This is a genomic window from Nonomuraea sp. NPDC049421, from assembly GCF_040677005.1.
GTDB classification, from domain to species: Bacteria; Actinomycetota; Actinomycetes; order Streptosporangiales; family Streptosporangiaceae; genus Nonomuraea; species Nonomuraea salmonea.
In genome coordinates, this window is record NZ_JBFAQA010000042.1 from 1 (window position 1) to 82,635 (window position 82,635).

At 70.7% G+C, this 82,635-nt stretch carries 75 protein-coding genes and 3 pseudogenes; 31 read left to right on the top strand and 47 right to left on the bottom strand.

Translation table 11 applies throughout. From position 1 onward, the window contains the following. Both AB0K18_RS45130 and AB0K18_RS45135 read right to left on the bottom strand, forming a co-directional pair. Nucleotides 1-1,634 (bottom strand): discoidin domain-containing protein (locus AB0K18_RS45130; protein ID WP_364927699.1); only part of this gene is annotated, 1,634 nt, incomplete at its 3' end. Nucleotides 1,635-1,999: 365 nt separating this feature from the next. Then, complete coding sequence (locus AB0K18_RS45135; RefSeq protein WP_364927702.1) at nucleotides 2,000-3,037, bottom strand: FAD-dependent monooxygenase; 1,038 nt, start codon at nucleotides 3,035-3,037, stop codon at nucleotides 2,000-2,002. 78 nt (nucleotides 3,038-3,115) lie between these two features. Between AB0K18_RS45135 and AB0K18_RS45140 the strand changes: the two genes are divergently transcribed. Continuing rightward, nucleotides 3,116-3,706: a TetR/AcrR family transcriptional regulator gene (locus tag AB0K18_RS45140; protein WP_364927705.1), complete on the top strand. Its 591-nt coding sequence runs from the start codon at nucleotides 3,116-3,118 to the stop codon at nucleotides 3,704-3,706. A gap of 23 nt (nucleotides 3,707-3,729) precedes the next feature. Here the strand turns inward: AB0K18_RS45140 and AB0K18_RS45145 are convergent, their stop codons facing one another. The 3 genes from AB0K18_RS45145 to AB0K18_RS45155 form a co-directional block, all read right to left on the bottom strand. Beyond that, complete coding sequence (locus AB0K18_RS45145; protein WP_364927707.1) at nucleotides 3,730-4,059, bottom strand: hypothetical protein; 330 nt, start codon at nucleotides 4,057-4,059, stop codon at nucleotides 3,730-3,732. A 24-nt stretch (nucleotides 4,060-4,083) separates the two neighbouring features. After that, nucleotides 4,084-4,443, bottom strand: a complete 360-nt coding sequence (locus tag AB0K18_RS45150) for a hypothetical protein (protein ID WP_364927710.1) — start codon at nucleotides 4,441-4,443, stop codon at nucleotides 4,084-4,086. A gap of 89 nt (nucleotides 4,444-4,532) precedes the next feature. Continuing rightward, nucleotides 4,533-5,204, bottom strand: a complete 672-nt coding sequence (locus tag AB0K18_RS45155) for a TetR/AcrR family transcriptional regulator (RefSeq protein WP_364927712.1) — start codon at nucleotides 5,202-5,204, stop codon at nucleotides 4,533-4,535. Between the two features lie 86 nt (nucleotides 5,205-5,290). On the opposite strand from AB0K18_RS45155, the gene AB0K18_RS45160 reads away from it, so the two are divergent. Continuing rightward, on the top strand, nucleotides 5,291-6,568 hold the full coding sequence (locus AB0K18_RS45160) for a cytochrome P450 (RefSeq protein ID WP_364927715.1): 1,278 nt from the start codon (nucleotides 5,291-5,293) through the stop codon (nucleotides 6,566-6,568). Nucleotides 6,569-7,110: 542 nt separating this feature from the next. Here the strand turns inward: AB0K18_RS45160 and AB0K18_RS45165 are convergent. The 5 genes and pseudogenes from AB0K18_RS45165 to AB0K18_RS45185 form a co-directional block, all read right to left on the bottom strand. Further along, nucleotides 7,111-7,623, bottom strand: a pseudogene (locus tag AB0K18_RS45165) (transposase); the annotation flags it as partial. Beyond that, entirely contained in the window at nucleotides 7,620-8,144 is a 525-nt protein-coding gene (locus tag AB0K18_RS45170) for an MMPL family transporter (RefSeq protein ID WP_364927889.1), read from the bottom strand. The gene AB0K18_RS45170 and the pseudogene AB0K18_RS45165, both read right to left, overlap by 4 nt. A gap of 11 nt (nucleotides 8,145-8,155) precedes the next feature. Then, entirely contained in the window at nucleotides 8,156-9,253 is a 1,098-nt protein-coding gene (locus AB0K18_RS45175; protein WP_364927718.1) for an MMPL family transporter, read from the bottom strand. Between the two features lie 138 nt (nucleotides 9,254-9,391). After that, a complete protein-coding gene (locus AB0K18_RS45180) occupies nucleotides 9,392-10,225 on the bottom strand; it encodes a helix-turn-helix transcriptional regulator (protein WP_364927721.1) in 834 nt (277 codons plus the stop codon). A 335-nt stretch (nucleotides 10,226-10,560) separates the two neighbouring features. Beyond that, complete coding sequence (locus tag AB0K18_RS45185) at nucleotides 10,561-11,715, bottom strand: serine hydrolase domain-containing protein (protein ID WP_364927724.1); 1,155 nt, start codon at nucleotides 11,713-11,715, stop codon at nucleotides 10,561-10,563. A gap of 332 nt (nucleotides 11,716-12,047) precedes the next feature. Between AB0K18_RS45185 and AB0K18_RS45190 the strand changes: the two genes are divergently transcribed. Beyond that, nucleotides 12,048-12,743: a MarR family transcriptional regulator gene (locus AB0K18_RS45190; RefSeq protein WP_364927727.1), complete on the top strand. Its 696-nt coding sequence runs from the start codon at nucleotides 12,048-12,050 to the stop codon at nucleotides 12,741-12,743. 13 nt (nucleotides 12,744-12,756) lie between these two features. Here AB0K18_RS45190 and AB0K18_RS45195 read toward each other — a convergent pair whose 3' ends face one another. Next, a complete protein-coding gene (locus AB0K18_RS45195) occupies nucleotides 12,757-12,885 on the bottom strand; it encodes a trypsin-like serine protease (protein ID WP_364927730.1) in 129 nt (42 codons plus the stop codon). Between the two features lie 380 nt (nucleotides 12,886-13,265). On the opposite strand from AB0K18_RS45195, the gene AB0K18_RS45200 reads away from it, so the two are divergent. Genes AB0K18_RS45200 through AB0K18_RS45210 form a run of 3 tightly spaced genes read left to right on the top strand, consistent with a single transcriptional unit; the run spans nucleotide 13,266 to nucleotide 16,974 of the window. Then, a complete protein-coding gene (locus tag AB0K18_RS45200; protein ID WP_364927733.1) occupies nucleotides 13,266-13,775 on the top strand; it encodes a (2Fe-2S)-binding protein in 510 nt (169 codons plus the stop codon). Continuing rightward, complete coding sequence (locus tag AB0K18_RS45205) at nucleotides 13,775-14,764, top strand: xanthine dehydrogenase family protein subunit M (protein WP_364927736.1); 990 nt, start codon at nucleotides 13,775-13,777, stop codon at nucleotides 14,762-14,764. The genes AB0K18_RS45200 and AB0K18_RS45205 overlap by 1 nt, the downstream gene beginning before the upstream one ends. After that, on the top strand, nucleotides 14,761-16,974 hold the full coding sequence (locus AB0K18_RS45210) for a xanthine dehydrogenase family protein molybdopterin-binding subunit (RefSeq protein ID WP_364927739.1): 2,214 nt from the start codon (nucleotides 14,761-14,763) through the stop codon (nucleotides 16,972-16,974). Before AB0K18_RS45205 ends, AB0K18_RS45210 begins: the two co-directional genes overlap by 4 nt. A gap of 68 nt (nucleotides 16,975-17,042) precedes the next feature. Here AB0K18_RS45210 and AB0K18_RS45215 read toward each other — a convergent pair whose 3' ends face one another. The 5 genes from AB0K18_RS45215 to AB0K18_RS45235 all read right to left on the bottom strand — a co-directional run bounded on the left by AB0K18_RS45215 (nucleotide 17,043) and on the right by AB0K18_RS45235 (nucleotide 20,473). Further along, nucleotides 17,043-17,276, bottom strand: coding sequence for a hypothetical protein (locus AB0K18_RS45215; RefSeq protein WP_364927742.1), 234 nt, complete (start codon nucleotides 17,274-17,276; stop codon nucleotides 17,043-17,045). 102 nt (nucleotides 17,277-17,378) lie between these two features. Beyond that, nucleotides 17,379-17,759, bottom strand: a complete 381-nt coding sequence (locus AB0K18_RS45220; RefSeq protein ID WP_364927746.1) for a nuclear transport factor 2 family protein — start codon at nucleotides 17,757-17,759, stop codon at nucleotides 17,379-17,381. A gap of 74 nt (nucleotides 17,760-17,833) precedes the next feature. After that, complete coding sequence (locus tag AB0K18_RS45225; protein ID WP_364927748.1) at nucleotides 17,834-19,114, bottom strand: MFS transporter; 1,281 nt, start codon at nucleotides 19,112-19,114, stop codon at nucleotides 17,834-17,836. 147 nt (nucleotides 19,115-19,261) lie between these two features. After that, nucleotides 19,262-20,083 (bottom strand): isocitrate lyase/phosphoenolpyruvate mutase family protein, encoded by an 822-nt coding sequence (locus tag AB0K18_RS45230; protein ID WP_364927752.1) that lies wholly within the window; start codon nucleotides 20,081-20,083, stop codon nucleotides 19,262-19,264. Between the two features lie 9 nt (nucleotides 20,084-20,092). Then, on the bottom strand, nucleotides 20,093-20,473 hold the full coding sequence (locus AB0K18_RS45235) for a nuclear transport factor 2 family protein (RefSeq protein WP_364927754.1): 381 nt from the start codon (nucleotides 20,471-20,473) through the stop codon (nucleotides 20,093-20,095). Nucleotides 20,474-20,729: 256 nt separating this feature from the next. On the opposite strand from AB0K18_RS45235, the gene AB0K18_RS45240 reads away from it, so the two are divergent. Further along, on the top strand, nucleotides 20,730-21,317 hold the full coding sequence (locus tag AB0K18_RS45240) for a GNAT family N-acetyltransferase (RefSeq protein WP_364927757.1): 588 nt from the start codon (nucleotides 20,730-20,732) through the stop codon (nucleotides 21,315-21,317). Nucleotides 21,318-21,390: 73 nt separating this feature from the next. On the opposite strand, the gene AB0K18_RS45245 is transcribed toward AB0K18_RS45240, so the two are convergent. Next, entirely contained in the window at nucleotides 21,391-22,029 is a 639-nt protein-coding gene (locus AB0K18_RS45245) for a sigma-70 family RNA polymerase sigma factor (protein WP_364927760.1), read from the bottom strand. Nucleotides 22,030-22,364: 335 nt separating this feature from the next. Beyond that, nucleotides 22,365-23,111, bottom strand: coding sequence for an SDR family oxidoreductase (locus AB0K18_RS45250; protein ID WP_364927762.1), 747 nt, complete (start codon nucleotides 23,109-23,111; stop codon nucleotides 22,365-22,367). Between the two features lie 433 nt (nucleotides 23,112-23,544). On the opposite strand from AB0K18_RS45250, the gene AB0K18_RS45255 reads away from it, so the two are divergent. From AB0K18_RS45255 to AB0K18_RS45270, 4 genes are all read left to right on the top strand, one after another. Then, nucleotides 23,545-23,679, top strand: coding sequence for a hypothetical protein (locus tag AB0K18_RS45255; protein ID WP_364927765.1), 135 nt, complete (start codon nucleotides 23,545-23,547; stop codon nucleotides 23,677-23,679). Between the two features lie 30 nt (nucleotides 23,680-23,709). Then, nucleotides 23,710-23,868 (top strand): hypothetical protein, encoded by a 159-nt coding sequence (locus AB0K18_RS45260; protein ID WP_364927768.1) that lies wholly within the window; start codon nucleotides 23,710-23,712, stop codon nucleotides 23,866-23,868. A gap of 246 nt (nucleotides 23,869-24,114) precedes the next feature. Beyond that, complete coding sequence (locus tag AB0K18_RS45265; protein WP_364927771.1) at nucleotides 24,115-24,840, top strand: ABC transporter ATP-binding protein; 726 nt, start codon at nucleotides 24,115-24,117, stop codon at nucleotides 24,838-24,840. Next, nucleotides 24,837-26,150 carry an ABC transporter permease gene (locus AB0K18_RS45270; RefSeq protein WP_364927774.1) on the top strand — a complete coding sequence of 438 codons (1,314 nt, stop codon included), beginning with the start codon at nucleotides 24,837-24,839 and terminating at the stop codon, nucleotides 26,148-26,150. Before AB0K18_RS45265 ends, AB0K18_RS45270 begins: the two co-directional genes overlap by 4 nt. Before the next feature lie 176 nt (nucleotides 26,151-26,326). Here the strand turns inward: AB0K18_RS45270 and AB0K18_RS45275 are convergent, their stop codons facing one another. Next, the gene (locus AB0K18_RS45275) at nucleotides 26,327-27,049 is read right to left on the bottom strand and encodes a hypothetical protein (protein WP_364927777.1); all 723 of its coding nucleotides are present in this window, start codon (nucleotides 27,047-27,049) and stop codon (nucleotides 26,327-26,329) included. On the opposite strand from AB0K18_RS45275, the pseudogene AB0K18_RS45280 reads away from it, so the two are divergent. Then, nucleotides 27,039-27,539, top strand: a pseudogene (locus AB0K18_RS45280) (TetR/AcrR family transcriptional regulator); the annotation flags it as partial. The gene AB0K18_RS45275 and the pseudogene AB0K18_RS45280 overlap by 11 nt on opposite strands. Before the next feature lie 224 nt (nucleotides 27,540-27,763). Here AB0K18_RS45280 and AB0K18_RS45285 read toward each other — a convergent pair. From AB0K18_RS45285 to AB0K18_RS45295, 3 genes are read right to left on the bottom strand one after another with little or no spacing between them, the layout of a single operon-like run. Beyond that, nucleotides 27,764-28,468, bottom strand: coding sequence for an SDR family oxidoreductase (locus AB0K18_RS45285; RefSeq protein WP_364927779.1), 705 nt, complete (start codon nucleotides 28,466-28,468; stop codon nucleotides 27,764-27,766). Then, on the bottom strand, nucleotides 28,465-29,010 hold the full coding sequence (locus AB0K18_RS45290; protein WP_364927782.1) for a hemerythrin domain-containing protein: 546 nt from the start codon (nucleotides 29,008-29,010) through the stop codon (nucleotides 28,465-28,467). The genes AB0K18_RS45285 and AB0K18_RS45290 overlap by 4 nt, the downstream gene beginning before the upstream one ends. Then, on the bottom strand, nucleotides 29,007-29,468 hold the full coding sequence (locus AB0K18_RS45295) for a carboxymuconolactone decarboxylase family protein (RefSeq protein WP_364927785.1): 462 nt from the start codon (nucleotides 29,466-29,468) through the stop codon (nucleotides 29,007-29,009). Before AB0K18_RS45295 ends, AB0K18_RS45290 begins: the two co-directional genes overlap by 4 nt. Nucleotides 29,469-29,722: 254 nt before the next feature. Between AB0K18_RS45295 and AB0K18_RS45300 the strand changes: the two genes are divergently transcribed. From AB0K18_RS45300 to AB0K18_RS45315, 4 genes are all read left to right on the top strand, one after another. After that, the gene (locus AB0K18_RS45300) at nucleotides 29,723-29,932 is read left to right on the top strand and encodes a hypothetical protein (RefSeq protein WP_364927787.1); all 210 of its coding nucleotides are present in this window, start codon (nucleotides 29,723-29,725) and stop codon (nucleotides 29,930-29,932) included. Nucleotides 29,933-30,023: 91 nt separating this feature from the next. Next, nucleotides 30,024-30,926 carry a LysR family transcriptional regulator gene (locus tag AB0K18_RS45305; protein ID WP_364927790.1) on the top strand — a complete coding sequence of 301 codons (903 nt, stop codon included), beginning with the start codon at nucleotides 30,024-30,026 and terminating at the stop codon, nucleotides 30,924-30,926. Nucleotides 30,927-31,472: 546 nt separating this feature from the next. Next, nucleotides 31,473-31,919, top strand: coding sequence for a hypothetical protein (locus AB0K18_RS45310; protein WP_364927792.1), 447 nt, complete (start codon nucleotides 31,473-31,475; stop codon nucleotides 31,917-31,919). Between the two features lie 434 nt (nucleotides 31,920-32,353). Continuing rightward, complete coding sequence (locus AB0K18_RS45315) at nucleotides 32,354-33,781, top strand: cytochrome P450 (protein WP_364927892.1); 1,428 nt, start codon at nucleotides 32,354-32,356, stop codon at nucleotides 33,779-33,781. 419 nt (nucleotides 33,782-34,200) lie between these two features. Here the strand turns inward: AB0K18_RS45315 and AB0K18_RS45320 are convergent, their stop codons facing one another. From AB0K18_RS45320 to AB0K18_RS45330, 3 genes are read right to left on the bottom strand one after another with little or no spacing between them, the layout of a single operon-like run. Beyond that, a complete protein-coding gene (locus AB0K18_RS45320; RefSeq protein ID WP_364927794.1) occupies nucleotides 34,201-34,521 on the bottom strand; it encodes a DUF6510 family protein in 321 nt (106 codons plus the stop codon). After that, nucleotides 34,518-35,288, bottom strand: coding sequence for an FAD-binding oxidoreductase (locus AB0K18_RS45325; RefSeq protein ID WP_364927895.1), 771 nt, complete (start codon nucleotides 35,286-35,288; stop codon nucleotides 34,518-34,520). Before AB0K18_RS45325 ends, AB0K18_RS45320 begins: the two co-directional genes overlap by 4 nt. Nucleotides 35,289-35,331: 43 nt before the next feature. Continuing rightward, nucleotides 35,332-35,928: a sulfite oxidase-like oxidoreductase gene (locus AB0K18_RS45330; protein WP_364927797.1), complete on the bottom strand. Its 597-nt coding sequence runs from the start codon at nucleotides 35,926-35,928 to the stop codon at nucleotides 35,332-35,334. Nucleotides 35,929-36,525: 597 nt separating this feature from the next. On the opposite strand from AB0K18_RS45330, the gene AB0K18_RS45335 reads away from it, so the two are divergent. From AB0K18_RS45335 to AB0K18_RS45355, 5 genes are all read left to right on the top strand, one after another. Next, nucleotides 36,526-37,227 carry an NADP-dependent oxidoreductase gene (locus AB0K18_RS45335; RefSeq protein WP_364927800.1) on the top strand — a complete coding sequence of 234 codons (702 nt, stop codon included), beginning with the start codon at nucleotides 36,526-36,528 and terminating at the stop codon, nucleotides 37,225-37,227. Nucleotides 37,228-37,299: 72 nt separating this feature from the next. Further along, nucleotides 37,300-37,731 (top strand): GNAT family N-acetyltransferase, encoded by a 432-nt coding sequence (locus tag AB0K18_RS45340; protein WP_364927803.1) that lies wholly within the window; start codon nucleotides 37,300-37,302, stop codon nucleotides 37,729-37,731. Between the two features lie 308 nt (nucleotides 37,732-38,039). Further along, nucleotides 38,040-38,489 (top strand): hypothetical protein, encoded by a 450-nt coding sequence (locus tag AB0K18_RS45345; RefSeq protein WP_364927805.1) that lies wholly within the window; start codon nucleotides 38,040-38,042, stop codon nucleotides 38,487-38,489. Between the two features lie 26 nt (nucleotides 38,490-38,515). Next, a complete protein-coding gene (locus AB0K18_RS45350; protein WP_364927896.1) occupies nucleotides 38,516-39,142 on the top strand; it encodes a TetR/AcrR family transcriptional regulator in 627 nt (208 codons plus the stop codon). A gap of 656 nt (nucleotides 39,143-39,798) precedes the next feature. Then, nucleotides 39,799-40,221, top strand: a complete 423-nt coding sequence (locus AB0K18_RS45355; protein WP_364927808.1) for a DUF5709 domain-containing protein — start codon at nucleotides 39,799-39,801, stop codon at nucleotides 40,219-40,221. 218 nt (nucleotides 40,222-40,439) lie between these two features. Here AB0K18_RS45355 and AB0K18_RS45360 read toward each other — a convergent pair whose 3' ends face one another. The 11 genes from AB0K18_RS45360 to AB0K18_RS45410 form a co-directional block, all read right to left on the bottom strand. Continuing rightward, nucleotides 40,440-40,607: a hypothetical protein gene (locus AB0K18_RS45360; protein ID WP_364927810.1), complete on the bottom strand. Its 168-nt coding sequence runs from the start codon at nucleotides 40,605-40,607 to the stop codon at nucleotides 40,440-40,442. A 93-nt stretch (nucleotides 40,608-40,700) separates the two neighbouring features. Further along, nucleotides 40,701-43,205: a S8 family serine peptidase gene (locus AB0K18_RS45365; protein ID WP_364927813.1), complete on the bottom strand. Its 2,505-nt coding sequence runs from the start codon at nucleotides 43,203-43,205 to the stop codon at nucleotides 40,701-40,703. Between the two features lies 1 nt (nucleotide 43,206). Continuing rightward, a complete protein-coding gene (locus AB0K18_RS45370) occupies nucleotides 43,207-44,391 on the bottom strand; it encodes a hypothetical protein (RefSeq protein WP_364927816.1) in 1,185 nt (394 codons plus the stop codon). 55 nt (nucleotides 44,392-44,446) lie between these two features. Continuing rightward, nucleotides 44,447-45,649: a hypothetical protein gene (locus AB0K18_RS45375; protein WP_364927819.1), complete on the bottom strand. Its 1,203-nt coding sequence runs from the start codon at nucleotides 45,647-45,649 to the stop codon at nucleotides 44,447-44,449. Between the two features lie 14 nt (nucleotides 45,650-45,663). After that, nucleotides 45,664-48,054, bottom strand: coding sequence for a hypothetical protein (locus AB0K18_RS45380; protein WP_364927822.1), 2,391 nt, complete (start codon nucleotides 48,052-48,054; stop codon nucleotides 45,664-45,666). 52 nt (nucleotides 48,055-48,106) lie between these two features. Further along, nucleotides 48,107-48,250, bottom strand: coding sequence for a hypothetical protein (locus tag AB0K18_RS45385; protein WP_364927825.1), 144 nt, complete (start codon nucleotides 48,248-48,250; stop codon nucleotides 48,107-48,109). 70 nt (nucleotides 48,251-48,320) lie between these two features. Next, a complete protein-coding gene (locus tag AB0K18_RS45390; RefSeq protein WP_364927828.1) occupies nucleotides 48,321-51,248 on the bottom strand; it encodes a LuxR C-terminal-related transcriptional regulator in 2,928 nt (975 codons plus the stop codon). A 327-nt stretch (nucleotides 51,249-51,575) separates the two neighbouring features. Then, nucleotides 51,576-51,767: a hypothetical protein gene (locus AB0K18_RS45395; RefSeq protein WP_364927831.1), complete on the bottom strand. Its 192-nt coding sequence runs from the start codon at nucleotides 51,765-51,767 to the stop codon at nucleotides 51,576-51,578. 23 nt (nucleotides 51,768-51,790) lie between these two features. Continuing rightward, entirely contained in the window at nucleotides 51,791-54,523 is a 2,733-nt protein-coding gene (locus AB0K18_RS45400; RefSeq protein WP_364927898.1) for an AAA family ATPase, read from the bottom strand. Between the two features lie 268 nt (nucleotides 54,524-54,791). Continuing rightward, on the bottom strand, nucleotides 54,792-55,589 hold the full coding sequence (locus AB0K18_RS45405; RefSeq protein ID WP_364927834.1) for an alpha/beta fold hydrolase: 798 nt from the start codon (nucleotides 55,587-55,589) through the stop codon (nucleotides 54,792-54,794). Between the two features lie 47 nt (nucleotides 55,590-55,636). Further along, on the bottom strand, nucleotides 55,637-56,809 hold the full coding sequence (locus AB0K18_RS45410; RefSeq protein ID WP_364927837.1) for an MFS transporter: 1,173 nt from the start codon (nucleotides 56,807-56,809) through the stop codon (nucleotides 55,637-55,639). Nucleotides 56,810-57,001: 192 nt separating this feature from the next. Here AB0K18_RS45410 and AB0K18_RS45415 point away from each other — a divergent pair, with 192 nt between their 5' ends. Continuing rightward, the gene (locus AB0K18_RS45415) at nucleotides 57,002-57,568 is read left to right on the top strand and encodes a TetR/AcrR family transcriptional regulator C-terminal ligand-binding domain-containing protein (RefSeq protein ID WP_364927839.1); all 567 of its coding nucleotides are present in this window, start codon (nucleotides 57,002-57,004) and stop codon (nucleotides 57,566-57,568) included. On the opposite strand, the gene AB0K18_RS45420 is transcribed toward AB0K18_RS45415, so the two are convergent. Further along, nucleotides 57,504-57,827: an aldehyde dehydrogenase family protein gene (locus tag AB0K18_RS45420; protein ID WP_364927842.1), complete on the bottom strand. Its 324-nt coding sequence runs from the start codon at nucleotides 57,825-57,827 to the stop codon at nucleotides 57,504-57,506. The genes AB0K18_RS45415 and AB0K18_RS45420 overlap by 65 nt on opposite strands. A 49-nt stretch (nucleotides 57,828-57,876) precedes the next feature. Here AB0K18_RS45420 and AB0K18_RS45425 point away from each other — a divergent pair, with 49 nt between their 5' ends. The 3 genes from AB0K18_RS45425 (at nucleotide 57,877) to AB0K18_RS45435 (ending at nucleotide 63,263) form a co-directional block, all read left to right on the top strand. Beyond that, nucleotides 57,877-60,612, top strand: coding sequence for an AAA family ATPase (locus AB0K18_RS45425; RefSeq protein ID WP_364927845.1), 2,736 nt, complete (start codon nucleotides 57,877-57,879; stop codon nucleotides 60,610-60,612). Nucleotides 60,613-60,806: 194 nt separating this feature from the next. Further along, nucleotides 60,807-61,826, top strand: a complete 1,020-nt coding sequence (locus AB0K18_RS45430) for an alcohol dehydrogenase catalytic domain-containing protein (protein ID WP_364927848.1) — start codon at nucleotides 60,807-60,809, stop codon at nucleotides 61,824-61,826. Nucleotides 61,827-62,084: 258 nt separating this feature from the next. Continuing rightward, nucleotides 62,085-63,263, top strand: a complete 1,179-nt coding sequence (locus AB0K18_RS45435) for a chlorophyllase (RefSeq protein ID WP_364927851.1) — start codon at nucleotides 62,085-62,087, stop codon at nucleotides 63,261-63,263. Between the two features lie 66 nt (nucleotides 63,264-63,329). Here AB0K18_RS45435 and AB0K18_RS45440 read toward each other — a convergent pair whose 3' ends face one another. After that, the gene (locus tag AB0K18_RS45440) at nucleotides 63,330-63,638 is read right to left on the bottom strand and encodes a hypothetical protein (RefSeq protein WP_364927853.1); all 309 of its coding nucleotides are present in this window, start codon (nucleotides 63,636-63,638) and stop codon (nucleotides 63,330-63,332) included. Nucleotides 63,639-63,782: 144 nt separating this feature from the next. Then, on the bottom strand, nucleotides 63,783-64,403 hold the full coding sequence (locus AB0K18_RS45445; RefSeq protein WP_364927856.1) for a helix-turn-helix transcriptional regulator: 621 nt from the start codon (nucleotides 64,401-64,403) through the stop codon (nucleotides 63,783-63,785). Nucleotides 64,404-64,580: 177 nt separating this feature from the next. On the opposite strand from AB0K18_RS45445, the gene AB0K18_RS45450 reads away from it, so the two are divergent. Continuing rightward, the gene (locus AB0K18_RS45450) at nucleotides 64,581-71,429 is read left to right on the top strand and encodes a DUF2341 domain-containing protein (protein ID WP_364927858.1); all 6,849 of its coding nucleotides are present in this window, start codon (nucleotides 64,581-64,583) and stop codon (nucleotides 71,427-71,429) included. A gap of 399 nt (nucleotides 71,430-71,828) precedes the next feature. Here the strand turns inward: AB0K18_RS45450 and AB0K18_RS45455 are convergent, their stop codons facing one another. Next, nucleotides 71,829-72,470 carry a helix-turn-helix domain-containing protein gene (locus AB0K18_RS45455; RefSeq protein WP_364927861.1) on the bottom strand — a complete coding sequence of 214 codons (642 nt, stop codon included), beginning with the start codon at nucleotides 72,468-72,470 and terminating at the stop codon, nucleotides 71,829-71,831. 143 nt (nucleotides 72,471-72,613) lie between these two features. On the opposite strand from AB0K18_RS45455, the gene AB0K18_RS45460 reads away from it, so the two are divergent. Both AB0K18_RS45460 and AB0K18_RS45465 read left to right on the top strand, forming a co-directional pair. Next, complete coding sequence (locus AB0K18_RS45460; protein WP_364927864.1) at nucleotides 72,614-73,348, top strand: SDR family oxidoreductase; 735 nt, start codon at nucleotides 72,614-72,616, stop codon at nucleotides 73,346-73,348. A gap of 31 nt (nucleotides 73,349-73,379) precedes the next feature. Beyond that, a complete protein-coding gene (locus AB0K18_RS45465; RefSeq protein WP_364927866.1) occupies nucleotides 73,380-74,003 on the top strand; it encodes an NAD(P)-binding domain-containing protein in 624 nt (207 codons plus the stop codon). Between the two features lie 202 nt (nucleotides 74,004-74,205). Here the strand turns inward: AB0K18_RS45465 and AB0K18_RS45470 are convergent, their stop codons facing one another. From AB0K18_RS45470 to AB0K18_RS45485, 4 genes are all read right to left on the bottom strand, one after another. After that, nucleotides 74,206-74,478: a hypothetical protein gene (locus AB0K18_RS45470; protein WP_364927868.1), complete on the bottom strand. Its 273-nt coding sequence runs from the start codon at nucleotides 74,476-74,478 to the stop codon at nucleotides 74,206-74,208. Nucleotides 74,479-74,483: 5 nt separating this feature from the next. Then, nucleotides 74,484-75,023, bottom strand: a complete 540-nt coding sequence (locus AB0K18_RS45475; protein WP_364927870.1) for a hypothetical protein — start codon at nucleotides 75,021-75,023, stop codon at nucleotides 74,484-74,486. A 172-nt stretch (nucleotides 75,024-75,195) separates the two neighbouring features. Next, nucleotides 75,196-77,907, bottom strand: coding sequence for an AAA family ATPase (locus AB0K18_RS45480; RefSeq protein WP_364927873.1), 2,712 nt, complete (start codon nucleotides 77,905-77,907; stop codon nucleotides 75,196-75,198). Between the two features lie 138 nt (nucleotides 77,908-78,045). Then, complete coding sequence (locus AB0K18_RS45485; protein ID WP_364927875.1) at nucleotides 78,046-78,237, bottom strand: hypothetical protein; 192 nt, start codon at nucleotides 78,235-78,237, stop codon at nucleotides 78,046-78,048. Nucleotides 78,238-78,422: 185 nt separating this feature from the next. Here AB0K18_RS45485 and AB0K18_RS45490 point away from each other — a divergent pair, with 185 nt between their 5' ends. The 3 genes and pseudogenes from AB0K18_RS45490 to AB0K18_RS45500 all read left to right on the top strand — a co-directional run bounded on the left by AB0K18_RS45490 (nucleotide 78,423) and on the right by AB0K18_RS45500 (nucleotide 80,893). Then, nucleotides 78,423-79,739: an acyltransferase gene (locus AB0K18_RS45490; protein WP_364927878.1), complete on the top strand. Its 1,317-nt coding sequence runs from the start codon at nucleotides 78,423-78,425 to the stop codon at nucleotides 79,737-79,739. 589 nt (nucleotides 79,740-80,328) lie between these two features. Continuing rightward, nucleotides 80,329-80,496, top strand: a pseudogene (locus tag AB0K18_RS45495) (AMP-binding protein); the annotation flags it as partial. 127 nt (nucleotides 80,497-80,623) lie between these two features. Then, nucleotides 80,624-80,893, top strand: a complete 270-nt coding sequence (locus tag AB0K18_RS45500) for a hypothetical protein (RefSeq protein ID WP_364927901.1) — start codon at nucleotides 80,624-80,626, stop codon at nucleotides 80,891-80,893. A gap of 103 nt (nucleotides 80,894-80,996) precedes the next feature. Here AB0K18_RS45500 and AB0K18_RS45505 read toward each other — a convergent pair whose 3' ends face one another. The 3 genes from AB0K18_RS45505 to AB0K18_RS45515 all read right to left on the bottom strand — a co-directional run. Continuing rightward, nucleotides 80,997-81,452: a DUF4383 domain-containing protein gene (locus AB0K18_RS45505; protein ID WP_364927881.1), complete on the bottom strand. Its 456-nt coding sequence runs from the start codon at nucleotides 81,450-81,452 to the stop codon at nucleotides 80,997-80,999. 57 nt (nucleotides 81,453-81,509) lie between these two features. Then, nucleotides 81,510-82,073 (bottom strand): hypothetical protein, encoded by a 564-nt coding sequence (locus AB0K18_RS45510; protein WP_364927884.1) that lies wholly within the window; start codon nucleotides 82,071-82,073, stop codon nucleotides 81,510-81,512. Between the two features lie 355 nt (nucleotides 82,074-82,428). After that, the coding region (locus tag AB0K18_RS45515) for a hypothetical protein (RefSeq protein WP_364927887.1) at nucleotides 82,429-82,635 on the bottom strand (207 nt) is incomplete at its 5' end.

Genomic DNA, 82,635 nt, shown 5'->3' on the forward strand with positions numbered 1-82,635 from the left:
CCGGGCCAGTCGCCGCCCACGGCGAGGTTGAGGATGATGTAGAAGGGGTGGTCGAAGATCCAGGGGCCACGCGTCTGCTCCACCTGGTCCTTGCTAATCGTGAACACCGTCCGCCCGTCGAGCGTGTAGACGATGCCCTCGCTGTCCCAGTCGGCGGCCCAGACGTGGAAGGCGTCGGAGAAGTCGGCGCCGTCCGGCAGCGTGTACGGCGACCCGACGCCGCCGCCCCCGTTGTACGCGGGCGCGTGCACGGTCGAGTAGGACGTCTTCACGTCCTTGCCGAGAACCTCCATGATGTCGATCTCGCCGTTGTACGGCCACGGCCGCCCGGTCAGGAAGTCGGCGCCCATCATCCAGAACGCCGGCCAGAGCCCGTCGCCCTTGGGCACCTTGATCCGGGCCTCGACGCGGCCGTAGGTGAAGTGGAACTTCGTCCCGGTGTTCATCCTGGCGGAGGTGTACTGGCAGGTGGTGCTGCCGGTGAGCGGGTCGGGCGGGCAGGCGGAGCCCGGGGTGGCCTGCTTGCGGGCCTCCATGACGAGGTGGCCCTGGCCGTCCATGGCGGCGTTGGCGTGGTCGGTGTAGTACTCCAGCTCGTTGTTCGGGCCGGTGCCGGGGTCGGCGCGCCACTTGGCGGCGTCGGGCTTGCCGCCGGCGGCGCCGTCGAACTCGTCGCTCCACACCAGGGCCGGCGGGTCGGCCGGGTCGCTGGGCGGGGCGGGCGGGTCGGTGGGGTCGCCACCGGTGCCGTACACCTGGAACTCCCACAGGCTGTAGCCGTAGGGGCCGGCCCGTTGGGTGCCGTACATGCGGACGTACCGGCCGCTGCCCGTGACGTTCAGTGTCTGCTTGAAGCCGGTGCCGGTGGTCGTGCTGTAGATCGTGGTCCAGGTGCTCGCGTCAGGGGAGGTCTGGATCTGGAACGACCTGGCGTAGGCCGGGTCCCACTGCAGCACGACCTTGCTGAGCTGGGCGGTCGCCCCCAGGTCCACGTGGATCCAGCCCGGGTCCGACCACGCCGACGTGGCCCACCTGCTGGCGGGGTCGAGGTCGAACGCCCTGGCCGGGGTGCACTCCCAGCAGTTCCCGTCGTGCTGGGAGCTGGAGGCGGCGGCGGGCTTGCCGTACGACAGCAGCCGCTCGCCGCCCGAGCCGCCCCCGGTCCCGTAGACCTTGAACTCCCAGAGGCTGTAGCCCCATGGAGAGGCGCGCTGGGTGCCGTGGACGCGGACGTACCGGCCGGTGCCGGACACGGAGAGGGTCTGGTTCCCGCCGATGCCGGCGGCGGTGGAGTAGAGGGTGCTCCAGGTGAGGCCGTCGGTGGACGCCTGCACCTGGAAGGCGGTGGCGTACGCGGTCTCCCAGCTCAGCTCGACCTGGCTGATCGTGGCGGTCGAGCCGAGGTCCACCTGGATCCACTGCGGGTCGGAGAACGCGCTGGACCAGCGGGTGCCTGGGTCGCCGTCCACGGCGGCGGAGGCGGGGAAGGCGGCGGCGCTCTCGGTGGAGGAGGCGGTGACGGGCCTGCCCTGGGACAGCAGCGGGTCGGCGGCGTGGGCGGGCGGCGCCGAGAGCGGCGAGACGGCGATGACGAGGGCGAAGGACGCCGCGAGACGGCGTAAGAGTGGGTTCACAACGTCTCCGTCAAACTGGGGGCAGGATTTGAGAAAGCGCTCCCTGACAAGGAGGGTGCTCGCGCACCGGGCTCCTGTCAAGGTGCGGGTTAACTTTCCAGAAACGTCGCGACGCACGTTCCGCGGCTTCACGCTGGGATGTTCCTCAGGACTGCTCAGCTCCGGAAAGTTCCGCACGGGCTCGGCTTGACTGGTCATCCGCCCCAGACGCGACAGGTGCAGGGAGCGCTCTCTGAGTGAATCCCGCCTTGTCACGCGGCGGCGGGCGGCGACTCATGCGGAACGCCGCGGTGATGAGCTTCCGTCCCTTGGAGATCGGGATCGCGGAGTCCTGGCGTACTCGCACGTCACACGCGGCGAGCATGTCAGGCGGGCAGCAGGCGCATGAGGAGGTTGCGGGGGCCTTCCCGGTGGTGACCGGCCAACCTCGTCATCTGGCGGGACATGGCCACGACCCGTTGAGCAGGCCGTCTGCGCCGGGCGTCGTACGCACGCAACGCCGATCCCACGTCGCCGGCGCTCTCCAGGCACATGGTGAGGGCGGCCGCGTCCAGCAGTGCCTGGCACGCGCCTTGCCCTAGGGAGGGGGTCATGGCGTGCGCGGCATCACCCACCAGCGCCACATTGCCGACGACCAGGGACTTCAGGCGCGGGGACAGGTCGTAGATCTCATGCCGCAGCACGGCCTTCTCATCGGCCTCGGCGAGGAGGCGCGGGATCGGGTCGTGCCAGCCGGCGAAGCGGGCGCGCAGCTCGTCGAGGGTCTCCCGATGGCCTTCCGGTGTCGCCACCGCGGCGTACCAATTGGTCGCCCCCGGTTCCTGGGGCGTGATGCCGAACACCTGTCCGGCCCCCCAGGTCTCGCCGTACGACGGCGGATTGAACCGCGCGACGCCCCGCCATGCCACGATCCCGGCGTAACGTGGCCGCACCGTGGTACCGAAAGAGGCCGCACGCACCGTGCTGCGCAGCCCGTCCGCTCCCACCACCAGGTCATATCGCCCACGCAGAGCTTCCAGATCGGTGATCTTCGTGCCGGTCATGACCGGCGTGTCCCCCAAGGCGTCGACCAGCATGTTCATCAGCGAGGCCCTGGACAGCATGAGCACGGGAGCCCCGCCCTTGCGCTCGATGCGTTCCAACGGGAGGTCCGCGATCCGCTCGCCCTGCGGCGTACGGATGACGGCCCGGCGATAGGGGACGGTACGGCGGAGCAGCTCCTCACGCAGGCCGAGCCGCGCGAGGGCGGCCTGCGCGTCGGGCCGTATGCCGAGCGCCGTGCCTTCGGGATTGATCTCCGGCCAGCGCTCGAGCACGGTCACCTCCCAGCCGATCCTGCGCAGGCCTATGGCGGTCGCCAGTCCGCCGATTCCGGCTCCGACGATCGCGGCGGTTCCGTTCATGCGCTCTTCCCTTCATCGACTACCCCATCTGTGGTACCACTGTTGTGGTGGACCGGGCAAGCTGCGATGATGAGGGCCATGGCGGAGAACCGGGATCGGCGTGACGTGCTGCGTGACGCCGCGATCGAGGTGCTGGCCCGTCAGGGCGGCAGAGGGCTGACCCATCGAGCAGTCGATCACGAGGCCGGGCTGCCCGAGGGCACGGCCAAGAACTACTTCGCCAGCCGCGACGCCCTCCTGCAGGGGGCGGCCGAACGCTGCGTGGAGCGCTACTGGGCCGATCTTCAGGTGATGAAAGCCGCCAGGGTTCGAGGGCGCAGGCACCTGGTCGCGCTGCTACGCGAGCTGCTCGACCGTGCTCTCACGGCCAACAGATCCAGGGTCCTGGCCTACATCGAGCTGCATGCCGAGGCCGCGCGTCGGCCGCGCGTGCAGGAGACGATGGCTGAGCTCACCCGCGCCGACCTGGCGCTGCACCTGGAGGCGCACAGAGCGGCCGGCCTGCCGGCGACCGGGCGGAGCGCCGCGATGGTCACGATGTGCGTGAACAGCGCGCTGACGTACCTGCTCACCCAACCGCCCGAGACGCTCAAGGCGTACGGCCTCGACGACCTCGACGCGTTCCTGACCGACCTCATCGACACCGTGTATCCCCCAGCAGGCCGATGACTCCGCTCGACACTGGTGGCGGATCAGTGGCCATACGGTACGCGGTGGTGCCTGGGTCTCGGTGTGGCGGGCCTGCTCCAGGGCCGCCAGCTCCACTGGATTGTGCCCAGGCTGGTGCCGATGGTGATCGTCACCGACTTCATGATCAGCCCTGCTTCGGCGCCGCTATGCGTCCACATCCCCCGGTACCCCGCCGCTGCCTGCGTGAACCGGGACCGGTTCAACGCCGGAGTCGGGTCGTTGTAGCCGACTTCCAGCTCGTTCTTGTTCGCGAACAGGTAGCCACCGCTGCCAAGGCCCGACGCCGCGTCGAACAACTGCATCCGGTACTCGTCGCCCCGCAGCCACGTCACGGCCCCGCCGGTCTCCACTGGTGTTTAGCCCGGCCGGGAGACGATCGCCCCATCGGTGTCGGCGTAGATCCTCGCGTAGGTTGAGCCGGAGCCTGGCATGAACCTGATCTCCGGATCCGCGGAGCCGCTGGGGTTCACGATGATGCGTCGGCCGACCACACCGGTGGCGAGCTGGCCGACGATCGACACTGCGCCCGAGGCCGACGACACGGCCACGGTCTGCACGCTGGAAGCGTCGTAGGCTTCAAGCCCGCCGCCATTGAGTTTCACGCGCGCCCCGGCCGGGTTGCCCGCGACGATGCGCGTCACCAAGGCGAGCACGGCCCCCAGCTTGTCCGCCGTCACCGCGTTAGCGGCAATGTGCCCGGCCTCGACCGCGCCCACCGTCGGCCGTAGGTTTCCCCTGGTGGCCCGCGAAGTCTTTCCGGTCCCACCCCGAGTAGACGCGATGCCATCGCCGCGCTTGGTCCAGGTCACAACGAGGCCCCAGGCACCCCCAGCAGCGGCAGCCACACCTCGTCCACGATCTCGCCGATCGACTCGTCCGGCACCGCGCGCATCGTCGTGAGCATGTCGTGGCGCAACAGGTCGAACGGCAGGTTCACCACCCGGGACGAGCGAGGCACGTCGGGCAGCTCGCCGCGCTCGACCGCGCGGGCGACGATCGTCTCGAAGGCCGTCGCCCGGCCCGGCGGGAGGAGGGTGTCGCGTAGCTCGCCGAAGCTGGTGCCGGTGTCGCGGAAGTAGTCCACCAGCTGCACGCTCATCAACGTGATTGTGGGCGCGCGGTCAGCGTTGGCGTTGCGGAGGAAGCCGATCGCGTCGTCGCGGAGGCTGCCGGTGTCGGGCACCGCGATGGGCTGCCAAAACTTTGTGAGAGTGGCCAGCAGCAGGTCGTCGCGCTGCGGCCAGCGCCGGTAGAGCACTGGACGACTCGTGCCGGCGCGGGCGGCGACCGCTTCGTAGGTGAAGCCGTGGTATCCGTGCTCGATCAGCACGTCCCACGCGGCGTCGAGGATCGCGTCCTCGAGTGCGGGGCCGCGCCGACGGGATGCGCCGCTGTCGCGCGTCGCGCCGCCGTTGGTACGACGTTCCGCCGCCTGCGCCCCGAGTTCACCCGCGATCCGCTCGTGCTTACGATTCACTTGCGTATCTTATCGCGACGACTTATGGTGTCCACCATTAGATACAGCAGCGTATTCTAAAGCCCCTTAAGAAACGGAACGTGCTGATGGCCGACGACAGCTTGACCAGGAAGTCCCCGAGCGTGAGCACCACGGGGATGCGGCGGATCCTGCCGGTGGACATGGTGGAGCGGGGGCGTGGCCCGTTCGATCCGCCGCCGGGTCTGCGGGGGGAGGGCGTGGTCCGGCCGTTGGGTCTGCTGAATGGCGCGAGAGCGTGGCTGGTGACGGGGTTCGAGGAGGCCCGTACGGTGTTGTCGGACGCGCGTTTCAGTGCCGACAAGGTGCGTCATCGGGACGCGACGTCGCTGCAGCCGCACGAGGTAACCGAGATGGAGGCGGCGGAGCCGCCGAGGGCAGCGGTGGCGGAGCGGGAGGACGGGCTCTTCGTCTTCATGGACCCGCCTGAGCACACCCGGTTGCGGCGGTTGCTGACGGGTCAGTTCACGGTGCGGCGGATGCGGGAGCTGGAGTCGCGGGTGACGGAGATCGCGGTCGAGCACATCGAGGCGATGAGGGCGGCGGGCACGGAGGCCGATCTGGTGCCGGCGTTCGCGTTGCCGCTGCCGTCGCTGGTCATCTGCGAGTTGCTGGGCGTGAACTACGCCGACCGTGCGGAGTTCCAGGAGCGTACGGCGGTCGGGCTGAACGCGAACTCGACCCCGGAGGAGCAGGCCGCGGCGCGCGCCGAGCTATATGCGTTCATGCGGCGGCTGGTGGTCGGCAAGCGCTCGAACCCCGCCGATGACCTGCTGTCCGGGCTCATCCACGACGCCGACCCGCCCCTGACGGACGCTCAGCTGGTCGATGTCGCACTCGTCCTGCTCAACGCGGGCCATGAGACCACGGCGAACATGCTGGGTCTGGGTACGTTCGCGCTGCTGGAGCATCCCGACCAGCTCGCGGCGCTGCGTGCCGATCCGGGCCTGATCGACAACACGGTGGAGGAGCTGCTGCGGTTCCTGTCGATCATCCAGCTCGGGGTCAGCCGGGTCACCACGGCGCCGGTGACGCTGGGCGGGGTGGACATCCCGGCTGGCGCGACCGTCGTGATCGCCACGCCCGAGGTCAACAGGGACCCGCGGCATTGGCCCGATCCCGACGCGTTCGACCTGCACCGCTCGCGCACTCCGCACCTGGCCTTCGGGCATGGGGTTCACCAGTGCCTGGGTCAGCAGCTGGCCCGGATCGAGATGCGGATAGGGCTGGGCGAACTGATTTCCCGCCTGCCGGACCTGCGCCTGGCGGTGCCGGCCGAGCAGGTGCCGGTACGCAACGAGATGCTCATCTTCGGTGTGCATTCCCTGCCGGTCACCTGGTCATGAGATGGCGGTGAAGCGCGGCCATCAGCGACGGCAGGGGCCGGGGTGCCGATGGCCACGAGCATCAGTGGTTCGCTGATCGTCGGAGAGCCTCGATGCTGTCAGCGCAATCTCCCGTGACGCTGGGGTCTCCTGAGAAGGCTCGGGTCGGGTCGGGCGGCGGTACGCGTACGAGCTCTGTTGCGGTGGCCTTGGCGGCCGGAGTGATGCCCCGACTGCGTCGGTGAGCCGGCCGGTGTACGAGCCGGCCCGAGTGTGCTCGGCGGCGCGCCGGCACGGTGAACAACGTCCAGACCGTCGTTCCCCATCCTTGCGACTGCAGCACCTGGTGCAGTGCGGCCACCATGACCGGGATGAGCACGCCCCACGTGCGCACCTGGCTGGCCAGCACCCAGCACGTGGCACGCCAGCCCAGATGGGTGACGTCGGCCAGGCGCATCCGCAGGGCCGCGCCCACCAGCGACAGGGCGCGGCTCAGCGGGTTGGGGCCAGGCGGGACGGGTCAGGGCGCCGCGGCGCCCCGTGCGTGCCCGTGCCTCGGCGTCCTGCAGCCGGATGTTGAGGTGGATGCCGTCGGCCCACAGGTAGACGTAGTCGACGCCGGACAGGTCGCGTGTGGCGAACGCTTGCTGCTCGGTCTTCCACTGCTCGGTGAGCTTGGCGATCACGGGTGCCGACAGGCCGTGGCCGGTGCCGAGGAACTGGCCCAGCGCCGGGACGAAGTCGCCGGTGGACAGGCCGTGCAGGTAGAGCAAAGGGAGCACCTCGGTGATGGCCGGGCTCTTGCGGCACCAGGGCGGCAGGATGGCTGAGGAGAACCGGCGGCGTTCGCCGGTGGTCTCGTCGATGCGCTTGCCGTTGACGCGTGGGGCGCGGACCTCGATCGCGCCCGCGCTGGTCAATACCTGCCGGGGTTGGTGGTGGCCGTTGCGGACGACCAGGCGATGGCCGGCCTCGTCGCGTTCGTCGGCGAAGGCGGCGATGTAGGCGTCGACCTCGGCTTTGAGCGCTTCGGCGAGCATCCTTCGGGCACCTTCGCGGACCAGCTCGTCGATCAGCGCGGGTGAGGGGCCGGAAGCGGACGCGTTACGTCGCCGTGGGCGGGGTCAGGGACTACGGTGAGCACGCGTGTGCCTTCCCGACCGACGTTGGCGCGTCGGTCATGTCTTGAGAACTCACATGCCCCGACCGCCAGCGCGAAGCCGATGCCCTTGACCACCCGCACATGCGAGAAGGCGAACGAGCCGAACACGGCGACCATGATGAGCGCGGCGGCCGTGACGACGGAGGCGCTGTGCGCGAAGCCGCGCTGCATGGCCGGTACAGCGGCGAGACCGTGCGCATGCTCCTCCCGCATGCGGGAGACGAGGAACACCTCGTAGTCCATGGCCAGGCCGAACAGCCTGCCGACGAGCAGGATCGGCAGGAAGCTGAGCACGGGGCCCGTGGCGTCCACCTGGAACAGCCCCGCCAGCCAGCCCCATTGGAAGACCGCGACGACCGAGCCGAGCGCGGCGATGATCGACAGCAGGAAGCCGAGCGCGGCCTTGACCGGCACGGCGACCGAGCGGAACACCATCAGCAGCAGTATCAGCGCCAGCCCGATGATGAGGGCGCAGTACACGGGGAGCGCCGCCGACAGCTGGCCATGTCGATGTTGACGGCCGTGGGACCGGTGACGGTGATCCGGGTGCCGGTCTCGGCCTGGATCGGGCCGCGCGCCTGCCGAATGCCTGCGAGCAGGTCCTTGGTCCGCTCGGAGTCCGGGCCGCCGGCGGCGATGACGTTGATCAGGGCGAGGTCGCCAGGAGGGAGTGCCTGCGGCGGGGCGACGGCTGCGACGCCGGGCAGTTCCCGGACCGCCTCGGCGGTCGTGGCGGCCGCGGCCTCCGCCGCGGATCCCTGCACGACAACGACGAGAGGGCTGTCGTACCCGGGTCCGAAGGCTTCGTCGATCAGTCGCTGGGCACGCACGGCGGTGTTGTCACTGCGGTCGGTGGGCAGCGCGAGTTGCAGGTCAGCGGCCGGGATGAGGAAGACGAGCAGGCCGAGCACCCCGGCGATGAGCACGGGCACCCGCCTGCGGGTCACACCGGCCACCCACCGTTCACCCAGCGGGGCACGACGGCGGGAACGCGGCGTCCTGCCCGCGGCACCGGCGGCGATGCGCGCACCGAGCAGGCCCAGCGTCGCGGGCAGCAGGGAGATGGCGATGAGCACCGAGATCACGACGGTGCCCGCCGCCGCCAGCCCCATCACGGTGAGGAAGGGGATGCGCACGACCGCGAGCGCAGCCAGACCGATGACCACGGTGCCGCCGGCGAAGACGACCGCGCTGCCCGCCGTGCCGACGGCCAGCCCCGCCGACTCCTCGGGGTCCACCCCGGCGCGGACCTGCCGCTGATGCCGGGAGACGATGAACAAGGCGTAGTCCACCCCGACCGCCAGCCCTAGCATGACCGCCAGGATGACGGAAGTGCTGTCGAGCGTGACCACGCTCCCGGCCGCGAGCAGGGTCAGCACGCCGATCGCGACCCCGGCCAGCGCGGTGGCCAGCGGGATGAACGCGGTCACCACCGACCGGAAGACGAAGACGAGCACGACGAGGGTGAGGATGACGCCGATCACCTCGCCCGGCCCGAAGATGGACAGTTCGAAGACGGAAAACGCGGCGCCGCCGAACTCCACGACCAGGCCGGCGTCGCGCGCCTGGCCGCCTTCAGGGATTCCAGGAAGCGCTCGGCGGCGGCTGCATCGGCGGCGTTCGACGGCCTGCCCATGCGGCGGAGCCGGGCCCGCCCGGCAGGCCGTCCCGCAGGCCGTGCCTCAACTGGCCTGTCGGCCCGCGGCCAGGGCCGCAAGCCTCTCCTCGGAGGGTGAGCCGGTCGGGGCGGTGTAGACGACGAGGTACATGTCCGGGTCGGCGGTCGGCGCGAACGACTCCCAGTTGAGCGTCATCGTGCCCACCTCGGGATGACGCATCCGCTTGGTTCCGTACGTGCAGTAGGTCACCCGGTGGTCGGCCCAGTGGCGGGCGAAATCGGCGGAGCGCGCGGTCAGCTCGTCGACCAGTGCCTGCGGGCGCGGGTCTTCGCCGGCCCGGCCCAGCGCGCCCCGCAGCCAGGCGGCGGCCTCGACGGCGACCTGCTCCCAGTCGGGGAAGACGTCGCGGGCCCGGGGATCGAGGAAGATCCAGCGGATCTCGTTGCGCTCGGCGCGGGGCATGGCCTCGAAGTCGGCCAGGAGAGCCGCACCGAGCCGGTTGATCGCCAGGATGTCCAGGACCCCGGTCATCAGCAGCGCGGGCGCCGGACCGAGCATGTCGAGCATCATCCGCAGGGCGGCCCGGGGCCGGGCCGGTGGCAGCGGCGGCGCATGATGTCGGCCGGCGATGAGCTCGCGCAGGTGGCGCAGCTCCTCGGGGCCGAGCCGAAGAGCGCCGGCCACCGCCTCCAGCACCTGGTCGGAGACGTTGCCGACGCGCCCCTGCTCCATCCGGGTGTAGTAGTCGACGCTGACCCCGGCCGCCAGGGCGAGCTCCTCGCGGCGCAGCCCGTGCACGCGGCGGCCGGTGGGCCGCGCGGGCAGACCCACCTCGCGAGGGGTCACCCGGGCTCGCCGGGAGCGCAGGAACTCCCGCAGCTCGTCCTGTCGCTTCATACCGCCAGTATCGCATCTGCGCAGGTGAAACTCCTGGTCACGTCCTCCACCGCACACGGAGCGGGGTTGCCGGAGGCAGCCGGACCTTCAGCCAGGCGGGCGCGCGGAGGTGGCGACGGATCGTATCGACATCATTCTTCAGCGCTTCGGAGCGTCGGCCGTTCCGAGAGCGTTGCCCAGCCCTCCGCCATGTCGTGATCATTACGGTGCCGCGTCAGCCGACGTCCGCCGCACCGGAGGATGGCTCTGTGGCCATGCCCTGACCGTGGAGCTGAAGCTGGGTTCCCGGCCGGCGCGCGGAGGGCTCGACGCCGGAAATGTGCGGGTAGAGGCATCTAGGATGCGGCGGGACAGAACTCGGCGGCGAGCACGTCGGTGAAGACGCTGAGCGGTGCCCAGTCTCCGTTGACCTGGGTGGTGAGGCGGTGCTTGCCGTCCCGGGTGCCCATGCTGTAGCTCCAGGAGCCGTAGGTGGCGCCGGCGTTGCCCCAGACGCTGATCCCGCAGGGCAGCTTCTGCTCGAAGACGCCCAGACCGTAACGGGTGCCGGGGATCCACCCCTCTGTGGGGACGGTGGTGAGCATCTCGCGTAGCTGCGCGGCCGGCAGGACGCGCCCGCCGAACAGGGCGGCGAAGAACCGGTTGAGGTCGCCGGTGGTGGAGATGATGCCGCCGGCGGACCAGGCGAAGGACTGGTTCATCTCGGTGGCGTCGTAGACGGTGGGCTTGGGATCGCGGGAGAACAGGGTGGAGTAGTGCACCGGATGCGGGCCGCGGATCGTGGCGGTGGTGCCGGGCAGTGAGGTGCCGGTCAGGCGCAGGGGGCGGATGACGGTCCGGAGGAGTTCCTGCTCGAACGTCTTGCCCGTCGCTTTTTCGACGATCATCGCGGCGAGGATGAAGTTGGTGTTGGAGTACCTGAAGCGCTGACCGGGCTCGCCGGTGGGCGGGTGGGCCAGGGCGATCTTCACCAGCTGCTGGGGAGTGTAGGTGTCGTAGCGGTGCTTGAACCACTCGGCTCCGACGCCCGTGGCGAAGAACGTCTCGTCGTCGGAATAGGCGTAGATGCCGCTGGTCTGGTTGAGCAGCTGCCTGACGGTGATCTTGCCGGGTTCGTAGGCGCTGCCGTCGAACAGGCCGGGAAGGTGCCTGCCCAGGGGGTCGTCTAGGCGAAGCTTGCCTTCGGCCACGAGCTTGAGCACCACGGTGGCGGTGAAGGCCTTGGAAGCGCTGCCGATGCGGAAGCGCTGGTTCTGCCGGCGCTTGCGTCCGGTCTTGGTGTCGGACACGCCCGCCGAGCCGAACCACGAGCGGCGGCCGTCGCGGATGTCGGCGACCATGCCGGGAGCGAGCTTGGCGGCCACCGTCTGGTCGAGCAACTGCTGCACCTTGGAGTGTCCGGGAGCGGACGAGGCGGCGGCGGTCAGGGCCGTGGTGGGCAGGAGCGCGGCGGCAAGGAGCGCCGCCATGGCGGACTGCGATGCGAGCACGTCAGTTCCTTTTGGGGAGTGGGTCGAAGGGGTGCCGCTGCCTGCTCCACTTGGACAGCGGCCAGTCAGGCGTAACGGCGTCACGGAGATCGAAACGTCTGGAGCCACCGCGTCGTCCGGCGAGATACGAGGGAGTCGGTGACATCTGGCGTTTGCGATGCAGGAAAGCTAACTTGCATTCGTTTATCTGTCAATTTTATTTATGTGTTTCTACTTGCATTTATCGTCATACTTGCAATGGACTTGACGATGAACGCAAGCTCTACTTGCAATGAGGTGAAGGCAAGTGCAAGACTGCACCCGTCCGCGTGCACGACGAGAAAGGCGCCCCCATGCCCGGAGGCAGGCTGACCCACCAAGATCGCCGGCAGATTGCCGAGGGCCTGGCCGAAGGGCTCACCCACACCCAGATCGCCGCCTGCCTGAACCGGCCGCTGTCCACCATCACGCGAGAGGTGGCCCGCAACGGCGGTCGCGACGGCTACCAGGCCGACCAGGCCCACCAGGCCACCCGGGACCGTGCCCGCAGGCGTTCGCCGGCCTCTGAGAGACGAGGCCGCGAAGCGGTGACCGATCTGGAGGAGCAGTTCACCGAAATCATGATCAATACCGGCTTGTCCCGGATGACCGCCCGCGTCCTGGCCAGCCTCTACCTCACCGACAGCGGCAGCCTCACCGCGGCTGAACTCACCCGCAAACTGCAGGTCAGCCCAGCCTCCATCTCCAAGGCCATCGGTGAGCTCGAGCGGCAGGAGCTGATCCGCCGCGAACGCGACCCGCGCCGGCGGCGCGACCGTTACGTCATCGACGCCGACGCCTGGTTCCGCGGCTGGACGGCCAGCGCCCGCCAGAACACGCTGCTGGCCGACCTCGCCCGTCAAGGAGCAGCAACGCTGGGAGCCACCTCGCCCGCCGGGCTCCGGCTGCGGGACATCGGCGACTTCTTCGATCACGTCGGGCACGCCATGCTGCGAGCAGCCGAGGAGTGGCGTCAGGCACACGCCGCCAAGCAAACGCCTGGCCGATGAACAGCCGAACGGATCATCCAGCCGTCGCGCAGACGGCCGTGTTGACGCCCGTCACCTCGCCCTTGGCATGGACCAGTGGGCCGCCGGAATGGCCGGGGTCGATGGAGGCGCATCGACCGCCGGCTCTCCCCAGCTGCCTCATCACCGTCAGCCTGTGAACGCGGGCGTGCCGCGTCGCATCCGTACTCCCTGATCATGCTTCCCCAGTCAGCTGACGCGACTTTTCCAGCCTCAGGTCAGAGATTTATCCCTATTTGCCGCTTTTTCGCATTTCGATAGATAGCGTGACGGCTAATTGCAACCGAATGTCGCCGTCCTCTCGTTCAAGGGTTGCCCGCCAGGCAGTGACGGGTGGCCCGACCAGGGACGTACGCGAGCCGCACCAAAACTCGCACCCACGACATAGATCCGCTCATAGCCCGATAAAAACTTGTGGTGGCCGGCGCCTGGAGGACTGGCGATCCTCCCCGGCAGACAGGAGTTCGATCAAGAACTCGGAATCGAGGCGCTATGAACACAGCCGTGAGCACAAGCCATTCACACGACGCGAAGACGTCCGAGATCCCGCAGGTGGAGGTCACCCTCCAGGTCAACGGCGCCTCACACATGCTGCGGCTCGACGCCCGCGTCACCCTGCTGGACGCCCTGCGCGACCACCTCGGCCTGACCGGCGCGAAAAAGGGCTGCGACCAGGGCGCCTGCGGCGCCTGCACGGTGCTCGTCGACGGCAAGCGCGTGGTGTCGTGCCTGACGCTGGCCGCCCAGTGCGAGGGCCGCGAGGTCACCACCGTCGAAGCGCTGTCGGACGGCGGCACGCCGCACCCGGTGCAGGCGGCCTTCGCCCGGCACGACGCCTTCCAGTGCGGTTACTGCACCCCGGGACAGATCATGTCGGCCGTGTCCCTGCTGGCCGAGGGCCGGGCCGGCTCGGAGGAGGAGATCTGCGAGTTCATGAGCGGCAACCTGTGCCGCTGCGGCGCCTATCCCAACATCCGCAAGGCGATCCGCGACGTCGCGGCGGAGGCCGAGTGATGCGCCCGTTCTCCTACGTCCGGGCCGCCGACGCCGGCGAGGCCGTCGCCCTCGTCAGCGCCGACCCGGACACCACCTACCTCGCGGGCGGCACCACCCAGCTCGACCTGATGAAGGACGGCGTGCTGGGCCCCGACCGGCTGGTCGACATCACCCGGCTGCCGCTGAGCGGCATCACGCACACCGGCACGACCATCCGCGTCGGCGCGACCACCACCATGGAGGAGCTGGCCGCCGATCCCGTCGTGATCGAGCGCCTGCCCTTCATCCGCGAGGCGCTCCTGCTCGGCGCCTCCACCCAGCTGCGCAACCTGGCCACCATCGGCGGCAACCTGCTGCAGCGGGCCCGCTGCCGGTACTTCCGCGACCCGACCGTCGAGGCGTGCAACAAGCGGAACCCCGGATCGGGATGCGCCGCCATCACCGGGTTCGCCCGGATGCACGCCATCCTCGGCACCAGCGACCACTGCATCGCCCTGCACGCCTCCGACCTCGCGATCCCGCTGGCCGCGCTGGACACCGTGATCCACGTGCAAAGCATGGACGGGCCGCGCAGCATCCCGCTGACCGAGTTCTACCTCCCGCCCGGCGACACCCCCCACGTCGAGAACGTGCTGCGCCACGGCGAGCTGATCACCGCGATCGAGGTGCCGCTGCCGCCCGAGGGAGCGCGCTCGCACTACCTGAAGGTCCGCGACCGGGTCTCCTACGAGTTCGCGCTGACCTCGGCCGGCGCGGCCCTGGTGGTCGAGGACGGCCTGATCAGGCACGCCAGGGTGGCGCTCGGCGGGGTGGGCACGGTGCCGTGGCGTTCGTGGGACGCCGAGGACGTCCTGCGCGACGCGCCCGCGACCGGTGACACGTTCCAGGCCGCGGCCGAGGCCGCTCTGACGGGGGCCAGGACGCTGCCCGGCACGGCGTTCAAGGTGGAGCTGGCCAAGCGCACCCTGATCCGGGTTCTGGAGACCATCGCAGGAGAGCAAGCATGAGCACGATCGCGGAGCGCGCGCCGGTGATCGGCGCGGCCCTGGACCGCGTGGACGCGCCGCTGAAGGTGACGGGCAGCGCGCACTACCCCAACGACTTCGCCTACCCCGGCCTCGCGCACGCCGCCCTGGTGCGGGCCACGATCGCCGCCGGACGTATCAGCACCATCGACACCTCGCAGGCCGAGGCCGCGCCGGGCGTGCTGACCGTCATCACCCACCTCACCGCGCCGCAGCTCGGACGCGGGCCGATGACCCTGCTCGGCCCGTCCCCGCCCGCCCCGCTCCAGGACGACCGCATCCTGCACTACGGCCAGCACGTCGCCATCGTCGTGGCCGACACCACCGAGCAGGCCCGGCACGCCGCCTCGCTCGTCCGGGTCCGGTACGAGACCACCGACGCCCTGCTCGACCTCGACGACCCGCGCGCCGAGGTCGTCACGAACCCGTGGAACCTGGACACCGAGCGCGGCGACGTCGACGCCGGGTTCGCCGCGGCCGACGTCGTGGTCGAGGGCACCTACACCACACCGGACAACACCAACAACCCGCTCGGCCTGATGTCCACGGTCGCACTCTGGCAGGGCGACTCGCTCACCGTGCACGACTCCACCCAGTGGCCGCACAACGTACGCACCTCGCTGGCGCAGATCTTCAAGATCCCCGAGAGCGGCATCCGGGTGCTCGCGCCCTACGTGGGCGGCGGGTTCGGCGCCGGGCTGCGCATGTGGCCGCACGTCATCCTGACCGTGCTGGCCGCCCGCGAGGTGGGCCGGCCGGTGAAGCTCGTGCTGACCCGCCCGGAGATGTTCACCTCGGTGGGTCACCGGCCGCACAGCGTCATGCGCTTCAAGCTCGGCGCCACCCGCGACGGCGACCTGGTCGCCATCGACGCCGACGGCGTCTCCTCGGTGGCCATGGAGGACGACGACTACGAGCCGGTCTCGCTCTGCGCGGCCGTCTCCTACGCCTGCCCGAACGTGCGCACCCGCGACCGGCAGGTACGGCTCAACATCCCCTGCCCCGGCTCCATGCGTGCCCCCGCCGAAGGCCAGGGCAACTTCGCCCTGGAATCGGCTCTCGACGAACTCGCCCACAGCCTCGGCATGGACCCGCTGGAGCTGCGGCTGCGCAACTTCGCCGACGTGGACCCGCTGTCCGGGCTGCCCTGGTCGAGCAACGCGCTGCGCGAGTGCTACGAGCGAGGCGCCGAGCGGTTCGGCTGGACGAGCCGCAACCCCGAGATCGGCTCGATGCGCGAGGGCCGCTGGCTGGTCGGCTACGGCCTGGCCGCCGTGTCCTACCCCGCCTATCAGGTGCCGTGCCAGGCCCGCGCCTCACTGCACCGGGACGGATCGGCGTTCGTACGCAGCGCGGCCACCGACATCGGGACCGGCACCTACACCGTCATGACCCAGCTCGCGGCCGAGTCCCTCGGCCTGGACGCCTCCCGGGTACGGTTCGGCCTTGGCGACTCGGACATGCCGTACTCGCCGCAGGCCGGCGGATCGGGCCTCACCGGCGCGCTGGGCAACGCCGTGCACCTGGCGTGCCGGCGCCTGGTCAGCGAGTTCCTCGACCTGGTGCGCGACGACGCGGGCTCCCCGCTGCGCGGGGCGAAGCCCGACGACGTCACCGTCAGCCAGGGCCGCATCCACCTCACCGGTGACCCGGCCCGCAGCGAGGCGTACACCGACATCCTGGCCCGCCACGGCCTGGAGGAGCTGAGCGCCGACGGCAGAAGCACCCCGCCCCAGCCGGAACAGCTCGGGATGGCCGTGGCGGGCGCGTTCGGGGCCAAGTTCGTCGAGGTACGCATCGACCCCGACCTCGGCCTGCTGCGCGTGGCCCGGGTCGTCTCGGCCATCGACGGAGGCCGGATCCTCAACGCCAAGACGGCCAGCAGCCAGATCACCGGCGGCACCGTCGGCGGCATCAGCCAGGCCATGTTCGAGGACACCGCCACCGACGGGGAGACCGGCCGCATCGCCAACGCCACCTTCGGCGACTACCTCATCCCGGTGAACGCCGACATCCCGGACCTGGACGTGATCTTCGTCGGCGAGCCCGACCGGGCGACCCCGGTGGGCACCAAGGGCGTCGGCGAGGTCGGCCTGGTCGGGCTGGCGGCGGCCATCGCCAACGCCGTCCACCACGCCACCGGCCGGCGCATCCGTTCCCTGCCGATCACCCTCGACCAGCTCATGCGCTGACCACGAGCAGGCGAATGCCGAGGTGGACGAGCGCACGGTGATCGCGAATCACACGGCGCAGGGCACGTTCACCAGCAGCAGACAACCCAGTACGAGCAGTCCGAGGCTGCGATCGCGGTGGGCCGCCGGCCCACATGATTGGACACCCGTCCCAGCACCAGCAGGGTGCTGAGCGTGGCGGCGGAGTAGGCGACGACGGTCAGCGAGATGCCCGCGTCGGTGAGCCCGTCCTCGGCTCGGTAGATGTTGAACAGCGGGATCGTCGAGCCCACTGCGGCGAACACGGCCACCAGGGAGACCACCGCGCAGACGAACGCCGGCCGGAGCCTTGTCCCGGCTGCCCAGGCTGGTCGCTGCGGTCTCCGCTTGTTGCCGCGTTGTGACCAGCAGGTTCGCCGGCGCCGTCAGGCGCCCGGAGCGATCGCGCAGGCGGAGACACAGACCCAGGTCCCCTCACGCTTCTGGTACGTGTCCGTGTACAGAGCTTCCTGCTTCGCTCCGTCCGCGAGCATGGTGTAGGTGCTCCGGCCGTGGATCAGAGCAACGTCGCTGAGGATGCGGATGGTGACGTCGTGCACGGCGAGATCCTTGAAGGGCCGCGGCCTGGCGATGTAGTCGAGGAACTCGGCACGGTTACGGGTGATTCCCGGAAGCTGCACGATGAAGTCCTCGGCGAGGAACTCGCTGAAGCGCTTGACATCGTTGAACTGGTCGGAGTGGACGTAGTCGTTGTTGAGCCGCTCGAGGATCGCCAGGTCTTCGGCCGACTGCTTGGTGTCGTTCATCGTCTTGCTCCTGCTTTGTGCGGTTCGGTGTTTGTTCTGATGGATTGGTGTCGACTCGCAGCGCCGTCTTACCTTCACTGCCGCGATCGCGCCACCACGGCGAGTGCGGCGGAGGCCAGGACGATGACGCCCGCCGTGAGGAACACCGTCGGCAAGGTCGTCGACGAGACCAGGATCGCGCCGAGCCCGGACCCCGCGGCCAGGGCTATCTGAAGGTTCGTCATGTTCACCGCCGATGCGGCCTCCGGGGATTGCGGGGCGGCGTCGAGGATCCAGACCAGCGTTCCCGGGTTCACGATTCCCCAGAACAAGCCCCACAGCACGAGCAGCAGGCCGGCGGCCCAAGGTATGGCGCCCACGCTCGCCAGGGCGATGAGCAGGGCGGCCACGGCCGCCGCCGCCCCTGCGAAGCTGCCGATCACTGTGCGCTTGAACAGCGATCCGGCGATGAGGGAGCCGGCGATGCCCCCGATGCCGTACATGACGTAGAGCAGGGAGATCACGCCGCTGGACAGCCGCGTGTGGTCCATCAGGAACGGGGTGACATAGGTCCAGGCGGCGAACTGCCCGATGAACACCATCGCGCCCGCCGCCATCCCGAACCGGGCGGCCCGCCGCGTCACGACTCCCACGAGATCACGCAACTGTGTACGCCCGTCCGGCGGTATGCCCGGCAGCACGACTGCCTGCACGACCACGACGAGCAGCGTCGCCGCCGCCGCGATGGCGAAAGTGAGACGCCAGCCGACGAGGTTGCCGAGGAACTGCCCCGCCGGCAGCCCCACCACCGTCCCGCCCGAGATCCCGGCCGCGATGGCGGTGATGGCGCGGGTGCCGCCGGCCGGGCCCACCAGCTTGGGTCCGACCGGTGAGACCACGGTCCAGAAGGCCCCGAGCGTGGCTCCGAAGATCATGCGGGCGATCAGCACCAGGACGAAGTCCGGCGCCACCGCGACGACCGCGTTCGACACCAGCACCGTCAGCCCCAGGACGACGATGACGGAGCGCCTGTTGAAGCGGCCGGAGCCGAGGAAGAACAGCGGTGCCGACACCGCCGCGCTGAAGCCCGGCACGAGCACCATCAGCCCGGCGAGGCCGAGCGAGACATGCAGCCCGTCGGCGATCTCCGGTAGCAGCCCCACCGGCAGCGTCTCCGTCATGACGATGACGAACGCCCCGAGCGCGACCGCGCCGACGGACGCCCAGCCCCGCCTGCTACCGGGCTCCGCACCAGTGGAAGCGGCGCGGGCAGCTGAAGGCTCGGCCGGGACGCGGACGGCCGCGGTGCACGAGGATGCCGTGAGCACGCGGATCCGCGGTGCGTCGTGCGTCAGCGTCGGCTCTTCGTTGTCCATCAGGTGTTCTCCTGGCTGATCGCGTGTTCTGATCGGTCCCTGCTCGGTGAGCGCGCCACGGCGTACCTGCACGGGCCCCGCGGGCGGCCAGAACAGCGCACGTCGAGATCTGGCTCAATGCGCCGGATGCCGGGCTGCGCGGCCGGGTCAGCCCTTGATGAGGCCGACGATGTGGCCGAAGTCGAGATCTGAAGCGAGCGCCGTCAGATCTCCCCTCGCGAGCTTCGCCGCAGCCGCCTGTGTTGCTCCGAGAGCGTGCGTGTAGGGGTCGACCCCGAGACTGATCCGGCGGACACCGATGGTCCGGAGGTCCGCGAGGGTGACCGCGTCTTGAGGACCGACGAGGACGTTGACCGGCTTGGGGGCGACGGCCCTGACGACTGCGCTGATGGAGGCCAGGTCCGGCAGGTTCGGCGCATAAAGGACGTCGGCTCCTGCCTCCGCGTAGGCGGAGAGGCGGCGGATCGTGTCATCGAGGTCGGAAACTCCCCACAGGAAGTTGTCCGTCCGGCCGGTCAGGACGATCCGTCCGTGCGCGGCCGCGGCGGCAGCCTGGATGCGGCGAACCGCGTCGTCGAAGTCACGTATCGGGCCGGCGGGGTCACCAGTGGTGTCCTCGACTCCGATGCCGGCGAGACCGCGGGCGACGGCGGCGTCGACAGTGGCCCGGACATCCTCGGGGGTCTCGCCGTAGCCGTCCTCGAAGTCGCCGTTGATCGGCAGGCCGCTCACGGACGTGAGCAGGGCGGCATGGTTCAGGTGCTCATCCCGGCCGACGGCGTGGATGCCGTCGAGCCGGCCCAGGGTCGCGGCGAGGACCGCGGAAGAGGTCGCGATGGACCTGAATCCGGCCTCCTTGAAAAGCAGGGCCGAGGGACCGTCCCATACGTTGGGCATGATGAACGTGCCGGGGCCACGGTGGAGCTCGGCGAACCGTTCGTAGCGTGTCTGGACCGCGGTGTCGGACATGGCGGCGGGTCAGGCGCCGGGTGCGATCGCGCAGGCGGAGACGCAGAGCCAGACGCCCCCACGCTTCTGGTACACGTCGGTGTACAGCGCGTCGTGCTCCACCCCATCGGCGATCATGGTGTACGTCACCCTGCCGTGGATCAGCGCGACATCGCCGAGTATTCGGATCTTGACTTCGTGCAGAACCTGATCCTTGAAGGGCCGGGGCTTGGCGATGTCTTCGAGGTAGTCCGTACGATTGCGCGTGACACCCGGGGTCTGCACGATGAAATCCTCAGCGAGGAACTCACCGAGGCGCTGGGCATCGCCGGCCTGGTCCGAGCGGTTGTAGTCAAGGTTGAGCTGCTCGAGGATCGCCAGATCCTCGGCCGACGACGTGGCGTCGTTCATCTCTTGCTCCTTCACGTAATTCGGCGTTCGCCGCGGCTGGATCGTCGTCTCCGCGACGCCGAGGGCTGGCCGGTGCCCATCGATAGGACTATATAGTCCAAGCTAGGCCACCTGGATACGACAGGGCAAGCCTTATGGGCAGCGGCCGGAGAAGCTCGACCTGGATCTCATTGGACGATTTCGTCCGGTCCGGCGTAGTGTAAGCAATCCCTGGTTGCCCTGTTGGGCGTGTCCCGTCCCCCGTCGAGGAGCAGCGTTGTCTCACGAGGTCACCATCGTCGGCTCGACCATCAGCACCCCACGGTTGCGGCTGCGCGCGTGGCATCAGGCAGACGCGGCGGAAGCGCTCGACATCTACGGCAGCGCGGAGGTCTCCCGGTGGCTGGCCCCCGCCATGGATGGCATCAAGGATCTCGACGAGATGCGGGCGGTGATCACCAGATGGATCGCCGCACCCCTGGGATCCGATGGGCGCCCGAGTGGCCGGTGGGTGATCGAAGAGATCGAGAGCGGGCGTGTCGCCGGCTCGGGGCAGATCCTTCCGTTGCCGCCGGAGGGCGATGACCTGGAGCTGGGCTACCAGCTCGCTCCCTGGGCGTGGGGCCGCGGGCTGGCGGCCGAGGCGGGTCACGCTCTGGCTCACTACGCGTTCAGCAACGGCGAGGAAGAGGTCTTCGCCGTCGTACGGCCTCACAATGATCGCGGTACACGCGCCGCCCGCCGCATCGGGATGGAGTGGGTCGGGGAAACGGAGAAGTATTACGCGCTGCGTCTTCAGGTCTTCCGGCTCCGCAAGGGCGACTTGGACACCTCCGCGCTGAGGCCGGGCCCCGTCGAACGTTGATCCCGGTCCGGGCGTTCGGCCGAAGAAGCTCAATGCCTCGGTGGAGGCCTCGCTGCGGCGAGGCATGCGGCACTCAGCCCGACCGAATCGCCGGCGACTCAGGCAGGTAGCCATCGGCCACCAGCGCGATACGGAGCTTCTTCCTGGCGTCGAAGAGCACCTTGTAGAGCGCGTTGTGGGTCGAGCCCAGTTCGTCGGCCAGGACATCCATCGGCATGCCGTTGAGGACCGTCGCGACGAACACGAGCCGCTGGCGATCGGACAGGTTCTCGTTCACCGCAGCCGAGACGGCGGCCGCGAACTCCCGGGCCTGTGCCTCACCCTCAGGGCCGACGTCGAACCGGGAAGCGAGCTTGGACCAGTCCTCTTGTTCGTAGGGGACCTCGTGGCGGCGCCAGAAGTGGCGGTTCATCTTCGTGGCCACGTTGAGGATCGCGAACTTGCTCGCCCAGGTGGTGAACCGCGCCTCACCCCGGAATTCGTCCAACCGCTCGGTGATGGCCATCAACGCGTCAGCGGCGGCCTGGTGGGCGATGTCCTCGAGTTCCGGGCCGTCCAGCTTGAGGAGGGAGGCGCGCCGGCGAGCCTCCGCATGCGAGACGCGGAGCAGCAGGGGATACAGCTCGGCGCATGTGGCCTCTCTTCGTGGGCCTGCGGCGGCGAGTTCCTGCACCCAGCGGCGATTCTCTTGATCGATCTCCGTGTCGTCCACCGCGAACCTCTTTCGTCGAAGCAGCACAAGCCGTGTACACGCTGGTCGGGTCGCTCCCGACACCACGTCGGTGCCCACCGTATACCGGACTAAAAAGTCCATACAAATGCCAGATTGACTGCGAACCGCCATGTTCAGCGGACCTTACAGTCCGGCTTGTTCGGCTACGGCGGGCCAGGCGGAGATGAGGCCGGCCCTGTGAGCGCCGGCAGCAGGCCCTCCCAAGCCCTGGGCGCATGGACCGCCGGCCAGAAGGTGTGCATCGATGCCCGGGGACCGCTCACTCGGGCCGTCACCCGCAGCGAGCGGTTCCGCATAGACGTGTGACGATTCGGTCAGATGGCCAAGCCTGCGCCGCCGGACACGACGATCTCCTGCCCGGTGACGTACGCGGCATCGTCCGAAGCCAGAAAGGCGACCGTCCCGGCGACGTCTTCTGGCGTTCCGAGGCGGCCGAACGGGTTGCGCTCGGCCATCGCCGCCATCGTCCCGGCGACGTCTTCGGTCGCCGTCCGGATCGAGGCCCGCGTCATCGGGGTGTCGGTCATCCCCGGGCTGACCGCGTTGATGCGGATGCGGCGCGGCGCCAGTTCGAGGGCCAGCGTCGGGATCATGGCCAGCATCGCGCCGTGGGACCCGGCGGCGACGCTGCTACCGGTCAGGCTGCGCCTTGCTCCGATCCCCACGGTGACGATCACCGAAGCACCGTCGGACAGCAGCGGCAACGCCTTGACCAGGGTGAAGAACACTCCCTTGGTGTTGACGGCGAACACGTCGTCGTACGCGGCCTCGTCCCACGCCTCCAACGTCATCGGATGGTTCACGCCGGCGTTCAGGAACAGCGTGGTCAGATTGCCGAACTGCGCTCCGACCTCGGACACGACCCGGTCAGTGTCCGAGAGCGACCGTGCGTCAGCCCGCAAGACCAGGACATCGCCGGGCAGCTCCTCCCGCGCCCGAGCGAGGCTCTCCTCGCGATGCCCGGTGACGGCGACACGGTGACCGCGCTCGTGCAGAGTCCGCGCGGCCGCCATCCCGATTCCGCTGGTGCCGCCCGTGATCAGGGCCGTACGTGCCGACATGACACTCACTCCATCCTCTTCGCTGGCTCGACTGAACAGCCCGATGGCATCGCGTAGGCGCCGGGCGTGCAGGAGAACGTGCCGGCGGTCGCTGAGCTCGCAGGCCCGCGAGACGGCTACCTGCCCTCATCGCGCATCAGGATGTCTAACCGCTCCGTCGGAGCGCAAACCGGTAGCGGACTATATCGTCCAAATTCAGCGGCGACAGAGGAGGCAGCCCGCCGTCCGTCTGGAGCCTGGCGTGCGGCCGGCGCGGCGGAAGGCCCGCACGCTCACGGGCGTCCAGACGGCGGGCCAAGCTCCTCAGACCCGCCAGCACATGACCGAAACGTACACGCGTCGGCTCTCGACTGCTTGCTGGAAAGAGAACCCCCGTGGATGTGAAGGCGCCTCCAAGCCACATCCCCTGCCTCGATACGCGAAGGTCACGGAGATGTCAGCCGTCACGGACTGGGTCAAGCACGACCACGCCGAAGTGATCGCCGAGACACCCGAGCTGGCCCGGGCCCACATCGTCCAGATGCTCACGCCGGAGGAGTTCGCGAAACTGGTGACCGATGTGCTGTGAACCGGCAACCATACCGCGAGCGTCCGGCTCGTGCCGGTCGAACCGTTGCTGTACCAGGCGAGCGTGCACCTGCCGCGCATCGGCACGGGCCTGGCCGGTGGCAGCTGCGACGTCATCGAGCCGCTCATCCGACAGCACCTGGCCGATCACGGAATCAGCATGACCGTGTACGACCTCTCCGAGCAGTGAACCTCTGCGGATCGCCAGCACAGCCGGAGACCTCGCCAAGGCCCGGGAACGCGCCCGCGCCCTGCGCCAAGAGATCCGACGTCCCGCGCAGATCGGCCGGCTGTTGCCGGGCCGCGGATGCAGGCAAGCTCAGCAGGCAGGTGTCACGCCGTGGCGTGAGATGTCAGGAGCCTACGGGAAGCCTCAGGGGCTGATCGGGGAGATACCGGATGGGTGGGGTGCACGCGTTGCGGCACGCTGCTGATCATGATTGATCGTGCGGTCCTCCTTGAGGAAGTGAGCAGGACATATGGGAAAGACGCCACCGAAGTGGCTGCGCTGCGGCAGGTCAGCGTCGGGTTCCCGCGCGGTAGTTTCACTGCGGTGATGGGCCCGTCGGGGTCGGGCAAGAGCACGCTACTGCAGTGTGCGTCGGGGTTGGACCGGGCGGATTCGGGGGCGGTGCACATCGCCGGACAGGACATCACCCGCTTCGGGGAGAACGAACTGGCGGTGCTGCGCCGCGACCGGGTCGGCGTCATCTTCCAGGCGTTCAACCTGGTGCCGTCGCTGACAGCCTGGCAGAACGTGATCCTGCCCAGCAGCCTGGCCAGGCGGCGGGCCGACCCGTCACGGGTGCGCGAGTTGCTGCACCGGGTCGGGCTGGCCGGGCGGGAGGGGCATCGACCGGCGCAGCTGTCCGGGGGCCAGCAGCAGCGGGTGGCGATCGCCCGCGCCCTGCTCGGCAGGCCGGAGGTGCTGTTCGCCGATGAGCCGACCGGAGCGCTGGACCGCCGCACCGGGCATGAAGTGCTGGCGCTGCTGCGGGAGGCGGTCGACGCGTTCGGTCAGACGGTGGTCATGGTCACGCACGATCCGGAGGCGGCGGCCCGGGCCGACAGCGTGCTGTTCCTGACCGACGGGCGGATCGTCGACGTCCTGGACAGGCCCTCGGTCGACCAGATCGGCATGCGGCTGGGCGGCCGCCGGTGACACTCCTCCTGGCCTGGAACAACGTACGGACCAACCCGATGGGCTTCGCCGCTTCGTTCGCGGCGGTGGTCCTGGCCGTGATGCTGATCGGTGGCAGTGGCCTGGTGGTCACCGGCGCGGCCACGCGTGAGGAGCTGAACGGCGTCATGGGGTTGCTGGTGCTGTCGTCCGCGGTGTCGGGGTTCGTGTCGGTCTTCGTGGTCGCGGGCATGCTGAGCCTGCACGTGCTGCGGCAGCGCAGGACCTGGGCGCTGCTGCGGTCGGTCGGCATGACGCCGCGTCAGGTGAGCCGGCTCATCACGGCGGAGGCGCTGGTGGTGGCCGTGCTGGCGGTCGTGGCGGGCTGCCTGCTGGCCGTGCCGTACGCCGTGCTGATGGCGGCGTTCATGCGGGCTACCGGGTTGGCGCCCGGGGGCGTCCCGGTGGAGGTCGCGACGGGGCCGTTCATCGTGGCGCTGGTGGTCGGGCTGGCGGTGACGCTGCTGGCGGCTCGGGTCGCGGCGCGCAAGGCGGTGGGTGTGGGCCCGCTGGAGGTGTTGCGGGAGAGCGCGGCGCAGCGGCGGCTGCTGCCCTGGCCCCGCGCGGTCATCGGGGTGTTGGCGCTGGCGGCGGGAGTCGTGCTGTTGTGGCTCGTGCCGCAGGTCGAGCCGGCGAACGCGGCGCCGGCCGCGCTGGGGGCGACGATGGTGCTGTGCGTGGGCGCCTCCGCGCTGGGCCCCGTCGCGCTGCGCGGGATGGGCTGGCTGCTCGGAGCCGCGGTGGCCCGGCTCGATCCGGGTGCGGGGATGCTGGCCAGGTCCTCCCTGGTCACTCAGCCGCGCCGGGCGATGTCGGCCGCGTCTCCGGTGATGTTGACCGTCGCGCTGGCGTGCACCTTCCTGTTCGCCGTGGCGACCACCGACGCGGCGGCGGGCGTCATCCGTACCGGATCGTCGGCATGGGTCGCTCCGATGCTGGTGGGGTCGGCGGTGCTCTACACCATCCTCTCGGTGCTCAACGCGACCGCCATGACGATGGCCGAGCGCGCCGATGAGATCCGGCTGCTGCGGACCGTGGGGACCAAGCCGCGGCAGCTCGCCCGGGTGGTGTGCTGGGAGACGTTGATCGTGACGTGTGCCGGGACGCTGCTCGGAACGGGCATCGCCGCCGCTTCGCTCACCATGCTCGGCAAGGCCGCGACCGGCGAGCTGCGGTTCGCCTACTCTCTGCCGCAGTACGCCGGGCTGGTGCTGGTCTGCGCGGTGAGCGGCCTGGCGGGAGGACTGGCCGCCACGCGGCAGGCGCGGCGCGGCGCCCTTCTGCCCGATTGACGCCGAAGGCGTGATGCCGTCTTCGCGCGGCTCGTCACGCAGGACACCATTGGCCTGCCTGCTCCGGTACGGATCCGTCGTCACCCTGGCCAACTCCAGCACGCCGGGATCCCAGGCGACCGCGACCGGCAGGCGCAGGTGGGTGAGCAGGCGGTCGCCGCTGACGCCCTGGGCGGTCAGGGCGGCGATGATGGCGATGTTGCGGTCGCGGCCGGTGAGCGCGGGGTGGGACCACGCGGCGCCGCCCGCGGCCTGCAGCGCCTCCTCGGCGAAGCCCGGCCCCACGCGGTGGTCGAACGCCGCGGCCACCTCGTGTTCAGGCACGCCGAAGATCCTCGCGTACGCGGTGATGCCCCGCTCCCGCCGCCCGCCCGGAATGTCCGCTTCACCCCGCACGTCGGCGTCCCCAGGCGCGCCGGGCACGACGACCGCGGGTCCGAGGGCGACCAGCTCGTCGAGCACGCGGATCGAGCGCGGGCCGTCCACGTCCGTGTCGTACGGCGGGAAGTGCGGCGCGAGTCGATCTCCGCCTCGCTCTCGTAGACCAGGTCGGGATCGGCCAGCTCCACCCCCTCCAGCTCGGTCGCGACGGCAGGGCTCAGGCCCTTGAACATCTCCACGTAAGCCGTGCCCTTGCGGTGCAGCTCGACCCGCTGGGCGGCGTTGCAGACGATCGTCGCGGTTCCCTTGAACACCTGCGCGCCGAACCCGTGCTCCGGGTGGAAGCGCGTAATCATCAGGTACAGGCGGCGGTCGCCGGGCAGACGGCGGGCCTGCTCCAGGACGTAGGCGCCGTTGCGGGGGCCCATGCCGGTGTCGATGATCAGCGCGGCGTGCGAGCCGATGACGATGCCGACGTTCGGGACGGGCTCGACACGGTTGTCGGGGATGACGTACACGCCTTCGGAGACCTCGATCGGCTCGCCCGCACGATGGGCGGCGGGCTGGTCAGCACATCGGGAAGGTCACCCATATCGGTCGCTGCTGCGGGAGGCGTCGGCGCGGGTCGGCGTCAGCCCCAGCGCCGCCTATCACCACTTCGTCTCGCGCAACGCGCTGGTCCGCGCGCTGTCGGAGCGCACGCTCGCATGGCTCGGCGAGCACCTGCGGGAGCAGTGCGAGCGGGCGCCGGGGCAGGCGGGCGACCGACAGCGGCGGCTGGGCGCACTCGGCGGCGGATACGTGCGGTGGGCGCTCGACGACCCGGCCGTCGCCCGGCTCGTCCTCGGCGCCACCAGCCCGGATTCCTCCATCGTGCCCCACCCGCACGACGTGCTCACCGCGGAGTTCGACCGTCTGGTGGAGGCGGGCGGCCTGCCGGCGGCGGCGCGGGCCGGGGCCGACTTGGTGTACTGGGCAGCGGTCCACGGGCTGGCCGTGCTGCTCGCCGACGGGCTGGTCCACATCGGCGGACCGCGGGAGGTCGCTCGCCAGGCCGAACGGGTGGTCCGCTGGAAGCGGTGGACGAGCGGAACCGTGCAAGCACCGCCGGAGTCGTTGCGACGAGCGATCACGCCGCCGTCACCGTTGACCGATCACCATCCGCGATGTGGGGGCCGGTTTCCCGCCGGCGGCGGGAGCGGCACTGATGAGGATCGGCTGTCTCCTCCGGACTACCACGGGAGGGGACCCTCGTGCTGGACGAAGGCGGCCGTGGGGCCGTCGGAGCCGAGCAGCGCCATGTCCACGATCGGCGCGGCCCCCTCCTCCGGGCTTTTGGTCCCCGCGTTGTCATTGATGTCGGTCCTGACCCAACCCGGGTCAACGGCGTTGACCTTGATCGGGGTGTTCCACAGTTCCTTGGCGTAGGCGATGGTGATCATGTTGAGGGCGGCCTTGGCGGAGGTGTAGGCCAGGTTGAGCATCGGCCAGAGCGGATGCCCCAGGTCCAGGGCGCGGCCGAGCGAGCCGCGCTCGCTGGAGACGTTCACGATGCGCCCCGCCGGCGAGCGGCGCAGCAGCGGCAGCATCGCATTGGTGACCTCGATGACGCCGAACACGTTGGTCTCGTAGACCCTCCTGGCCTCCTCGGCCGTGGTGCCGCTGGGCGGGCCGTCGGGGACGGTGATCCCGGCGTTGTTGATCAGGATGTCGAGCCGGCCGTGCTCCCGCCCGATCCACGCGGCCGCCGCCCGGACGCTGTCCGGCTCGGTGACGTCGAGCCGCACGTACGGCAGGCCGAGCGGCCCGGCGGCCTCCTCGCCCCGTACGGGGTCGCGGGCGCCGAGGATCGCGGTGACGCCGTTCTCGGCGAGGAGCTTGGCGGTGGCGTGGCCGATGCCTCTGGTGGCGCCGGTGATCAGCGCGATGGTGGTCATGGTGTGGTGCTCCAACGTTCGGGGCCGGTCCGCGCCGCGTCGGCGGCGGTCAGCCGGGTGTGGAGATGGGCGAAACGCGCCCACTGGGGTGGGGTGATGGTCTGCCGGAGCAGCGGGAGCGCCGCGTGCTCCTCATGCGCCAGGTGCCCGGTCAGACCCGTGACCAGAGAGTCGGTCAGGTCGCCGAGCGCGCCTGGCCCGGCGTCGGCAAGGGCCTGGCTGGGCGTGGCCACCTGCTCGTCGATCGCCTCGATGAGCAGGTGGAGCGCGGCGTGCTCGGCCTCGATCGCCTCCAGCAGGGCCAGGCCTTCCGGCCGGAGGGCCAGAGCGTGGCGCAGCGGTGGCCACAGCGCCTTGTCCTCGGCGGCGAAGTGCCCGCCCAGCGCGTGTTTGAACGAGCGCCAGCCAGCGGCGGTGCGCAAGACGCGGCGGGGGTTCCGGCCGCCACGGACGGTGAGCCGCGCCAGGGAGGTCATCTCGCCGCGCAACCTGTCGTGCGCGGCGAACATCGCAGCCATGCCCGGCGCGTCGGTCCAGGTCACGTCCAGGTGGCGCCGGCGGGCTCCTTGATGGCGGCATTGAGCCTGTTGAACAGGTTGGTCACGCCGATGAGCAGGAGCAGGGCGGAGATCTGCTTCTCGTCGTAGTGGTCGGCGACCAGGTCCCACAGCTCGTCGTCCACCGCCTCGCCGGAACGGTCCGCCAGCCGGGTGACCGCCTCGGCCAGCTCCAGCGCGGCCCGCTCGGCGTCGCTGAAGAACGGCGCCTCCCGCCAGGCGGCCACGGCGGCGATCCGCTCGACGGTTTCCCCGGCCTTGACCAGGGCCTGGGTGTGGGCGTGCACGCAGGCGCCGCAACCGTTGATCTGGCTGGCCCGCAGGCCCACGAGCTCCTGCACCTCATGGGAGATGCCGCCCTCGTTGACCGCCTTGAAGATCGCGCCGATGCCCTTCATGCCGCCGGGCAGCACGTAGGCGGGGTTGGTCATCCGTGCACGCATAGGTGACTCCTTCCACGGAGGTGATGTTCGGCAGGGTTCGGCACACACCGGCGTGCTTGCAGCCGTGAACGCGGTGCCGGCGGCCGGGGTGGCCGGCACCAACCCTCGTCGAAGGCGCCGATCCGATCAACACAAGCTTCGCGAACCTCCCGATAACGCACGAGTTATGACGGCAGGTGGCGCCGCCGTACGGATGGCGAGCTGAGGCGGGCGCGACCTGGACGGCATCCGCCTACCATGTGACCTGGCGGGGCGTGATGCCCTGGCAGAAGGACGCGGTGACGCTCGCGCGGACGCTGGAGCACGTGCGGCAGCCGCCTACCATCGGGTACGCCTCCCGCACGTACCGGCTGGCCCAGGCCGCCCACCCGATGACCGCGTTCCCGCGCGACGCCGTAGCCTGGGCTCTGCCGACGCCGCTGTACGTGCGCATCATCACCGAGACGATGTCGTGGCGACCCTGACGATCCAGGGTGACCATCAGCTGCTCCGGTGGCACGGCCGGCCGTCAGCGCCGTGCCGGTAACGCGCCCGTCATGACAGGAGAGAGCGCCGGTGGAAGTGCGGGACATCGAGATCTTCCTGACGCTGGCCGAAGAGCTGCACTTCGGCCGCGCGGCCGAACGGCTGCGCGTGTCCCAGGCGCGGATCAGCCAGGCGGTCAGCCAGCAGGAACGACGCTTGGGCGGCGCGTTGTTCGACCGTTCCAACCGCCGGCGCATCCGCCTGACCCCGCTCGGCCGGCAGCTCCGCGACGACCTGACGCCTGTCTATGCCGGCTTGCGTGACAGTCTCGAACGCGCCCGCCTGGCCGCCCAGGGCATCACCGCCGTGCTGCGGGTCGGCATGCTGCCCCTCAACGTGTACGACCTGCGCGTCTACTGGGACACCTTCCGCGCCCGTCATCCCGGCTGGCGGCTGACCATCCGGCACCCGGCCTTCAGCGACCCCTTCGGCGCGCTGCGCAGCGGCGAGGTCGACGTCCTGGTTGCCTGGCTGCCCATCGAGGAACCCGACCTCACCGTCGGCCCGGTCCTCTACGCCGAGCCGCGCGTGCTGGCCGTCGGCGCCGGCCACGAGCTGGCCGGGCGCACGGCGGTGGCGCTGGACGTGGTGAGCGACTTCCAGCACCCCGACGTCGAGTCCAGGCCCGACTACTGGTTCGACAGCTACGTGCCCTCCCACACCCGTAACGGCCGCTCGATCCAGCGCGGTCCCATGGTGCGCAACACCGAGGAGATCCTCAGCCTGACCAGCATCGGCGAGATCGTCACCTGCTTCCCGGCCCACATGGCACGGTACGGGGCTCGGCCTGGCATCGTCTACCTGCCCATCCGGGACCTGGACCCCTTGCCGTACGCCCTGGTCTGGCGCAGCGAGGCCGAGACCGGCCTCATTCGGGCCCTCGCCCGGATCGTCCGCGAGCTGGGGCCTCGCACCAGCACCGGCAGCGCCTGAAGCGGGTCAGCGTCGGTGTGGGCCGTCAAGCCTCACCGAGCTCTTCACGCGGCCCGCGATCTGTCCCGTCTTTCGGACACCAGCTCCATGCCCTCCGACCGGTAGGTGGCGACGGCGGCGACGTTGGAGCTCTCGCAGTACACGGCCATGCTGGACCTGCCGGCCGGGTCGTTCGAGCACGGCCGCGGGGGCTCAGCGGTCGCGCCGCCGGAACACGGGTCGCCGCCATCACCACCCGGCTGTTGTGACGATTCCGGGGTCTTATTACAGTCACGACGTGACCGCGAGCCGTCTGGTGCGAGTGCCATGAGGTCGGGTTGGATCGTAGCTCTCATCTTCGCTGCGGCCATCCTTACCGTGGGGATCCCCATCGGGCTGGCAGGCAGAGATCGCCAACGGGAAGAGCTGAGGCGATCACGCTTGCCCGGCTCTCCGGTGGATACGCAGCCATGTGCCATGAGGCCCGGCCAGCCCTGGCCCCGGCCGTGGGCCACGGACGCGGCGCCGTATGCCGGACCGGGACCGCACCTGGCAGTGGCGGACAGCGTGAGATCCCTCGACGGGCAGGTCCAGGTCGTGTACGGCGACGCCAAGCCTTTGCTGCGAAGGGAATGGCGGCTGCAGGAACCCAGCCAAAGCGACGTCGTCCGGCACAAGGCATACCGCGCCCAGATCCAGCTCGTGGTCTGCGAGCACCTGAAATCGGTGAGTAAGCGCGTGACCTTCTGCGACTACCAGGTCTCCTGGACCATCGGGACTCCCAGCCCTGAAGCGATCCGCCCGTTCTCGATACCGGCAGTCGACGCGAAATACACCTACACCGCCTACGAGGCCCGTACCGGCAGGCTGGTCAAGACTTTCAGGTTGCCCGGCAAAGAGATCCGGTGTCCGCAAAGCCTGCGTGACGATGAGCGGAACGCAGTTGCTCCCCTGAGGCCGGATGAAGACGAACTCGACCGGAGACTACGTCCTCTCATCGAAGACCCCCGGTAGGGACCTCCGAGCCACGGACCATGGTGGAGGAACTGACCTCCTGCGTCACATGATCTTCGTCGCGCCACCCTCCGCACACATCCCGACCGGTGCTCCGCCTGGTGTCCGGGGACTGTACGGTCACCGGCTCTGACCCGTAATCGGTGGTGCATGGCTTTAGATTCAACGAAGTCGCAACACTGCAAGTGGATGGGTGGATCGTGGCTCGGATGGGCCGGCCAGGAACGTCGGACACGATGACCGAAGACTTCGAGTTCATCGAGGGCTGGTACAACCTGCACCGGCTGCACAGCAGCCTGGGTTACCGTACCGCTCCTCACCACAACCACATGATCCGGACCACAAACAGCTCCTAATAGAGGAGATGTCTAGCTCCTATAAGTTTGGGAAACCGGGTTTGACCTTGACGCAACGTCAAGGTCTTAACTGTGGGCATGCGGATCGGAGAGCTGGCCGCGCTGCTGGGGGTCTCGACCCGCACTGTGCGCTACTACCACTACCAGGGCGTTCTGCCTGAAGCGTCCCGCCGTGCCAACGGCTACTCCTCCGCCTGGTACGCCGCACTGGCCACCGATCCTGAGGTGGCGGCCCGCGGCCAGGACTTCTATCGCCGACTCGACGAACTGGCCGAGGCCAAGCCGGATGACTCCCGCTCATCGCCGGTGAAAGGTGCCCACATGACGACCACGACGCCGACCCTGCCGTTCGACCGGCCCGACCCCATGGAGCCGCCTCCGGCCTACGCGCGGCTGCGCGCCAGGACGCCCGTCGCCCGGGTCCTCACCCCGGCCGGGCAACCTGCCTGGCTGGTCACCTCCTACGATGCCGTCACAGCGGTCCTGTCCGACCGCGGGTTCGGGCTGGCGCCACCCGGCACCGATCTCCCCGGCAACGACACGTTGTTCCAGGACGGCGAGGCCCACGCCCGGCTCCGTCGCCTGGTGTCGAAGACCTTCAGCCCTCGCAGTCTTGCCGCACTGCGCGGGCGCATCGAGCAGCTGACCGCCGGCTATGTGTCGGCGGTCGCCGGTGGCGGCCCGCCCGCCGACCTTGTCGCCGAACTCGCCACCCCGCTGTCGATCACCGTGATCAGCGAGCTGCTCGGCGTGAGGATCGACGAGCGCGAGCGATTCCGCGACCTGGCCGACGCCGCGAGCGCCGCGGACTTCGTCTTCGGCGCGGAAGAAGACATGGCCGCGGCCGCACAGGCGTGGGACGCGCTCGGCGGTTACGCCGCTGGACTGGTCGCAGCCAAACGCAAGGAACCCGGTGACGACCTGCTCAGCGGCCTGATCGCGGTACGCGACACCGACGACGGGCGGCTCAGCGACACCGAGCTCATAGCCATGACCACCACGATCGTCTCCGCAGGCTATCTGTCGGCCAGGAACGCCATCTCCGTCGGCACGATCCGGCTCCTTACTGAAGGGCGACTCGCCACGCTGGCGACCGCCGGCTCTGACCAGGCCGACGCGACCGTGGCGGAAGTCCTGCGCATGCAGGCCGGACTGACCGGCGAACCGTTTCCCCGCTATGCCCAGCATGATCTCGAGCTGGCCGGCGTCCCGATCAGCGCCGGCGACCTGGTCCTCGTCCGGCTCGAAGCCGCCAACCGAGACCCCAGGCGCTTCCCCGAACCCGACCGGTTTCTGCCCGGACGAAAGTCCAGCCCGCCCTTGGTGTTCGGTCACGGGCTCCACTATTGCCTGGGCGCACCGTTGGCACGCCTGGAGGTCGGCACCGCTCTCAGCGCACTCGCCCGTCAACTGCCTGACCTTCAGCTTCAGGACCCGGTCCACCACATCGAATGGACCCGCAACGCGGTCGACATCGGACCCGTAACGCTCCGCGTCACCTGGTGAATCCGGCGACAAACCTACGCCTGGAAACAACCCGGCGTAGGCGATGGAGGACGAAGAAGCAGCCAGGCGCCGGATACCGTCGCTTCTTCGGCTTCTTCCCTTGTTGTGCCGGTGATCTGCCGCGCTTGATGTCGCTGTTCCCGCCGTGCTTCTGTCCTGGTGGTTCGTACGGCGATGATCGGGAGGGTCATGACGCCGCGCGCGGTCAGCAGGAGCAGCCAGGCTCGGCGTTCGATGCCGGGGCGGCCTGCAGCGCCTCCTGGAGCAGGACTGCCCGGCCAGGTTCACGGTGCACGCCGCGGAAGCCGCGCTGCCGCTCGGCCAGAACCTGGCACGGTCCGGCATCGAGATCACTTGGCCCGGGCAGTGGGACCACGTCCTGACGTGCACACGCTGCGTCGGCCGCCCGGCGGTCACGGTCAGGCGGGGCCTGGAGCGGGCAGAAACAACCATGAGCTGGAGCCCGACAGGTCGAGCCACGTGCCCTGCGGCGTCCTGGCCAGGCGGGCGACCATCGCCTCACACTGGCGACAGCGCAGCACAGTCCCCGGTCCGCCCATGTATGCCATCAGTTGCCCGAATGCTTGTGTGGCGCCGCAGCCACCGCAGCGGACCGTGACGGTGGTCGGGTCGCCGGCGAGGATCCCGGCGAAATCGCCGGCAGCGGCGTTGCCGTCCAGGACCGCGCCCGACTCGGTGCCGCCATCGGGCGTTGCCGAGGGCGAGAGATCTGAGGTCATCGATCGACTCCTGTCGGTCCGAATCGTTCCGTGCGTATGCGATCGTCGGGGTATCCCGCCTTGTGGAGCAGCCCTGCGGCGTGGTCGACGAAGCCGGAGGAGCCGCACACGTAGACCCGGGCCGCCAAGGGCTCCGGCCACGCGGAGGGAGGTCTGATGTCCTCGATCGCGAGGTGCGAGGCCGGACGGGGGTGCCCGTGGGGAACCTTGCGCGTGTAGACGAGGCGCACTTCGGCGGACCCTGGCGCGGACAGATCGGCCGACATCTCTTCCAGCTCGGGCCCGTACATGAGGTCACGGGGGCCACGAAGCGAATACACGAGCATCGTCGGCGTCGAATCCCCTGCTCGCTTCCGGGCTCGCAGCATGGTGACCAGCGGCACCACCCCTGAACCGCCGGCGATCAGGAGCACCGGGCCGTCCCCGATGGACGGGTCCCCCGGCTCCCAGACGAACCATCCGCCGATGGGCCCGCGCACGTCGAGCTCGTCGCCGAGCTCCATGCTCTCCACCAGGTACGGCGAGACCTCGCCGTGGAGCAGGAGGTCGACGGTGATGGCGACGCGGTCGGCGGTGGCGGGCTCCGCCAGCGAGTAGCTCCGTTGGGCCGAGTAGCCGTCCGCGGCTGTGAGACGTATGTCCACGTGCTGACCGGGCAGATGTCCGGTCCAGCCGGGGACGTCCAGAACGAGTGTCCGGGAATGCCAGGACTGCGGGTGCAGACCGACGAGCGTTGCCTTGCGCCAGGGATTCCTTGCCGGCGGAATCTCCTCCGGGGAGCCGTCGGCCCGGCCCCCGGTTGACTTCGTGTCAGTCACCGGCGTAGCGCTCCTCGCGCCAGGGGTTCCCGTAGTGGTGATAGCCGAAGCCTTCCCAGAAGCCCGGCTCATCGGTGCGCTGCATCGTGATGCCCTTCACCCACTTGGCGGACTTCCAGAAGTACAGATGCGGCACCAGCAGCCTCGCCGGACCACCGTGCTCGGCGTGCAGCGGCTCTCCCTCGTACTCGTACACGATCCAGGCCTTGCCCCCGAGAAGGTCCTCCAAGGGGAGGTTCGTGGTGTAGCCCCCGTACGAATGCACCATCGCGTACTCGTCGTCGGTCTCGATCTCCTCGAAGAAGGTGTCGAGTGCCACGCCCCGCCAGTGGGTCCCGAGCTTCGTCCACCGGGTCACGCAGTGGATGTCGACGTCGATCTCCTCGGAGGGCAAGGCCATCATCTCGTTCCAGCTCCACCGCCTCGGCTTGCCGCTCTCCGGCGTGATGGTGAAGCTCCACACCTCGGTCGAGATCAGCTGTGTCGGCCCAGCCGTCAGCACGGGGAATCCGTGAGTCAGATGCTGACCGGGCGGTAGATCGACGGCACGCGGATCGTGACGGCCGAAGAAGCCACGGGAGATTGTCACCCTGTGCTCTCTTCCAGACTCAACGGTCTCTGGTGGTGGGCGTCCCACGAGTGGAGCCGACGACGACAGCGACCTCAACAATGGACGATTTAGTCCAAGCTAAGGTCCTGCCGCAGCCGGTGTCAACGTGCACGCAGTCCGTCGCGCGCATCACGCTCTTCCAGGAACCCGCTCCGCGTCCGTCGACCGGCGGTCTCCGGCCAGCACTGTGCGCGGTCACGGATGCCGCAGACGGCAGGCCTCGCCCGCACCTCGCGCCGCAGGCTCCTCACCGCGGGACGGCACCTCTCATCCCCAGGCCGAAGCCGTGAACCCGTCGATCACGCACAGATCCGGCTGTGGGGCGGAGACGGCTAAAGGTTGATCATGTGGCCGCGCGCCATACGTGACGCCGGCCCACGGCGGGGATCTCTCTCGATGCACCGGGAACGGCAGCCGGAGCTTCCGCGGCGCCTGGCCTCGGAGCCGGCGCGGCGGGCTGCGTTCCCCGTCGCAGATCGTCTGCTCGGCCGGGTAAGACGAGGACGTCTGGCGTCACCAAGGGGAAGAGCCGCCGTTTCGGGTCGGCGAGCGACTGATGCGGAGAGGCGCGTACCGATGAAGGCCCATGTGGTGACGGATGAGGCGGCGAGAACGGCCGGGATGACGCTGGCGGGGCGGCCCGAACCGGAGGCGACGGGGAACGACGTGCTGGTCGAGGTCCACGCGTCGGGATTCACCCCCGGTGAGCTGACCTGGCCGGGAACCTGGACCGATCGCCTCGGCCGGAACCGCACGCCGTCGATCCCCGGCCACGAGGTGGCCGGTGTGGTCACCACGCTCGGATATGGCACGAGAGGGCTGTCGGTGGGGCAGCGTGTGTTCGGGCTCGCAGAATGGACTCGTGACGGCACCCTGGCCGAGTCCGTGGCCGTCGAGGCGCGTAACCTCGCGCCGCTGCCGGGCGACGTCGACTTCACGATGGGAGCGAGCCTGCCGATCTCGGGCCTGACCGCGTGGCAGGGACTGTTCGTGCACGGCCGTTTCGCGGTGGGGCAGAGCCTTCTCGTGCATGGTGCGGCCGGTGGATTCGGTTCGACGGTGACTCAATTCTCCAAGGAGGCCGGCGCCTACGTCATCGGCACCGGACGCGCCGCCGACCGTCAGGCGGCGCTCGACTTCGGCGCGCAGGAAATGCGGGTCCGGGACGGCCGGCTGCGCACGGACATCGGCAACGTGGCGACCCTCGAGAATGCCGTAGCCGCCTTCAACCCGACTGAGCGGATCAAGGGAAAGACGATCATTCGCGTGCGTCCCTGATGGATTCGGCACACCCAAGAACCCGCATGAGCGGCCCCGACCGGCGAACGAGTAACCACGAATGAGCATCCCATGACCGACCCAACCCCAACCCCCTACGCCTCCGAGTACCCCGAGGGCAAGAACACACCCAGTGAGGACCAGAGCGTCGTCGTGGACGAGGTGATCGACGATCCCCATGCTCCCGCGTTCGACTTCACAGTCCTCAAGGACGAGAAAGCCGGCATCTACGAGGCCGTCCTCGGCGACCGCGAGATCGCCGGGCTGCCCTACAACGTCGCCGGCGACGACCGGCTCGTACTGCTGGCGACCTCGGTGATCCCCGAGTACCGCAGGCAGGGCATCGGCACCGAGCTCATCAGACGCGTCCTCGACGACGTGCGCACGCAGGGCAAGACGGTCACCATCATGTGTCCGGTCGTACGCGCCTTCATCGATCGCAACCCCGAGTACACCGGCCTCGTCGACCCCGAGCACCCCGGAGTGGCCGCAGGCCGCCGATGACCTTGGCTGCTCCGGGCCGTCGGCGGACAGCGGCGTAGAGGCGAGGTCGTGAGTAGGGCTGCGGACCGGGTCGACCTCACCGTGACCATCACCGCCGTTCCTACGCTCCTCAGCAACAGCCACAGGCACGCGCGATCGCTGCCACGAACGCTGACGCTCGCCGAGCGGTGGTCGGCGGCGCATCTCGACAGCGTCCGCCAACGGTGCTGAGGCTGCGTGCACCTGCACTCGCACAAACCTGTTTTGGACTATTTAGTCCCATCTCCTGGTAGAGTACGTGAGCGATTTCGACCGGGCGGGAGGGATTGATGACGACACACTTCGCGGAGGTCTTGGCCCGCGAGAGCGCTTCTCTGTCTCGCGTCACAGACCGGGCACAGCTGGCCGGCTGGCGTCGCCGCGTCGTCAAGGAGCTCATGACCCCACAATCACCGTACGCGTTGGCGCTGCGGCAATCGGGGGACGTTCCCGGGCGGGCCGATCTGCTCGATCGCTGGTGCGAGCTCATCGCGCAGACGTTGGACCGGTTGCTCCAGTCCGGCGCCGCAGGGGACTCGCCGTGCCCTTCCGCGCACAGCTCGAGAGCGGACATCGACGTCCGGAAAACCGCCGTCCTGGTCCTCGCGGCGCTTCATGGAGGCAGCACCCTGAGCCAGATCGCACGAGACCCTTGGCCGCTCAACGTCGCGCTCGACATCGCACTCGCGCCTTTTGCCGGAGCCGAGGATGACGGCCCTTCGGGGACGGGGAACGCGTAGTCCGATATCAGTAACATGACTACGTGATGACGACCGCTGACTCGCACACTGGCAGACGCCTGACGGCTCGCGGCGCAAAGACGCGGGCAAGGATCGTCGCCGCAGCGGCCGAGCTGATGTACGTCAAAGGAGTCGGGGACACCACGCTCGACGACGTGCTCGCGGCAAGTGGAGTGAGCAAGTCGCAGCTGTACCACCACTTCGACGGCAAGGAATCGCTCGTGCGAGCCGTCATCGATCACGTGGGAGAACGCGTCATCCAGCGTGAGCGCGATGCCCTCGGTCATGTCTCGACGATCCCGGGCCTGCGACGCTGGCGGGATGCGTTGGTACAGAGCAACGCCCTACGGCATGGCGCCTATGGCTGTGCGCTCGGCACGCTGGCCTCCGAGGTCTCCGATCAGGACGAGCTGGCACGCCGGGCCTTGGTCCGACTTTTCAGCGAATGGCAGGAACTCCTGGCAGGCGTGTTGCGCAGGCTTCAGGACAAGGGCTCACTTCCGGCCGAGGCGCCGATCGACCAGCTCGCGACCGGGCTCATCGCCGCTCTCCAAGGCGGATACATGCTGGCCCAAACCGCGCGCGACGTCACACCGATGGCGACCTCCGTCGACATGGCGCTGGCGTACATCGAGAGCCTGTCCGCCGATTGAGCCCACGTCGGCGGCACCCAGTTCGGCCCCGGCCGGCGATCATCGTGCGAGGAGACGTCGGACGCCGTCGTCGGGCTGACCAGTCGTCCAGCCCGTCCGGGTCATAGGAGTGGTCCAGCGATATCCCGGACCGGAGCTTGTGGAGGTCCGCCCGCCCCATCCGCAGCACCTCAAGCATTACGCCGTCATGTACCCAGTTGACGTCTGAGCGGTCGATGTCGGCCCTCTTCTCCCCTCGCTCGCCATCGGTCGTGGCCCCGAGCAACCCTCGCACAGAAAAACGGGACTTTACAGTCCAAATGTATGGCGTCTATGTGTAGGTTGTCAGCAGATGGACGTCACACGTGGATGGCATAGTCCGGATGACAGGCGCGCATGGGGGGCGCTATGCGGGCTTGATCTGGTTTGACGGACATGCGAGATCTGGGGTTCGCCCCCGGGCCGCCCCGCGACCGAGTCCTTGACCAGCGATCCGATCGGGTCTCAGATACTGGTCTATATCGTCCACTTTCGCCCTAAAAGCGCTACGATGCCAGGACGATCTCGACCCTCCTGCGGAAAGCGCACGTACCCGACAGCGCCACGCTTCTCGAAAACACTCGCTGGAACAGCTTGCCCGGTCCAGCCGACCGGGCAACCCACTCAGAGGAGAAACAATGGACGACTACGTCCCCGGACTGCTGCCGCCAGAGGAGAGTCTCGATGACGACGAACTCGGCGAGGACTTCGACAGCCCTGGCTATCTGCCGGTGGATCGCCCCATCGGAAGCCTGGCCTGGGGGCTGACCGCCGACGAAGCTCGCACCCACGAACCTTTCAGCCAGAGACTCGCCCATGAGGTTCCCGACATCGAAGCTGAGGAGACCGGTGACGGGATCGGTGACGCATCCGACACTGACGGCGAACTCATCGACGACCAAGTCGGTTATCTGAGGGCAGGGCGGCTCGTCTGGGCCGCCCAAGATGCCGACGACCCGTCATCGGATCTGCGGGCCGAGGACGTCGGCATCGACCGAGCGGGCGCCTCCGCGGAGGAGGCTGCGATTCATATCGTCTCCGACGACCCGTTCGACGTGTAGGAGGGTTCCAAGGACCACACCGCCGACGATCTCAACGGCTTTACCACGGGCGTCAAAAGTCTCGGAGATCGACCGGCTCACACCCATCGACACCATCCTGGCCGGGCAGCCGCCTCGCCCGACTTCACCACCGACAACCGCATCGTCCGGCTCGCCCGGACGCGATTACGGCTGGCCGAAGTCGAAGGCGAGGCCGAGGGCGACACCGACGGCGGCCGCTACACCAACCCCCTGGTCACCTGGCCCATCAGCGAGGCGTCCCCGTCCGGGATGGCGATCGCCGGCACCACCGCGTACGTCGCCGCCCTGCGCGCGTGGTGCCGACTGTAGGCCCTGCCCCTCGACGGCGACACGCTGAGGGACTGCACGGTCTTCGGCTCTGTCACAGAAGATCGTACGGTCCCTCGGCGAGGGCGGCGGGGTGCCGAGCCGGCGCGAGGGCAGCGGCGTGCGGGGGGCAGCGGCGTGCGAAGGCAGGGTCAGGTTGTCGCGGGGCGGCAGGTGCGGTCGCCGACGAACACGTCGTCGACGGCCCACCAGCCGGACAGCTGGCCCCGGTAGTGGAGGCGGAGCCGTACGTCGGCCTGTCCGGCCGCGTCCGGCAGCGGGATGACGTGGACGGCCGGTCCGGGAGCGCCGGGGAAGCCCTTGGCCGACCACACGGTCTTCCAGGTACGGCCCCCGTCAACGCTGAGGTCGACGCCGGTCGTGGAGTTGACGGCCGGCTTCAGGTCGTGGGCGAACTCCAGGGTCGCCGAGGTCCGGCCGGTCAGGTCGTAGGAGGGGCTGGTCAGGTAGGTGTCCTGGAGGTGCCCCTTGCCGGAGTGCAGGGAGTCGACGATGGCGAACCCGCCCGCGCCGCCGGTGTGGTTGCCGCGGCCGCCGGCGTCGGTGAAGACCCAGCCGGGCTGGTGGGCGTAGTTGGGGATGCGGGGGTCGAGGTTGGTGACCGTCCAGCCCTTGGGCGCCGTGGCGGCGTCGAACGGCTCGGTGCTGCCGTCGCGGATCACCTCGTAGCCGCGGGCGACGCAGGACAGGGAGACGGTCAGGCCGAGGTCGAGCCGCCGGCCCGTCTCACCCATGGTGACCTGCTGGACGGACGGGTCGTAGCCGGGCTCCGTCGCGCGGGTGGTGAGGGTGTAGGTCATCGAAGGGAGCAGGGACAGGGTGTAGGCGCCGGTGTCGGGGTCGGACTCGGCGTTCCATGTGTGGCCCTTGCCGTCGTCGGCGGTGATCTGGGCGGCGAGCCCGCGGCCGAGGCCGGAGGCGTCGGAGACGGTGCCGGTCAGGTCGATCCGCTCGGTCTGCGGCAGGGCGACGTCCAGGGTGAGGGAGCCGTCCTTGGTCAGGGTGGCGGTTCTGGTCGTGGTCCGGTAGCCGAACGCCTCGGCCTTGAGCTGGTACTCCCCCGCGACGAGGGTGTAGCGGTAGGTGCCTTCGGCGTCGAGGGTGGAGCTGCGGGTGAGCGGGCCGGTGAGGGTGACGGTGGCGCCCTCGACCGGCCGGCCGGTGGTGGCGTCCGTGACGGTGCCGGACAGCGTGGCGGTGCCGCGCGTCCCGGCCTCGACCAGGGCCAGGGCGTCGAGGCGGCCTTCGCCGTGGACGGCGTTGTCGGCCGCGGTGCCGCCGCAGGTGGTGTCGTCGGTGTCGATGGCCGACAGGTCGAGCAGCAGGCGGGTGGCCGCGGTGTCGCGTACGTACTCGGGGCGGGCCGACCACAGCAGCGCGACCGCTCCCGCGACGTGCGGCGCCGCCATCGAGGTGCCGTTGTAGAAGGCGTAGGAGCCGCCGGGCACCGAGGAGCGGACGTTCACGCCCGGTGCGGAGATGTTCGGCTTGATCTCGCCGTCCTGGCCGGGACCGCGGCTGGAGAAGCTCGCGATCTTGTTGTCGACGTCGTACGCGCCGACCGAGTAGTTGATGATGCGCCCGCCGGGCGATCCTGAGGTCTGGCAGCCGGGGCCGTCGTTGCCATTGGACCAGATGCCCATGATGCCGGAGGCCGCCCAGGCGAGCTGGATGTCCTCCATGAACGGCTGGGTGGTCAGGCTCGCGCCCCACGAGTTGTTGACGATGTGCGGGCGCTTGGACGCGTCGGGGTCGGCGCCGGTGGAGTCGGTGGGCGCGAGCATCCACTGCGAGGACGCGACGAGGGCCTCCTCCGAGCATTGGCTGGTGGTGCAGCCCTTGGCGGCGATCCAGCGCACGCCGGGGGCGACGCCGATCTGGTTGCCCTGGCCGTCGTCGCCGGCCATGGTGCCCATGGTGTGGGTGCCGTGGGAGTTGTTGTCGCACGGCGCGTCGCTCGGGCACTCCCTGAGCGGGTCGTACCAGTTGTAGTCGTGGGTGAAGGTGCCGTCCGCGTTGCTGCCCCGGTAGCTCTTGACCAGGGCGGGGTGGTCGTACTGGACGCCGGAGTCGATGTTGGCGATGACGATGTCCTCGCCGCGGCGGCCGGTCCGCTCCCACACGTCGTCGGCGTTGATGTTGGACACGCCCCAGGCGAGGCTCGTCGCCGCGGCTGCCCCGGCGGGCGTGCTGCGGGTCGGCTCGGGGATGGTGTACGTGACGGGCGCGCGGATCTCCTCGACCCCGGGTAACTTCGCGATCTTCTTGGCCAGCGCCTGCGAGGCGTTCTTGACGTAGACGGCGTTGGTGACCCAGTACGCCGTGGACTTCACTCCTTCCGCCTTGAGCAGTTTGCGCAGCGGCTCCTGGTCGCGGTCGGCTCTGGCGTGCAGCCGCTCGACCACGTCCCGGCCGCGGGCGGTGCGGCCGGCGATCTTCTTGGCGGGGGCGAGGTCGGCCTTGCCCGACATGCGCACCCAGAAGTCCGTGGTGGGGCGCGCGTCGAAGCCGGCCAGCACCTCCGGCGCGATCACCGGGTCGTCCGCGGCGGCCTGTGCGGGGACGGCGCCCGACAGGGCGGTGGCCAGCAGGGTCAGGGCGCACGCCAGGGCGGGTGACTTTCGGGGAACTCTCATGTCACTTTCTCCCGCAGCTCAGGTGGGCGATCAGGCGGCGCGGCAGCAGCTCCGGGTAGCCGATGTCGGAGGGCTCGGTCCGGGTGGAGGTGCCGGTCACCCAGACGTCGTCGGGGCCGCTGCCGTCCACGTCGTGGAAGATGAAGCCGAACGCCTCCGGCTGCTCGCCCTGGGGCTTGGCCTCCTGCCAGGAGGCGCCGTCCCAGTGCTGCACGTGGAAGACGCCCATGCTGCTGTCGTTGGTCAGGGCCCACAGCTGGCCTGGGGCGGGGGCGTACAGCTTGAAGATGTCGCCGCCGTAGGGGCCCGGCTCGGGCGCGGGGACGGTGGTCCAGCTCTGGCCGTCCCAGTGGAGCAGGAGCGGCCTCGGGCTGCTCTGGCTGCCGGAGATGCCGGCGACCCAGACGTCGTCGGGGCCGGAGGCGTCGAGCGCGTACAGCATCCCTTGCACGCCGGGGTCGGGCAGCGCGACGTCGGCCCAGGCCGCCCCGTCGTGGCGCAGGACCATCGGCTGGTACGAGCCTGTCTGCTCGTTCTTCTGGAAGCCGGCGGCCCAGACGCCGCCGCCCGGCACCGCCTTCACCGACGTCAGGGCGGCGGCGGCGCGGCGGGCCGCGGGGTGGTCGGCGCTCGTCCATTCGGTGCCGTCCCAGCGCTGGATGAGCGCGCCGCCGGCCGGCCCGTCGACGCGGCCCACCGCCCACGCCTGGGAGGAGTTCACCGTGGCGACGTCCGCCAGCCAGGACGGTCCGGCCTCCGGGCTCTGCGCCGCGCCCGCCGGGGTGAGCGTCCAGCGGTCGCGGTCGAGGCGGGCCAGCACGCCCGTCCCGTCCGGCTGGTAGGCGCCGTGCAGGTTGACCAGCGACCAGCCGCCGCCGGCGGTGAACGAGCCGGCGCCCACCTGGAAGAGGCTCCCGGTACGCGGGGGCACGGGGATCTGGGGGCCGTTCTCGACCAGCTTGCGGCCGTTCCAGCGCAGCGACCTGGCGCCCTCGCCGAGTTGCTCGGAGAAGCGCACGTCGTCACGTGAGATCACATCGACGTCGACGACACCCTCGCCGGCGGGCGAGTCGAGCATCGTCCAGGTCGGTACGCAGTCCGTCCCGGCTGCGGCGGGAGCCTGCGTGGCGGAGGTGGCGGCGGTGCTCAGCAGGGCGGTCAGGCCGGCCGCGACGGTGGCTCTCATAGTGGCACTGCGCAGCCGCCTGCGGGGAGATCGTGGTGTTCGCATCAGGGTCCTCCTAGAAGGCGCCGGTGCCGTTGGGGGTGCCCATGCCGCTGGGCCCGTCGTAGCCGCGCGCCGCGGTGCAGATCTTGCCGCCGCCGCAGGCGCCGTTGCTTCCGGCGGTGATGTCGTTGAGGTACTGGGCGGAGGCGTAGAGCCGCCGGCCCGCCGGGGTGGGTGAGTCGGTGCCGGCCAGGCCGTACACGCCGGCGATGAACGCCGCCGCGACGGGGGTGCCGGCGGCGGTGCCCCAGCCGCCCAGACTGGTGCTGTAGACCTGGACCGGGGTGTCGGCGGAGCCCACCGCCGCGACGTCGGCCACGGTGCGCCGGCTTCCGCACGCTCCGGCGGGCTGCCAGGCCGGCCGCGTCCCGTACATCGAGCAGCCTGAGGCGGTGTCGCGCCAGACGGACTCGTTCCAGCCGCGCGTGGTGGCGGAGTCCCGGTAGAGCTGGGTACCGCCGACGGCGATCACCGACGGGTAGGCGGCGGGCAGGATCTGGCGGCCGCCGTTGTTGAAGCCCTGGCCGGAGGGGGCGACGACGGTGGTCGGCGCGTGGTCGAAGTGGGCGGCCAGGGCGTTCTGGCCGTCGTACTCGGCCACGCCCCACATGGGCACGACCGCGGTGGCGCCCTGCTCGGCGGCCTGGTCGACGGCCGCCGCCATGCTGGCCGGCGACGGGTCGTCGGCCTGCACCAGCAGGAGCTTGCAGTTCGGGCAGGCCGCCGCGGCGAGCTGCAGCCCGACGCCGCTGTGCACCGCCCAGGCGGGGCTCGGGGCGGGCGGTGTGTCGCCGCCCCGCTGGTTGATCTTCTTGAAGCAGGGGAAGTCGGCGTCGCACGGGGGCATGCCGTTCGCCTTGCGGTACTCGGCCAGCTCGTCCCCGGCCGCGGGGTTGTCGTACGGGGTGACGACGGCCACGCTCTGGCCGCCGCCCAGCCAGTCCGCGGGCAGCCGGTAGGCCTCCTGGAGGTCTGCGGCGGTCAGCGGGCCGCGGCCGGCGGTGACGCGCGGCAGCGGCTGGTCGCCGCCTCCCGTGCCGGCGCGCAGGAGGCACGTCGCCGGCCCGGTGTCCTTGGCGTCGCGGGGGCAGGCCGCGCTCGTGGCGGGCGGCGCGGCGGTGGCTGCGGCGGAGGTGGTGAGGAGGGTCAAGGGGGCGATCGTGGTGAGCAGCATCGCCGCCACGCCCCCGAGCGTCGTCCATCGATGGGTGCGCATGTCAGGTCTCCCGGTCAGCCGGCGAGCCGGTAGGCACGGATGTTGGTCTGGGTGACGGTGCTGCCGTCACCGGCCCGCGCCTTGACCCGCAGTGACACCCAGCGGACCGGCTCGGAGTACTCCGGATGCTTGATCGGCGCGGTGAACGTGCCGTCGCGCCTGGCGGTGGCGGTCTTCGGAGCCGACCATGTCTGGCCGTCGTCGTACGACACCTCGACCGTGGCCCGCACTCCGGTGGGCCTGGCCTGGTGCTCCTGGCGCGAGACCCGGAACGCGACGTCGAACCGGCGCCCGGCCCTGGCCCGGGAGTCGAGGTCGAGCGACAGGTCCCAGTGCACGAACAGCAGCGGCAGGAAGGAGCACCGGCTCGTGGCGTCGGCGCACTGCACGGTACGGGGCAGCCTGGCGGCGGCGTCACGCGGGCCGCTGCGGAAGGTCCACTCGGTACGGCTCGGCGACTGGGGATTGCCCTGGGCGGCGAAGTCCCACACCAGGCGGTAGTCGGCCGGGCGCGGCGCCAGCGGCAGCGACAACGGCATCGGCCGGTAGGGCCGGTAACCGCCGGCGCCGAGGTCGAAGGCGAGCTTGCCGTCCCGGTAGAACGTGGTCCGCGACGCGGCGTACGCCTCCGACGTCGAGTGCAGCGGCGCCGAGTCGGCGAAGCCGTTCAGGTAGACCGAGCCCAGCGAGCCCTGCCGGCATGCCAGGCACACCTGCAGCAGCGGTTCGTCCACCTTGCTGCTCGGGCCGCCGATCCCGAGAAGGGTCTCCTGCGCGTAGGTGGCCGCCGCCGACGGCGTCCGGGGGCCGAGGTTCCACACCTCTTCGATCGTCTGGCCGGGGCGCAGCTTGCGGCGCTCGCCGAGGATGACCTCGTTGGTGTCGGCGGACATGACGTGCTGCCAGTACGTCTCGTTCGGCCTGGTGCTGTAGACGTAGTCGACGCGGTCACCGGCGGCCGGCAGGTAGCCGTGGCTCGCGTCGGACCACCCCCACGGCAGGAACACGGTGGATCCCCGGGTCACGGGTCCTGGCGAGGCGGCGTCGGAGGCCGTGTTGTAGAGCGTGGAGCGCACCGTGGCCAGCTCCGACTTCCTGACGACCGGCGTCAGTTCGCGCGGGACGGTGTCGCCGTAGGCGAACACCAGCTTGTACGTCGCGCCCATCTCGGGCCCCGAGTCGGCGTTCTCGGCCAGCAGCGTGAAGCCGGTGAACTTGAAGTCGCCCTTCTTGACCCGCCTGGTCGGGGTGACGTAGAGGTCGGGATTGCCGGTGACCGGGTCGGAGTAGGTCTGCCAGATGAAACCCGCGAGCAGTCCCGAGGGGCCGATGCCCGTCTCGTCTCCCGCGGCGCTGGTGCGGACGAATGACAGGGATTCGGAACGGATCAGCGGCGCCGGCGGCGGCGAGGCCAGCTCCGGCCGGTAGCGGACCGCCTTCCTGGCGTCCAGCACCACGCTGGTGTCGGCGCCGACCCACACCTCGGGCTCGATCACCAGGGCCGTCTCCGACGTGAGGTCGGTGGCCGGGGCGGTGAGCACGCTGGCCATGATGCTGTAGGTGCCTTCCGGCACCATGAACGACTTCTTGCCCTCGCCGGGGTAGGCGAAGGCGAAGGTGGCCAGGGCTCCGTCGCTGACGTTCTGGACGGCTCCGATCATCGTGCCGGGGGTGCCGTCCCTGGCGATGGAGTCTACGGTCAGCATGTGGTAGCTCAGCTCCCCGCCGCCCTTCTTGGCGGTGGGCTGGTCGGCGGCCAGCGGCGAGGGCGGCGGCTCGGGAGCGCCCTCGGGGACGGCCAGCTCGATCCGCTCGATCCCGGGCAGGGTGCCGACGGCGTCGCCCTTCGCGGCGCGCCAGGTCTCGGCCAGCAGCCTGCCGAGCGCCGGGGCCTCCTTCTTGGTCACCGTCGCGGTGGCCGCGCTGCCGGCGGCGGCGGTGACGCTGGTGCCGGGCAGGGCTTCGGCCTGGGCGCGACCGGCCCGTACGGTGACCGGGAGGGTGGCGCTGCGCTCGTCGTCCAGCTTGGCCCGTACCAGGTAGCCGACGTTGAACAGGCGCAGGTCGATGGTCTTGCCGAGGTAGGGCACCGCTTCCGACGGCACGACGTAGGTGTCGCCGCCGAGGGTGAACTGGGAGAACGTGCCTCCGGCCGGGCCGCCGCCGGGGAGCCTGCTGACCTGCTGCCCTCCTCGCTCGTCGATGTCGACCTGGAAGCGGTCACCGGTCAGCAGGGTCACCGTCGAGGTGCTCGCCTCAGGCGCTGTGGCGGCGGGTCCGGTGGTGTGAGGGGTGGGGTCCCGTGGCGGGGCCGCCGCGGCGGGTGCGGCTCCCGCCGCCAGCGCCAGCGCCAGGCCGGCCGTGACCAGGAGGCGTGCGGAGCCTAACCGGTAGTGGATTGTCATGTCTGTCCCGCTTTCTGACCGCGCCTGTACGGCAGGCGCACGACGTGCTGGTTCACAGCGGCTCGTGTGCGCCGTCGGGCGCCGGCTCGCTCAGGAGGCCCTCATCGGAAACCGCGGCCGAGTCGGCGTCAGGCTCGATATCGGGTTCGGCGTCGGGCTCGGCGTCCGGCTGGATGTCCGGTTGATCATTAGGCATGAAGATCATGATCAGGCGGACCGGCCGACGTCGCGAGTCGGTAAATCACCCAATTAATGGGAAAAGCGATCTATGTCGGTGTCTCGTCCAGCAGTCCGTCGGCGGCGGCCGTGGTGACCAGGGCGGTGCGCGTGGTGACCGACAGCTTGCGCATGGCCGCGCTGAGGTGGCGCTCCACCGTACGCGGCGACAGGTTCAGGCTCTCCGCGATGCGCTTGTTGGTCCATCCGAGCGCCACCAGCCGGACGATCTCCACCTCACGCGGAGACAGGCGGTCGCCATACCCCTTGCGCCCGCCGCGCCACGGCCTGGCCACCTCGACCCCTTGCTCGCGCAGCAGGTGGGCGACCCGGTCGGCGTCCCAGCGCGCGCCCAGCGCGGCCATCTCCCGCTGGCACTCCTCCAGCACCGTCAGCGCCCGCTCGCGCTCGCCCGCGTCGAGCAGGCGGCGGCCCTGGCGCTCGGCGGCGAGCAGCGCATCGTAGGGGCGGGGCAGCGCCGCCCACATCGCCGCGGCCCGCCCGAACAGGCCCGCCGCCTCCCCCGGGTCGGCGGCGACCATGGCCTGGCAGGTCACGACCGCCGCGGCGGCGGCCGGAGCGTCACGTCCCGCCATCCCGGCGGCGAAGGCCGCCGCCAGGCCGGCCCGCTCCTGGGTCCGCCCGACGGCCGGCAGCGCGTCCAGGTGGACCGGCAGCAGCTCCGTGGCCCACAGCCACACGTCCTTGCGGGCGATCATCTGCAGCATCGGCCCGGTGATCTCCAGCGCGGCCTCCGGCTCGCCGCGCGCGAGCAGGATCCTGGCCAGGGCCACGTCGGGGAAGATGAACGGGTCCGCGTGCCCGCGCGCCAGGCTGGCGGCCAGGACCTCACGCAGCCGCTGCTCGGCCCGCTGCGGGGCGCCGCGCGCCAGGTCGAGGCAGCCGAGGATCATCCGGGCCTCCAGGCGGGTCGCCTCATCGGCCGTCTCCGAGCCGGCCAGCTCGGCCGCCACGTCGTCCAGGCCGTCCCAGTGCCCGGCGTGCCAGGCCAGGTGCGCCCGCGCCAGCCTGAGCGCGTCCTCGATCCGGCGGTAGCCCGCCCGTTCCACCAGCGCCGCGGAGGAGTCCAGGTAGGCGCGGGCGTCGTCGTGCCGGCCCCACAACGTACAGAACTGACCGGCCATCAGCCGCCCACGGGCGATCTCCTGGCGCTCCAGGCGGCTGTCCCCGTCGGCGGGCAGGGCGCGCGCCACGCGCCAGCCGTCCTCCTCGCCGAGGCAGAGCAGCGCCGCGGCCTGGTTCGACAGGAACGCGGCCCGCTCGACCGGCAGGCTGACCAGCGGGAAGAGCCGCTCCGCCCGGCCGGCCCACTCCAGGTGGCGGGCGCGCGGCCAGGCGCGGATCATCGGGTTGGCCAGCAGGAGCATGGCCTGGACGGCGAGGTCGGGCCGGTCCTTCAGATCCGGCATGGCGGCCTCCAGGCCGGCCATCGCGGCCTCGAACTCGCCGAGGTGAAAGCGGAGCCGCCCCAGCCTCAGCCCCAGCTCTCCCCTGGCCTCGGCCGGCAGCCCGGGATGCGCGAGCGTCTCCTCCAGCGCGGCGCGCACCCGCTCCCCCAGCCCCAGCAGCGGCTCGGCGGTGACGGAGACGGCCGCGCCGAGCCGCCTCGCCAGGCGGACCAGGCGCTCCACCGGGTGGTCCGCGGCGGTCAGCAGGTCCAGCATCATGGCGACCGTCGTGTGGCCGTCGCCCGCCTCCATGGCGAGCTCGGCCGCCGCCTCGGCGTAGCGGCACCACTCCTCGACGTCGCCGGACTCGCGGAAGTGGCGGCACAGCCGTACGACGGGAGGGTGCTCGCCCTCGCGCAGGGCCAGGGCCGCGCGGTGGTGCAGCCGGCGGCGCGACGGGATCGGGGTCGCCTCGGCGACCGCGCGCGAGGCCAGAACGTGGTTGAAGCAGAACGCACCCCGGCCGGACTCGCGCAGCAGGCCGGAGGCGAGCGCGACGGCCAGGCCGTCCTGGACGGCGGCCTCGTCGAGGTCCGCGACCGCCGCGATGAGCGCCTCGCCGGCGGGTACCTCCAGCACGGCGGCGGCCTCCAGCACGGCGCGGGTGGCCGGGTCGAGCCGGGTCACGCGCTCCAGGACGGAGTCGCGCACCGTGGGCGGCACGCGCAGCTCCTCGGTGATGCGGCGGCGCCAGCCGGTCTCTGACCGGAAGATGTCGCGCCGGGCGCGCAGCAGGCGTACGGTCTCCTCCAGCGCGAGCGGGATGCCGCCGGTGTGCTCGTGCAGGAAGGCCGCGAAGCGGTCGGACACGTCGGCGGCCGCGAACATCGACTTCACCAGGGCGCCGGTCTGCGGCACGTCCAGCGGCTCCAGCGCGATGCGGTCCCAGGACATGTTCCTGGGCGGGCGTGAGGTCAGGCGCAGCAGCGGCGAGCCCTCGCCGACGTCGAGCGGCCGGTAGGTGACCACGATCGAGCGCGCGGGGCCACGCGAGGTGGTGAGGGTGAGCAGCCAGTCGAGCGTGGCCGTGTCCGCCCAGTGCGCGTCCTCGACCACCAGCACGTCCACGCCGAGCGCGTCGATCAGCTCGCCGAGCGCGCGGAAGAGCCGGTGGCGGGTCTCCTGCGGGTCGGGCAGCGCCTCCAGCGCCGGCGGCAGCCACGCCGCCCACTCGGGGAACAGCGTGCGCAGCGCACCGGCGAGCGGGCTCAGCGCCAGCTCGCCCAGGCGGTCGTCGAAGACGCGCAGCCCGTCCACCACCGCGCCGAGCGGGAACGGCTCCCGCAGCGGCGGGCAGGCGGCCATCAGCACGGTACGGCCGCGTAAGGCGGGATCGGCCAGGCACTCGTCCAGCAGGCGGGACTTGCCGATGCCGGCCTCGCCCTCGACGAGCACGAGGGCGTCCTGCGACACCGCGGCGACCATCGCGGCCATGGCGTCGTCGCGGCCGATGAGCGCCGGCGGGAGCGCGTCCGAGGGCGACCTGCGCCGAACGTGAATTTCGTTCATCCCTTTAAGGTGTATATATCACGTCCGAACCCACAAGGGCGCCGCGAACAGCCCATCAACGACGTCGCGCGGCGCGACGCGCGCTCCGTGGAGGACGACGCTCTTCACGCTCTCCATGAGATCTACGAAGTGGTCACCGGCCGGCGACCGCTCATGCGGCCGTGCACCCCGGATGGCGAGGCTTTGCGCTCTTGAGCTCGACCGTTGAGGGGGTTGAGAATCTCGCGTACGCGGTCGACGGCGCCTATGTCACCTTTTTCAGCGTGACTTGGCCGAACCGGCGTGGCGGCTCCCATCCGCACGCGCTCGAACCGGGAAGGAGATCCATCACCGGCTCGCGATCTCGCGGATCGTGGCCCCGAGGACGCGTGCCTGCCCGTCGGTGAGCCGGTCGGTCAGCCATGTCATGGCCTCGCCGTCGGCGGTGAACCACGGGAATCGCTGCCGGTGCTCGGCACGCCAGGCCCGCTCCAGCGCGGGGGCCGACCATAACACCGGGGTCAGGTCCTTTCCAGTCACGCACCCCGAGGAAGCCCGTTCGGCTACGAGAGGCGTACGGACCTCAGCTCGCGACGGGAGGCGATACCCAGCTTGCCGAAGATGTTGCGCAGGTGGGCGTCGATGGTGCGCGGGCTCAGGAAAAGTTGCGCCGCGGCCTCCCTGGAGGTCGCCCCGGCGGCCACGAGCCGCGCGATGCGCAGTTCTTGGGGTGTCAGAGCATCGGCCGGCTGCGTCACCCGCTTGCGTGGCTGCTCGCCGACGGCCCGCAGCTCGCGGGCGGCGCGGCCGGCGAAAGCCTCCATGCCCATGTCGGACAACATCTCATAAGCGGTGCGAAGCTGGTCCCGGGCGTCCTGACGCCGGCCCTCACGGCGCAGCCACTCACCGTAGAGCAGGTGGGCGCGGCCGAGAAAGGTCGTGTACCGGCATCTGGACAGATGGCCGATCGCCTCGCGGTACAGGTCCTCGGCGGCGGGCCCGGTGGTGGTCAGCGCGCGTGAGCGTGCCTCCACCCCGAGCGCCAGCGGGGTGCCGCTGGCACGGGCACGGGAGCTGAGCCGTTCCAGCGCGGCGGCGGCGCGCGACGGCTCGCCGGCGCGGACGGCGGCTTCGACCAGCTCGGGCAGGGCGGCGCTGCTGTGCGTCAGCTCGTCGGCGTCGCACGTCACCGAGGCGGCCCGCAGTGCGGCGCGGTAGTCGCTCAACCCGTTGTACAGAACGGACATGGAGGAGTTGGCGAGAGTGACCACCGTGCCCTCGCCTCGCTGGGTCGCCTCCTGGACCATGTCGTGGAACAGCTCCACGGCTTCGGCCCGCCGGCCGACGTACGCGCGCAGGACGATGTCGTGCGGCAGCGGCGGGGCTCCGGTCGACTGCGAGAGCGCGGCCACGTCGGCGACCAGGCCGGCGGCCTGGGCCAGGTCGCCGATCTGCACCAGGACGGTCGAGTGGAAGTTGAGCGCTGTGGCGAGCGTGGACAGCGCCCCGGCATCGCGGGCGAGCCGGATGAAGCGGGTGGTCAGCCCGTAGAGGGTCTCGTCGTCCCACAGCATGTACGCGGCTCGGCAGGCCGCCCACAGCCCCCGCCGGCTGGCGTCGTCGGCGCCCAGGTGGTCGCGGTACGCCTGCAGTGCCCGCCGCAGGCCCGGCACGCTCGCCTCGTACCCACGGGTGAACCTGGTCACCAGCCCGTCGAGCAGGAGATCGGCCGGAGTCGGCGGCCCGGCCGGCGCAGGAGCGTCGCGCGCCGCCTCGGCGACCTCCACCACGCCGCGGCCGTGCCCGAGCGGGCCTGCATGGATGGCCGCCTCGAGGGCCTGGAGGTAGGTGTCCCTGGACTGGGCGGGGTCGAGCGGGGCGAGCGTCTTGGCGGAGTCGAGCAGCATCCCCGGCACGTCGCTGCTTCGCGTCCGGGCGAACTCGATCTGGGCGCGCAGCCGCTCGGCACGGGCCCGATGCAGACCGTCCAGCGGACCGGCCACCGCGATGGTCAGCAGCTCGAAGGCGGCGTCCGACGCGCCCGCCTCGTGCTGGGCCTGCGCGGCGGACAAAGCCCGGTAGGCCCGATCGGCGGGGTCAGGAGTGAGGACGGCCGCCCGTTCCAGGAACGCCGCCGCGGCGCCCAGACCACCCCGGGCTCTGGCCCGCCCGGCCGAGCGCTCCAGCTCCAGCGCGATCGTCTCGTCGGTGCCCAGGACTGCCCGCGCCCGATGCCAGGCCCGGCGGTCGGGATCGGCCCGCTCGTCTGTGGCCTCGGCCAGCGCGCCGTGTGCGCGGCGGCGCTCGGCCGGCTCGGCGGCCCGGTAGACGGCCGAACGCACCAGCGGATGAGAGAAGCGCACCGTGGCGCCGACTTCGAGCAGCCCCGCCGCTTCGGCCGGCGCGATCGCCTCGGCATCGATGCCGAGGCGCTCGGCCGCCCGCCACAGCAGCGCCGCGTCGCCGACCGGATCGGCGGCCGCGATCAGCATCATCGCCTGTACGGGCGAGGGAAGGCCGGCTGCCCTGCGCTGGAAGCTCTCCTCGATCCGGCCGGGCACGCTCCGCGCGTCCGGCATGGCGAACCCGCCCGCCAGCCCCGCCGGCGCGGCGTGCCGGGACAGCTCCAGCAGGGCCAGCGGGTTGCCCCGCGCTTCGGCGAGGATCCGCTCGCGCACCCTGTCATCAAGCGGGGCGTGGACCGCCGAGCCCAGCAGGGCCCGCGCGTCGGCGTCTGTGAGCCCATCCAGGCGTAACTCGGTCAGGCCGGCGAAGACCTTGGCAGCCTCGAAGGCGGGCACCTGGTCGCGCAGCCCGAACACCAGCGCCAGACGCTCGGCCTGCACCCGGCGTGCCACGAAGGCGAAAACCTGCGCGGAGACCAGGTCCAGCCAGTGCGCGTCGTCCACCAGGCACAGCAGCGGCTCGTCCTCCGCGGCCTCGGCCAGCAAGCCGAGCGTGGCAACCGCGACCAGGAACGGGTCCGGCGCCCCGCCGGGACGCTGCCCGAACGCCACGGTCAGGGCGGCCTGCTGGGGTTCGGGCAGGCGGGCGAGGCGATCCATCAGCGGCGCGCAGAGCTGGTGCAGCCCGGCGAAAGCGAAACCGATCTCGGACTCCACGCCAGCCGTGCTCACCACCCGGAAGCCCGACGCGGTGGCGCGGGCGTGTCTCAGCAGCTCGGTCTTGCCAATGCCTGCCTCGCCGCGCACGACGAGCGCGCCGCTGTCCCCGCCGCGCGCCCGCGTAAGCAGCCGCTGAACGGCCACGTACTCGGCCTGCCGACCTCGAATCATCACCGGCTCTCCCCCGAGGGCATCGACTGGCCGCGAGCTTGCCCGCCGGTCCTGTGATCGAGGACAAAGCTACACGGACCACGTCGCTTCGGGTCGGGCAGTTCGCGGGTGGGACCGCGCCTTCCTGGGCAACGTATCTGCGTCCAAGTCGGCGCCGAGTTCCAGGAAGCGTCATGATCCGAACCAGTCACGATCACCCTTTTCAGGGCTAACCGGCGGCCTCGGGGCGCCACCGGAACGAGGCCCGCCGGCCTGCCCGCGGGCGTGCTCAAGGAGCGAGGCCGGCCAGGAGCTTCGCCGTGTCCTCCGGCGACTCCACGGGGAAATGGTGGCTGCCCAGATCGACGAGCACGATGTCGAGCCGGTCGCCGTAGCGGTCGATCGCCTCCTGCGTGATGAGGTCGCGGATCGCGAACACGGTGATCGGCTGCCTCGTCTCACGCAGCGCCGCGTCCATGTCCCAGCGCACCAGGCCTTCGATGGAACGCAGTCCGGCGGGCTGACGCACGGCTGCCATCTTCTCGAAGTAGGCCTCCTTGAGAGCCGGGTCGGTCCCGGCCGGCGAGCCTCCCTTTACCAGGCCCCGTACCCCCGCGGCGAAGTCCTCCCTGAACACGCGCAGTATCGCCTCGGCCTGCTCCTCGCTCATCGCCGGGAACAGGGACAGATAGTGCAAGGCGTCGAGGGCGACCACGTGCGAGACCCTGTCGGGCAGCAGCCGACCCACCTCGACGGCGACCGCCCCGCCGAGGGAATGCCCGGCCACGACCACCTTGTCCACCGACTCGGCCTCCAGCACCGCGCCGACGTCACGGGCGAACTCCTCGATCGTCCAGACCTCCCTCGCCGACCGCGACTCGCCGTGCTCGGCGAGGTCAATCGCCAGCACCCGGTGGCCGTCGGGCAGATGGCCGGTCACCGCGTCGAAGTCGCGGCGGTCGCACGCCCAGCCGTGGATGAGAGCCAGAGTCGGTCCTTGCTCCGGGCCGCTGGCCGTGTAGCGGATCGTCGTGCCACCGGGCCGCCGGACCTCCCGGTTGCGCCTAATCCTGCGGGTAGTTGTCATGATTCGTCCCCACTTCCGGAAATTGTCGGGATGCCTTCGCTGGGGCCTCAGTCGCAGGGAGTCGTGGCCATACGGCACTGGACCCGTAGCTGGTTCAGGCGCAGAACGAAGGCGGAGAAGGTGATCAGTGCGATCGCCAGCGCGTAGATCACGGTGGCCGACCTCAATCCCAGGGCGGTGACGGCGATGCCGCCGAGCACGGCGGGCACGCTGTTGCCCAAGTAGTTGATGATGTTCGCCAGGGCGAAGACCGCGCCGCGCTCGTGTGGCCTGGCGATCCTGGCGAAAGTGCCGAACGTGGCCAGCACCGACGCGCCGAAACCGATGCCCGCGACGACAGTGCCGGCCGCGGCGAGCCAGGCGAGATTGCCCGCCACCCCGGCGAGCGAGATCAAAGTGCCGACCCCGAGCATCGCAGCGGCGGGGGCCAGCAGCGAGGACGCCGGGCGGGAGCGGAGCAGGGCCACCGCGAACGCTCCGGTGCCCGCCAGCAACGTCACGACGACACCACCGATGAGATGGCTGCGCAGCCCCAGCAGTTCCACAGCGACCGACGGGCCGAGGGAGAGGTACATGCCGGCCAGCGCCCAGGTGGCGATCATCGCCGGCACCAGCGGGACGATGTCCGCGCGCAGGTGTGCGGGCATCGCCGCCCGCGGGCGAAGGGAGGCGAGCGCTCCCGGCCGGCGCAGCGACGTCTCCGGCAGGAGCGCCACGACAACCGCCGCCAGCACCATGCCTGCGAGCAGCAGTGCGTAGACCAGCCGGGTCGGTGCCGGACTGAACTCCACCAGCACACCACTGCCGACAGCGCCCAGAGCCAGCCCGGTCAAAGGCGCCACCGACGTGACCACGCCCGCCCGGACGCGAGCCTGCCGCGGTTCGAGATCGACCAGGGTGGCGCTCAGCGCGGTCGTCGCCGCCCCGGTCGCGACGCCCTGCAGCACCCGGGCTGCCGACAGCACCAACACGTCCCCCGCGACCAGGAACAACACCAGCGCGACCGCCTCCAGCCCGATCGCGGCGGCGAGCACCGGCCGACGGCCGAGATGATCCGACAGCGCTCCCACGACGAGCAACGAGGCGAGCAGGCCGAACACATAGAGAGCGAAGACCACGGTCAGCACCCATGCCGTGAACCGCCACTGCTGCTGGTAGATCACATAGATCGGCGACGGCGCGCTGGAAGCGGCCAGGAAGAGCACCAGGATGGCGGTCACGGACGAGAAGGCACCTCGCCACGGCCGGCGGTGCGGACCAACGACGGGCGGTGCGGTGCCGGAGGACACGGCACCGGAGCTGTCAACAGACATGACTACCTCGCAGTGATCGTTGCGTTAGTGGCTGTGAACGTACCACAAAAGCAGTGATGACTGCGAATTAAAAGCAGCGATCGATGCAATAATGGCGGCATGCCAGCTCAGAGCTCCCCGCCGCGCACGGACGGTCGGCCCGGAGGCCGCTCGGCCCGGGTCCGGGCGGCCGTCCACCAGGCGGTCAAGGACCTACTCACCGACGAGGCCGGCGATGCGGTGACGATCCCCGTCATCGCCGCGCGCGCGGGCGTGCACGCAACAACCGTCTATCGCCGCTGGGGCTCCGTCGCCGAGTTGCTCGCCGACGTCGCGACCAGCCGCTTCTCCGGCGATCTCGTGGTCCCCGACACCGGAAGCCTCCGCGAGGACCTGGAACGCTACGCCTACGACCTCGCCAAGGACCTCAGCGACCCGGACACTCTCGCGCTGGTACGCGCCATCGTCGGCACGGGCGGGGAAGGCGCCAGCGTATGCCGCATGGAGCGCCAGCGACAGCTCGAAGCCATCATCGAACGGGAACAGGCGCGGGGCAACCAGGTTCCGACCGTCGAACGCGCCATAGAGGCCCTGCTCGCCCCCCTCTACTATCGGGCCGTCTTCACCGACCAGGCCCTCTCCCCCGAATGGGCGCGTACCCTCGTGTCACACCTGCTGCCGGAATAACCCCCATGTCGGCGATCTGGGGGAGGTTCCGGCCGCGGCGATCGGAGCCGGCGCCGGACCAGCACGGGTCGGTGAACGCCCGCCGCGCTGCCTGGACGGCCGCGTCGACGTCCTCGGCGGTGCCGCGCTGGATGCTCGCGAGTTCCGCCTCGGTGGTCGGGCCGACGTTCGTCGGTGTCTCCCCGGAAGATCCGGGCACGTGCCGGCCGCCGATCCATATGAGGCGGTCACCCGGGCGGACGAACGCGGGAACGGCCACAGGTCGCCGCTACGTATGACGGCGTGTCATGACGCATTACGCTGCCTGGGTGAGAGGTCGGCGGACTGAGCGCGAGGCAGTTGAGCGGCTGGTCGCGGAGGCGCGGAACGCCCGCGGCGGCGTCCTGGTCGTGCGCGGCGAGGCCGGCATCGGCAAGACGGCTTTACTGGCCCACGCCCGCGAGGCCGCGTCCGGATTCAGGACGCTGCACGCGACGGGAGTCGAGGCGGAGATCGAGTTCGCGTTCGCGGGGCTGCACCAGCTGTGCGCCCCGCTCCTCGACCGCCTCGATACACTGCCCGAGCCGCAGCAGATCGCCCTCGGGGTGGCGCTGGGACGCCGCACCGGCGGCCGGCCCGACCCGTTCCTCGTAGGGCTGGCCACGCTCAGCCTCCTGGCCGAGGCTTCGGGGCAGCGACCGCTGCTGTGCCTGGTGGACGACGCCCAGTGGCTCGACACGACCTCCCTGCAGACGCTGGCGTTCGTGGCGCGGCGACTGCACGCCGAGCCGCTCGCGTTCATGTTCGGACTGCGCGACCCCGCACCCGGCGGTGACGCCGGGAGGCTGCTCGCCGGCCTACCCGAGCTACGCCTCGAAGGCCTGGCCGACGGCGACGCCCGGGCCCTGCTGACCGCGGTGATCCACGAGCCGCTCGACGACGACGTACGCGACGGCGTCCTCGCCGAGGCTCGGGGGAATCCGCTGGCGCTGCTGGAGCTGAGCCGGTACGCCGGGCCCACGGAGCTCGCCGGCGGGTTCGGCCTGCCGGCCGCCCTGAGCGTCCCGAACGGGATCCAGGAAAGCTTCCGGCGTCGTACCGCCGCCCTGCCGACGGCGACCCGGCTGTTCCTGGTGGTGGCGGCGGCCGAATCGGCCGGCGACGCCGCACTGGTGCTGCGTGCCGCCGGCCACCTCGGGCTTGGACCGCAGGACGCCGAGCCGGCACAGGCCGCGGGGCTGCTGGCGATCGACTCCCGGGTGCGGTTCACGCACCCGCTGGCGCGTTCGGCGGCCTACCGGGCCGCCGCGCCGGCCGACCGCCGCCGGGCGCACGGCGCGATCGCCGCCGTAACCGACGCGCGGGCTGACCCCGACCGCCGCGCCTGGCATCGGTCGCGGTCGGTGCTCGGCACCGACGACGCGATCGCGGCGGAGCTGCAGCTCTCCGCCGACCGGGCACGGGCGCGGGGCGGGCACGCGGCGGCGGCCGCGTTCCTGGAACGGTCGGCGCAGCTGACCTCCGAGCCCGGCGGCCGAGCTCGGCGCACGCTGGACGCCGCCCGCGCCAAGCACTGGGCGGGCGCGTCCGACGCTGCCCTGAACCTGCTCTCCACCGCCACGAGCGGGCCACTCGACCCGCTCCGCCACGCCCGGGCGGCGCTCCTGCGGGCACAGATCGCCTTTCACACGACCCGCGGCAACGACGTGCCCGGGATGCTGCTGGACGCGGCCAAGCTGCTCGGCCCGCTCGACGCCGCGCAATCCCGGGAAAGCTACTTGTACGCGCTCGAGGCTGCGATGCTCGCCGGTCCCCTCGCGGAGGGCCACGGAGTCGTCGAAGTGGCCGAGGCCGCCAGGACCGCACCCCCGCCGCCCACGCCGCCGAGACCTCTGGACCTGCTGCTCGACGGCCTGGTGACCTATTTTCTGCAAGGTTACGCCGACAGCGTGCCCCGGCTGCGCCGGGCGGTGGAGTCCTTCGCGGCCCCGGCGCGATCCGCCGAAGATGGCGAGCTGCGGTGGGAGTGGCTGGCCAGCCACGCGGCGATGGCGCTGTGGGACGACACCGCGATCCATGCCCTCACCGACCGCTACATGCGGCTCGCCCGGGAAACCGGCGCCTTGACGACGCTTCCGTTCGCGCTCAACCTCTCCGCGGTGGTGTTGACCCACACGGGCGGGCTTGCCCGCGTGGCCGGCCTGGTCGATGAGAGCGACGCGATCGCCCAGGCGACCGGCGCCGCGCCCATCCCCCACGGGAGGCTGCTGCTCGCTGCCTGGAGCGGGCACCAGGACGCGGCCGCCAGGCTGCGCCGCATGAGCTTGGAGGACGCCACCCGGCGCGGCGAGGGCACCGCGCTCACGATCGCCGACTACGCGCTGGCCGTGCTGAGCAACGGGCTGGGCCGTTACGAAGCCGCCCTCGCCGCCGCGGAACGCGTCCGGGAGTCCGACGAGATGGTGCACGCCGGCGCGGCCTTGCCAGAAGTGGTGGAAGCCGCGGTCCGCGCCGGTCGGCCCGCGGGTGCGGCCGCGGCGCTGGAGCGGCTCGACGCTCAGGCACGCGCCACCGGTGCCCCTTGGGCGCTCGGGCTGGCGGCGCGATCACGAGCGCTGATCAGCACCGGCCCAGCGGCGGAGGAGCTGTACCGTGAGGCGATCGAGCGGCTTGCCAGCGGCCGGACGGTGTCCCACCTCGCCCGCGCCCATCTCGTTTACGGCGAATGGCTGCGCCGCGAGCGCCGCCGCCAAGACGCGCGCGAGCAGCTCAGCACCGCCCATACGCTGCTCTGCGACATCGGCGCGGACGGCTTCGCGTCCCGTGCCGCCGGTGAGCTGCGTGCGATGGGCGAGCCTGTCCGCAAGCGGTCCGCCCGGCCCTTCGACGCGCTCACCGCCCAGGAGTTGCGCATCGCCAAGCTGGTGGCCTCGGGCGCGACCTCCAAGGAGGTCGCCGCACAGCTCTTCCTCAGCTCGCGCACCGTCGACGCTCACCTGCGCAACATCTTCCGCAAACTCGACATCACCTCGCGCCGCCAGCTCAGGGACATGCGCCTGGCGTAGGCGCCGGTCACGACGGTGCGCCCGTAGTTCTGGGAAATGTAGGCGACGTTCCTAGGTGATGTTCGCCGATGCGCCTGCGGTGCGGGGGCGGCGAGCATGAACGCGTGTCCCGGGAAGGGGCCCACAGCCGTAGAAGCCCAGTGGGTGAGTGGCCATCCGGCCCGCCGCTGCGCGCAAGAGAAGGGATTTCGCCAATGACGAAGCAGATGAAGGCCGTCATCGTCCCCGATGCGAAGGCCGCTTGGGAGGTGCGGGAGCGGGCCGTGCCGGAGCCGGGGCCGGGTGAGGTGCTGGTGCGCGTCCATGCGTGCGGGATCTGCGGCACCGACCTGTGGATGGCCCACGGGGTCCTGTCGTTCCGGGAGTTCCCGCTGCTGATGGGGCACGAGGGCGTCGGCGAGGTGGTGGCGCTGGGCGCGGGCGTGACCGAGCGCAAGGTCGGCGACCGTGTGGGGCTGCCGATGATGCAGAAGCGCTGCGGCGCCTGCGACTTCTGCCGCGAGGAGCACCCCAACAGCTTCGTCACCGCCGGCAACTGCGCGAGCCCGACGCTGACCGGCGTCAACGTCGACGGTGCCCTGGCCGAGTACGCGGTCGCCGACATCGGCGGGACGGTCCTGCTTCCGGACGGGATCACCTACGAGGACGCCGCGCCCACGATGTGCGCCGGCTACACGACCTGGGCCGGCATCCGCCGCGCCGACGCCAGGCCGGGAGCCCGCGTCGCCGTCGTCGGCGTCGGCGGCATCGGCCACCTCGCGATCCAGTTCGCGAAGGCCGCCGGCTACCACGTCATTGCGGTGACCGCCAGCCTGAGCAAGCACGCGCTCGCCCGAGAACTCGGCGCCGACGACGTCGTCGCCGACGGTGCCGCGCTCAAGGAGATCGGCGGGGCCGACGTGCTGCTGCACACCAGCAGCTCGCACGCCGCCGCCGTCGATGCGATGGCCGGCCTGCGGCCCTGGGGCAAGCTCGTGCTGATGGGCCTGGCCGAGGACGAGATGATCCTGCCGGCGCTGCCGCTGACCACGCACAGTTACCAGGTGATCGGCTCTGCCCACAACGGCCTGGAGTACCTCGCCGAAGCCCTCGACATCGTGGCCCGTGGCCACGTCAAGCCGATGGTTGAGCTGTTCCCCCTGGAGCGCGTCAACGACGCCTACCAGCGAGCCGCGGCCGGCGAGATGCGTTTCAAAGCCGTCGTCACGTTCTGACCGTGAGCCGGTGGCCAACAACAGCCGTAATGGGAAGTTTGCCTGGGTCCGCGATACAAGCCGACCCACGACGAGCGCAGCTTCGCTCGATCACGACCTCAAAGAAGGAGCAGCTGATGCCTGTCGCTCTCATCACCGGGGCTACACGGATCCGCCTGACCGTGGGGCCCTGTTCTGTGCCGGGCACCTCGCCGTTACCACCGCCTGGGTGGCCAATGCGTTCGGTGGACCCATCCGTAGTTGTGAGGGAGATCGTTCATGTCTGACACGGCGCCATGCGGAGAGGAAAGTTCGAAGCCGAGGAGCGGGGCGTTCACCCGGCGGGCGGCCCTGATCGGCACCGCGGCGATCGCGGCGGGCGCCGCCGTCGCCGAGCCCTCGCAGGCGAGCCCCACGGGCCCGAACGGGCACGGGATGGTCACCCCGACCTCGTACGCCGACGCGGGCAACATCCCCGTCAGCGAGCCGAACCAGGTCCTCACCTTCGGTCCGATCGCGTTCGAGGTGCCGGGCCGCCCGGTGCCGTTGGAAATCAAGGTCAACGTTCCCGCGGTCGGCGGGAACCTGCCGATCATCCTGATGTCGCACGGTCACGGCGCCTCGAACTTCCTGTCGTCACTGCGTGGCTGCGGCCCGCTCGTCGACTTCTGGGCCGCGCACGGTTTCGTGGTCATCCAGCCCACCCACCTCGACTCCACCGTGTTGGGGCTGCGCGAGACCGACCACCCCGAGGCGCCACTGTTCTGGAAGACCCGGGCCCAGGACATGAGCTTCATCCTCGATCACCTCGACGAGATCGAGGCCGCCGTTCCCGGCCTGGGACGGTCGACGTTCATGGCCGACCCCGGTTCTCCTGGGCGTACTCGCCTCGACCGCAGGCGGGTGGCGGTCGCCGGGTTTTCGCTGGGCGGGCACACCGCCGCGATGCTGCTCGGTATGCGGACCACCGACCCGGCCGACGGCAGCCGCGTGCATCTGCCCGACGCCCGGATCAAGGCCGGTGTCATCCTCGCCGCGCCCGGTGTCGCCGACGAGCACACCAACCAGGAGATGCTCGACCGTTACCCGGTCAACAAGTACACCGATTTCAGCACGATGACCGCGCCGGCGCTGGTGGTCGCGGGAGACAGAGACCTCAACCCGATGTTCTCCGACCGGCTCAGCTACCGCTGGGACGCGTACACGCTGGCCCCCGGCCCCAAGACGTTGCTGATGATGCACGGCGCGGAGCACATCCTCGGCGGCATCTCCGGCTATGACGCGGCGGAGACCTCCGACGAGAACCCGGCGCGGGTCGCCGTGCTCCGCGCCATGGTCTGGGCGTATCTGCGTTCGCAGCTCTACCCGGCCGACCCGGCCTGGCAGCACGCGGTCGCGGCGCTCGAGATCGGCTCTGTCGAATCCAAGGAGGCCGCAGGAGCGGGCGGCCGGCAGTAGCGGCGACCGGTGGACGGTCCGGGAACCGGAATCTGTGCCACCGCGTCGTCCGGGACGGCGATGCGGTCAGCGGTCCAGCGGACGAGGACGCCACGCGATCCATACGTTGACCGCCATCGGCCTGGGGATTGACCCCTGATCCTGGGCACTGCGGGACGCCGGCGTCACCCGCACCCGCCCGGAAGGCACCCGCTGCTTCGCGAGCTGCGCCGCGACGACATGGACGCCCGCTCCCCCGGGCTCCTGGACGCGGTCCTCACCACGGCCGGCGACGACGCCGGCGGCGCCCACGTCGGCCTGGTCGAAGAACCCCGGCCCGCACAGCCCGGAATCTGCGGCGAGCCGGGCGTTCTCGGCGGATATTCGATTGTTCACGGTTGTTCGGGCGGCCTTCCTCGTGGCGGGCGGACAGGGAAACCTCAAGGTCACGTCCCCCACACCTCGAAGGAGGAAGAGCATGTACCGAGCCCTCACGGCCGTCACGCTGGCCGCCGGCCTGCTGCTGACCGCGTCGGCGGCTTACGCGCAATACGACCCCGGCCGCAAGCGGGACACCGGCAGCCGGACCGGCACGTCGTCCAGGGTGATCACCGTCGCGGCGACGTCCGGGGAGCCGCAGCCGGTACGGATGGGGTCCATGCCGTCGCGGGGGTCGCCGGGGTCAGGAAGCGCCTCCGTCAGCTCGCGCCACTCCCCCGTCCTTTCGGGCGGGGGAGCCGCGGAGGAGACCGGCTGCTGGCCGGGGATCAGCACCCGGACCAGGACGCCGAGGAGCACGGCGACGACCAGCCCTCCGCCGATCAGGGCGTAGAGCCGCCCTCGGCGCGCGGGCGGCCGGGGCACGGGCTCATCCGCGGGGGCGGTGGGCTCGCTGTCCTTCAGGGAGGCGGCGTTGGCAGCCAGCCAGTCGGATCGCCAGCCGGCCGGATCCTCCCCGCACGCCTGGACGAACGCCTCCGTCACCTCCCACGACGGCGGCTGATCCCCTGACTCCGCCTTGGACAGGGTGCTGGGCGCGTAGCCGGCCTTGTCGGCCAGCCGCCGGATGGTGAAACCCCGCCCGGCCCGCAGCTCGCGTAATCGCAGGGCGAAGCGCTCGGCTTCGGTGGAGCCGTCGAGTGGCTTCTGCCGTCGGCCCATGCCGTCCCTCCCGTGCCGATGCCGCGGGCATCTCCGATCTTCCTCGAACGGCGGTCACAAGCAAACCCACCCTGTACGAAACACCACCAAGGACCCGATATGTAGTGGATTGCGATGTTCATGCTGGCGTCACCGACCATCCGGAACGCATTCATCGATGATCGATGAACTCCCCGCATGCAATCCCATGTCCTGTCACGCACCCGCGCCCTCGCCCGGGTCACCGCCGTGCTCGGCGCCGTCCTCACCATCGGGGCCGGCTTACCGGCAGCGGCCCAGGCGGCGGACCCGCTGCCCGGGATCGACGGCGCCGGCACCCCCCGCGACCCGTACCAGATCGACACGGCCGACGACCTGCGCACGGTCGCCGGCGCGATCAACGGGGACCCGGGCGGCCACGGCGGCGCGGCCTACCGGCTGACCGCCGACGTCGACTTCGGCGGAGGCACGTTCGGGGGCATCAACACCTTCACCGGAACGTTCGAGGGCGCGGGTCACACGATCAGCGATCTGACCCTCGTACGGGAGGAGTCGGCGGGCGGCGAGGCCGACCGCCTGGGCCTGGTGCGCCGGCTCAACGGCGGCACGATCCGCAACGTCACCCTCGACGGCGTGCGCGCCGACGCGGGCACGAGCACCAACGGGTGGATCGGCACCGTCGCCGTCATCGCCACCAACGCCACCATCACCGGCACCTCCGTGAAGAACGCGCAGCTCACGGCGACCAGCGCCGAGAAGGTCGGCGGCATCGCCGCCGAGCTGCACAACGGGACCATCGAGGACAGCCTCGTCACCGGCTCCCTGAGCGCGGCCAAGATGCCCGCCGGCATCGCCGCGTACGTCAACCAGAACTCCCAGGTCCGGCACAACCTGGCGGCGGCCGACCTGACGGTGGCCGCCCCGGGCGGCGAGGGCGGCACGCGCGGCATCGACGCGGGCCTCATCGCCGGCTATCCGGGCACGCCCAACGGCTCCGCCTTCACCGGCAACGTCGCGCTGTCCGGCTCGATCGCCTACCAGGGCAAGGCCGACGGGTTCGTGGGCCGCGTCATCGGCTACACCGGCTACGACGGCTGGACGGCCGAGAACAACCTGGCCAACGCCGCGATCACCATCGCCGGGCAGCCGGTCACCGGCCCCGGCGCCAAGAACCAGCACGGCACGGACGCCACGGCCGGGCAGCTCGCGCAGCGGGCCACGTACGAGGGCCTGGGCTGGGACTTCACCAACGCCTGGCGCTGGGACGACGCCGCGGGCCACCCGGTGCCGCAGTACAGTCAGACGTTGTTCGGCAGCGGCACCGCGGAGCAGCCCTACGAGATCGGCTCCCCCGAGGACCTGGAGCATCTCACCGCCCAGCTCAACGCGGGCAACGCCCGCTACACCGGCGACAGGCACTTCGTGCTGACCGCCGACCTCGACTTCGCCGGGCGTCAGCCGTTCGGCGGCATCAACCGCTTCGAGGGCGTGCTTGACGGTGCCGGGCACAAGATCAGCGGCCTGGTGTACGGCCCGCAGGAGAGCGCCGGCGGCGAGGCCGACCGGCTCGGCCTGGTGCGCCGGCTCGACGGCGGCACCATCCGCGGCCTCACCCTGGCGGGCGTCACGGCCGACGGCGGCACGCGCGCCGGGTTCGTGGCCGGCCTGGCCGTCGTCGCCACGAACGCGACCCTGACGGGCAACACCGTGCTCGACGCCGAGCTCACGGCCACGAGTGCTGAGAAGGTGGCGGGCCTGGTCGCGGAGCTGCGCGGCGGCTCGGTCAGCGACAACCGGGTACGCGCCACGGTCAGCGCGGACAAGATGCCCGCGGGCCTGGTGTCGTACGCGAACAACGGCGTGTCGATCCGCAACAACCTCGTCGAGGCGGACCTCACCGTGGCCGCCGACGGCGGCGCGAACGGCACCCGGGGCATCGACGCCGCGCACGTCGTGGCCTACCCGGGCAATCCCGGCTCAGGCAGCTCGTACACGGGCAACGTCGCGCTCTCCGGCACGATCGCCTACCAGGGCAAGATCGACGGTTTCGCCGGCCGCGTCGTCGGCTACACGGGCTACGAGGGCTGGACCGCGCAGAGCAACCTCGCCAACGGCGCGATCACCATCGGCGGCAACCCGGTCACCGGCCCCGGCACCAAGAACCAGCACGGGACCGACACGGCGGCCGACGCGCTCGCGCGCCAGGCCACCTACACCGCGCTCGGCTGGGACTTCGCCGAGAAGTGGAGCTGGGACGCCCAGGCCGGCCACCCCGTGCCGAAGTACGTCTCCCCGGCCGAGGCCCCGAACCGGATCGCCACCACCTTCTACGGCGACCCGGGCACGCAGCGCGCCTTCACCTGGTACTCGACGCTGGACAGCAGCGGCGCCGCCGTGCTGAGCACGGACCGCGAGTTCCCCGAGGGCTCGGCCACGGTCACGGTCGAGGCGCAGCGCGAGGACAGCGAGGACGGGGAGGGCTTCTTCCGCGCCGTCGCCCGCGACCTCAAGCCCGGCACCACCTACTACTACCGGGTGGGCGACGCCGAGCAGCAGGTGTGGAGCGCGACCGGCACGTTCGTCACGGCGAAGGGCGGGGAGGAGGACTTCACGTTCATCGACCTGACCGACACGCAGTCGCAGAACCTGGCCGAGGCGGAGCTGTCGGCGCAGACCATCGCCAAGGCGCTCAAGCACGTGCCCGACGCCGAGTTCGTCATGCACAACGGCGACGTCGTCGAGGCGGGCGACCGCGAGCAGGACTGGAAGGACCTGCTCGACTCCGCCCGCCCGAGCCTGCTGAACACCACGCTCGCGCCGGCGCCGGGCAACCACGACGCGCACGAGAACGCGTTCGCCGACCACTTCACGCTGGAGGGCCCGCAGGACCAGGACCGCTCCGCCGGCGTGTACTACTCCTACACCTACAACCACGCGCACTTCATGGTGCTCAACACCAACGAGGGCGGCGCCGAGGGCATCTCCGGCAAGCAGCTCGACTGGCTGAAGGCCGACGCCGAGGCCGCCCGCGACGCCGGCGCCACGTGGCTGGTCCTGGTCATGCACAAGGGCACCTACACCACGGCGAACCACCTGGACGACGGCGACGTCATGGCGATGCGCCGCACGCTCGTGCCGGTGATCGACGAGCTGGACATCGACCTGGTGCTGCAGGGCCACGACCACGTGATGAGCCGGTCCAAGGTGCTGGCCGCCGACCCCGACGGGGTCCAGGGGGCCCGTCCCGTCGAGACCACCAAGATCACCGAAGTGCGGAACGGGAAGCGCGTCGAGTACGCGGTGGACCCCAAGGGCACCATCTACTTCCTGCCGAACACCGCGGGGGCCAAGCACTACAGGCAGGCGACCGATCCGCAGGGGGTGGAGCTGGAGCCGTACCTGCGGCTGTTCGACCGCACCGGTGAGCAGGCGGGCGAGAACTTCACGGCGATCGACGTCACCGCCGACCGCCTCACGGTGAACGTCTACGACATCCGCGAGCGCGGCGTGCCGCGCCTGTTCGAGGGCTTCGGCATCGACCGCGCCATCTCGCCGGTCGACGCCCAGCTCGGCAAGCTGCCGGAAGACGTCAGGCTTGCGGACGCCGAGGCGGTGGCCGCCGCGCGCGCCGCCGTCAACGCCCTCACCGAGGCGCAGCGCGGCGCCCTGACCGGGCTGAAGCGCCTGGAGGACGCCGAGCGGCGGCTGCGCGAGCTGGGCGGCCTCGTCTCCACCGACGGCAGGACCGTGGCCTGGGCCGACGCCGGCGCGACCGCCCGCCAGGCGGTCACCGTGCGCAACGACACCGCCTCGGACTTCACCGGTACGCCCGTGCAGCTGCGCATCCCGTCCACGCCCGACGTCGAGCGGGACGAGCTGGCCTTCTTCGGCGCCGACGGCGCGCCCCTGCCGCACGAGGTGGAGACCTGGCAGCCGGGCGGCACCTCGACCGTGTGGGTCCGGGTGCCGAGCCTGCCCGCCGAGTCGGCGCGCCAGCTGTGGGCCTACTTCGGCGGCGGCGCTGCGGGCAACGACCCCACGGACGTGTGGGGCGAGCAGTACGCGCTGGTCGAGCACTTCGCCAGCGCCACCGCCAGCGGCGAGAGCCGTACCGACTCCACGGGCCGGCGGACCGGCCTCGTGGTCGGCGACGCCCTGGCCACCGACGCCTCCGAGCGGGGCACCGGCCAGACCCGGTTCGCGGGTTCGCGCCTGCAGTACCCGGGCGACGTCGGCGGCGGCCACGACCGCATCGCGATCAGCGGCGTGTACTCCGTCACCGAGGAGGACCTGGCCGCGCTGGGCGCGGCGGCTCCCGTGATCGCGAAGGAGAGCGCGACCGGTGACGGGCAGCTCACCTTCTGGCAGGGCGTGCGACCGGCCGACAAGCAGGTCGGCACGCGCCTTGCGGGCAACAGCTTCGAGTTCGGCGACGTCGACCTGAGCCACCGCTTCGCCTTCCCCGCCGACGGCAGGCCGCACCTGGTGACCCAGACCTACGACGGCATGACGTACTCGGTGTTCGTGGACGGCCGCGAGGTGCACAGCCAGATGGTCGAGTACCGCAGCACGTTCTCCGACCCGGCCGTGCAGACGACGATCGGCGACTCCTACACCGACGACGGCACCCTGCGGACGCCGTTCCGCGGCCTGGTGGACGAGGTGCAGATCGCGGGCGTGGCCTTCACGCCGGCCTTCGAGTCCTTCCGGTACGCGAACCTGTTCGGCGACGCCGTGAGCTTCGGCGAGCGGGTCGAGCGTAAGGACGAGCGCCTGATGCTGATGGTCGGCACCCCGCGGGCGGGCAGCTCGCTGGAGGCCGGGCTGGTCGAGGTGACCGGCACCGTCAGCCGGCGCGCCGTGCTCACCGCGCAGGTGGCCGGCGAGAAGGTGCTCACCCAGCAGGTGGACGCCGGGTCGTTCACGGTCCCCGTGCCCGTGAACGAGAACGGCGAGCAGACGCTCACGGTGACGGCCGCCGCCGCCGGCAAGCCGGGCAAGCCCGGCTCCGGCGGGCGCGACGTCGCCACCCCGGTCGAGGTGCCGGTCACGGTCAAGGACACCGTGGCGCCCGCCTCCCCGGAGGTCGGCGACGACGCCGAGTCGGCGACCGGGCAGAACCCGAGCGTCACGCTGAGCGCGACGCCGCGGACGAAGGACCGCGAGCGGGTGGAGGCCACGTTCCACGCCGGCCCGACCATCCCGCTGACCGGCTCCAACGTCGTGGTACGCACCGGGACCACCCCTGACCGGGTGCCCGACGCGCTGAAGCCGGACAGCGGCACCGTCAGCGAGCAACTGCTGCCGACGACCGAGGGCACGAACGAGAACCCGTACCAGGTCTACGAGATCTCCCTGACCGCCGAGCAGGCGGCGCAGCAGGAGTTCCACCTGACCTGGACGGGCTCGGGCGACGACCGCACGATCTCGGCCCACGTGTACGACCACGCGGCCGGCCGCTGGATCCTGAAGGACACCGGCTCCGACCCGTCCGGCGGCGAGATCCAGCTCGACGTGACCGCCCGCGCAGGCGAGAACGTCGTGTCAGGCGGGAGGCTGCACCTGCTGGTCTGGCGCGGCCTGACCGCGATGCCCGGCCAGGAGGGTGACGACATCGAGTCGATGCCCACCGCCGACCGCTACGACTGGGCGTTCGACCACGTGCCGGACTCCCAGCTGTACGCGCAGGCGACCCCGGACCTCATGACGCACCAGTTCGCGTACGTCGCCGAGGTCGCGAAGGAGCGCAAGACCAAGCTGGTGCTGCAGTCGGGCGACTGGGTCAACCGCGAGTACCTGTCGCAGGAGTACCAGTGGGTCAACGCCGAGCCGTCGGCGCGGGCCCTGGAGGACGCGAAACTGCCCTACATGATCTCGTGGGGCAACCACGACTACTCCGATGCCCGCAACGGCCGCGTCATGCTGCCGAAGTACTTCCCCATGGAGCGCTTCGAGAAGAGCCTCGAAGGCAGCCCCTGGACGTTCGGCGGCAGCGACGACATCGACAACTACTACTACACGGCCGAGATCGACGGGGCGAAGCTGCTGCTGCTCACCGTCGGCTTCTTCTCCGCCGACAACGCCGATGACGCCGGGCTGGCCTGGGGCAAGAAAGTCATCGAGGCCCACCCGGACCACGCGGTGATCCTGGCCAACCACAACTCGGTGAACCAGGGCGTCAACGGCTGGTCCAACGGCAACGTCACCCAGGCGCTGATCGATCCGTACCCGAACGTCAAGCTGGTGCTCGGCGGCCACATCGCCGGCACCGGCGTCGCCTGGCGGCAGACGGCGGGCGGCAACCGCGTCTACGGCGTGCTGACCGACTACCAGTCGCGCGTGTACGGCGGCCAGGAGTACCTCAAGCACATCAGCGTCGACGCCGAGAACGACCTGATCTACTTCAACACCTGGTCGCCCCTGCTGGGCAAGGCAACGTCCGACGGCAACTGGCACCACGACGTGCCGGCGGGCGCGATCCCCGGCTTCCACGGCGCGGACTCGGAGAACTTCGCCCTGGAGATCGACCTCGGTGGCACCACGAAGCGGACCCTCACGGCCAAGGCGCTCACCGCCGCGGCCGGCGCGCGCCGGCAGGTCGGGGACGTGCGCACCGCGGTCGGCGCCGAGCAGGTCTCGGTGGTGCTGAACGGGCTCAAGGGCGGCGGCTCCTACGAGTGGTACGCCGAGCTGCGCGACGCCGCGGGCCACGTGACCCGCAGCGCCGTCAGCACCTTCACCGTGGACGCGACGCCGTCGCAGCCCGAATGGGACGCCAGGACGGTCTACACGGCGGGGCACGAGGTGACCTACCGCGGCGCCGTCTGGCGGGCGTCGTGGTGGACGCAGAACCAGAAGCCGGGCGACCCGTACGGGCCGTGGCAGGAGATCACCACGACCGCCGACGGCACCGCCGTCTGGACCGCGAGCCGCATCTTCGTCGCCGGCGAGGTGGCGGAGCACGACAGGAAGCGGTACGAGGCCAAGTGGTGGACCCGCAACCAGGAGCCGGGCAACCCGCACGGCCCGTGGCGGCCACTGAGCTGACCCCGGAGTGAGAAGGTGGGCGTGATCGTCTCGGCGGTCACGCCCACTTTCGTGCGGAGATCCGGAGGCGGCCAGCCACCGGGCCGCTGTTTCACCGTCCGACCGCGTAGCCCCGCGCACGCAGGGCACGGCATCGGCTCGTCACGCGTACGGGCCATCACCCGGATGCGGTCACCCTCGTCCGCTACGCCCTCGATGACCAGGGCGGACAGTCCCGCGAACACGAAATCCGTAAGATCGTCGATCTTCAGCACGACACAGCCCGGCAGGGATCATCCAGCGCCACCACCGATCACGGGCCGGAGCCGTCCACTGGACAGACCCGTTGTGCGGGATGCGCCACTACTTGAGCTGGGCGTTGGCGCGTTCGCCTGGCCCGCGAAGCCCATGATCGGGCCCTCACCGGCCTCCCACCGGAACGGGAGCAGACCCGGTGGTTCTGCGGTCATCGCCGGCCTGCCCAGGAGATGAGGTGGGCATGGCGTTGTCGATGAGGACGGCGGCGATGGCGGCGGCGGTGGGGAAGGCGTCGGCGTCGAGAACCCGGGTGCGCGCCGCGGCACCGTCGATGAGCAGCGCGAGCTGCTCGCCGAGCTGTTCAGGCTCGGCGGCGCCGGCTTCGCGGGCGGTGTCGGCGAGCCGCGCGGCGACGGCTTTCTTGTAGTCGCGTGCGTACTGGGAGGCGGGGTGCTGGGGGTCGTGGAGTTCGACGGCGGCGGCGATGTAGGGGCACAGGGGGGTGCTGGGAGGGATGTCGAAGGCGGCGAGGAGCCGTTCGCGGGGCGTCAGGTCGGTGCGGTCGAACACGCCGGACAGAACGGAGGGGTCGAACCGGCGCAGATACTCGGCGACGATCTCGTCCTTGCCGGTGAAGTGCTGGTAGGCCGTGCGCTTGGACACCTGGGCCGCCGCGCACAGCTGCTCCATGCCGGTGCGGTTGATGCCCTGCTCGCGAAACAGCTGCCGGGACGCGCTCAGGATGCGCTCGCGGGCGCCCCGGCCGCGGCGGTGGCCCCTGGGGCCCTTCTCCAACTCCGTCACGGGTCCATGGTACCCGAGCTGGGTAACGATCGGTGTACTTAAGTTTGCGCCCCGGCCGCCCGCCCCATACGGTAAGCACACCGAACGGTGTACATAACGCCGTCGTCCCAGGTGCGCACGCATCACCGACCTGAAGGAGCAACATGGGAAAGCTTGACGGCAAGGTAGCGGTCATCACCGGCGGCACCACCGGCATGGCGCTGGCCGGCGCGAAACTGTTCGTCGACGAGGGAGCGCACGTCTTCATCACCGGCCGCCGCCGGGACGCCCTGGACGAGGCCGTGAAGCAGATCGGCCGCAACGTCACAGGCGTCCAGGGCGATGCCGCCGACCTGGACGACCTGGACCGCCTGTACGACACTGTCAAGCAGGAGAAGGGCAGCATCGACGTGCTGTGGGCCAGCGCAGGCGGGGGCGAGCCCGCTCCGCTCGGCGAGATCACCGAGGCCCAGTTCGACACCTGGTTCGGGCTGAATGCCCGCGGCACCCTGTTCACCGTCCAGAAGGCCCTTCCGCTCTTCAACGACGGCGGCTCCATCCTCATGACCGGCTCCAACGCCTCCCTCGGCGCCTTCCCCGGCTGGAGCGTCTACGCCGGCAGCAAGGCCGTCCAGCAGGCCTGGGCCCGCGTCTGGCTCAACGAGCTCAAGGACCGCCGCATCCGCGTCAACGTCCTGACCCCCGGCCAGGTCGCCACCGCCAAGCAGGAGGAACTCTTCGACGAGGCCACCAAGCGCCGGTTCGAGTCCCTCATCCCCCGCGGCCAGATGGGCCGTCCCGACGAAATCGCCACCGCCGCCCTCTTCCTCGCCTCCGACGACTCCAGCTACGTCAACGGCATGGAACTCGTCGTCGACGGCGGCACCACCGCCATCTGAACCACCCCACCACCACCAGGCAGGACATCTCATGAGCAGCATCAGCATCATCGGCACCGGCACCATGGCCCGCGCCATCGGCGTACGGGCGGTAGCGGGCGGTAACACCGTCGAGGTCATGGGCCGCGATCAGTCCAAGGCCGCTGACCTGGCCAGGGTTCTCGGCGGCGGCGCCACGACGGGAGCGTGGGGTGCCGCCCCGGCCGGGGACATCGTCATCATGGCCCTGTTGTCCGACGGCGTCGTGCCGGTCGTCGCCCAGTACGGGGACGCTCTGGCGGGCAAGGTCATCGTCGACATCAGCAATCCCTTCAATTCCACGTTCGACGGGCTTGCCCACCGCGAGGAGACCTCCATCGCGCAGGAAGTCGCCAAGGCGGCCCCCGCCGGCGCCGGCGTGGTGAAGGCGTTCAACACCATCTTCCGCCATGTCCTGGAGAAGGGTCGGCCGGACGTCTTCATCGCCGGCGATGATGCGCCGGCCAAGGCACGCGTGGAGGCGTTCATCGAGAGCCTCGGACTGCGCCCGCTGGACGTCGGCGGCCTGAAAATGGCGCACTGGCTGGAAGGAGCCGGTGTCGTCACGGTGGGCCTCGCCAACCACGGGGTGGGGAACGCGGACTTCGCCCTCAGCATCACCGAGCTTCCAGTCTGAGCACAGGGTCGACGGATCACCGCAAGGACTCACCGACCACAGCACGCCCCTCGACCACGCCACCTCCTGAGGGTCCAGGTGGGGCAGGAGTTTGGCCGCCGTCAACGGCGAGGCCCCCAGCCCGCCGAGCTGGACGACCACGGACGCGCGCCGGTAGTGGGCGGCCCCGGTTACCCGGGGTCCGAGCACTTGAGCGTCCCGTTCACGCGACCATGAGGTAGGCGAAACGTCCGATCGGTCTGACCTCGATCCGGACGTACGCCGTCGGCACCCCGTGCCAGATGGTCGTCGTGCCGCTGAGGTTGTACACGGTGCCATTGGCGTAGAACGGCGGGTCCGCGCCGTACCGGCGCCATTCGACGGTCACGAGCCCGTCGCCCGGCCGGTGGGTGAGGTTTATGGCCCCGAAGCTCGGGCCGTTGTACAGCGCCGTCCATATAGATGGGTCGCAGAGTGCGTACTGGGTGGTCGACATCGGAATCACTGCTCCGACGTCGGTGTCGCACCGGCTGGCGTGGACCGCCGCGCCATCAGCGCCGAGCTCTCGGCGCGGCACCGCAGCAGCGCCATGTAGAGCCGCTCGGCCAACTCGCCCGGGTGGTTGATGGGGAAGAACTCTTCGGGGACGTACCGGCTTATCGCCGCGGCGGTGATGTGATGCCCGGCGGCGCTGAACTTCTTGCCGGGTAGCAGGCCGGCGATGGTCGCGTGACTCGTGATGGGATAGACGACGCCGGTTTCCTGCGCCAGCTTCACCGCCAAGGCACAGATCCTGAGTTCGGGGACGACATGCAGGGTCAGATCCAGAACGTCGAAGTCGGCCGGTTGGAAGGTGATCTGTTCGCCGGGGAGTTTCCAGTTGGGGGGAGTCTTCTGCGACAGACCGCTGGAGAGGGGCGCTGGTTCGGCCGAGGCCGGCCTCGCGGTCACCGCCGCCAGGCCGATGGCTCCGAGCCCGGCGGCCGTGCCCGTTCTGATCATGCTTCGGCGGGGCATCGATCCGCTGCTGTCTTTCTCCATGTTTCTCCTTGAAATTGGTGCCACGGTGCTCTCAGACGCAGGTGCGTACCGCGCGAGACAGATTCGCGAACTCGATGAGCGCCTGAAGGGGCCTGCCGGATCAACGGGTGAGTTCGGTACACCCAGGATCGGACCGGGCCGCTCACCCGGGCATCGGGGGAACCACGGATGTTTAGGGCGTCACACCGCGCCGAATGAGGTCGCGGCGGGACATTCGCAGCTTTGTGTACACCCTGCTCAGGTGAGTCTCCACGGTTCTGACGGTGATCGACAGCCGTTCGGCGATCTCGGCGTTGCTGAGTCCTTGGGCGGCCAGGGTCGCGGTCCGGGTCTCGGCGGGGGTCAGCGCCTGAGGGTCAGTGGTACGGCGGCGGCCGTCGGCGCGGCGGAGCTCCTCCTGCGCCCGTGCGGCGAGCCACCGTGCCCCGGCTTGGGCGGCCGTGGCCGCTGCGTCGGCGAGCATCGGCCTGGCCCGCGCGGGCCGGCCGGTCCGGCGCAGCCATGCGCCGTAGAGGAGCTGGGTCTCCACCTTCTCGAAGGGCTGGTCGGTGGTGTCGTGCAGGGCGAGGGCCGTCGCGAACTCGGCCTCCGCCACGGCGGGGTCGTCGGCCAGGAGGGCCCGCCCGGTCGCGGCCGCGATCCGCGGCCAGACGCAGGGCAGCGAGGCCGAGACCGCTTCGAGCCGCGCGACCAGCCGCTCTGCTGACTCGCGCCGCCCGATTCTCGTGTACGCCACGGCGGCGTCCCGCGCGAAGGGGATCAGGCACGGTTCGAAGATGCCGACCCGCTGGGTCGTCTCGTCGAGCAGGTCGAACTGCGTGCAGGCCGTGGCGAGGTCGCCCTCGTGGAGGGCACGGCGGCCCCGGACGTACCAGACGACGATCAGGGTGCCGACGTCGCTCAGGTTCGACGCGCTGTGCTCGACCTGGGCGCAGCGTCGCTCGCACTCCTCCAAGTCGCCCGACAGCAGCAGGAGCCAGGTCTGGGCGGCGGCCACGTAGCGCTCCGAGATCGGGGCCAGATCCTTGACGGCCCGGGCCTGCTCGACGCTCGCGAAGGCCTCGCGGAGCCGGCCGACGCGCACCATGAACTCGGCGCGGGAGGCGTACAGCATGCTCAGGGTGCCGATCGCCCCGGCGCGCTCGGCGGCGGCGATCACCCGGGTGAACGCCTGCTCGCACTCGTCGAAACGCTCGGCCCACTTGGCGGCGAAGGCGTGGTTGCTCAGCGCCCCCCAGGTGCCCTGCACGTCGGTCAGCTGGGCCTCCGGGTCGTCCTCGATCTCCCGGGCCGCCCGCACGACCTCGTCGAGTCCGGCCAGGTCGGCGCCGAGGTAGGCGATGTAGCCGTGCGCGGAGGCGACCTTCCGGCGCAGGGCCGCGCCGACGCCGGCCGCATGTTCCCGGGCGTGGTCCCGGGCCCGGGCGGCGAAGGGGAGCGCCCGGCTTCCGTGGATCAGGTGCTGGAAGTTGGCGTGGTCGAGCAGCGCCTCGACGGCGATCGAAGGGGCCCGCTCGGCGGCCAGCTCGGCGGCCCGGTCGAGGTCGCGTTCGGCCTGTCGATGGTCGCCGGCGAGGAAACCGGCGCGGCCGGCCATCCAGGCGGCCTGCGCGGCAGTTTCCACGCCGGCGGCGGGATGGCGGGAGACGGCCCCGAGCAGCGCGACCGCCTCAGCGGCCCGGCCGACCGCCATGAGGGCCTGGCCTGCGGCCAGCCCCAGCCCCGGGTCGGCGTGGTCTCCGGCCAGGCGATGGGCGCCCGCCAGGTAGCGCGCGGCCGTCTCGGTCGCGCCGGCGGCCAGCGCGTCGCGGCCGACCCGTTCCAGCGCGGCGACGGCATGCCGGTCGCCGGCCAGGTTCCCGCGCAGCGCGTGCTCGGCCGCCTCGGCCCGCGACCCCCGCCGCATCAGCAGGGCGAACGCCAGCGCGTGCAGCCGTAAGCGAGTCGAGGTCGGCATCTCCTCGTAGAGAATCTGCTGGAACAGCGGATGGACGAACTCGACCCGCCCGCCGGGAGCCTCCCGCAGGAGGCGCCCCCGCTGGAGACCCGCGACGGTGTCGTCGCCCGCCTCGGTGTCCAGGCCCGCCAGCTCCATCGCCGCCCCTGGATCGAACGACAACCCAAGGACGCTGCCCGCCCGCGCGCAGCGCATCGCCTCGGGCGTCGCCCCGACGAACCGCCGGACCAGCAACTCCCGGCCCGCGAGATCGGGCGATCGCGTCTCCAGCGAGCCCAGGTCCGCGCCATCGGCGAGCAGCCGCGCGACGTGGTCGAGCAGCAGCGGGTTGCCCGCGCACATCGCCCACACTGTGCGAGCCATCCGGGCCGGCAACTCGTGGCCGGTCCGCCGGGCGAGGAAGGCGGCGGAGGACCGCTCACCCAGCGGTTCGAGCTCAACCGTACGCGCGCACCCGCTCTCCTCCAGGTCCCGCGCGAGGTCCAGAGCGGTGGGCGGCCACGCCCGCAGGGCCGCCACGACCGCTACCCGGGAGGCGGCCAGGCGGCGGCACAGGAACGCCAGCAGCGTGAGTGAGTCGGCGTCGGCCCAGTGGAGATCGTCGACGACCAGCACCACAGGATCGCCCGACCACGACTCCAGGGCCTGCCACATGCGGTGACACCGGCCCGCCAGGGTGTCGGTCGGCTGGTCGCCGACGCCGAGAACCGCCAGGGCCTGAGTCATCACATCGAAGGGGATCCCCGACGCGATGGGCGAGCCGTGGGCGCGTCCGACGTGGAAACCGGCGGCGGCGATTCCGCCGAGCAGCCAGGTCTTCCCCATCCCGGCGTCCCCGTGGACGAACACCGCCCCGCCACGTCCCGCCTGGGCCTCCGCGAGCCGCTCATGAATGGCGTCGGCCGCGACCGTCCGCTCCCGCACCATCACAGTGTCGCAAAAACGCAGGAAGGATTTCCCTTGCACCGGTAACGCGAAAAGCCCTGCTTCCCAGCCTCTCTTGTGAGTGAGGATGCCGGCGAACGGGCGGTGAGATCATCTGGCACTGCCGACTTCGATGACGCGTCAGGCGAGCGGACACACACGACGAATCCCTCGGGGCCTCCGCTGTCTTCGGGCGGGCAGGCGAACCAGCATCGCGACCATCGCGCGCAGCAGGGCCAGCTGGAGCGAACCGTCGGGGGCGTCCAGGCCGACCAACGCCAGCGACCCGCCGATCAGCACCACCGTCAGCAGGACGACCACCAGGTCGCGCACCGACGGCGGGCGAAGCGGGCCGCTCTGGTGCCGCGTGACACATCGTGATCATCCCGGGAGTGATCACTTGGCGGGACAGGCGTCACCGTTTCGCATCGCCGCGGGCTGGGGACAGCCTCAGCATGGCCTCCGGCCTGGGGGGAACGGGGCACGGGGATGATCCACGGTGAGCGGGGGCTGACGTCATGCGCGGGCTGGCGGCGATGGTGCGCGACCTGGCGGCGCGTACGCCCGGCAGCCGCGAGCGCAGCGCCGACCTGTGGCGCGCACTGGCCATCTGCCTGGTGGTGTTCGGGCACTGGTTCGTCGTCGTCGTGACCTACCGGGACGGCCGGCTGTCCGGGTACAACGCGCTCGACGTCCTGAGCTGGATGGACCCGGTGACCTGGCTGTTCCAGGTGATGCCGATCTTCTTCCTGGTCGGCGGCTACGCCGGCGGCGCCTCGATGGCCTCGCACCGCGCCTCCGGGGGCGACGGCATCGGCTGGGTGCTGAGGCGGACCGACCGGCTGCTCCGGCCGACGACCGCGCTGTTCCTGGTGCTGCCGCTGACCTCGCTGGTCATCGTGGCGGCCGGGGTGAACACCGAACTGCTCGGCCACGCGGCGTGGCTCGCCTCCATCCCGCTGTGGTTCCTGCTGGCGTACCTCGTCCTGGTGGTGCTCACGCCGTGGTTGTACGCGCTGCACCACCACGCGGGGCTCGCCGTCCCTGTGGTGATGGTGGTCATCGTCGCGGCCGCCGACCTGCTGCGGCGGGGGCTGCACGTACCGGTCGTCGGTCAGAGCACCTACCTGTTCGCCTGGATGGCGATCTACCAGCTCGGCTTCTGCTGGCGGGACGGGCGCCTGCGGCTGAGCCGCAGGCAAGCGCTCGCGGTCGCGGCCGGCGGCCTGGCCGCCACGATCGGGCTGACCGTGGTGGGCCCCTACCCGGTCGGCATGGTCGGCTACAACACAGCGCCGCCGACCCTGGCACTGATGGCGCTCGCCACCACGCAGATCGGACTGGTCCTCGCCCTGCAGCCCGCGGCCAACCGATGGCTTCGCCGGATCGGCCCGTGGAGTGCGGTCATCGCGACCAACGCCGTCATTCTGACCGTGTTCCTGTGGCACATGGCAGCGGCGGTGATCGCGGCCGTCGTGTTGGTCCCGACCGGGATCCTGCCGCAGCCCCCGCTGCACTCGACGGCGTGGCTGCTGTGGCGAGTGCCGTGGCTGGCAGCTTGTGCCCTCGTCCTCATCGTGCTGGTCGCCCTGTTCGCGCGCATCGAACTGCGCCGGCCGATGACGCATTCCCTCGAGCGCGATCCGTGGCGTGACGGCGCGACCGTGCTCGGATCGGCCGCCGTGCTGGCCGGGCTCCTGATCGTCGCCGTGTCCGGCCCCGGCGACCACGGGCCCACCGGCATCCCCTGGGCGGGGGGACTCTCGTATCTGTGCGGTGCCGCTGTGCTGCGCGTGGCGCGAACCCGGTCTGCCCGGCCGAACGCCGGCCGTTGATCGCCGAGGAGCACCGCATACAAGCGCCTCGTCCAGCACCGCGGTGTCGCGGGGGTCGCCCACCGCCAGCAGCGTCTCCCATCCCAGCCGCCGACCCTGCTCGGCCACGGGCGGGGCCGCCTCACGCAGATATCTGGTCAGATGCTCCTCGACACGCTGGTCGAAGCGGTCGGGGTGGATACCGCGGCGAGGTGGCCCACCGGGAGCTGAACCCACTCGGGTGCGTACCTCGTCACCGGCCACCTGCGCGAACAGGGCACGCCCGAGACCGGGACCGGCCGGGTCGAGCAACTCGTCGATCCGCGGCTCCAGCAGGTCCAGACGGAGGCCCATGAGCCTGGCCCGCTCCTGGTCGGGCCCTGCGGCCAGATCCTGCCGCAACGCGGCGATCTCGTTGCGCAGCCGGGTCCGCCCGGCCTGCGTGCCGGGCTCCATCGTGGTGTAGAGCGACAGCACGCCTGATCGTGGACCTGGCCGAAGGCCTGCCCAGGCGCCGCGGGTATGGCAGATCGACGGCGGCGGGCTGCACCGTCTGCGCGAGGATGGGCGAGACGTGGACGACGCTCGGCTGCGGGCGCGCCGCCGGGCGATGTCGGCCGACGACCTGGCGACGATCATCTACCCCTCAGGCCCCACCGGCCGCCCGAAGGGCTGCATGCTCAATCACGGCAACCTGCTGTACGAGGCTCCCATCGCGATCGACAGCCTGGAGAAGATCCTCGGCCAGGACGCCTCGCCCCTGCTGTTCCTCCCGCTGGCGCACGTCTTCGCGAGGGTGATCCAGGTGGCCTGCCTGGAGCGGGGTGTGTGCCTGGGGCACAACGCCGACGCGAGCCCCAGATCAGGGCAAGGGAAGGATCTTCGACTGGGCCGAGTGGACCGCCGTGACCTACAGCCAGGCGCTGGACGAAGGGCGGCCGGGCCAGCGCCTGCGCCTGGCACATCGCCTGACCGGCCGGCTGGTGTACCGGCGGCTGCGGGCCTCGCTCGGCGGCCGGCCGCCGTACACGGCCGCGCTGATCACTCTGGACGCCGACGCGCTGGCCTCATGGAAGCTAGCCGCCGGCAAGCCCGAACAGCCCGCCCGGTCCCAGCAGGGCCGGCTTCCACTTTTCAAGGTCGGTCGGCGTGCCCGCCGCTCGGCGAAATGGTGATCTAGACGCTGTGCGTCGCGCAGGCACGCACCTCCGGTTCCCCGCTCGACCGGCACGAACCAAAGGGGTATCGGGAGCACGCGGGCACGCGCGCCGCGCTCTGCTAGTGAATGTCGAGGCGGTGCTGGAGCCGCGCACGTGTCGCTATCGCCCCGAGCGCGATCATGACGACCCCCAGCACCAGGTGCAGCCAGTTGTCGGCCGTGTTGAACGGGACGAAGTTGGCCCCGCCGCCGTGCGGGACGAACAGCCCGTAGAGCCAGAGCACCAGGTAGATGATGCCGCCGATGAGCAGGAACCCGCGTGCCCCCGCCCACGTCCTGGCCAGCAGGACACCGGCGACCCCGAACCCCAGGTGGACGATGTTGTGCAGGACCGACACCTGGAACAGGCCCAGCAGCATCGCGCCCGACTCGTGGCCGGCGAACTGCATCTGACCGTAATTGGTGGTGATGCCGGGGATGAACCCGAGAATTCCGATCAGCAGGAACACGGCGCCGACGATGAGCGCCGCCAGCTGAACGGGAGTCTTGGTGGCGGAGGAAAGAACACCGCTCATGGCGCCTCCCTTGTCGTACTGCTGACACTCATCTGCGCCTACCCCCCAGGGCGGCCCTCACGCACTGTGAGGTGGCCAGGAGGTCGGCGTAAGCTGCAGCGGTTCCGGGACGCCGAACAGCGCCTCGCCCTGGTTGGGGTGCGCACCGCCGTGCGGCGGCTGCAGCGGTTCGATCTCCAGCGCCAGATCGCCGAACTCGCATTGCGAACGAGTCTGGAGTTCGACCAGCTCCCGTCGGCGGATGACGATCTGGTCGTAGCGCTCCTCGGTGACATACCCATGCGACGATCCCTGGCAGACAAGGTCGTTTCGACCAACGGCTTGCAGGGCTTGGCTTCGGTGGCGCAGGTGGGCCACGCGGGTGGCGAGGTGCTCTTCCCGGGCGGTCTGCTCGGCGCGGATCTCTTGCCGGGTGGTGCGGGCGGTGACGGTGTCCTGTTCGGCGGCGCGGATGTCGGCGCGGCTGCTGGCCTGTAGCAGGTCGTCCCGGTGGCGGGTCAGCTGCGCGTGCTGGTGGCAGATCAGTGGCCATACCGTGCGTGGCGGCGCTTGGGTCTCGGTGTTGCGGGCCTGCTCCAGCCCTGCTCGGTACGCCTCCTCGCCGGGGTCAACGGCGCCCACCTGGTCTCCCTCGTCCGCGCCGGCGCCACCTTCATCGACGGCAAACTCGTCGAACGACCCGCAGGATCACCTGTCCCCCCAGCCGCCTAGAACTTCATGATCCACAGGTCTTGACTATTGCTCCCTAAGACGCTTTCAGAGCTCAGGTTATTTTCGGGTGCACGGTCTCGCCCGGCGGCCGACGCCGAAGCTCGGGAATGTAGTTCTCAACGACGAAACAACCGCCGGGTTAGAGATGCGCCGCCGCGTTGCGGAAGCGCTCGACCAGCTCGTTTTGCGTGGTCAGGTTCGTGATCATGTTACGGCCGGGGCGATCACCGCTCCCACGCACGGTGTTCACCTGCCAGGGAACCGGCTACCACCTGCCGAGGACGAGGCGTCCGGCGACGGGGCCGAGGGCGTAAGGGCCGGAGGTAGACCATTTACCGGCGTAGCTGGTGCCGTTCTTCCAGACATGGAAGCTGAACGTGTTGTCTCCGTTCTGGTAAGCCGCGACGATGTCGTCCCTGCCATCGGCGTCAACATCACCCGAAGCAACAAGGTCGCCGGTGTTGGCCATGGT

What these genes read in the sequence shown, in the direction of transcription:
- AB0K18_RS45135 (WP_364927702.1), bottom strand. Translation starts at nt 3,037, where the DNA reads ATGAACGGAACCGCCGCGATCGTCGGAGCCGGAATCGGCGGACTGGCG.
- AB0K18_RS45140 (WP_364927705.1), top strand. Translation starts at nt 3,116, where the DNA reads ATGGCGGAGAACCGGGATCGGCGTGACGTGCTGCGTGACGCCGCGATC.
- AB0K18_RS45160 (WP_364927715.1), top strand. Translation starts at nt 5,291, where the DNA reads ATGGCCGACGACAGCTTGACCAGGAAGTCCCCGAGCGTGAGCACCACG.
- AB0K18_RS45170 (WP_364927889.1), bottom strand. Translation starts at nt 8,144, where the DNA reads ATGGTGTTCCGCTCGGTCGCCGTGCCGGTCAAGGCCGCGCTCGGCTTC.
- AB0K18_RS45180 (WP_364927721.1), bottom strand. Translation starts at nt 10,225, where the DNA reads ATGAAGCGACAGGACGAGCTGCGGGAGTTCCTGCGCTCCCGGCGAGCC.
- AB0K18_RS45190 (WP_364927727.1), top strand. Translation starts at nt 12,048, where the DNA reads ATGCCCGGAGGCAGGCTGACCCACCAAGATCGCCGGCAGATTGCCGAG.
- AB0K18_RS45195 (WP_364927730.1), bottom strand. Translation starts at nt 12,885, where the DNA reads ATGAGGCAGCTGGGGAGAGCCGGCGGTCGATGCGCCTCCATCGACCCC.
- AB0K18_RS45205 (WP_364927736.1), top strand. Translation starts at nt 13,775, where the DNA reads ATGCGCCCGTTCTCCTACGTCCGGGCCGCCGACGCCGGCGAGGCCGTC.
- AB0K18_RS45210 (WP_364927739.1), top strand. Translation starts at nt 14,761, where the DNA reads ATGAGCACGATCGCGGAGCGCGCGCCGGTGATCGGCGCGGCCCTGGAC.
- AB0K18_RS45220 (WP_364927746.1), bottom strand. Translation starts at nt 17,759, where the DNA reads ATGAACGACACCAAGCAGTCGGCCGAAGACCTGGCGATCCTCGAGCGG.
- AB0K18_RS45225 (WP_364927748.1), bottom strand. Translation starts at nt 19,114, where the DNA reads ATGGACAACGAAGAGCCGACGCTGACGCACGACGCACCGCGGATCCGC.
- AB0K18_RS45230 (WP_364927752.1), bottom strand. Translation starts at nt 20,083, where the DNA reads ATGTCCGACACCGCGGTCCAGACACGCTACGAACGGTTCGCCGAGCTC.
- AB0K18_RS45235 (WP_364927754.1), bottom strand. Translation starts at nt 20,473, where the DNA reads ATGAACGACGCCACGTCGTCGGCCGAGGATCTGGCGATCCTCGAGCAG.
- AB0K18_RS45250 (WP_364927762.1), bottom strand. Translation starts at nt 23,111, where the DNA reads ATGTCGGCACGTACGGCCCTGATCACGGGCGGCACCAGCGGAATCGGG.
- AB0K18_RS45255 (WP_364927765.1), top strand. Translation starts at nt 23,545, where the DNA reads ATGTCAGCCGTCACGGACTGGGTCAAGCACGACCACGCCGAAGTGATC.
- AB0K18_RS45265 (WP_364927771.1), top strand. Translation starts at nt 24,115, where the DNA reads ATGATTGATCGTGCGGTCCTCCTTGAGGAAGTGAGCAGGACATATGGG.
- AB0K18_RS45285 (WP_364927779.1), bottom strand. Translation starts at nt 28,468, where the DNA reads ATGACCACCATCGCGCTGATCACCGGCGCCACCAGAGGCATCGGCCAC.
- AB0K18_RS45295 (WP_364927785.1), bottom strand. Translation starts at nt 29,468, where the DNA reads ATGCGTGCACGGATGACCAACCCCGCCTACGTGCTGCCCGGCGGCATG.
- AB0K18_RS45315 (WP_364927892.1), top strand. Translation starts at nt 32,354, where the DNA reads ATGCGGATCGGAGAGCTGGCCGCGCTGCTGGGGGTCTCGACCCGCACT.
- AB0K18_RS45320 (WP_364927794.1), bottom strand. Translation starts at nt 34,521, where the DNA reads ATGACCTCAGATCTCTCGCCCTCGGCAACGCCCGATGGCGGCACCGAG.
- AB0K18_RS45335 (WP_364927800.1), top strand. Translation starts at nt 36,526, where the DNA reads ATGAAGGCCCATGTGGTGACGGATGAGGCGGCGAGAACGGCCGGGATG.
- AB0K18_RS45340 (WP_364927803.1), top strand. Translation starts at nt 37,300, where the DNA reads ATGACCGACCCAACCCCAACCCCCTACGCCTCCGAGTACCCCGAGGGC.
- AB0K18_RS45345 (WP_364927805.1), top strand. Translation starts at nt 38,040, where the DNA reads ATGACGACACACTTCGCGGAGGTCTTGGCCCGCGAGAGCGCTTCTCTG.
- AB0K18_RS45350 (WP_364927896.1), top strand. Translation starts at nt 38,516, where the DNA reads ATGACGACCGCTGACTCGCACACTGGCAGACGCCTGACGGCTCGCGGC.
- AB0K18_RS45355 (WP_364927808.1), top strand. Translation starts at nt 39,799, where the DNA reads ATGGACGACTACGTCCCCGGACTGCTGCCGCCAGAGGAGAGTCTCGAT.
- AB0K18_RS45365 (WP_364927813.1), bottom strand. Translation starts at nt 43,205, where the DNA reads ATGAGAGTTCCCCGAAAGTCACCCGCCCTGGCGTGCGCCCTGACCCTG.
- AB0K18_RS45370 (WP_364927816.1), bottom strand. Translation starts at nt 44,391, where the DNA reads ATGAGAGCCACCGTCGCGGCCGGCCTGACCGCCCTGCTGAGCACCGCC.
- AB0K18_RS45375 (WP_364927819.1), bottom strand. Translation starts at nt 45,649, where the DNA reads ATGCGCACCCATCGATGGACGACGCTCGGGGGCGTGGCGGCGATGCTG.
- AB0K18_RS45380 (WP_364927822.1), bottom strand. Translation starts at nt 48,054, where the DNA reads ATGACAATCCACTACCGGTTAGGCTCCGCACGCCTCCTGGTCACGGCC.
- AB0K18_RS45385 (WP_364927825.1), bottom strand. Translation starts at nt 48,250, where the DNA reads ATGCCTAATGATCAACCGGACATCCAGCCGGACGCCGAGCCCGACGCC.
- AB0K18_RS45390 (WP_364927828.1), bottom strand. Translation starts at nt 51,248, where the DNA reads ATGAACGAAATTCACGTTCGGCGCAGGTCGCCCTCGGACGCGCTCCCG.
- AB0K18_RS45400 (WP_364927898.1), bottom strand. Translation starts at nt 54,523, where the DNA reads ATGATTCGAGGTCGGCAGGCCGAGTACGTGGCCGTTCAGCGGCTGCTT.
- AB0K18_RS45405 (WP_364927834.1), bottom strand. Translation starts at nt 55,589, where the DNA reads ATGACAACTACCCGCAGGATTAGGCGCAACCGGGAGGTCCGGCGGCCC.
- AB0K18_RS45415 (WP_364927839.1), top strand. Translation starts at nt 57,002, where the DNA reads ATGCCAGCTCAGAGCTCCCCGCCGCGCACGGACGGTCGGCCCGGAGGC.
- AB0K18_RS45430 (WP_364927848.1), top strand. Translation starts at nt 60,807, where the DNA reads ATGACGAAGCAGATGAAGGCCGTCATCGTCCCCGATGCGAAGGCCGCT.
- AB0K18_RS45435 (WP_364927851.1), top strand. Translation starts at nt 62,085, where the DNA reads ATGTCTGACACGGCGCCATGCGGAGAGGAAAGTTCGAAGCCGAGGAGC.
- AB0K18_RS45445 (WP_364927856.1), bottom strand. Translation starts at nt 64,403, where the DNA reads ATGGGCCGACGGCAGAAGCCACTCGACGGCTCCACCGAAGCCGAGCGC.
- AB0K18_RS45450 (WP_364927858.1), top strand. Translation starts at nt 64,581, where the DNA reads ATGCAATCCCATGTCCTGTCACGCACCCGCGCCCTCGCCCGGGTCACC.
- AB0K18_RS45460 (WP_364927864.1), top strand. Translation starts at nt 72,614, where the DNA reads ATGGGAAAGCTTGACGGCAAGGTAGCGGTCATCACCGGCGGCACCACC.
- AB0K18_RS45465 (WP_364927866.1), top strand. Translation starts at nt 73,380, where the DNA reads ATGAGCAGCATCAGCATCATCGGCACCGGCACCATGGCCCGCGCCATC.
- AB0K18_RS45470 (WP_364927868.1), bottom strand. Translation starts at nt 74,478, where the DNA reads ATGTCGACCACCCAGTACGCACTCTGCGACCCATCTATATGGACGGCG.
- AB0K18_RS45475 (WP_364927870.1), bottom strand. Translation starts at nt 75,023, where the DNA reads ATGGAGAAAGACAGCAGCGGATCGATGCCCCGCCGAAGCATGATCAGA.
- AB0K18_RS45480 (WP_364927873.1), bottom strand. Translation starts at nt 77,907, where the DNA reads ATGGTGCGGGAGCGGACGGTCGCGGCCGACGCCATTCATGAGCGGCTC.
- AB0K18_RS45490 (WP_364927878.1), top strand. Translation starts at nt 78,423, where the DNA reads ATGCGCGGGCTGGCGGCGATGGTGCGCGACCTGGCGGCGCGTACGCCC.
- AB0K18_RS45505 (WP_364927881.1), bottom strand. Translation starts at nt 81,452, where the DNA reads ATGAGCGGTGTTCTTTCCTCCGCCACCAAGACTCCCGTTCAGCTGGCG.